Source organism: Rhodococcus mengyinensis (genome assembly GCF_048381435.1).
Lineage (GTDB): Bacteria > Actinomycetota > Actinomycetes > Mycobacteriales > Mycobacteriaceae > Rhodococcus_F > Rhodococcus_F opacus_D.
On record NZ_JBLWIT010000055.1, the window covers coordinates 1 to 115,078 of the forward strand.

The 115,078-nt window shown below is 66.5% G+C and carries 97 protein-coding genes; 62 read left to right on the top strand and 35 right to left on the bottom strand.

The genetic code is table 11. From position 1 onward, the window contains the following. The 5 genes from ACNJ7E_RS10835 to ACNJ7E_RS10855 all read right to left on the bottom strand — a co-directional run. A partial coding sequence (locus tag ACNJ7E_RS10835; protein WP_418339820.1) for a cupin domain-containing protein occupies positions 1-1,040 on the bottom strand: 1,040 nt, incomplete at its 3' end. A 71-nt stretch (positions 1,041-1,111) separates the two neighbouring features. Beyond that, positions 1,112-2,794: a (2,3-dihydroxybenzoyl)adenylate synthase gene (locus tag ACNJ7E_RS10840; RefSeq protein ID WP_418339821.1), complete on the bottom strand. Its 1,683-nt coding sequence runs from the start codon at positions 2,792-2,794 to the stop codon at positions 1,112-1,114. Then, positions 2,791-4,896, bottom strand: a complete 2,106-nt coding sequence (locus ACNJ7E_RS10845) for an acetate--CoA ligase family protein (protein ID WP_418339822.1) — start codon at positions 4,894-4,896, stop codon at positions 2,791-2,793. Before ACNJ7E_RS10845 ends, ACNJ7E_RS10840 begins: the two co-directional genes overlap by 4 nt. Further along, positions 4,893-6,599, bottom strand: a complete 1,707-nt coding sequence (locus tag ACNJ7E_RS10850; protein ID WP_418339823.1) for an FAD-dependent monooxygenase — start codon at positions 6,597-6,599, stop codon at positions 4,893-4,895. Before ACNJ7E_RS10850 ends, ACNJ7E_RS10845 begins: the two co-directional genes overlap by 4 nt. A 92-nt stretch (positions 6,600-6,691) precedes the next feature. Next, positions 6,692-7,489, bottom strand: coding sequence for a PaaX family transcriptional regulator (locus ACNJ7E_RS10855; RefSeq protein WP_418339825.1), 798 nt, complete (start codon positions 7,487-7,489; stop codon positions 6,692-6,694). A gap of 206 nt (positions 7,490-7,695) precedes the next feature. On the opposite strand from ACNJ7E_RS10855, the gene ACNJ7E_RS10860 reads away from it, so the two are divergent. From ACNJ7E_RS10860 to ACNJ7E_RS10885, 6 genes are all read left to right on the top strand, one after another. Further along, positions 7,696-9,045: an MFS transporter gene (locus ACNJ7E_RS10860; protein WP_418339826.1), complete on the top strand. Its 1,350-nt coding sequence runs from the start codon at positions 7,696-7,698 to the stop codon at positions 9,043-9,045. Between the two features lie 21 nt (positions 9,046-9,066). Continuing rightward, complete coding sequence (locus tag ACNJ7E_RS10865) at positions 9,067-9,798, top strand: alpha/beta fold hydrolase (RefSeq protein WP_317570334.1); 732 nt, start codon at positions 9,067-9,069, stop codon at positions 9,796-9,798. Between the two features lie 34 nt (positions 9,799-9,832). Then, the gene (locus ACNJ7E_RS10870; protein ID WP_418339827.1) at positions 9,833-10,939 is read left to right on the top strand and encodes an NAD(P)-dependent alcohol dehydrogenase; all 1,107 of its coding nucleotides are present in this window, start codon (positions 9,833-9,835) and stop codon (positions 10,937-10,939) included. Between the two features lie 56 nt (positions 10,940-10,995). Next, on the top strand, positions 10,996-12,441 hold the full coding sequence (locus tag ACNJ7E_RS10875; protein ID WP_418339828.1) for an aldehyde dehydrogenase family protein: 1,446 nt from the start codon (positions 10,996-10,998) through the stop codon (positions 12,439-12,441). 106 nt (positions 12,442-12,547) lie between these two features. Further along, the gene (locus tag ACNJ7E_RS10880; protein ID WP_418339829.1) at positions 12,548-13,861 is read left to right on the top strand and encodes an MBL fold metallo-hydrolase; all 1,314 of its coding nucleotides are present in this window, start codon (positions 12,548-12,550) and stop codon (positions 13,859-13,861) included. A 274-nt stretch (positions 13,862-14,135) separates the two neighbouring features. Further along, a complete protein-coding gene (locus ACNJ7E_RS10885; protein ID WP_418339830.1) occupies positions 14,136-15,149 on the top strand; it encodes an MBL fold metallo-hydrolase in 1,014 nt (337 codons plus the stop codon). 91 nt (positions 15,150-15,240) lie between these two features. Here the strand turns inward: ACNJ7E_RS10885 and ACNJ7E_RS10890 are convergent, their stop codons facing one another. Beyond that, positions 15,241-15,738 carry a MarR family winged helix-turn-helix transcriptional regulator gene (locus ACNJ7E_RS10890; RefSeq protein ID WP_418339831.1) on the bottom strand — a complete coding sequence of 166 codons (498 nt, stop codon included), beginning with the start codon at positions 15,736-15,738 and terminating at the stop codon, positions 15,241-15,243. 249 nt (positions 15,739-15,987) lie between these two features. Between ACNJ7E_RS10890 and ACNJ7E_RS10895 the strand changes: the two genes are divergently transcribed. The 3 genes from ACNJ7E_RS10895 to ACNJ7E_RS10905 are packed head-to-tail and all read left to right on the top strand — an operon-like array spanning position 15,988 to position 18,613. Then, positions 15,988-17,193, top strand: a complete 1,206-nt coding sequence (locus ACNJ7E_RS10895; protein WP_418339832.1) for a luciferase domain-containing protein — start codon at positions 15,988-15,990, stop codon at positions 17,191-17,193. An 11-nt stretch (positions 17,194-17,204) separates the two neighbouring features. Further along, complete coding sequence (locus tag ACNJ7E_RS10900; protein WP_009476393.1) at positions 17,205-17,825, top strand: cysteine hydrolase family protein; 621 nt, start codon at positions 17,205-17,207, stop codon at positions 17,823-17,825. Continuing rightward, complete coding sequence (locus tag ACNJ7E_RS10905) at positions 17,822-18,613, top strand: 2-keto-4-pentenoate hydratase (RefSeq protein WP_418339833.1); 792 nt, start codon at positions 17,822-17,824, stop codon at positions 18,611-18,613. Before ACNJ7E_RS10900 ends, ACNJ7E_RS10905 begins: the two co-directional genes overlap by 4 nt. A gap of 288 nt (positions 18,614-18,901) precedes the next feature. Here the strand turns inward: ACNJ7E_RS10905 and ACNJ7E_RS10910 are convergent, their stop codons facing one another. From ACNJ7E_RS10910 to ACNJ7E_RS10930, 5 genes are all read right to left on the bottom strand, one after another. Beyond that, positions 18,902-20,269 carry an MFS transporter gene (locus ACNJ7E_RS10910; protein WP_418339834.1) on the bottom strand — a complete coding sequence of 456 codons (1,368 nt, stop codon included), beginning with the start codon at positions 20,267-20,269 and terminating at the stop codon, positions 18,902-18,904. A gap of 169 nt (positions 20,270-20,438) precedes the next feature. Beyond that, positions 20,439-21,542: a mandelate racemase/muconate lactonizing enzyme family protein gene (locus ACNJ7E_RS10915; RefSeq protein ID WP_265146718.1), complete on the bottom strand. Its 1,104-nt coding sequence runs from the start codon at positions 21,540-21,542 to the stop codon at positions 20,439-20,441. A 115-nt stretch (positions 21,543-21,657) separates the two neighbouring features. Further along, positions 21,658-22,560 (bottom strand): NAD(P)-dependent oxidoreductase, encoded by a 903-nt coding sequence (locus ACNJ7E_RS10920; RefSeq protein ID WP_418339835.1) that lies wholly within the window; start codon positions 22,558-22,560, stop codon positions 21,658-21,660. Further along, positions 22,557-23,990 (bottom strand): Nramp family divalent metal transporter, encoded by a 1,434-nt coding sequence (locus ACNJ7E_RS10925; protein WP_265146716.1) that lies wholly within the window; start codon positions 23,988-23,990, stop codon positions 22,557-22,559. The genes ACNJ7E_RS10920 and ACNJ7E_RS10925 overlap by 4 nt, the downstream gene beginning before the upstream one ends. A 101-nt stretch (positions 23,991-24,091) precedes the next feature. Next, positions 24,092-25,018, bottom strand: a complete 927-nt coding sequence (locus ACNJ7E_RS10930; protein ID WP_317570345.1) for a LysR substrate-binding domain-containing protein — start codon at positions 25,016-25,018, stop codon at positions 24,092-24,094. Positions 25,019-25,237: 219 nt separating this feature from the next. Between ACNJ7E_RS10930 and ACNJ7E_RS10935 the strand changes: the two genes are divergently transcribed. From ACNJ7E_RS10935 to ACNJ7E_RS10975, 9 genes are all read left to right on the top strand, one after another. Beyond that, on the top strand, positions 25,238-25,696 hold the full coding sequence (locus ACNJ7E_RS10935; protein WP_009476387.1) for a VOC family protein: 459 nt from the start codon (positions 25,238-25,240) through the stop codon (positions 25,694-25,696). Between the two features lie 77 nt (positions 25,697-25,773). Next, the gene (locus ACNJ7E_RS10940; RefSeq protein ID WP_418339837.1) at positions 25,774-26,838 is read left to right on the top strand and encodes a cyclase family protein; all 1,065 of its coding nucleotides are present in this window, start codon (positions 25,774-25,776) and stop codon (positions 26,836-26,838) included. Next, on the top strand, positions 26,835-27,554 hold the full coding sequence (locus ACNJ7E_RS10945) for an SDR family oxidoreductase (RefSeq protein WP_317570348.1): 720 nt from the start codon (positions 26,835-26,837) through the stop codon (positions 27,552-27,554). Before ACNJ7E_RS10940 ends, ACNJ7E_RS10945 begins: the two co-directional genes overlap by 4 nt. A 40-nt stretch (positions 27,555-27,594) precedes the next feature. Continuing rightward, the gene (locus ACNJ7E_RS10950; RefSeq protein WP_418339838.1) at positions 27,595-28,638 is read left to right on the top strand and encodes a zinc-dependent alcohol dehydrogenase; all 1,044 of its coding nucleotides are present in this window, start codon (positions 27,595-27,597) and stop codon (positions 28,636-28,638) included. A 255-nt stretch (positions 28,639-28,893) separates the two neighbouring features. Then, positions 28,894-30,528: a flavin-containing monooxygenase gene (locus ACNJ7E_RS10955; RefSeq protein WP_418339840.1), complete on the top strand. Its 1,635-nt coding sequence runs from the start codon at positions 28,894-28,896 to the stop codon at positions 30,526-30,528. A gap of 44 nt (positions 30,529-30,572) precedes the next feature. Then, the gene (locus ACNJ7E_RS10960) at positions 30,573-31,943 is read left to right on the top strand and encodes an NAD-dependent succinate-semialdehyde dehydrogenase (RefSeq protein ID WP_418339841.1); all 1,371 of its coding nucleotides are present in this window, start codon (positions 30,573-30,575) and stop codon (positions 31,941-31,943) included. 36 nt (positions 31,944-31,979) lie between these two features. Continuing rightward, the gene (locus ACNJ7E_RS10965; protein WP_418339842.1) at positions 31,980-33,029 is read left to right on the top strand and encodes a 2,3-butanediol dehydrogenase; all 1,050 of its coding nucleotides are present in this window, start codon (positions 31,980-31,982) and stop codon (positions 33,027-33,029) included. A 31-nt stretch (positions 33,030-33,060) separates the two neighbouring features. Next, the gene (locus ACNJ7E_RS10970) at positions 33,061-33,834 is read left to right on the top strand and encodes an SDR family oxidoreductase (RefSeq protein ID WP_317762953.1); all 774 of its coding nucleotides are present in this window, start codon (positions 33,061-33,063) and stop codon (positions 33,832-33,834) included. Between the two features lie 54 nt (positions 33,835-33,888). Next, on the top strand, positions 33,889-34,917 hold the full coding sequence (locus ACNJ7E_RS10975) for an LLM class flavin-dependent oxidoreductase (protein ID WP_009476379.1): 1,029 nt from the start codon (positions 33,889-33,891) through the stop codon (positions 34,915-34,917). A gap of 20 nt (positions 34,918-34,937) precedes the next feature. On the opposite strand, the gene ACNJ7E_RS10980 is transcribed toward ACNJ7E_RS10975, so the two are convergent. From ACNJ7E_RS10980 to ACNJ7E_RS10990, 3 genes are all read right to left on the bottom strand, one after another. Further along, positions 34,938-36,767 carry a sigma-54-dependent Fis family transcriptional regulator gene (locus ACNJ7E_RS10980; protein ID WP_009476378.1) on the bottom strand — a complete coding sequence of 610 codons (1,830 nt, stop codon included), beginning with the start codon at positions 36,765-36,767 and terminating at the stop codon, positions 34,938-34,940. Between the two features lie 112 nt (positions 36,768-36,879). Next, entirely contained in the window at positions 36,880-38,079 is a 1,200-nt protein-coding gene (locus ACNJ7E_RS10985; protein WP_418339843.1) for a CaiB/BaiF CoA transferase family protein, read from the bottom strand. Further along, a complete protein-coding gene (locus ACNJ7E_RS10990; protein ID WP_418339844.1) occupies positions 38,076-39,278 on the bottom strand; it encodes an acyl-CoA dehydrogenase family protein in 1,203 nt (400 codons plus the stop codon). Before ACNJ7E_RS10990 ends, ACNJ7E_RS10985 begins: the two co-directional genes overlap by 4 nt. A 226-nt stretch (positions 39,279-39,504) precedes the next feature. Here ACNJ7E_RS10990 and ACNJ7E_RS10995 point away from each other — a divergent pair, with 226 nt between their 5' ends. The 5 genes from ACNJ7E_RS10995 to ACNJ7E_RS11015 all read left to right on the top strand — a co-directional run bounded on the left by ACNJ7E_RS10995 (position 39,505) and on the right by ACNJ7E_RS11015 (position 45,752). Then, positions 39,505-41,610, top strand: coding sequence for a 3-hydroxyacyl-CoA dehydrogenase NAD-binding domain-containing protein (locus tag ACNJ7E_RS10995; RefSeq protein WP_418339845.1), 2,106 nt, complete (start codon positions 39,505-39,507; stop codon positions 41,608-41,610). Positions 41,611-41,763: 153 nt separating this feature from the next. Further along, positions 41,764-42,699 (top strand): helix-turn-helix domain-containing protein, encoded by a 936-nt coding sequence (locus tag ACNJ7E_RS11000; protein WP_418339846.1) that lies wholly within the window; start codon positions 41,764-41,766, stop codon positions 42,697-42,699. Between the two features lie 112 nt (positions 42,700-42,811). Next, positions 42,812-44,695, top strand: a complete 1,884-nt coding sequence (locus tag ACNJ7E_RS11005) for an oxidoreductase (protein WP_418339847.1) — start codon at positions 42,812-42,814, stop codon at positions 44,693-44,695. Between the two features lie 11 nt (positions 44,696-44,706). Beyond that, positions 44,707-45,249: a VOC family protein gene (locus ACNJ7E_RS11010; protein ID WP_418339848.1), complete on the top strand. Its 543-nt coding sequence runs from the start codon at positions 44,707-44,709 to the stop codon at positions 45,247-45,249. A 71-nt stretch (positions 45,250-45,320) separates the two neighbouring features. Then, positions 45,321-45,752, top strand: a complete 432-nt coding sequence (locus ACNJ7E_RS11015) for a VOC family protein (protein WP_043780075.1) — start codon at positions 45,321-45,323, stop codon at positions 45,750-45,752. Here ACNJ7E_RS11015 and ACNJ7E_RS11020 read toward each other — a convergent pair. Continuing rightward, entirely contained in the window at positions 45,740-47,086 is a 1,347-nt protein-coding gene (locus tag ACNJ7E_RS11020) for an MFS transporter (protein WP_418339849.1), read from the bottom strand. The genes ACNJ7E_RS11015 and ACNJ7E_RS11020 overlap by 13 nt on opposite strands. Positions 47,087-47,188: 102 nt before the next feature. Between ACNJ7E_RS11020 and ACNJ7E_RS11025 the strand changes: the two genes are divergently transcribed. From ACNJ7E_RS11025 to ACNJ7E_RS11040, 4 genes are all read left to right on the top strand, one after another. Continuing rightward, positions 47,189-47,722, top strand: coding sequence for a PadR family transcriptional regulator (locus ACNJ7E_RS11025; RefSeq protein ID WP_418339850.1), 534 nt, complete (start codon positions 47,189-47,191; stop codon positions 47,720-47,722). 63 nt (positions 47,723-47,785) lie between these two features. Then, entirely contained in the window at positions 47,786-48,766 is a 981-nt protein-coding gene (locus ACNJ7E_RS11030) for an NADPH:quinone reductase (protein WP_418339851.1), read from the top strand. Between the two features lie 68 nt (positions 48,767-48,834). After that, positions 48,835-49,737, top strand: a complete 903-nt coding sequence (locus tag ACNJ7E_RS11035; RefSeq protein WP_418339852.1) for an esterase/lipase family protein — start codon at positions 48,835-48,837, stop codon at positions 49,735-49,737. Between the two features lie 418 nt (positions 49,738-50,155). Beyond that, positions 50,156-51,157: a DUF4238 domain-containing protein gene (locus tag ACNJ7E_RS11040; protein WP_418339853.1), complete on the top strand. Its 1,002-nt coding sequence runs from the start codon at positions 50,156-50,158 to the stop codon at positions 51,155-51,157. 174 nt (positions 51,158-51,331) lie between these two features. Here ACNJ7E_RS11040 and ACNJ7E_RS11045 read toward each other — a convergent pair whose 3' ends face one another. The 3 genes from ACNJ7E_RS11045 to ACNJ7E_RS11055 are packed head-to-tail and all read right to left on the bottom strand — an operon-like array spanning position 51,332 to position 54,498. Then, positions 51,332-52,093, bottom strand: coding sequence for an SDR family NAD(P)-dependent oxidoreductase (locus ACNJ7E_RS11045; protein WP_418339854.1), 762 nt, complete (start codon positions 52,091-52,093; stop codon positions 51,332-51,334). A 48-nt stretch (positions 52,094-52,141) separates the two neighbouring features. After that, positions 52,142-53,323 (bottom strand): acetyl-CoA C-acetyltransferase, encoded by a 1,182-nt coding sequence (locus ACNJ7E_RS11050; RefSeq protein ID WP_280779395.1) that lies wholly within the window; start codon positions 53,321-53,323, stop codon positions 52,142-52,144. Between the two features lie 32 nt (positions 53,324-53,355). Further along, positions 53,356-54,498: an acyl-CoA dehydrogenase family protein gene (locus ACNJ7E_RS11055; RefSeq protein WP_009476363.1), complete on the bottom strand. Its 1,143-nt coding sequence runs from the start codon at positions 54,496-54,498 to the stop codon at positions 53,356-53,358. Between the two features lie 101 nt (positions 54,499-54,599). Between ACNJ7E_RS11055 and ACNJ7E_RS11060 the strand changes: the two genes are divergently transcribed. Then, entirely contained in the window at positions 54,600-55,184 is a 585-nt protein-coding gene (locus tag ACNJ7E_RS11060) for a TetR/AcrR family transcriptional regulator (protein WP_009476362.1), read from the top strand. 6 nt (positions 55,185-55,190) lie between these two features. On the opposite strand, the gene ACNJ7E_RS11065 is transcribed toward ACNJ7E_RS11060, so the two are convergent. After that, positions 55,191-57,059, bottom strand: a complete 1,869-nt coding sequence (locus tag ACNJ7E_RS11065) for a helix-turn-helix domain-containing protein (RefSeq protein ID WP_418339855.1) — start codon at positions 57,057-57,059, stop codon at positions 55,191-55,193. Between the two features lie 105 nt (positions 57,060-57,164). Here ACNJ7E_RS11065 and ACNJ7E_RS11070 point away from each other — a divergent pair, with 105 nt between their 5' ends. Continuing rightward, complete coding sequence (locus tag ACNJ7E_RS11070) at positions 57,165-58,532, top strand: FAD-binding oxidoreductase (protein ID WP_280779397.1); 1,368 nt, start codon at positions 57,165-57,167, stop codon at positions 58,530-58,532. Between the two features lie 5 nt (positions 58,533-58,537). On the opposite strand, the gene ACNJ7E_RS11075 is transcribed toward ACNJ7E_RS11070, so the two are convergent. From ACNJ7E_RS11075 to ACNJ7E_RS11085, 3 genes are read right to left on the bottom strand one after another with little or no spacing between them, the layout of a single operon-like run. Then, a complete protein-coding gene (locus ACNJ7E_RS11075; RefSeq protein ID WP_418339857.1) occupies positions 58,538-59,458 on the bottom strand; it encodes a fumarylacetoacetate hydrolase family protein in 921 nt (306 codons plus the stop codon). Next, positions 59,455-60,237, bottom strand: a complete 783-nt coding sequence (locus tag ACNJ7E_RS11080) for a cyclase family protein (protein ID WP_280779399.1) — start codon at positions 60,235-60,237, stop codon at positions 59,455-59,457. Before ACNJ7E_RS11080 ends, ACNJ7E_RS11075 begins: the two co-directional genes overlap by 4 nt. Before the next feature lie 12 nt (positions 60,238-60,249). Then, positions 60,250-62,007 (bottom strand): CocE/NonD family hydrolase, encoded by a 1,758-nt coding sequence (locus ACNJ7E_RS11085; protein WP_418339859.1) that lies wholly within the window; start codon positions 62,005-62,007, stop codon positions 60,250-60,252. A 91-nt stretch (positions 62,008-62,098) separates the two neighbouring features. On the opposite strand from ACNJ7E_RS11085, the gene ACNJ7E_RS11090 reads away from it, so the two are divergent. After that, positions 62,099-62,716 carry a TetR/AcrR family transcriptional regulator gene (locus tag ACNJ7E_RS11090; protein ID WP_418339860.1) on the top strand — a complete coding sequence of 206 codons (618 nt, stop codon included), beginning with the start codon at positions 62,099-62,101 and terminating at the stop codon, positions 62,714-62,716. A gap of 153 nt (positions 62,717-62,869) precedes the next feature. After that, entirely contained in the window at positions 62,870-64,219 is a 1,350-nt protein-coding gene (locus ACNJ7E_RS11095; RefSeq protein WP_418339862.1) for an MFS transporter, read from the top strand. 43 nt (positions 64,220-64,262) lie between these two features. Here the strand turns inward: ACNJ7E_RS11095 and ACNJ7E_RS11100 are convergent, their stop codons facing one another. Continuing rightward, complete coding sequence (locus ACNJ7E_RS11100) at positions 64,263-64,736, bottom strand: Lrp/AsnC family transcriptional regulator (protein ID WP_016881876.1); 474 nt, start codon at positions 64,734-64,736, stop codon at positions 64,263-64,265. A gap of 169 nt (positions 64,737-64,905) precedes the next feature. Here ACNJ7E_RS11100 and pdhA point away from each other — a divergent pair, with 169 nt between their 5' ends. From pdhA to ACNJ7E_RS11125, 5 genes are all read left to right on the top strand, one after another. After that, positions 64,906-65,991, top strand: coding sequence for a pyruvate dehydrogenase (acetyl-transferring) E1 component subunit alpha (gene pdhA, locus ACNJ7E_RS11105; protein WP_280779403.1), 1,086 nt, complete (start codon positions 64,906-64,908; stop codon positions 65,989-65,991). Then, complete coding sequence (locus ACNJ7E_RS11110) at positions 65,988-66,989, top strand: alpha-ketoacid dehydrogenase subunit beta (RefSeq protein WP_280779404.1); 1,002 nt, start codon at positions 65,988-65,990, stop codon at positions 66,987-66,989. Before pdhA ends, ACNJ7E_RS11110 begins: the two co-directional genes overlap by 4 nt. Before the next feature lie 16 nt (positions 66,990-67,005). After that, positions 67,006-68,280 (top strand): dihydrolipoamide acetyltransferase family protein, encoded by a 1,275-nt coding sequence (locus ACNJ7E_RS11115; RefSeq protein ID WP_418339864.1) that lies wholly within the window; start codon positions 67,006-67,008, stop codon positions 68,278-68,280. 63 nt (positions 68,281-68,343) lie between these two features. After that, the gene (lpdA, locus tag ACNJ7E_RS11120) at positions 68,344-69,720 is read left to right on the top strand and encodes a dihydrolipoyl dehydrogenase (protein WP_418339865.1); all 1,377 of its coding nucleotides are present in this window, start codon (positions 68,344-68,346) and stop codon (positions 69,718-69,720) included. Between the two features lie 69 nt (positions 69,721-69,789). Further along, a complete protein-coding gene (locus tag ACNJ7E_RS11125; protein WP_280779407.1) occupies positions 69,790-70,755 on the top strand; it encodes a sugar phosphate isomerase/epimerase family protein in 966 nt (321 codons plus the stop codon). 36 nt (positions 70,756-70,791) lie between these two features. On the opposite strand, the gene ACNJ7E_RS11130 is transcribed toward ACNJ7E_RS11125, so the two are convergent. Both ACNJ7E_RS11130 and ACNJ7E_RS11135 read right to left on the bottom strand, forming a co-directional pair. After that, on the bottom strand, positions 70,792-71,421 hold the full coding sequence (locus tag ACNJ7E_RS11130) for a cysteine hydrolase family protein (protein ID WP_418339866.1): 630 nt from the start codon (positions 71,419-71,421) through the stop codon (positions 70,792-70,794). Between the two features lie 56 nt (positions 71,422-71,477). After that, complete coding sequence (locus ACNJ7E_RS11135; protein ID WP_418339867.1) at positions 71,478-72,203, bottom strand: hypothetical protein; 726 nt, start codon at positions 72,201-72,203, stop codon at positions 71,478-71,480. 560 nt (positions 72,204-72,763) lie between these two features. Between ACNJ7E_RS11135 and ACNJ7E_RS11140 the strand changes: the two genes are divergently transcribed. From ACNJ7E_RS11140 to ACNJ7E_RS11165, 6 genes are all read left to right on the top strand, one after another. Continuing rightward, positions 72,764-73,108 carry a hypothetical protein gene (locus ACNJ7E_RS11140; RefSeq protein WP_418339868.1) on the top strand — a complete coding sequence of 115 codons (345 nt, stop codon included), beginning with the start codon at positions 72,764-72,766 and terminating at the stop codon, positions 73,106-73,108. Between the two features lie 566 nt (positions 73,109-73,674). Beyond that, a complete protein-coding gene (locus ACNJ7E_RS11145) occupies positions 73,675-74,019 on the top strand; it encodes a hypothetical protein (RefSeq protein WP_418339869.1) in 345 nt (114 codons plus the stop codon). A gap of 149 nt (positions 74,020-74,168) precedes the next feature. Then, positions 74,169-77,456 (top strand): protein kinase domain-containing protein, encoded by a 3,288-nt coding sequence (locus ACNJ7E_RS11150; RefSeq protein ID WP_418339871.1) that lies wholly within the window; start codon positions 74,169-74,171, stop codon positions 77,454-77,456. A gap of 154 nt (positions 77,457-77,610) precedes the next feature. Further along, a complete protein-coding gene (locus ACNJ7E_RS11155; protein ID WP_418339872.1) occupies positions 77,611-77,922 on the top strand; it encodes a hypothetical protein in 312 nt (103 codons plus the stop codon). Between the two features lie 79 nt (positions 77,923-78,001). Continuing rightward, positions 78,002-79,189, top strand: coding sequence for an epoxide hydrolase family protein (locus tag ACNJ7E_RS11160; RefSeq protein ID WP_280779413.1), 1,188 nt, complete (start codon positions 78,002-78,004; stop codon positions 79,187-79,189). 217 nt (positions 79,190-79,406) lie between these two features. Continuing rightward, positions 79,407-82,646 (top strand): protein kinase domain-containing protein, encoded by a 3,240-nt coding sequence (locus ACNJ7E_RS11165; RefSeq protein ID WP_418339873.1) that lies wholly within the window; start codon positions 79,407-79,409, stop codon positions 82,644-82,646. Positions 82,647-82,695: 49 nt separating this feature from the next. On the opposite strand, the gene ACNJ7E_RS11170 is transcribed toward ACNJ7E_RS11165, so the two are convergent. Next, positions 82,696-83,610 carry a LysR family transcriptional regulator gene (locus tag ACNJ7E_RS11170; protein ID WP_280779415.1) on the bottom strand — a complete coding sequence of 305 codons (915 nt, stop codon included), beginning with the start codon at positions 83,608-83,610 and terminating at the stop codon, positions 82,696-82,698. Positions 83,611-83,747: 137 nt separating this feature from the next. Here ACNJ7E_RS11170 and ACNJ7E_RS11175 point away from each other — a divergent pair, with 137 nt between their 5' ends. The 13 genes from ACNJ7E_RS11175 to ACNJ7E_RS11235 all read left to right on the top strand — a co-directional run bounded on the left by ACNJ7E_RS11175 (position 83,748) and on the right by ACNJ7E_RS11235 (position 98,749). Then, positions 83,748-84,947 carry an ATP-grasp domain-containing protein gene (locus ACNJ7E_RS11175; protein ID WP_418339874.1) on the top strand — a complete coding sequence of 400 codons (1,200 nt, stop codon included), beginning with the start codon at positions 83,748-83,750 and terminating at the stop codon, positions 84,945-84,947. After that, positions 84,944-85,849, top strand: coding sequence for a succinate--CoA ligase subunit alpha (locus ACNJ7E_RS11180; RefSeq protein ID WP_283333230.1), 906 nt, complete (start codon positions 84,944-84,946; stop codon positions 85,847-85,849). Before ACNJ7E_RS11175 ends, ACNJ7E_RS11180 begins: the two co-directional genes overlap by 4 nt. A gap of 30 nt (positions 85,850-85,879) precedes the next feature. Next, a complete protein-coding gene (locus ACNJ7E_RS11185; protein ID WP_280779418.1) occupies positions 85,880-87,502 on the top strand; it encodes an acyl-CoA carboxylase subunit beta in 1,623 nt (540 codons plus the stop codon). Between the two features lie 40 nt (positions 87,503-87,542). Continuing rightward, positions 87,543-88,067: an acetyl-CoA carboxylase biotin carboxyl carrier protein gene (locus tag ACNJ7E_RS11190; RefSeq protein WP_280779419.1), complete on the top strand. Its 525-nt coding sequence runs from the start codon at positions 87,543-87,545 to the stop codon at positions 88,065-88,067. Then, positions 88,064-89,467, top strand: a complete 1,404-nt coding sequence (accC, locus tag ACNJ7E_RS11195; RefSeq protein WP_418339875.1) for an acetyl-CoA carboxylase biotin carboxylase subunit — start codon at positions 88,064-88,066, stop codon at positions 89,465-89,467. The genes ACNJ7E_RS11190 and accC overlap by 4 nt, the downstream gene beginning before the upstream one ends. Then, positions 89,464-90,894: a beta/alpha barrel domain-containing protein gene (locus tag ACNJ7E_RS11200; protein WP_418339876.1), complete on the top strand. Its 1,431-nt coding sequence runs from the start codon at positions 89,464-89,466 to the stop codon at positions 90,892-90,894. Before accC ends, ACNJ7E_RS11200 begins: the two co-directional genes overlap by 4 nt. 6 nt (positions 90,895-90,900) lie before the next feature. Beyond that, positions 90,901-92,397, top strand: a complete 1,497-nt coding sequence (locus ACNJ7E_RS11205; RefSeq protein WP_418339877.1) for a pyruvate carboxylase — start codon at positions 90,901-90,903, stop codon at positions 92,395-92,397. Continuing rightward, positions 92,390-92,815, top strand: coding sequence for a Zn-ribbon domain-containing OB-fold protein (locus ACNJ7E_RS11210; protein WP_283333226.1), 426 nt, complete (start codon positions 92,390-92,392; stop codon positions 92,813-92,815). The genes ACNJ7E_RS11205 and ACNJ7E_RS11210 overlap by 8 nt, the downstream gene beginning before the upstream one ends. Then, positions 92,812-94,356, top strand: coding sequence for a class I adenylate-forming enzyme family protein (locus ACNJ7E_RS11215; RefSeq protein ID WP_418339878.1), 1,545 nt, complete (start codon positions 92,812-92,814; stop codon positions 94,354-94,356). The genes ACNJ7E_RS11210 and ACNJ7E_RS11215 overlap by 4 nt, the downstream gene beginning before the upstream one ends. A gap of 3 nt (positions 94,357-94,359) precedes the next feature. Continuing rightward, a complete protein-coding gene (locus tag ACNJ7E_RS11220; protein WP_418339879.1) occupies positions 94,360-95,532 on the top strand; it encodes a thiolase C-terminal domain-containing protein in 1,173 nt (390 codons plus the stop codon). A 74-nt stretch (positions 95,533-95,606) separates the two neighbouring features. Beyond that, positions 95,607-97,010 (top strand): MFS transporter, encoded by a 1,404-nt coding sequence (locus ACNJ7E_RS11225; RefSeq protein ID WP_418339880.1) that lies wholly within the window; start codon positions 95,607-95,609, stop codon positions 97,008-97,010. A gap of 157 nt (positions 97,011-97,167) precedes the next feature. Next, a complete protein-coding gene (locus ACNJ7E_RS11230; RefSeq protein WP_418339881.1) occupies positions 97,168-98,127 on the top strand; it encodes a beta-propeller fold lactonase family protein in 960 nt (319 codons plus the stop codon). A gap of 145 nt (positions 98,128-98,272) precedes the next feature. After that, positions 98,273-98,749, top strand: coding sequence for a nuclear transport factor 2 family protein (locus ACNJ7E_RS11235; RefSeq protein ID WP_280779428.1), 477 nt, complete (start codon positions 98,273-98,275; stop codon positions 98,747-98,749). Positions 98,750-98,763: 14 nt separating this feature from the next. Here ACNJ7E_RS11235 and ACNJ7E_RS11240 read toward each other — a convergent pair whose 3' ends face one another. From ACNJ7E_RS11240 to ACNJ7E_RS11260, 5 genes are all read right to left on the bottom strand, one after another. Then, the gene (locus ACNJ7E_RS11240; protein ID WP_418339882.1) at positions 98,764-99,171 is read right to left on the bottom strand and encodes a hypothetical protein; all 408 of its coding nucleotides are present in this window, start codon (positions 99,169-99,171) and stop codon (positions 98,764-98,766) included. 48 nt (positions 99,172-99,219) lie between these two features. Next, positions 99,220-99,627, bottom strand: coding sequence for an arsenate reductase ArsC (locus ACNJ7E_RS11245; RefSeq protein ID WP_418339884.1), 408 nt, complete (start codon positions 99,625-99,627; stop codon positions 99,220-99,222). Next, positions 99,624-100,712, bottom strand: a complete 1,089-nt coding sequence (gene arsB / locus ACNJ7E_RS11250) for an ACR3 family arsenite efflux transporter (RefSeq protein WP_418339885.1) — start codon at positions 100,710-100,712, stop codon at positions 99,624-99,626. Before arsB ends, ACNJ7E_RS11245 begins: the two co-directional genes overlap by 4 nt. Continuing rightward, positions 100,709-101,101, bottom strand: coding sequence for an ArsR/SmtB family transcription factor (locus ACNJ7E_RS11255; protein ID WP_280779432.1), 393 nt, complete (start codon positions 101,099-101,101; stop codon positions 100,709-100,711). Before ACNJ7E_RS11255 ends, arsB begins: the two co-directional genes overlap by 4 nt. A gap of 69 nt (positions 101,102-101,170) precedes the next feature. After that, positions 101,171-101,503 (bottom strand): hypothetical protein, encoded by a 333-nt coding sequence (locus ACNJ7E_RS11260; RefSeq protein ID WP_280779433.1) that lies wholly within the window; start codon positions 101,501-101,503, stop codon positions 101,171-101,173. A 323-nt stretch (positions 101,504-101,826) separates the two neighbouring features. Between ACNJ7E_RS11260 and ACNJ7E_RS11265 the strand changes: the two genes are divergently transcribed. Both ACNJ7E_RS11265 and ACNJ7E_RS11270 read left to right on the top strand, forming a co-directional pair. After that, positions 101,827-103,104 (top strand): APC family permease, encoded by a 1,278-nt coding sequence (locus ACNJ7E_RS11265; RefSeq protein ID WP_418339886.1) that lies wholly within the window; start codon positions 101,827-101,829, stop codon positions 103,102-103,104. Positions 103,105-103,221: 117 nt separating this feature from the next. Further along, positions 103,222-103,689 carry a SixA phosphatase family protein gene (locus tag ACNJ7E_RS11270; RefSeq protein WP_317569295.1) on the top strand — a complete coding sequence of 156 codons (468 nt, stop codon included), beginning with the start codon at positions 103,222-103,224 and terminating at the stop codon, positions 103,687-103,689. A 9-nt stretch (positions 103,690-103,698) separates the two neighbouring features. On the opposite strand, the gene ACNJ7E_RS11275 is transcribed toward ACNJ7E_RS11270, so the two are convergent. Next, entirely contained in the window at positions 103,699-105,165 is a 1,467-nt protein-coding gene (locus ACNJ7E_RS11275; protein ID WP_418339893.1) for a CYTH and CHAD domain-containing protein, read from the bottom strand. Positions 105,166-105,371: 206 nt separating this feature from the next. Here ACNJ7E_RS11275 and ACNJ7E_RS11280 point away from each other — a divergent pair, with 206 nt between their 5' ends. Both ACNJ7E_RS11280 and ACNJ7E_RS11285 read left to right on the top strand, forming a co-directional pair. After that, positions 105,372-105,800 (top strand): RidA family protein, encoded by a 429-nt coding sequence (locus ACNJ7E_RS11280; RefSeq protein ID WP_418339888.1) that lies wholly within the window; start codon positions 105,372-105,374, stop codon positions 105,798-105,800. Between the two features lie 51 nt (positions 105,801-105,851). After that, positions 105,852-107,846, top strand: coding sequence for an oxidoreductase (locus tag ACNJ7E_RS11285; protein ID WP_418339889.1), 1,995 nt, complete (start codon positions 105,852-105,854; stop codon positions 107,844-107,846). Here ACNJ7E_RS11285 and ACNJ7E_RS11290 read toward each other — a convergent pair. The 3 genes from ACNJ7E_RS11290 to ACNJ7E_RS11300 all read right to left on the bottom strand — a co-directional run bounded on the left by ACNJ7E_RS11290 (position 107,832) and on the right by ACNJ7E_RS11300 (position 111,901). Further along, positions 107,832-109,322 carry a PucR family transcriptional regulator gene (locus tag ACNJ7E_RS11290; RefSeq protein ID WP_280779439.1) on the bottom strand — a complete coding sequence of 497 codons (1,491 nt, stop codon included), beginning with the start codon at positions 109,320-109,322 and terminating at the stop codon, positions 107,832-107,834. The two genes, ACNJ7E_RS11285 and ACNJ7E_RS11290, sit on opposite strands and share 15 nt — an antisense overlap. A 17-nt stretch (positions 109,323-109,339) precedes the next feature. Beyond that, positions 109,340-110,830 (bottom strand): PucR family transcriptional regulator, encoded by a 1,491-nt coding sequence (locus ACNJ7E_RS11295; RefSeq protein WP_280779440.1) that lies wholly within the window; start codon positions 110,828-110,830, stop codon positions 109,340-109,342. Positions 110,831-110,935: 105 nt separating this feature from the next. Then, a complete protein-coding gene (locus ACNJ7E_RS11300; protein ID WP_418339890.1) occupies positions 110,936-111,901 on the bottom strand; it encodes a quinone oxidoreductase family protein in 966 nt (321 codons plus the stop codon). Positions 111,902-112,179: 278 nt separating this feature from the next. On the opposite strand from ACNJ7E_RS11300, the gene ACNJ7E_RS11305 reads away from it, so the two are divergent. From ACNJ7E_RS11305 to ACNJ7E_RS11315, 3 genes are all read left to right on the top strand, one after another. Further along, a complete protein-coding gene (locus tag ACNJ7E_RS11305; RefSeq protein ID WP_418339892.1) occupies positions 112,180-113,550 on the top strand; it encodes an LLM class flavin-dependent oxidoreductase in 1,371 nt (456 codons plus the stop codon). Between the two features lie 25 nt (positions 113,551-113,575). Further along, positions 113,576-114,370, top strand: coding sequence for a 2-keto-4-pentenoate hydratase (locus ACNJ7E_RS11310; protein ID WP_280779443.1), 795 nt, complete (start codon positions 113,576-113,578; stop codon positions 114,368-114,370). Positions 114,371-114,692: 322 nt separating this feature from the next. After that, complete coding sequence (locus tag ACNJ7E_RS11315) at positions 114,693-114,986, top strand: WhiB family transcriptional regulator (RefSeq protein WP_280779444.1); 294 nt, start codon at positions 114,693-114,695, stop codon at positions 114,984-114,986. The last annotated feature ends 92 nt before the right edge of the window (positions 114,987-115,078 follow it).

Consider the following 115,078-nt stretch of genomic DNA (forward strand, 5'->3'; position numbering starts at 1 on the left):
CGCTCGACGATGGGGGCGTCGGAGAACGCGAACAGGTCGAACTCGGTGTCGGCCTCGATCGACCACTCCGTCCAGGACGGGACGACGATCATGTCGCCCGTGCCGACCTCACGGCTCTGGCCGTCGAGGACGAACCGGCCGGAACCGTCGAACACCTGGTAGACGGTGGACCCGACGTCGCGGCGGGGCCGGGTGCGGGCGCCGGCGCGCAGGCGGTGGAACTCGGCGCGGATGGTGGGCATCACGTCGCCGCCGGTGGTCGGGTTGGTGTAGCGGACCGCGGCGTGACCGGGTTCGGTGGTCGCCGCGTACCCCTCGTCCTCCAATGCCAGTTGCTCGCGCAGCGCGGCGTCGGTGTGCTCCCACCGGTACGCCGCGATCGGCGAGGACGTCTTCGCGTCCAACCCGACCAGCGGTCGCAGCCCCGGATGCGCCCACAACCGCTCCGACCGCGACACGTCCGGGGTGGAGTCGTCGGTGACGTTCTCGGACCCGAATTCGAAGAACCCGGTGTCGGTGTAATGCACGAACGGGATGTCGAGGCCGTCGATCCAGGCCATCGGCTGATCGGTCTCGTTGTGGTGACCGTGGAAATGCCAACCCGGGGTCAACAAAAAGTCGCCGCGCCGCATCGCCACCGGATCCCCGTTGACGACCGTCCACACCCCCTGACCCTCGACGACGAACCGGAACGCGTTCTGCGCGTGCCGGTGCTCGGGGGCCACCTCCTTCGGGCCGAGGTACTGGATGGCCGCCCACAACGTCGGCGTCACATACGGCACCCCACCCAACCCCGGGTTCGCCAGGGCGATCGCCCGCCGCTCCCCACCGCGGCCGACCGGCACCAGATCCCCGGCCCGCCGCGCCAACGGGTACAGCGTCGACCACTTCCACACGAACGGCACCGCCCGCGACGTCGGCGTCATCGGCATCAGATCACCGAGCTGCGTCCACAACGGATTCAGGTGCTCGGCCTCGAAATCGTGGTAGAGCTGCTTCAGCTCCGGAGCGTCGTCGAGCGAGGGGTCGGGGGTATGCATGAAGGGCTCCTTCGAATGTGGAGACCGAGGATCGGCGACGGCGCCATACACGTCGCCGATCCTCGGAAGTCTTACGACGCGGCGTGTTCCTTCGCGAGGCGTTCGCGAATGTCTTCGCGCATGGCCTTCTTGTCGATCTTTCCGACCTTGGTGGTGGGCATCTGATCGACGATGACGAGCCGCTCGGGGAGTTTGAATCGGGCGACGCCGGCCTCGTTCATGAGGGTGACGACGTCGTCGAGGGTGACGTCGTGGCCGTCGGTCAGCGACAGGTACAGGCACAGCTTTTCACCGAGTTTGGGGTCGGGCATGGCGACGGCGGCGGCCATCTCGACGCCGTCGATCTGATACGCGAAGTTCTCGACTTCCTCGGCGGAAATCTTCTCCCCGCCGCGGTTGATCATGTCCTTGTCGCGGCCGGCGACCACCAGGTTTCCGTCGGGGCGGCGGACGACGATGTCGCCGCTGGCGTACCACCCGTCGGGAGTGAACGCTTTCGCGTTGTGTTCGGGTGCCCGGAAGTAGCCGCGCGGCGTGTAGGGGCCGCGGGTGAGCAGGGCGCCGGGGGTGCCGTCGGGTACCGGTTCGCCGATCTCGTCGACGACGGCGATCTCGTCGGCCTCGCTGACCGGTCGGCCCTGGGTATTGGTGATGACTTCCGGGTCGTCGTCGAGACGGGTCATGTTGATCAGACCCTCGGCCATCCCGAAGACCTGCTGCAGGCGGGCGCCGAGGACGGGTTCGACGCGGGCGGCGAGTTCGTCGGGCATGCGGGATCCGCCCACCTGGAGCACCCGCAGCGTGGTGCCGGTCATGGTGTGATGCTCGCGTTGGTGCTCGATCCAGGTCTGGGCGACGGCGGGAACGACGGTGGCGACGGTGACGCCTTCGGCGTCGATGGTGCGCAGGGCCCGCTCGGGGGCCGGCGACGGCAGCATCACGGTGCGGCCGCCGGCGAACAGCGCACCGAGAATGCCCGGACACGCCAGTGGGAAGTTGTGACTGCTCGGCAGGGTCCCGAGATAAACGGTGTCGGAGTCGAATTCGGTGACATCGTTGCAGCGGAGGACGTTGTAGACGTAGTCGTCGTGGGTGCGGACGATCAGTTTGGGCAGTCCGGTGGTGCCGCCGGAGAGCAGCAGGCAGGCCACGTCGGCGCCGGTCGGTTCGTAGTCGGCGTCGGTGAACCGACCTGGGGTGTCCATGCCGGCGGCGAGCGCGCGCTCGGGTGCGTGCGGCGTCGCGTCGTTCGAGAGTTCTCCGTGGACGAGCACCGTCCGGATGCTGGGTACGTCGGCGGCGACCTGCTGGGCGATCTGGCGCAGGTCGGTATCCCGGTCGGTGTCGGCGACGACGATCGCGGTGGCCTCGGACAGCGACGCCAGGTGAGTGAGTTCGTGCCGGCGGTGCGCGGGCAGCGCCATCACGGGGACGATCCCGGTCCGGAAGCACGCGAGGGTGAGTGCGACGAACTCCCAGCTGTTGGGCAGTTGCAGCACGATCCGGTCACCGGGGGCGATCGACAGGTCGAGCAGGTACTGGGCGCAGGAGGCGGACTTGTCCCACAGTTGCTGGTAGGTCAGGCGGGTGGAGCCGTCGACGAGGGCTTCGTCGTCGGGTCGGCGCTCGACCTGTCCGGCGATGTGGGAGCCGATCGACGTTCCCTGCCAGTACCCGGCCTTGCGGTATTGCTCGGCGACCTCGTCGGGCCAGGGCACGACACCCTCGATGGACAGCGGGGTGCGGGTGCTCATTGCAGCTCTCCTTCGAGTGCGGTGGGCCGGTTCGGCGCCGGGAGGATGACCGCGTCGAGGGCCGTCAGTCCGGTCGGGGTCAGCCGCAGTGGATTGATCTCGATATCGCTGATCTCGGGATGGGCGGCCAGGTAGCCGGCGACGGTGACGGCGAGGTGGGCGAACTCGTCGCGGTTCAGGACGGGGCCGCCGCGCCAGCCGTCGAGCAACGGCGCGCACTGGAGGTCGTCGAGCATGGCGGCGGCCGCGGCGTGGGTGAGGTGGTGGCTGCGGATGGCGACATCGCCGATGGCTTCTGCCGCCGTGCCGCCGAGACCGGCGACGACGATGGGCCCGAACACCGGATCGCGGCGGGCGCCGAGGAACAGGTCCACCCCGGAGGCGGCCATGCTCTCGACCAGATACGCGGGGGCGTTGATGGCGTCGAGTGCGTCGAGCGCGGCGTCGAGGTCCTCCGCGGTGCGGATCCCCAGGTGAACGCCGCCGATCTCCGTCTTGTGCACGACCGTGGCGTCGAGGATCTTCACCGCGACCGGGAGCGTGAGTTCGGTGAGGGCCTGGTGCGCGGCGGCGCGGTCGGTGCAGACGCGCCTCTGGGGTGTGGCGATTCCGAGGGCGTCGAGGAGGTCCTTGGCGGTGGCCTCGTCTGCGGGCAGCGAAAGTGCCGGGGCCGTGGCGGTGGCGGTCGGCCGGGGGTCGGCGGCGCGCAGGTAGCGACTTCGTGCGTCGTGTACCAGCGCACTGATGCCGGTGGCGAGGGCGGTCGGGCTGGGCAGTACCGGGACACCGATCTCTGCGGCCGACGCGGAGGTCTTGCCGACGGCCTCTGCGGGGCCGCCGATGCCGAGGACGACGGGCACGTCGGTGTGTACTCCGGATTCGCGGACGGCGGCGGCGAGATCGATGGCGTCGGGTTCGGCGAGGGCGTAGACCGCGAGGGCGTCGATCCGCGGGTCGGCCGCTGTGGTCGCCAATACGTTGCCGAAGGTGGTGCCGGGCCGACCGGTGTCGACGGGATTGGCCTGGAACGTCAACGGCGGCAGCAGTTCCGACAACCCCGCTTGGGTCGATTCGGTGAGGGTGGGCACCTGCACGTCCTGGGCGAGCAATTCGTCGAGGATCATCAGACCGGGGCCGGCCTGGGCGGTGACGAGGCCGATGCCGGGGGTCGGGGCGGCGGTCAGTCGGGTGTGGCTGAGCACGGCGAGCGCATCGACGAGTTGCCGCTCGGAGTCGACGACCACGGCGCCGGCCTCGGCCAGCAGCGCCCGGGTGGTCTTCCAGGACGTCGCGAGGGCGCCGGTGTGCGATTCGGAGAAGGCGGAGACGTCGCTGCGCCCGACGACGATCGCCACGATCGGCTTCTCGGCAGTGACCTTGCGCACCGCGGCGAGGAGGGCCTGGCCGTCGTCGACGGATTCGACGTGGAGCGCGATGGCGGTGACGGTCGGATCCTCGCTCAGGTATTCGAGTACGTCGACGCTGGTCACGTCGACACTGTTGCCCAGCCCGACCCCGAGTCCGACGCCGACTCCCTGCTCGGAAAGCAGGAACGACAGGGCGTGGTTCATGCCGCCGCTGGCCGCGACGACCGCGACGGTGCCGCGGTTAATGTGTTCGACCGTCGGCACGAAGCTCACGGTGGTGTTTCCCGGGCGGAAGAAGCCGGAGGTGTTGGGACCGAGCAACCGGATCCCGGTCTCGGCAGTGATGTCGGCGAGCTGATTCTGCAGCGCGATACCGTCGGGGCCGGCCTCGGCGAATCCACCGGAGCAGATCAGCGCGGCGCCGACGCCGCAGTCCGCGGCCTCACGCAACGCGGCTGGGGTGGCCGCGGCCGGAATGCAGAGCACGGCGAGGTCGATTGGCGCGCCGTGGGCTTCGGTGGCGGCGGCCAGCGACACGTGGAATCCGTCGCCTGCGCCCTTGGGGTTGATCCCGTACGCGGTCACGGTGCCGTCGCTGCCACGATTGATCGCGTCGAGCATCACCGACCCCAGTTTCCCGGGCGAGGCGGATGCTCCGACGACGGCGATCGAGGTTGGGGCGAACAGTCGGTTCAGTCGTGTGTTCGTCGGCGCGGGAGTGTGTGTCAGTGTCATTTCGCGACCTCGGCGGAGGTGAGGACACGCGGATGCGCGTCGGCGGTGGGTTCGAAGGCGACGGCGTCGGCGCGACCGGACAGGATCAATGTTGCGGCGCAGTCCTGTTCGTCGACAGCGCGCCTGGCGCGCAGAGACGTGGGCTGGTCGACGACGATCACCGGGATGCGATGGGTGAAGCGGATGTGTTCGGCGCACAACACCCGGGAGAGGGCAGTACCTCCGCGGACCGCGACAGCAACCGGTTTCCGCGCACACAGCTCATCGAGTTCGGTGCGGGTGACGACGTCGAGCGAGGTCCGGTCTGCGTCCGGTGCGGTGAAGATCGCCGCCACGTCCGGTTCGCCGGTGGATGTTCCGGCGACCACCGAAGTCGTGCCGTCGCTGAAATGCAGGGAATCGTTGGAGAATTCGGTGATCTGCAGCAGCCGGGACCCGAGCGTGACGGCTCCGATGGTCAGCGTGGTATCCAGGGGCGTGGCACCGTGCTGGGTGTTCCAGGCGCGCTCGGCGTCGGAGACGAACCGGGGGTCGCGCACGCGCATCTTCTCGGCCGAGATGGCGCGGCTGAAGAAGTGGAATCCGAACTGCCACGGTTCGAGTGCGCGGTAGTACTCCCCGAAGTGGTCCCACCAGGACAGGCTCGGCATCGCCGAGTCCTGGATCTTCGCGACCTGCGGGCGACGGATGTCCTCGAACGCGGCCAGGGCGGCATCGAGGTCGCCGCGATGATCGGCGACGGTCTGGGCGAGGACGGCGGCATCTTCCATGGCCATCTTGGTGCCGGAGCCGACCGAGAAGTGGGCGGTGTGCACGGCGTCGCCGAGGACGACCACGGGGGTGCCCTGCGCGGCGCGGGTGTGCCAGCGGCGGGTGCGGCGGGTACGGAAGTTCGCCCACCGAGAGTTGTTCGCCACCAACGAGTGGCCGTCGATCTGATCGGCGAACAGTTCCTCGAGGTAACGCTGGGACACCAGGTCCGACTGCCCGGGCGGGGTGGACATGTCGAAGCCGTCCAGGCCCGCACGGCGCCAGGTGGCCTCGTCGGTTTCGACGATGAACGTGCTCAGGTCGGAGCCGATCGGGTAGGCGTGCACGGCGAAATTGCCGTGCTCGGACTGCTTGTGCAGGAAGGTCAGTCCGTCGAACTGGAACGTGGTGCCGAACCAGATGAACTTGACCGCGGCCTCGTCTACCGAATGCCCGAGCTCGTCGACGAAACGTTCCCGCGACGCAGAGTTCGCGCCGTCGGCGGCGATGATCAGGTCGTACTCACCGCCGGCGTCGAGCGCGTCGACATCCACGGTGGTCGAAAAATGAAGGCGCGCGCCCAGTTCGGTCGCGCGGTCCTGCAGTGCTCCGAGCAGGACCCGTCGGTGCACGGCGGACATTCCGTTGCCGCCGGCGGATGTGGTCACACCCTTGCCGCGCACCTCGATGGTGTCCCAGTGCCGGCCGTGCTCGGCCAGAGCGTCCCGCAGTACGGGATCGATCCGGTCGACGTTGTCGAGCGTCGCGTCGGAGAACACGACCCCGAACCCGAAGACGTCGGATTCGTTGTTGCGTTCGAAGACGTCGATCGTCGAGCCCGGCACGGTCTGCGCCAACGCGATGGCGGAGAACAATCCGCCCGGTCCACCGCCGATGCAGGCGACGCGCAGCGGTGCTGCGCCAGGCGACGAATTCTGATCTGGGATGGACATCAATGTCGGCCCCTCATGTGACTGTGGCCCGGATCTCGGGCGAACTCTCACTCGATTATGTGACACATTACGCCGGATAGTCAATGGGACTGTTACATGTTTTCGGAAATCTGGGCGACGAAACCCTCCGCACCTGCACGAAGGGTGTCGTGGCACTCGGTGAACACCTCGTGGGCGACTCGGCCGCGCCAGCCCGGCGGCAGCAGCGATTCGGGCAGGTCGGGGTCGCGGAACGGGTACTTCCGGTACTCCTGAATCAGGTGCATCCGCTCGACAAGGGCCTCGCGTCCGCCCAGGCCCCGGCGGTAGCGCGCGAGCCTGGGCTGGAACTCCTCGATGAACCCCTGGTAGTCGGCGCCGAGCTCACGCAAGTCCCAGCACCGTTCCGCGATGAGTCGGTCGCTCGGAAGCCCCGCCGTCTGACTGCGCAGGAACTGGATGTGCAGTTCGTCGTCACCGGAAAGCATTTCGCGCAGCTGCTTCTCTCGGTCGTGCGGCGAGAACCATGCGGTGCCGCCGTGATGCCCGAACCCCCACCACGTCAGTGCCGTTTCGATGCGTTTGCGCCGCTCGCGGCTCAGGTCGGACTCGTCGACGAGCGCCTGCGTCCAGGTGCGGTCCCAGTCGTCGAAGTGCCGCTCGAATATGCGGGCACGGCCGTCGTCGAGCAGGTGCCAGCTCTTGTCGTTGAGCAGGTACGACACCTCGCGCCCGTTCTTCGCCGAGTCGAACCACCCGTCCTTGCGCAGCCGCGTCATCACCATCCGCACGGTGGCCGGCTCGACGTCGAACACGCCCATCAGCTCGGTCAGGGCGCCGAGCTTGGCGGCCCCGCCGGTGTAGCGGAAGTACTCGCCGTACAGATCGAACACGAGTGCCCGTGGTCGCATGTCTGCCATCCCTTCGCCCGCGATCGATCCGTTCGACCAGCAATATGTGTCATTGGTATTGACTTCAGGGGCAATTATGTCACATAGTGACTGTGCTCACATAGTCTTCTCGCGGTCGTCCCACCGACCACGAACCGCCCGACGTCACGCAAGTGTGTCGGACTCCCCCATCACCTCCAGACACCCACCCGCAACGGAGGAAACAGGTGACCCCCCTGACCTCGGCCACGAACGCCGGTTCCACCCGGCGTTCGAGCGCCTCGATCGTCGCCCTCTGCTTCGTCATCATCGTCTACGACGGCTACGACCTGGTTGTCTACGGCGCCACCGTTCCGTCACTCCTCGCCTACGAACCCTGGCACCTCAACGCCAGCCAGATCGGTGCGATCGGGAGCTACGCGCTCGTCGGCATGCTGCTCGGCGCCCTGTTGTCGGGGTGGCTGGCCTCGCGGGTCGGCGCCCGCGCCATCGTGCTCGGCTCGCTGATCTCCTTCTCGGTGATCATGGGCCTCACCGCGCTCGCGCCCAACCCCGAGGTGTTCGGCCTGCTGCGATTCCTCGGAGGTCTCGGCCTCGGTGGTGTCGTCCCCACCGTCATCGCACTGACCGTCGAGTACTCCCCACCGTCGCGCCGGCAGTTCAACAACGCACTGATGTACAGCGGCTACTCCGTCGGGGGGATGCTCTCCGCCCTCGCAGCGCTGGCCTTGCTTCCGGAGAACAGTTTCCGAATCATGTACGCCCTCGGCCTGTTGCCGTTGGTCACCATCGTGCCCCTGGCATGGCGGTACCTTCCCGAATCCGCGGCGTTCCTGGCCGGCAAGGGCCGAATCATCGAAGCGCGGGCGCTCGCCGACAAGTTCGGGATCGACCTCCCCGCGCCGTCGGCCACCACGTCGAACGGCAGTATGTCGGCGCTGATGACCGGGCCTCGCCGGATCCCCCTGCTCCTTCTCGTCGTCGCCTCGTTCTGCGGCCTGCTTCTGGTCTACGGGGTCAACACCTGGTTGCCGAACATCATGCGCCAGTCGGGCTACTCGCTGGGTAGCTCGCTGAGTTTCCTGCTGGTGCTCAACCTCGGAGCCATCGTCGGCGCACTCGCTGCCTCGAGAGCCGCTGACCGATTCGGCAGCAAACCGGTGACCGTCACGTCATTCCTGCTCGCCGTGGTAGCCATCCTCGCCCTGGGAACAGGACTGCCGGTGTCTGCAGCCATGGCCGTGGTCGCCGTCGCCGGGCTCGGCACCGTCGGTACACAGATCCTCGTCAACGGCTACGTCGCGACATATTTCGGTGAGAACGAGCGCACCGCGGCTCTGGGCCTCTCACTCGGACTCGGCCGGGTCGGCGCCATCGTCGGGCCGATCCTCGGCGGTTGGATCGCCTCCTCCGCGCTCGGCGTCGAGTGGAACTTCTACGCATTCGCAGCCTTCGCCGCGCTCGGCTGCCTCGCGGTCGCGCTGGTCAGCCGATCGGCTGCAAGCACACCGCACCCGTCGAGCGCCGTTCCCGCCACCTCGCAGCTCACGGCCTCGGCATCGTCGGAACGACTCTGACACCCCTCGATTGGAGACACCATGTCCACAACCTTCGTCCTCGTCCACGGCGCTTGTCACGCCGGCTGGTCCTGGCGTCCCGTGGCCGGCTATCTGCGCGCTCAGGGACATCGCGTGTACACGCCGACCCTGCCCGGACTCGGCACCGAAGACACGAAAGCCGACATCCACCTCGCCGACTCGGTCGATTACCTGGTCGACTACGTCGAGAAGCGGGACCTCACCGACATCGTCCTCGTCGGCCACAGCTGGGGCGGCTTCCCCGTCTCCGGCGCCTCCATCCGACTCGCGACACGCATCTCCCGGTTGGTCTACTGGAGCGCGTTCGTTCCCCAGACCGGAGAGTCGCTGATCGATCTGTGCCCGCCCGCCTACGGCGACATGTTCCGCGCCTCGGCGGCAGCCTCCACCGACAACTCGGTGACGTTCCCGTTCGAAGTGTTCTGCGCCGCCTTCATGCAGGACGCATCCCCCGAGACCCAACGCATCGTCTACCCACTGCTCGAAAGCCAACCGTTCCACACCATGAACGAGTCCCTCGACCTCGACGAGTGGGAACGGCTCCAACTGCCCTCTAGCTACGTGCTGTCCAAGGATGACCTCGCCCTGCCGCCCGGGGAATTCGGTTGGGCCCCTCGCTTCACCGAACGGCTTCCAGGCGCACCCGTGATCTACACCCCTGGCAGCCACGAATCCCAGCTCACCCAGCCGGAGCCACTCGCCGCCGCCCTCGTCGAGGCCGCAGCGAGCTGACCGGATAGCCGTTCATTCCGAGAGAAGAGAGTTCATGACCACGACCGTCACCGCCGCCGTCGCCCGCACCACCGGCGAACCACTCACCATCGAGCAACTGCAGCTCGACGGGCTGCGTTCGAACGAGGTGCGGGTGCGGATGGTCGCCACCGGCATCTGTCACACCGACGCCATCGTGCGCGACGGGATCTACCCCACCCCTCTCCCCGCCGTCCTCGGCCACGAGGGCGCCGGCGTCGTCGAGGCGATCGGCGACGAGATCACCACCGTGGATGTGGGCGATCACGTCGTCCTGTCCGCCGCCTACTGCGGGCACTGCAGGCAGTGCCGATCCGGACGAATGGCATACTGCGAGAACCTCTTCGAAGAAGACTTCGGCGGACACCGACACGACGGCACGACCGCACTATCGGTGGACGGCGCACCGATCTCCTCCCACTTCTTCGGCCAATCCTCGTTCGCCACGTACGCCAACGTCGTCGAGACCAGCGTCGTCAAGGTCGACCGCGACGCACCCCTGGCCACCCTCGCCCCGCTCGGCTGCGGCCTGCAGACCGGCGCCGGCGCCGTCCTCAACGACCTGCGCCCCGAACCCGGAACGTCACTGGTGGTGTTCGGGACCGGCGCGGTGGGTTCGGCCGCGATCATGGCAGCCCGCGTCGCCGGATGCACCACCGTGATCGCCGTCGACCTCCACGATTCCCGGCTCGAGCTCGCCCAGCAGATCGGCGCCACGCACACCGTCAACGCCGGCACCGTCGATGTCGTCGACGAACTGAAGAAGATCACCAACGGGGACGGCGTCGACTACGCCATCGACACCACCGCGGTACCGGCGGTGCTGCGCCAAGCCGCCGACTCCCTCGGAATTCGAGGAACACTGGCCCTCGTCGGGGCGGCCGCCCCCGGCACCGAGGTGAACTTCGAGATCGGCGCGTCGCTGGTCAAGGGGTGGACGTTCAAGACGATCATCCAGGGCAGTTCGGTGCCCCAGGTGTTCATCCCCCGATTGGTCGAACTGTGGAAACAGGGCAGATTCCCGTTCGACAAGCTGATCCGCACCTACTCCCTCGCCGACATCAACACCGCGTTCGCCGACTCCGCGGACGGGTCGACGATCAAGCCAGTTGTCGTGTTCTGAGCACACCTCCGCACCGGCAAACCACAATCCCCGCAACCAGCCAAGGAGCAAATCTCATGACCACCACCCACGATGTCCTCTCGATCGGCCACCTCATCGGCCACACCCTGACCGACGTCGACAACTACGACGAGGTCCGTGACCCGGGCTGCCTCGACGACATCGTCGCCCGCGTCGCAGTCGGCACCCCCGCCGATGTGAACCAGGCGGTGGAACTGGCGCACCGCGCGTTCACGTCGTGGAGGAACGTCCCACCCGCCGAGCGGGCTCAGCTGTTGCTCCGCGCCGCAGACGTGCTCGCCGGCTGCGCGGAGGATCTCGCGCCGCTGCTCGTCCGCGAGCACGGCGGTGTGCTGTGGGAAGCTCAGACCGACTTCGCCCTCGGCACCGGTGTTCTCCAGCACACCGCGAGTCTCGTCGACGGGTTCTTCACACCCGTCCAGTACGACGACGAGCAGAGCTTCATCAGCATCGAACGGGTTCCCCGCGGCGTCGTCGCGGCAGTGGTTCCATGGAACATGCCCGTGGTGCTGACCATGATGAAGCTCGCGCCCGCGCTCGCCACAGGCAACACCATCGTGCTCAAGCCGTCCCCGTTCGCACCCGCCGCGCTGACCCTCGCCCTGCAGCGCATCGCGCAACAACTTCCCGAGGGTGTGGTCAACGTCGTCCACGGAAACGCGGACGTCGGACAGGCACTCACTTCCCATCCGCTGGTGCGCAAGGTCGGCTTCACCGGCGGCACCGCCACCGCCCGGCACGTCATGGCCTCGGCCGCAGGCACGATCAAGAACCTGACCCTCGAACTCGGAGGCAACGACCCGGCGGTCGTCCTCGACGATGTCGACATCGATGCCGCGCTGGACCGGATGCTCAAGGGTGTGTTCACCCGATCCGGGCAGATCTGCTTCGCGGTCAAGCGCATCTACGTACCCCGCTCGCTGTACGGCACCTTCGCCGACGCCTTCTGCGAACGAGTCGACCAGTACGCCGTCGGACACGGCTTGGACGAGAACGCAAGCTTCGGCCCCCTCAACAACAAGGCACAATTCGACAGTGTCACGAACTTGATCGAGGGCACAAAAAACTCCTCCGCGAAGATCGTGCAGCTCGGAAAGAAACTCGACTCCGCGGGCGACGGGTACTACGTACTCCCCCACGTCGTACGGGACGTCGAACACTCGGCGCCGATCAGCAGCTGCGAGCAGTTCGGCCCCGTGATCCCCCTCATCGCCTACGACGACGAGGCCCAGGTAATCGAGTGGGCGAACGACTCCGAATACGGACTCGGCTCCTCGGTATGGACGACCGATATCGATCGGGGACTTGCCATCGCGCGTCAGATCGAGGCCGGCAGTACGTTCATCAACTCGCACGCATTCGAATCCCTCGACCTGCGCATGCCTTTCGGCGGCGTCAAGCAGAGCGGTATCGGACGGGAGTTCGGCGAAGCGGGCATGAGCGAGTACGTCGAGGACCACGCGATCCGCGTCGTGAAGTAACCGGCCCAAGGTGTGGCGGTGCGTTCGTCATCACGCGCACCGCCACACTCGGCACTCTTGCATCCGCCGGTTCCGTGGTCGCTCCACTGCTGCACACGGGCGGCAAATGGACCGGGCCGAGCCCGGCACCCGCATGACAACTCCGGACCATGAGGCACTCACCGCGCACCAACGTCCACGTGGGCAACAGGAAAGGCTGATTTCGTTGTGTGACATAGTTGCAGGACTCGAATCCAGGGGAATCTCGCGCAGGAGGATTCTTGCCAGCCTGGCGATCGGCGCTGCGGCGACCGCCACTGCGGCAGCATGCTCGTCCGATCCCGACACCGGTGGTGGCGACGTCGCGCTCGACGCACGCCCCTACGGTCCCGAGCCCTATGCCAATCAGCGCACGCGCCTCATTCTCCTCGGCACATCGGGCGGGCCACCGTACTGGCCTGGCGGAACTCGTGAAGGTATTGCATCCGCAGTTGTGGTCGACGATCGGTTCTATCTCATCGACGCCGGCCACGGGGTGATGCGTCAGCTCCGAAACGCCAAGCTGGGTAGGAACTACGACACGGATTTCGATGGTCCCCTCGATGTACTGGCCGGAGTGTTCCTTACTCACCTCCATTCCGACCACATCGTCGACCTCAATAACATTCTCAGTGAGGGAATGTACAACGGTCTCCAGTTCGTGAACCGAATCCCTATCTGGGGGCCAGGAAACCGCGGACAGGTTCCACCGTTCTTCGGCGGTGGTACGCCCCCGACTCCGGTCAACCCGGAAAATCCCACGCCCGGTACTCGCGAGATGACCGACTTGCTGGTGCAAGCCTTCGCCGCCGATTTCAACGACAGGCTGTTCGACAACGCCAAGCCGCGGCCGGAACAGATGTGGGAGGCGAAAGACGTCCCCGTCCCCGCGCAGTATCTGTCCGATCCGAATGGGCAACCTTGCCCGGAGATGGATCCCTTCGTCTTCTTCGAAGATGATCACGTCAAGGTGTCCGCAACACTCGTCAACCATGCGCCGGTCTTCCCAGCCCTGGCGTACCGCTTCGACACCCCCGACGGCTCGATCGTCTTCTCGGGTGACACCGGAAAGAATCCCAACCTGGTGCCGTTGGCCAAGAACGCCGACGTCCTCGTCCATGAGGTGATCGATAAGTCCTGGCCGGAATCGCTCTTCCCTGAGCCCCGGGACGCGAAGCAGGAATCGATATTCCAACACCTGATCAACGCTCATACCCTCGTCGAGGACGTCGGACGGGTCGCGCAGGAGGCGAACGTGAAGACGTTGGCACTCTCCCACATCGTCCCGGGAAACGGGGCGGACGAGCGATTCGAAGCGGCCAAGGACGGTTTCGACGGCAAGCTGATCATCGGCCGGGACCTGGATGTGATCGGCGTGGGCGCGCCCCGAAGCGGGGGCTGACGACCAGCGCCGGAAACCAATCCCTCCCTGATCCCTGTCCGAGACAGTGTAATCGCCCGGCCCCACGCGCCCATCGATTGGAACAAACTCAATGTGCAATACCGCCGGTCCACTCGCCGGAATCTCCCGGCGCTCCTTCGTCCAGGCAGCACTTGCCATGTCCGGTGCCGCCGTAGCATCCACCACTCTCAGTGGATGCACGGAGAATGGTGACGTAGCCGCAGCGGGACCGGCCGGTTCCTCGAGCAGTGCAGCGGACTTTCGGACACGACTCGTGTTGCTGGGGACCGCCGCCGGCCGGACCTGGTGGGGCGGCTCGGAGCGGAAGGGGATATCTACCGCTGTCGTGGTCGAAAACTCGGTGTACCTGGTCGATTTCGGGGAAGGATGGGCGAGGCGGTATCTCCAGGCCGGGCTAGGGAGACAGGAGGAGTTCCACGGCCTCGAGCGGCTCGAGGCAGCCTTCGTTACCCATCTTCATTCCGACCACATCGTCGACTACCCGAATATCCTTACCTTCGGGTCATCCGACGGCCTGGCGAACCGGCCAAAGCCACTTCAGGTCTTCGGCCCGGGACCCCGCCCCTCACTCGTACCGCTCGGCAACTCCGACGCTCCGGAGCCTCCTGTTCTGAATGCGTCGAACCCGACGCCAGGTCTGCGCGATACCACCGAATACCTCTACCAGGCGTTCGCGAACGATCTGAACGACAATATGCGGGACAGCCTCAAGCCGGACCCTTACTCGCTGATCACCGTTCACGATATCGAACTTCCGGTTGGTGTCGCCGTCGATCCGAACATCGATGTGGCACCGCGCATGTCACCGTTCCCTGTGTTCGAGGACGAACGGGTGCGAGTCAGTGCCACGCTGGTCGATCACGCACCGGTGTTTCCTGCCTTTGCCTTCCGCTTCGATACCGCCGACGGATCGGTTGTAGTGTCCGGAGATACGAACGCATGTGACAATCTTGTCGAGCTTGCGAGGGGCGCGGACATGCTCGTCCATGAGGTGATCGACATTGCGTGGGTGAAAGGACTCTTTCCCGATCCGCCCAGCCCAGCGCAGCAAGCGAAGATCGAGCACCTCGTCAACTCGCACACACCGATCGAGGACGTCGGGAAAGTGGCTGAGCGAGCGGGCGTGCGGACGCTCGTGCTCACCCACCTGGCACCTGCGGACAATCCGCCTGAACGGTGGCTCGAAGCGAAGAACGACTTCTCAGGCGAGATACTCGTCGGAGAAGACTTGATGGAACTCGGCGTCGGCGTCGCACGGAGGAATTGATTCCGGCGTCGCCGCTTCTGTATCGAACTCTGGTTGATGCCACTTCCGAGTGCTCCGGTCGAATCGCATCGCACTTCACCGCGCCGGCGCATCACCGGCGGTATCCGCCGGGGTTGTAAAGCCCGGTCATCCGTCCCTCTGGATCGAGTTGCGTCAACAAAGCTTCACCGATCCGGCGGAGTTGGGTCAGCTGTGCTGGCGTCAACGGGTCGAGGACGTTGCGGCGCACGGTACGGACGTGTCCGGGCGCGGCGGCGACGACCTCATCCCATCCTGCCGTCGTAAGTCGCGCATTGCTCGCCCGGCCGTCCTCGGGGCACGGGATTCGCTCCACTAATCCTCTCTCCTCCAATCGTCGGACGACGTGGGACAGTCGGGGCAAAGTTGCGCTGGTGCGTTGGGCCAGCGAGGTCATCCGCAGGGTGTGGTCGGTTGCCTCGGACAGCATGGCGAGTACGAAGTACTCGAAGTGGGTGATGCCTGCGTCTCGTCGCAATTGCGAGTCCAGGACGCCGGGTAGCAGTTCGACGACGGCGACCAATCGGAGCCACGTTGCCCGTTCATCCGCGTTCAACCATCTCGTTTCCACTCCCGGAGCCTACCTCTATTACTTGACACGACAACTAAATCAACTAGGCTTTACTTGAAGCATCAACCATGCTTGTGTGCGGCAAGATTTTCTCGTCGTCGGCATCTCCGCCGTCGGTTGCAGCGCCGTCACCAGGCAACAGCTGTTCCGTGTGCGAAAGAAAGCCCTGTAACGACAGTTCGCCAGTATCGCCCGGAACGACCAACTAGAAGGTGGACACCCAGTGACCGTCGACGACATAGGGCAATCATGAGCGCAGTGGCCTTCGGCCAACCCGTCACCGCCACGTACGGCTCCGCCGACCCGGCCGCGCCGTTGGTCGTGCTCCTCCACGGCCGTGGGTCGAACGAGCGCGAAATCCTCTTGCTGGCACCCCACTTGCCGGAAGGCGTCGCCTACGCCGCGGTGCGCGCCCCACTTGCCGAGGGATCTGGGTTCGCCTGGTTTGCCAATCGTGGGATCGGCCGGCCTGTTGCGGCCTCTCTCGCAGTGTCCATGAAGTGGTTCCGGAGCTGGCTCGACTCCGTCGCGCCGATCGGGCGTCCGGTGATTCTCGTCGGTTTCAGCGGCGGAGCGGCCTTCGCCGGCGGCCTGATCCTCGACCACCCTGCCCGCTTCACCGGCGCGGCTGTCCTGTACGGGACACTGCCCTTCGACGCGGGCCTTTCGGTGGAGCCGGCCCGTCTCGCTCACCTTCCGGTCTTCGTCGCCCAAGGGGATCAGGACCATGTCATCCCGGCCGAGCTGCTCGAGCGCACCTGGAATTACCTACTCAGCGAGTCCGGTGCACCCACAGAAGCGCACCGCGACCCCGGCGGACATGGGCTGTCCGAGACCGTGGTGTCGGCTCTGGGCGAATGGATTGCGCATCGACTGCGCTTCGTGAAGCACCAACACGTGCCTTCCGGCGGCCCGCGAGCCGGTGTCCACTGGCCGACCGTCCCGGGCGGTCGGCTACCGGAACGTCGTGGCCCCCACCCGCGTGTTTCGTGGTCGATCCCGCAGCAGCAGAGCACTGACATTGCCCCCGTCGATCTGCAGGAACGTTTGCTGGCGCACGTCCGCGAGATGGCCGGCGTCACCGTCGGTGCCTCACACATCTCGGTCCCCGGAGCAGTCGGATTCAGTCTCGAAGACCGAGGGCCCGACGAGCAGGCGTATCTCGTTCCGTCGGCAGGTGAGTTCGCGCATCTGCACCCGCAGTACGACGGCTCGTTGCACCTGACGCTGCCGGCCGCCCTCGCGGCCGACCTCGTGGCCCATGGGTGGGGGCGGATGCACCCGTGGGCGGGAACCCGGCTGTCGCCCGGCTTCGTGATGGTCTACGGACCCCGCGACGACGACGAGCTCGCAACAATCGAGGGCGTCGTCGCGGCAAGCCATGCCTACGCCACCGGTCGGCTCATCGACTCGCCTTCCTCGGAGAGCCTCCCCTTGCCGAGCCGCATCCAATAGAGAGACGCCTCATGACCAACCTCACGCTCGACCTGGACCGCACCGCACTCGTCCTGATCGACCTTCAAAACGACAACGTTCACCGGGACGGCGCGTACGCGTCCTTCGGCGCCGCCGCACACGCGGAGGAACAACAACTCCTCACCCACGTCGGCGAGTTGCTGGACTGGGCTCGAACGAAATCCGTACCCGTAGTCCACAACCACATCGTGTCGTTTCCGGGTCGCCCCTTCGGCGGCCGCAACGCCCCGATCTTCCGGATGATCGGTCCGGACTCACTCCGCCTCGGCTCGTGGGGCGCCCAGGCGCTGGACGGACTCGAGGCTCGGGACGACGAGCCCGTACTGTTGCGTAACCGGATGAGCTGCTTCAACGGGACACCGCTCGACAGTCTGCTGCGAAACCTCGGCGTCACCGACGTCGTCGTCTCGGGCGTGTGGACGAACATGGCCGTAGAGCACACCATCCGCGACGCAGCCGACCACGGTTACCGCGCAATCCTCCCTGCCGACGCCACGTCGAGCCTGAGCGCAGACTGGCAAGCTGCGGCGGTCGGCTACGCCCTGACGAACATCGCGGAGATCGTCACCACAGCCGATGTCATTGCGGAACAACGCGACGAGACTGCATGAGCCGCGACTCCATCTGGACTGTCGAGACGGCAGCCGACGTTCTCCTCGAGGCCGAGGCAACTCGCACCGATCGACACCCCATCACCGACGACTGGGCTGCGCTCGACCTCGAGACCGCCTACCAAGTGCAGGACCGACTGATCGCCCGCAAGCTGGCACTGGGTGAGAAACTTGTCGGCGTCAAACTCGGCCTCACGTCCCGCGCGAAGCAGCAGCGGATGGGCATCAGCTCGCCACTCACCGCATGGCTCACCGATGGCATGGTTCTCGCAGCAGGGGCACCGGTTCCGACCCACGAACTCATCCACCCCCGCGTCGAGCCCGAGATCGTCTTCGTCCTCGGCGAGAAGCTGGAAGGCCCAGGTGTGACTGCGGCGTCCGCGATGGCCGCTGTGCGGTCCGTGTATGCCGGTGTCGAGGTGATCGACAGTCGCTACACCGACTTCCGTTTCACCCTGCCGGACGTCGTTGCCGACAACGCCTCATCAGCGAGATTCGTACGTGGCGAGATTGAACGCCACCCCGCCGACCTAGACCTCGCCCTCGAAACATGCGTGCTGTCAGTGAATGGTGTCGTCGTCGACACCGCTACCGGCGCCGCCGTCCAAGGTCACCCCGCCGAGGCGCTTGCCCTCGCAGCAAACGCTCTCGCCGCACGCGGTCTCGCACTCGAAGCGGGCTGGATTGTCCTCACCGGTGGAATGACCGACGCCGTCTGCGTCGAACCCGGGCAACAGATCCTCGCCGAGTTCACCAACCTCGGTGCGATCACCATCGCCGGCGCCTGACACAAGGGACATGCGGAGCCCCGCTGTGAGGACGCCCCGTCGTCGATCAGGCCCACCGCGTCCTTCGGATTACCGGCGGTCGTGGCGCGGCGGCGCTGTACCGCCTCCTGATGCCCTGAACCAGCGCCAGCGGCGACCAGTATCTCGCCGAAAGATGAGGCTCCGTGCGATTTCGGTGGCTTAGTGCGTAGTTCATTGTTCATCGTTGCGGACAGGGTTCGCGCCGTGGCTTTCACCCCCGGAGCGGAACTCGGTGGTCGAGGGTATGCCACGGCCACCGAGTGCGTTTCAACTCTTCGTGGGCACGGCTACCGGTTCCGCGTCTTCGATGATGTGCACGTGCAGCAGGCCTCCGGTGATCTTGTCGGTCCAGCGGCTCATGGTGAAGGCGAGGATCGCTGCGGCGACGAAGAAGCCCGCCATGATGAGGAGTCCGGTTGACGTGGAGCCGGTGGTGTCCTTCAGTAAACCGAAGAAATAGGGGCCGACCAGGCCGCTGAGGCTGGCGAGGCCGTTGATCATTGCGAGCGCGACGGCGGCGAGTCCACCGGTGAACAGCTGGGCGGGCATCGAATTGAATGTCGGGAGTGAGCCGAAGAAGCCGGCCGCCGCCAGGCTGATGCCGACCAGCGCGAGGTAGGGATTGCCGCTCAGCGCGGCAACGGCCAATCCCAGGGCACCTGCGAGTTGCAGGATGGTCATGTGCCAGGTTCGTTCACCGGTTCGCGACACGTTCTTCGAGACGAAGATCATGACGACCGCAGCGAACAGCCACGGAATTGCCGAGACGAATCCGGCACCGGCAGCGCCTAGGTCGAACTGGTCTCGGACGATGGTGGGAAGGAAGTACGCGATCGTCCAGTACCCGATCGTCATACAGAAGTACAGCACAGTGAACACCCACGCTGCGGGCCGCCGCAGTACTGCCCACAGCTGCGAGATCTCGTGACCGGCGCTGTCAGGACTCTGAGCGGCTGCTTTCGCGAGGTATTCCTTTTCCGACGCGTCGAGCCACTTGGCATTCGAGGGGCCGTCGGGAAGGCGGAAGAAGATGTAGATTCCGAGCACGATCGCCGGTATGCCTTCGAGCAGGAAAGCCCAGCGCCACCCCGCCACGCCGAACAATCCGTCCAGTGACAGCAGTGCCGAGGTCAGCACCGACCCGACGGCAAGTGCGATGGGAACGGCCAGATTCAGCATGGAGTACGTCCGCGGAAGCATGCGCGGTGTGCACCAGAAGGCGAGGAACAGCAGTGCGCCCGGCGAGAATCCGGCTTCCGCGATGCCGAGCATGATGCGCACGATGTAGAGCGTCGTCTCGTTCTGGACGAGGCCCATGAACATCGTGGCGATGCCCCAGGTGACCATGATGCGGGCGAGCCACACACGCGCACCGAACTTGGACAGGGCCATGTTCGAGGGAATCTCGAAGAAGCAGTAGCCGATGTAGAACAGCCCGGCGGCGAGACCGAAGGTTGCCGCGGTGAGGCCGAGGTCTTTGGACATCGGTCCGGCCAGGACACCGATGTTCGCTCGATCGATGTACGAGATGAACATGCCGAGCATGATGATCGGGATGACTCGCAGGAGCATCTTCTTGTAGATGCGTGCTTCCATATCGATGTCCGGGTCGGCGGTGATGAGGGGATTGGTCATGGGATCGGCTTCCTCGAGGTCGCGGCGGCGCGGCGAAGGTGCCGGAACGGGTCGTCGCGAGGACTGCATGGCGTAAGGGGTATGCGGGCGGCAGGCACCGATGAGCAATTGCTGAAATCGCGGAAGGGTTTCCGGCCGCGTTCACCGCCTGTAGCGGGAACGGTTCGTTTCAGTTGTCGGTGCGGTAGTGCTCGAGCTTGGCCGGGTCGATCGCGATGCCCAGCCCCGGACCGGGCCGCACGCTCATCTTTCCGTCGGTGATGCGCAGGCGTTCGGTGAGCAGGTCGTCGCTCATGTCGAGGTAGTTCGACAGCTCGGCGGCGTGGTGTGCGGTCGTGCGTTGGGAGGCACCGAAGGCGAGCGAGCAGGCGGTTCCGATCTGGCCGTCGATCTGGTTGCCGATGACGACCTCCACCCCGAGGCCTTCGGCGAGGTGTGCGACGCGCAGCGAGTCCGAGAAGCCGGTGCGGGCGGTCTTGATGCTCACAGCCGTTGCCGCGCCGGCGAGGATCTCGCGGGTGACATCCGCTGGGGTGGGGACGCTTTCGTCCGCCACGAAGGGAATCGGGGACTGGCGCACCAGCCATCGGCGGCCGAGGACGTCGTCGGCGGGGCACAGTTCCTCGACCCGGGACAGACCGAGATCCTCCATCCGTCGCAGCGCGGTCGCGGCCTCGGACGCGGTCCAGCCGCGGTTGCCGTCGAGATAGAGTTCGGCTCCGTCGCCGACGGCCTCGCGGATCGCCCGGCACACGGCGATGTCGAGGTCGATCGGGCGCCGTCCGACCTTGATCTTGAACGAGGTGATTCCGTATTCGCCGGTGATGCGGAGGGCCTCGTCAGCCATGACTGCGGGGTCGGCGAATCCGAGCATGTGACTCACGTTCAGGTGATCGGTGTAGCCGCCGAGCAGCTCGTGCAGCGGCCGGTCCACGGTCTTGCCCCAGGCGTCCCACATGGCCATGTCGATGGCGGCCTTGGCGGTGGGATTGCCGACCGTGCGGTTCAGTTTCTCCCGCACCTGTTCACGTCCGAGCAGTGACATCCCCACGATGGCGGGGGCGAAGACGGTCTCGATCACCGCGACGATGGATGCCTGGGTTTCGCCGTAGGTGTAGGGCCGCGGGGGTGCCTCGGCGATACCGATGATGCCGTCTTCGGTGACGACCTCGACCAGGACGTGGTCCGCGACGTCGATGTGGCCACTGGCGAAGTGCAGCGGTTTGCGGTAGGGAATGGCGAACGGAATCGCCCGCACTCGAGTGATTTTCATGATTTTTGTCCTGTTTCGGGCATCGGGAGGCGGGCCCCGTCGTCGGGACGGGACCGGCAATCGTTTGGGAGCTGCTGTTCGGGCCTCGTCGCCCGGCTGGTCTTCGGTGCTGTCGTCAGGTGAGGTAAGTCCGGATGATCTGGCTGTCGTCGGCTTCGAGCAGGCCTAGCTCGGCCGCACGCTGATACTGCTGCCTGGCGGCTTCGAGCAGCGGGACATGGGCACCGTGCTCGGCGGCTTCCTCGTGGACGAGTCCGTTGTCCTTCGCGAGGATCGCCAGCCGGGTGAGTACGTCGGGGACGATGCCGAGTTCGGCCATGCGGGGTCCGCGCTCGTCGAAGAACCACGAGGCACCGGAGCCGCCGCTGATGATGCCGACGGTCTTGACCGGATCGAGGCCGAGGTGGGTGGCAAGGGCGATGGCTTCGGCGGCCGCGGCCAGATGGACCGAGCTGCAGAGCTGGTTGACGATCTTGGTCGCCTGACCGTCGCCGGGACGGTCGCTGACCAGCGCGACCTCGCCGAGCACGGCGAACAGGTCTCGCAGTGCCTCGACCGGCGCGGCTTCGCCGGCGGTCAGGAAGCGCAGCTTTCCCTTCTCGGCGCCCGGGACACCGCCCGTGACAGGCGCGTCGATGACCGCGGCGCCGGATTCGGTCAGCATCTGCGCTGCCTCCTTCGCGGCGCGCGGTCCGACGGTCGAGCAGATCACCCAGGTCTGGTGATCGACCTGCCGGTTCGCGGTTCCGGCCTTGACCGTGTCGAGGAGTTGCTGACCGGTGGCGACCAGCACCAGAACGATGTCGCTGACCGGGGTCGCGGCGATGTCGTCGAAGGACTGCATGCCGTCGGCTTCGGCTCGTGTGCGGGCTGCCGGATTCGGGTCGACCGCGGCGACGTCGTAGCCGCGGGAGACCAGGCGGTGGGCCATCGGTAGGCCGATGGCGCCTATTCCGACGAACGTGACTGTGGGGAGGTTGTTTTCGGTTGCATTCATGCTGTTGTCCGTTGCTCTCATGATTGGATCCAGGTGACGATGGTGTAGACGGTGAAGGCGGCGTAGGCGACGGAGGCGACGCCGAGCACGATTCGCCGGGGACGTGAGATGCCGATCCGGTGGTCGAGCGCTCCGTTGACTCGGATGATGAGCACGCAGTACACGACCATTACGAGCCCGTTGAGCAGGGCCGCGATCGCGATCAGCACCAGGGGTTGATCGAGGCCGAGTGCGAGGATTCCTGCGCCGAGCCCGACCATCACCCAGACGGCGGCCATGTAAGTCTTGGCCTCGGTCCAGGTGGTGTGGTCGCGCAGATAGGTGGTGGCGAGGATGTTCGAGGTGATGCGGGCGACGAGGTCGACTACCACCAGGTTGGCGAACACGAGCGAGACGGCGCCGATGGTCCAGAAGACGATCTTCAGCCATTCGCCGTATTGCTCGCCGAGTACGGTGCCCTCGAACTTGATGAATCCGAGGTCGGCGGGACCGGTGTAGCCGCCCACGCCGATGATCTTGTATGCCAACAGCGCGAACACGACGATGGAAACCAGTGTGACGAGGTAGAACGTCACGAACTGCTCGATGCGGACGGACTTCCACCACTGCTGCCACCGGGACATGCTGGTGTCGGTGATCTCGAACTGGTAGCCGGTCGCGGTGCCGGCCTCTTCCTCGCCGGTCACCGGGGAGACGACGCGCGGGGCGTGTATTCCCATGCCCCAGCCCTTGTCCCGTGCCCAATTGCTGACCGCGAGGTTCACGGCGCCGCCGCCGCCGGCGAAAACCAGTGCCGACATGAGCACCCCGACGGGTACCTCTTGGGGCAGTCGGCCGATGCCCTGGACGGTGGCGTGGGGGAGATCGGTCCACGGCTGCCACCCGATCAGGACGACGGCGAACGCGACGAACAGCAGCACCATGATGATCTTGAACATCTCGAGCTTCTCGACCGTTTTGTACACCACCGGCGAGAAGGTCAGGACAGCGCCGATCAGGACGAGACCGCCGATCGCGATCCATTGAACGTTGCCGCCACCCAAGGGAAAGGTGAGCATTTGCGCGGAACTGGTCATCCACGCCGGCCAGGCGAACGGGATGACCGTCATCGCGATGAACAGCGGGGCCCAACCCCGCCACAGCCGCAGGAATCCGGTCAGGATCGTTTCACCGGTCGCGAGGGTGTAGCGCGCGACCTCGGTGTTGATGAAGTACTGCAGGCCCAAGCCGATCGCGGCAGCCCACAAGAAGGTCAGACCGACCCGGCTCGTGATGAAGGGATGCAGCAGGTACTCGCCGGTGCCGATCCCGACCGCCGCGATGACGACACCCGGGCCGATGATCTTCCGCAATCGCGGCGCCTCGGGTAACTCCCGCGTCGGCATGACCGGCAAGGTGCCGCCGTCCATCGCGCCTGCCGACCCCGGGTACCTCGTTGCCCTGTCCGTCATTGGTTTCACCATGATCCAACTCCCTCGAACGGCGAAGCGTGACGCCCGCCACACGCAAGAAAGTTATCGGCTCATGATCTATCTTGTCCAAGACTCATTTCTCAATTGTTCATATCCGAACCGTATGAATCGAGGTCGGGTGTCGGCAGGGCGGCTTCACCGACCGCGAGCACGCGCTGCAAGGCGGGCGAGGTGTTGTCGGTTCGCCAGGCAAGAGCCGGGAAGAGGTGGGACGGCTCGGCGCCCTCGACCGGCTTGTACACAATCCCGACGCTCTGCGCCTGACAGACCGAGCTCAGCGTGATGGTCACGCCGGCGCCCGCCGCAACCAGGGCGAGCACCGTGCTCGAATCCGGCGCCACCTGGGTGATCTTCGGCCGGAACCCCGCCGACATGCACATCGAGTACATCGTCAACCGGAGCATCGATCCGCTGTCCTCGGGGAGGCTGACGAAGTCCTCGTCGATCAGGTCCTCGAGGCGCACGCTGTCGCGATCGGCGAGCCGGTGCCCTGTCGGCAACGCGCAGAGCACCTGCTCCACCTCGACGACCCGGTAGCTGAGTTCGGGACGCGCGACCGGTATCCGGACGAACGCGAGATCCAGATCGCCCGCGACGAGCAGGTCGAACGCCCGGTACACGTATGTCTGGGACTGCAGGACCAGGTCGATTCCGGGATGCGCTGCGCGGACTGCCCGGGTGAGCAGGGGCAGTACTCGCTGACTCGACGCACCGGCGAAGCCGATCCGGACCCGGCCTTCCTCGCCCGAGGCGATCGCGGTCGCCAACTCCCGCACCGACGCCGCCTGGTTCACCGCCCTCCGTGCGGGTCCGAGCAGCCGCTCCCCCGCGTCGGTCAACCGCACGTTGCGCGTCGTCCGCTGGAACAACTTGAGCCGGAACTCGTTTTCGAGCTGGGTGATGCGATTGCTCAGCGGCGGCTGCGCCATGTGCAAACGGGCCGCGGCCCGACCGAAATGCAGCTCTTCGGCCACCGCGATGAATGCTTCGAGGTCACGCAGGTCCATGAAATGCCACACTAATACTCTGACGATATTAGTTGCCACCGGATTCGTATTGGATTTGTTGGTTCCGGCGGGTAATCATGTGAAGAGCGCCACCTGGCGCGGCACCCGCCATGAGGGTCACATCCCCAGCGCGCTTCGAGCGCCGCGGCGAGACCGCCCAGGCCAGGGGACCAAGACCGCACGGGCCGTCGCGCACCGTGCACGAAGGAAGGAAACACGATGTATCTGCGCCTGCACCACGTGAACGTGACCTCGGACGATATGGGGGAGTTGGGCAAGTTCTACTCCGACGCCCTCGGACTCGGCGAGATCGCCAGCCCCCCGATGATTGCGACGTCTCGGTCGGCGGACAGCGGCGATTCGGGTGACGAGGAGTGGGCGACTCGCGCACGCTTCTACGATGCCGGCGACAAGGACGAACTTCAGCTGCATGCCACACGCCGCCAGCCGTATCTCGCTCTGACAGAGGGTCATACGGTGAATCCCCTCATCGGCGGACATGTCGCCTTCCGCACCGACGATATCCAAGCCGTGATGGAGCGCCTGCGCAACAACAACATTCCGTTCGACGACTGGGGCATCTGGTCAGTCGAGGGCTGGTACCAGATCTTCCTGACCGACCCGGCAGGAAACATGATCGAGATCCATCAGGTCATGGAGCCCGACGACGAGTCATGAGTCACCGTCCGACCGGCACGTGCTCGCTTCCGGACTAGGACACCGCAGGATCTGGACTGCAGCAGGAGAGGTAGAGGATGACACGCTGGCGGAACCGACCCGAAGGTTCGACCTGGGGGGACTTCGGCCCGGAGGATGTGCTCGGACGGCTGAACTTGCTCGGCCCCTCCCAGGTCCGCAAGGGTGTCGCCGAGGTCCGTGACGGCCTCGTGTTCAGCCTGTCCTTGCCACTCGACCTACCCGGCGGCACCGCACTCAACGCCAACCGGTTCCCGCCCGTCGTGCGACCCACACTGCGGGCGGGGGCGGTCAATTTCAACTGCGACATGGCGGTCGCCCATTCCGGGGCGACCGACGTGATGAGTGACGATCTCGTTGTCCTGCACACCCAGTACTCGACCCAATGGGATGCCTTCGGTCACGTCGGTGCACTGTTCGACGCGAACGGAGACGGTGCACCCGAGCGGGTCTATTACAACGGCTGGCGTGCCGGTGCCGACGTCGTGGGACCGGACGGAGCCCACGGGGCGGGGATCGGCAGCCTCGGTTGCCTCGACGGCGCCGAGGACGGCCGTGCGTCGACTTCGCACGCGGGCCCGGTCGACATCAGTCACATGGCGCGGCACGGCGTGCAGGGCCGCGCCGTCCTCGTCGACCTCGAGGCCCACTTCGGCGCGGACCGGATCGCCGTCGGGTACGAGGATCTCGCGCGAGTGCTCGCTGCCGACGACGTCGTCGTCGAACCCGGTGACCTGCTGGTGCTGCACACCGGCTTCGCTCGGCACGTGCTCGCGCAGCAGGGGACCCCCACTCCGGAGGCGCTCCGAGTGTGCGCGGTCCTCGACGGCTCCGACCCTGCTTTACACGACTGGATCCGCGACAGCGGAGTCGCCGCGATCGCCGCCGACAACTACGCGGTCGAGGCATTTCCCCCGACCACCGAACTCCGCGACGCCCCCGCTCTCCCACTGCACGAGCTATGCCTGTTCCGGCTCGGCGTGCACCTCGGTGAACTCTGGTGGCTCTCCGACCTCGCGAACCATCTCCGGGCGCAACACCGCTCCCGATTCTTGCTCACCGCTCCCCCACTTCGGCTACCCGGCGCAACCGGGTCGCCTCTGACCCCGATTGCGACGGTATGAACGTGTCTTCCTCTCCCGAACGTCTACTCGTGACCGGCGGTGCCTCCGGCATCGGCCGCGCCATCGCCGAGGAAGGCATGGCCCGAGGCTGGGACGTCGTCGTCATCGATCGCGACCCGTCCCCGATCGGCAAGAGTGTGCTCGCCGACCTCGCCGACACCGCGTCCACCGCTACGGCGCTCGAGGAGGTACTGGCCAACGGTCCCGTCACACGGCTGGTCAACAACGTCGGCGCCGTCTTCCCCGGACCGCTGCGCGAGCAGACCCTCGCGGAAATGGACGCGGCCTTCGCTCTCAATCTGCGCTGCGCCGTCCAGTGCACCCAGGCCCTGCTACCCGGTATGACCGACGCCGGCTTCGGGCGAATCGTGAACATGACGTCCCGGGCGGCACTGGGCAAGGAACTGCGCACCGCCTACGCCGCGTCGAAGGCCGGACTCATTGGCCTGACCCGGGTGTGGGCGCTCGAACTCGGGCCGCTCGGTATCACCGCGAACGCCATCGGCCCCGGGCCGATCGCGACGGAGTTGTTTACGAAGGCGAACGATCCCGAGCGCACCAAGCAAATCGTCGATTCCGTTCCCGTTCGGCGCATCGGACAACCGGACGATATCGCTCACACAGCAGGCTTCTTCCTCGACGACCGGGCCGGATTCGTCAACGGACAGATCCTCTACGTGTGCGGTGGTCTGACCGCAGGTATCGCCGCCGCCTGAACGAGCTCCTCGTTGATCGCCTCTTCCCTGGGAGATCGCCATGAAAGCCATCGTCAAAACCACCCCCACCGACGGTTTCGAGTACATCACCGACTACTCCGAGCGCCCCGTCGTAGACGGTGAGGTCCGCATTGCCGTCGCCGCCGCGTCACCGTGCGGCACCGACCGCGAACTCGTCCGCTACAGCGCCACCGCGAAAGCATTCGGTCTCGAGCTGCCGGTGGTCCTCGGCCACGAAGTCGCCGGAACCGTCATTGAGGTCGGACCGGGCGTCGAGACCCTCCGACTCGGCGACCGCGTCGCCCTCGAATCGCATATCGCGTGCCGGAACTGCTACCACTGCCGCATCGGTCAAGGACACAATTGCCTGAACATGGCGCTGCTCGGCCTGCACGTCGACGGTGGGTTCGCCGAGCGGCTGGTCGTCACCGAACACGCCTGCTATGCACTGCCCGACAACGTGCCCACTGAAACCGGTGCCCTGTTCGAGTCAGCCGGTGTTGCGGTGCATGCGATGCTGCGCAGCCAGGTCACCCTCGCCGGGCGCTCGGTGATCATCGCCGGCGCCGGACCGATCGGCTTGGCACTTGTTCAGCTCGCCCACCTGTCGGGGGCCAGGCGGATAGTCGCGATCGAGCCGAACGACTTTCGTCGCGGCATCGCCGAATCCTTCGGCGCTGTCGCCCTCGAGTCCGATCAAGCGGCCGTCGAATGGTGCCTGAACGACGCCGCCGACCGGCACGGGTTCGATGTGGGTTTCGATTGCACCGGCGCCCCCGGCGCACTCGACATCATTTTGCAGTCGTTGCGCCGCGAGGCCACCGCCGTGTGTATCGGAGTGCCCAGACAACCTTTCGCCCTCGACATCACCCGATATGTCATCAAACACGGCATCACCCTGAAAGGCAGCTTCGGCCGATCCCTCTGGGAGACCTGGGATGTCCTCGGCTCCCTGGTGTCACAGGGACGCCTCGATCTGAACTCGCTTGTCACTCACCGGATGGGGCTGTCCAAATTCCAGGAAGCCCTGGACCTACAAGGGAGCGACGCCGGCAAGGTCCTGCTCATACCGGGAATCGACTAGCCACGCACCGGAGACCACCCCCACTCACTCCTGCTCAACACCATCACCCACTTCGCTGGCCCGGGACGTCACCACGTCCCGGGCCAGCGGCGTTTTCGGGGAATTCGAGCGCACAGATCGAGTATCGGAGCAGGTCACAGCCCATGTTCGGCCGTTGTTTCAAATTGGAACAACTACGGCACCTGTGTCCCCTTCCATGATGGTCCCAAGCAAGTGGCGCACGCCACACCACGCGAGACCGAAGGAACATGTGCCATGGATGCAGCCGCTCACGATCAGATCCACGAGCTCGACGCCCTCGTCGTCGGAGCCGGATTCGGCGGGATCTACATGCTGTACAAGCTGCGCAACGAGTTGGGCCTCGACGCCGTCGCCATCGACAAGGCCGGCGGAGTCGGTGGAACCTGGTACTGGAACAAGTATCCCGGAGCGCTCTCGGACTCCGAGGGCTTCGTCTACCAGTACTCGTTCGACCGCGACCTCTACGAGCAGACCCCGTGGAAGACCAAGTTCGTGACCCAGCCCGAAATCCTCGAGTACCTCAACGGCGTCGTCGATCGCTACAGCCTGCGTGAGCATATCCAGCTCGAAACCGGCATGACCGACGCCGAATTCGACGAGCCCTCGGGCACCTGGACCGTGCGGACCGACCGCGGCGTCACGTACCGGTGCCGTTTCCTGGTCACCGGCCTCGGCCTGCTGTCCGCGACGAACATGCCCAGCTTCCCGGGCATCGAGACATTCGAGGGCCGCCTGGTGCACACCGGCGCGTGGCCCGAGGACCTGGACCTGACCGGCAAGCGGGTCGGTGTCATCGGCAACGGATCGACCGGCAACCAGGTGATCACCGCCAGCGCCCCCATCGCCGCGCATCTGACGTCGTTCCAGCGCACCCCGCAGTACAGCGTGCCCGCCGGAAACCGCGAGCTCACCCCGGAACAGATTCAGCATCACCGCGACAACTTCGACGCCATCTGGGAACAGGTCCACAACTCGAGCACCGCCATGGGTTTCGTGGAGAGCACCGTCGAGACCTTCAGCCTCGATGAAGCAGAGCGCGAAGCCGTCTACGAGAAGGCGTGGAACGAGGGCGGCGGGTTCCGGTTCATGTTCGAGACGTTCGGTGACATCGCCACCGACGAGGACGCGAACGAAGAGGCGGCAAAGTTCATCCGCCGCAAGATCGCCGAGGTCGTCAAGGACCCGGAGACCGCCCGCAAGCTCACGCCCACCGACCTGTACGCGCGGCGCCCGCTGTGCGACTCGGGATACTACGAAACCTTCAACCGCCCCAACGTCACACTGGTGAACGTCAAGGAGAACCCGATCGCGAAGGTCACCGAGAAGGGAATCGTCACTGAGGACGGCACCCTCCACGAACTCGATGTCCTCGTGTGCGCCACGGGGTTCGACGCCGTCGACGGAAACTACGTGCGCGTCGACATCCGCGGCCGCGGGGGTGAAACCCTGAAGGAACACTGGAGCGAGGGGCCGACGAGCTACCTCGGCATGACCACCGCAGGGTTCCCCAACATGTTCATGATCCTCGGCCCCAACGGTCCGTTCACGAACCTCCCCCCGTCGATCGAGACTCAGGTCGAATGGATCGGCGACGCCGTCCGCCACGTCTCGGCGACCGACGCGGGCTGGATCGACGTCAAGCCCGACACGGAAGCCGAATGGACGCAGACCTGCACGGACATCGCCAATCAGACCCTGTTCTCGAAGGCTGCCGGTTGGATCTTCGGCGCCAACATCCCGGGCAAGAAGCGCACGGTCCTGTTCTACCTGGGCGGACTCAAGGAATACCGCTCGACCCTCGCCGCCGAATCGTCGACCGGATACCCGAGTTACACCACCAATGACGACGTCCTCGAGCCGGCGATCTGACACACCCTGCGAAGCCGGATTCGATCTGCAACGAAGGACGAGGAATGACGAAGTACGCAACAGTCGACCCCACCACCGGCACCGTGGTGCGTGAGTTCGCCACGATGTCGGACGCCGACGCCGATCAGGCGCTCGTACGAGCCGCCGACGCCTACCGGCTGTGGCGCGAGGTCGATCTGGCCGACCGGGCGGCGGTGCTCGCGAAGGTCGCCGAGCTACACCGCCAGCACGCCACCGAGCTGGCCAAGCTGATGACTCTCGAAATGGGCAAGCCGATCGCACAGGCGGAGGCGGAAGTAGAACTGTCGGCCTCGATCTACGACTACTACGCCACCGCCGGGCCGGCCCTGCTCGCCGACGAAGAACTCGACATCGCCGGCACCGGGCGGGCACTGGTGCGTACCGCGCCGATCGGGCCACTACTGGGCGTCATGCCGTGGAACTTCCCCTACTACCAGGTCGCCCGATTCGTCGCTCCGAACCTGCTGCTGGGCAACACGATTCTGATCAAGCACGCCGGATCCTGCCCGCAGCAGGCCCTGCGAATCGCCGAAATCATCGACGCGGCCGGAGCACCTGCCGCGATCTACCAGAACGTATTCGCCACCACCGATCAGGTCGCGACGATGATCGCCGACCCTCACCTGCAGGGTGTGTCGCTGACCGGATCCGAACGCGCCGGCAGCGCAGTAGGCGCGCATGCCGGACGCCACCTCAAGAAGTGCGTGCTCGAGCTGGGCGGCTCCGACCCGTTGATCGTCCTGCCCGGCGCAGACGTGGACACGGCCGTCACCGCCGCGGTCGCCGGCCGGTTCTGGAACGCGGGCCAGGCATGCACGTCGTCGAAGCGGATGATCATCGAGGCCTCGGTCTGGGACCAGTTCGTCCCGGCGTTCGTCGAACAGGCGGCGCAATGGCGGGCCGGAGACCCGATGAGCGAGGACACCCGTCTCGGCCCGATGGCATCCGTCGCCGCCCGTGCCGATCTGGCCGCCCTGGTCGACGACGCGATCGCCAAGGGCGCCGCCGTCCACCTCGGCGGTGAGGTCCCGGACGGCCCCGGCGCCTACTACCCGGCCACGGTGCTCTCCGGTGTCACCCCGGCGATGCACGCGTTCCACGAAGAGTTGTTCGGCCCGGTCGCCGTGCTGCACAAAGTCGAGTCGGTGGACGCGGCCATCGAGTTGGCCAACGACTCACCGTACGGTCTCGGCAGCGCGGTGTTCACCCGCGACGAGAACGAAGCCGACTACGTCGCCAACCGGCTCGACGTCGGCATGGTCGGTGTCAACACCACCATCCGAAGCGCCCCGGACCTGCCGTTCGGTGGCGTGAAGAACTCCGGAATCGGACGGGAACTCGGCCGCTTCGGCCTCGACGAGTTCGCGAACAAGAAACTCGTCCGCATCGTCTGAGCGGCCGACCCCACCACTGCGACACCAGGAGTAGCCATGCGCGCTGCCGTCTACTACGGCAACAAGAAGCTCGAGATCGAAGACGTTCCCGAGCCGACACCCGGAGACGGGCAGGTCAAGGTGCGGGTCAGCCGCAACGGAATCTGCGGAACCGACCTCCACGAGTACTACGACGGGCCGATTTTCATCCCGCCATCCGACCCGCACCCGCTCACCGGCAAGGCCATGCCCCTCGTCATCGGGCACGAGTTCTCCGGTGTCGTCACCGACGTCGGCGGAGGTGTGACGGATGTGCACGAGGGCGACCACGTCGCCATCGAGCCGGTCTATCGCTGCGGTGAGTGCCGCCCCTGCAAGTCCGGTCGCTACAACCTGTGCACTTCGGTGGGTTTCCACGGCCTCATGGCGGACGGCGGCATGGCCGAGTACACCGTCGTCCCCCGCAACCAGGTGCACGCCCTTCCCGAAAGCATCCCGTTGGAGATGGGCGCCCTCGTCGAACCCATGGCCGTCGCGTACCACGCCGCCGTTCTCGGTGAGGTGGGCGACCAGAGTAGTGCGCTGATCTACGGCGCCGGCCCCATCGGCATCGGTCTCTGGTTCGCGCTGCGGGGGATGGGTTTGACCGAGATCGACGTGGTCGAGCCCTCACCGACCCGTCGCGCCTCGATCGAGGCGCTCGGCGCGCGGACACTCGACCCGACGAGCCAGGACGTGTCCGCACTCATCGCCGACCGCACCAACGGTGACGGTGTCGACGCCGCATTCGACGCCGCAGGGGTCGCCCCGGCGGTCACCTCGGCGCTCGAGTGCGTCGGCGAACGCCGACCCCTGATCAGCGTGGCGATCTACGACAAGCCACTGCCCACTCCGCTGATCAACCTCGTTCTGCGCGAGCGTCGCATCCAGGGAACGATCTGCTACACCGGCGACGACTACCGGGCCGTCATCGACCTCATGGCCCGGGGCCACTACGACACCACCGGATGGGTCGACACCGTGCCCCTCAGCGGTGTCATCGAGCAGGGGTTCGAGGCGCTCCGCGCCGGCCAGAAGATGAAGCTGCTCGTCGATCCCACACTCTGATCCCACCCACTTTCACTACAGGAGAATGACAATGACAGTTGCACATGTAACCGGTGCCGCACGCGGCATCGGGAAGGCCATCGCCCTGCGCCTCGCCCAGGACGGCCACGACGTCGCCGTTTCGGACCTGCCGTCGATGAAAGACGAGCTCGACGTCACCCGCAAGGGCATCGAAGCGCTCGGCAGACGATCGGTTGCCCTGACCGGCGATGTGTCGGATCATGATTCGGTCCGGCAGTTGGTCGTGGACACCGCCGAACAGCTCGGTTCCCTCGACGTCTTCGTCGCCAACGCGGGCATCGCGCAGACCAAAGCGCTCCTCGACGTCACCCCGGAGGAGTACGACCGGGTTCACGCCGTCAACGGCCGCGGCGTCTTCCTCTGCTACACCGAGGCGGCACGGCAGATGATCAAGCAGGGCACCGGCGGCAAGATCATCGGCGCGTCCTCGATCGCCGGCCACAAGGGCTTCCCCCTGCTGGGCGTCTACAGCTCGTCCAAGTTCGGTGTACGCGCCCTCACCCAGGCGGCCGCGCAGGAATGGGCCGAGCACGGCATCACCGTGAACGCCTACTGCCCCGGCATCGTCGACACCAACATGTGGGTGGAGGTCGACCGCGACCTCGGCGCCATCAACAATGTCGGCGAGGGTGAGTCCATGAAGGCCATGGCCGCTGGCATCACGCTCGGACGAGTGTCCCGGGGCGAGGACGTCGCAGGGTTCGTTTCCTACCTTGCCGGACCGGACTCGAACTACATGACCGGCCAGTCCGCCCTCATCGACGGCGGCATGCTCTTCGTCTGATTCGCTCGCCCACCCCTCACTTCGTCATCCCTCCCCACAGTTGTGGAGCCCCTCATGACCTCATCTCACGTCCCGACGTTCGGCCTCTGGTACGACTTCCGAAACCCGGCCCAGTGGCGGCAGCCACTCGGCAGTCTCTACCGCGAATCCATCGACCAGGTGGTCTGGGCGGAGCAACTCGGATTCACCTCCGCGTGGCTGAGCGAACATCACTTCGCCGACGACGACTACGCATCCTCCCCGCTGACGGTCGCCGCGACGATCGGCGCACGGACGTCGACGATGCGGATCGGCACCAACATCATCGTCGCGGGTCTGCACGAGCCGGTGCGCCTCGCCGAGGACGCCGCGGCGTTGTCGCTGCTGACCGGCAATCGGTTCGAGCTCGGCGTCGGACTGGGCTACCGCGCAATGGAATTCGCCGCCTTCGGGCGCACGGTCAAGCAACGCCCGAGCCTACTCGAAGATGCCATCGCCGTGATCCGACGCGCCTGGAGCGGCAGCGGAGAACCCTTCGACGGCAAGCGCTTCTCGCTGCCCGGAGTTCCGGTGACACCCCTGCCGGAAGTGTCGCCGCGACTGCTGATCGGAGGCCAGTCCGAGCCGGGTATCGATCGGGCCGCCCGACTCGGCGACGGCCTGATCACCCTGTCGAACGACCACTGCCAGGTCTACCTGGACGCCGTCGAACGCCATGGCGGAAGCACTGCCGATGCGCGGATCTACGCGAGCCAGTGGGCGATCGTCGCCGACGATCCTGAGCGAGTCTGGTCGCAGGTGGGCGAGCACGCCCGGTACCAGCTCAACAAATACATCGAGTGGGGATCGTTCGAGGGCCCGAATCAGCCGTCACAGTTCCCCGACACCCAGTCCATCCTCGACGCCGGCGCCTACCGGTTGATGGACGCCTCGATGGCGGTCGACGAACTGGTGTCGCTGGCCACCACCTATCCCCAGATCCGCGACTTCCACTACTGGGCGCAACTGCCCGGCGAGTCCATCGAATCCGGATCGGCGCGCATCCAGTACCTGGCCGACAAGGTCATCCCCGTGGTGACCGAGAAACTCAGCGCCCGAGCCTGACGTGACGAGAGGATGCAGGCTCACACTTCGATGTTGTGAGCCTGCATCTTTCGATACAGCGTGGTTCGGCCGATTCCCAATGCCTCCGCGGCCTTGCTGCGATTGCCCGAGAACTGTTGGAGAGCCCGCAGAATCGTCTCGCGCTCGGACGTCTCGATCATGGACAGCCGACGCCCGGACCCAGCCCCCTGAATCTGAGCCGGCAGGTCGGCAATCTGGATCACCCGGCCGGGCATACGGCGGACGAGTTGCTCTACGGTCCGGCGCAGTTCGGCGAGGTTACCGGGCCAGCTCCAGCGAATCAGCAATTGCTGCGCTTCGGAGGAGAATTTCGTCGACTGCTCAGGACCTTCCAGTTCCGACAGGACCGCATCGATCAGGCCGGGAATGTGTTCGCCCATGTCTCGGAGTTCGGGCAACGCCACGGTGGTGGCCATCTGACTGATCAGGGAACTGACGTGCGCGGGGGCGCTGTCCCCATCGACGGTGACGACAACCGGAACGTGCGATTCCGCGGGACGCATGAGCGCCTTGACCCGATTCACCTGCAGCGGGGTGAGGTCTTGCAGGTGCTGCACGATCACCGGACGTCCCGATTCGAGGGCTGCTGAAGCTGCGACGAACCACTGCGGCCCCTCGTCCGGCAAGAGTGTCGCGACATCGACCACGTGGGGATTCTGCGCCGCGAAGTGCGTGCGCAGGAACGCAGTGGCCGTGTGAAGCTTCCCGGTACCCGGGCCTCCGTCGAGTGCAAGGCATTCACGGTGCCGAGCCACCAGGGACAGCTGCTCGTCGACCGCGGGCACCGGATGCACCGGCGGTCGGGGTGATCGCTTCGCCTTGGGCGATCGGCGACGCGCAGTGACGGACTCACCCCGGTCCAGTCGCAGGCCATTGTCCTGTTCGGGCAGCACTCGAATCATGTAGGTGGGGCTCGATCCGGACCCACGGTCGATCATTTCCACCTCGGCCTCGTGCCACTCGGACTGCAGTGGTATCGGCATCCGGCACTTGTCCCGGGTGGGTGCGTTGTCGTTCAGGTAGTGCCACAGCATGGCGTGCGTGCCAGGACCCAGATGGGACAGGCCGGCGGTGTTGGCGAACATGGTCTGCTCGTTGATCACGATGACCTGATCGCGCTTGTTCCGATTCGCGTAGAGGTAGGACCGGACCAGGGCATGATCGTGCATTTCGAGTGTCGCGGCGAGGTTGCTCTCGATCTGCCGCCCGACGTCGACGGTGATCGCTCCCATCAGAGGGGACGCGTCCTCGGTGTTGGCGGCGAGTGAGAACGTTCCCAGCAGACGACCGGTGAAGGGCTCGAAGACCGGGGCCCCGGCGCAGGAGAACGCGGCCAATCGCTCGCTGAAGTGCTCGTTGCCCTGGATCACCAGCGGACGTCTCTCAGCGAGGGAGGTTCCCATCCCGTTGGTGCCGATAGTGCGCTCCGAGAAGTCGAACCCCTCTGCAGCGTACGCACTGTCGAGGCGAGAGCGCTGGCGCGGTTCGCTGGCCTTGCGGCTGAGGATGTTGCCGCTGCTGTCACTGAGGAACATCGCGACACGCACGTCGGCCAGGTGATCCGCCAAGCGCGCCAGCACCGGCTCCGCAGCCTCCTCGAGAGCGGAATTGGTGACCAGACTCCCCCGGTACGGCGGCTGGACGGACTGCACTTCCTCACCGATACAACGCCGCCAGCTACGATCGATGACCTCTCGGACCCCAGTGTTCAGCGTGCCCGAGTCCAGCAACCCTTTGGCGAGCAACTCCTCTTTCGCTCGTCGGATCCGCTCCTGATCGAGTGGACCGGCTACACGACCGGATTTGCCTCCACCGGTGCGCTGAGCCATGTGCTCCCCTTATCCGATGCAACAGTGTTCCACGTCACATTGTTGGTCAGTACAAGTATGCGCGGTTGTTCCGAAATGAAACACCGACGGTTTATCGGGAGAAGTGAGGCATCTACCCGACAACCCCCCCGGTACGCAATGCGGCGATCGTGGCGTCGGTGAGGCCGAGTTCGGTGAGCACGGTGTCGGTGTGCTGTCCCAGGGCGGGGACCGGTCCCATGGGCAGTTCGACGTCGGTGAAGGTCATCGGTGGCAACACGGCCCGGACCTGGCCTGCTTCGGTGTCGATCTGGCGCCACCGGTCGCGCTCGGACAGCTGCGGGTGGTCGATGAGATCGCGCATGTCGTTCAACCGTGCGGCGGGCACCCCCGCTGCGGCGAGCCGTTTGTCGAGTTCGTCGGTGTCGAACCGGCGGGTGTGTTCGGCGACGACCGCGTCGGTCTCGGCTCGGTGCCGGACCCGGAGGATGTTGGTCGCGAACTTCGGGTGCTCGACGAGGTCGGGGCGGTCGAACACCTCGGTGACCAGGGCCCGCCAGCCGCGGTCGTTCTGCACGCCGATGAGGATCCGGCCGTCGATGGTCGGGTAGGCGTCGTAAGGTGAGATCGAGGCGTGACTCAGTCCCATCCGTTGCACCTGCGTGTCCTGGTACATCTGCAAGTACATCGGGTGGCCGAGCCACTCGACGGTGGCATCGAACATCGACACATCCACAACGGCGCCGACGCCGGTCCGCTCGCGGCGGAACAGCGCCGCCTGCACTGCGGTGAGGGCATACATACCGGTGGCGATATCCGAGGCCGGAATACCGGTCTTCGTGGCGGACTCGGGGGTGCCGGTGATCGAGCACAGCCCGGTCTCGGCTTGGACGAGCATGTCGTAGGCCTTGCGGTCCTTCAGCGGCCCATCGGTGCCGTATCCGGACATGTTGACCACGATCAGCTCGGGCCGATCCCGGCGCAGTTCCTCCGCGCCCAGACCGAGCCGGTCCATGGCGCCGGGCGCGAGGTTCTGGACCACGACATCGGCCCGGTCGACGAGTTTGCGGATCACCGAGACACCCTCGGCCGCTTTCAGGTCGACGGTCACCGATTCCTTGCCGCGGTTGAGCCAGACGAAATGCGAGGCAATTCCGTGCACGGCGCTGTCGTAGTTGCGGGCGAAATCGCCCTCACCGATGCGTTCGACCTTGATCACGCGGGCACCCAGATCGGCCAGGTGCCTGGTGGCGATCGGAGCAGCGACGGCCTGCTCGAAGCTGACGACGGTGATTCCGTCGAGGGGCAGTAGACCGGGTAGCTGGTTGCTCATCGTTGCCCGCCTGCGGTGTTGCGGGACTGCTTGACCAGGCCGCCGCCGATGATCAGGCGCTGGATCTCGCTGGTGCCCTCGTAGAGGCGCAACAGCCGGACGTCGCGGTAGATCCGCTCCACGGCGACCTCGCGCATGTACCCGCTGCCGCCGTGGATCTGCACCGCCAGGTCGGCGACCTTGCCGACCATTTCCGTGCAATACAGCTTCGCGATGGACGGGGCGATCCGCCGGTCGGTGCCCTCGACCCAGGCGCGGGCGGCGTCACGCACCAGGGCCCGCCCGGCCATGACCCCGGTCTGCTGGTCGGCGAGCATCGCCTGCACAAGCTGGAAGTCCCCGATCGCGGTGCCGCCCTGGGTTGCGGTCGCCGCGTAGGCCACCGACTCGTCGAGCGCACGCTGCGCCTGCCCGACCGCCAGCGCCGCGACGTGCACCCGGCCGCGGGCCAGCGACGTCATCGCGGCACGGTAGCCGACATCCTCACTGCCACCGACCAGCGCCGACGACGGCACCCGCACGCCGTCGAAGTGCACGGTCGCCGTGGTCGATCCGGCGTGCCCCATCTTGCGGTCCTTGCTCCCCACCTGGACGCCGGGGGCGTCGGCCGGCACGAGGAAGACGGCAATACCGGGGCCCTCACCGTCGGCGGGCCGGGTACGGGCGAACACGGCGAACAGGTTCGCGATCAGGGCGTTGGTGATGAAGCGTTTCTCCCCGGTGATCAGCCAGTCGTCGCCGTCGCGTACCGCCTTCGTGCGCAGCCCGGCCGGGTTGGAGCCGGCGCCGGCCTCGGTCAGAGCAAACGAGGCAACGACCTCACCCGACGCAATACCCTCGAGCCAGGTCGTCTTCTGCTCCTCGGTGCCGTAGCTGACCAGTACCTGACCGGCGATGCCGTTGTTGGTCCCGAACATCGACCGCAGCGCGAGGGTGGTGTAGCCCAACTCCATCGCGAGTTCGACGTCCTGCACGAGGTTCATGCCGAGGCCGCCCCACTGCTGGGGGATGGCGAACCCGAACAGGCCCATGTCCTTGGCCGCGGTCCGGATCTCGGCGGGGATCGCGTCCGTCTCGTCGATCTCCTGCTCACGCGGGACAACGACGTTGCGCACGAAAGTCCGGGTGTGGGCCAGGATGTCGCGGAAGTCGTCGTCGTCCAACTCGGTGTTCGGATCACGGGTCGCGGTGGCGGTCACGGTTGTCTCCTGAAAATCGAAATGCGAATTGATCGTCAGTTCGCGCGGCAGGCGAACTTCGGGACGCCGGATGCGGCGTGTGGTGTGTACTTCCAGGATCGGTCAACCAGGGGGCGTCCGGTTGTTCCAAATCGGAACACCACGGCGCCGCAGAATCGGACACGATTGAGAGGCGACAACGGAGAAGACCGCGACACCCGCAATCAGCATCCGAGGAAAAGGGTCCATGAGCACGTCCCAGCAACACCAGCCATCACCGACAGTGCGGTACGAGGTCCGCGACGGCGTCGCCGTCATCCGCCTCGCCAACCCACCCGTCAACGGCCTCGGGGACACCGTCCGCGCCGGACTCGCCTCCGCTGTCGCCCGTGCCGCCGCCGACGACTACGTTGGTGCTGTCATCGTCGTCGGTGAGGGCAAGGGGTTCTGCGGTGGCGCCGACCTGCGCCAATTCGGCACCCCCGCAGCGACCGCCGACCCCACCCTGCCGGGCGTCCTCACCACCATTACTCACTCACCGAAACCGGTGATCGCCGCCATCCACGGTTTCGCCCTCGGTGGTGGACTCGAGCTCGCTCTCGCCTGCCACTACCGCATCACACACCGGGACGCGAAACTCGGCCTGCCCGAGGTGAACGTGGGACTGATCCCCGGGTCCGGCGGGACTCAGCGCCTGCCCCGGCTGATCGGTGCCGCGGCCGCGCTGCGGCTGATCCAGCAGGGCACGCCGGTGTCCGGCGCCCGGGCGGCCGAACTCGGTATTGCCGACGACTGCTTCGACGACGATCCGCTCGGCGCCGCCCTCGATTTCCTCCGCACCCAGGTCGACACCAGCGTCTCGGGACCGGTGGTCGACAGCCTGCCGCCGGCCGCCGCGGCAGGTGTCGACTTCGACGCCGCCCGCCGGACGGTGCGGCCCGGCACCCGCAACGGTCTGGCCCAGCTCACCGCGATCGACGCCGTCGAGACCGCCACCCGGCTTCCTGCCGCCGCCGGGCTCGCCTTCGAGCGGGCCGCCTTCCTCGGCCTGCTGCGGGGTCCGGAATCCGCGGCCCTGCGGCACGTGTTCTTCGCGGAGAAGACCGCCCCCAGACTCTCCGGCGTTCCCCCCGTGTCCGCGCGGCCGATCTCCCGGGTGGCGGTCGTCGGCGCCGGCACCATGGGCAGCGGGATCGCCATGGCGTTCGCGAACGGCGGACTCCCGGTCACGTTGATCGAGCAGAATCAGGACGCCCTGACCCGGGGAACGGCCCTGGTGCGCAAGACCTACGAATCATCGACCGCCAAGGGCAGACTCACCGAGACGCAGGCACGCGACCGCATCGCGTTGATCGAACCGAACCTCGATCTCGACGCCGCCGCCGAGGCCGACCTCGTCGTCGAAGCCGTCGTCGAGGACATGGGCGTGAAGAAGGAGGTGTTCAGCAAACTCGACGCCCTCTGCAAGCCGGGGGCGATCCTCGCGTCGAACACGTCCCGACTGGACCTCGACGAGATCGCCCGTGCCACCAGCCGTCCGTCCGATGTGATCGGTCTGCACTTCTTCAGCCCCGCCAACATCATGAAACTCGTCGAGGTTGTCCGCGGGGAAGCCACCGCCGACGACGTCGTCGCCACCGGCCTGACGCTCGCGCAGCAGATCGGGAAGATCCCGGTGCTGTCGCAGGTGTGCGAGGGCTTCATCGGCAACCGCATGCTCACCCCCTACCGGCGCGAAGCCGAGTTCCTCCTGGAAGAGGGTGCGACTCCGCAGCAGATCGACGCCGCGCTGCAAGCCTTCGGTATGGCGATGGGTCCGTGCGCGATGTCGGACCTGGCCGGCCTCGACATCGCCTGGGCTGCGCGAAAGCGACTGGCCCCGACCAGGCCGAAAGACGTCCGGTATTCGCGGGTCGCCGACACCCTCTGCGAGAACGGACGGTTCGGGCAGAAGAGCGGAGCAGGCTACTACCGGTATGAGAAGGGCAGCCGCACACCGGTTCCGGACCCCGCCGTCGACGAGATCATCCGCACCTGCGCCGCCGAGGACGGCATCGAACGCCGCACGATCACCGACGAGGAAATCATCGACCGCTGCGTCCTGGCCCTCGTCAACGAAGGCGCCACACTGCTCGGTGAAGGAATCGCCCAACGCGCCTCCGACATCGACGTCGTCTACGTCGACGGATACGGATTCCCAGCCTTCCGCGGCGGGCCGATGTACTACGCCGAAGCCCTCGGCCTGGACGTCACCCTGCAGAAGATCCGCGACTTCGAGAACCTACACGGTCGAACGTGGACGCCGGCACCACTACTCGCACAACTCGTCGATGCCGGTCGCACCAGCTTCTAGTCTTCGGCTGCAACGGGTTCCGTCCTTCGATGGAAGGGCGGAACCCGTTCCGTTGGGTCGCCCACGGACCAGTCACCGTGGTGGGAGCCATAGTTGACCTACGATATGATGTGGTTCACACCAACAGGCTCTCCGGCGAACGGTGATGAACACATGCGCGACACATCAGCACACGACAACCCCTCGGCCACTCGCACCTTCGTCGATGACGCACCGGGTAACCCGTTCAGGACGAGCCATCTGCCGTGGAACCTGGAGTTCGATCCCGCAGTGGCGCCCACCACTACCCGTGTCGATCTCGGTGAACCGTGGGTGGTCGGCTGCCGCGTCGGGCGCATGAGTGGACGTCGCAGTGCTCCCGAGATACGAAACACACAGGGTGAGTATGCCGCGGTCCTGATGGTGCACAGCGGGACCGAAATCCTGACCCAGCAAGGCAGGACAACCGAGGTGCGGGCAGGCACTGCCGCGCTGTGGGACGGCGTGCGTCCCGTCGAGTGCTTCAGTGCCGCAACGCTCGTCAAGAGCACGATGTTCATCCCACGCGCGTTGCTGGCCGGCGCCGTCCCCGACCTCGATTCCGTGTTCGTGCGCACGATCGAGAATTCGGCGACCCTGCGACTGCTGACCGGGTGGCTCGACGTGTCGATGCGGCAGACCTCGCTCGACCGCGACGCGGCGCACACCGCGGGCCGGATGGCGGTCGATCTGCTGCATTCCGCCCTCGCGCGTACTCGCGGCGATGTGAGTGACTCCAGGGAAGTCCTTTTGTTGCAGATCAAGGACTTCCTCGACCGCAACCTCGGAGACCCGGATCTGACGCTGGACATGGTCGCGCGGGCGAATGCGGTATCGGTGCGCTATCTGCACATGCTCTTTCAGGGCACCGGCGAGACCGCCCGGGAATTCCTGCGACGCCGCCGCCTCGAGCGCGCCCAGCGCCTGCTGCTCGGTTCCGGACCGGAGCTACCGGTCGCCGAGGTCGCCATCCGTAGCGGCTTCGACAGCCCGTCGTCCTTCAGCCGCGCGTACCGCACCCGATTCGGTGTGGCACCGCGCGAGGCGCGGCGGCAGTCCACTGCCGCGTAAGGGTGTGCGCTTCCGGTGAAGTTTCGTGCTCACCACGCCAAGACCGGCCCCCTGGATCCGTGCCAGCCTGTGATCAGCGCCTCATTTCAACGACGCAAAGGCAGGCACCACCATGACGATCACGACACCCGATCCCGCCGGCGTGCGCGCGCCGCAGGACGGCCCACTCTTCCAGCCCGGCCAAATCGGAAAGATGACCCTGCGCAACCGGTTCGTGCAGGCCCCGATCTTCACCCAGTTCGCGAGCACCTTCGGCGAGGTCGACGAACGACTGATCGAATATCACCGCGCACGTGCACGCGGCGGGGTCGGACTGATCATCATCGAGAACACGTCCATCGACTGGGAAGTCGGCCGCACCGTCGGCCACCCGATCCGCATCGACCACGACCGGTTCCGCGCCGGCCTGTCGGACCTGGTCGAAGCCGTCCACAACGAGGGCGCCAAGATCGCCGTCCAACTCCATCACACCGGCCGCCAGAACTCGCAGGGCAACACCGAGCTCAACGAACCACCCATCGCTCCGACCGCAGGAATCACCAGTGCGTTCGGCACGCCGCCGCGGGCCATCGAGGAACACGAGATACCCGGCCTCATCGACCGCTATGTGCAGGGTGCCCGCCGCGCCGTCGCCGCGGGTTTCGATGCCGTCGAATTGCACGGTGCCCACGGTTACCTGCTGGGACAGTTCTTGTCCCCGTTCACCAACCACCGCACCGACGACTGGGGCGGCCCACTCGAGAACCGCGCCCGGTTCGCGCTCGAGGTCGTCAAGGCTGTCCGCGCGGAGATCGGACCGGACGTCCCGTTGCTGTACCGCCTCAGCGCCGAGGAGCCCTACGAAGGTGGCCTCAGCCTCGACGACGGGCTCGCGTTCTGCGAGATGCTCGACCCGCTCGTCGACGCACTCGACGTCAGCGCGGGCAACTACGACACCGCCGCGACCCTGCTGCCGATGATCGCCCCGGGATCCCTCGTCGGGTACGCGAAGGCGGTCAAGAGGCGGGTGTCCGTGCCGGTGATCGGCGTCGGTCGCCTGACCTGGCTGCTCGACGACATGCACAAGGCCGTCGGCGACGGGGAACTCGATTTCGTGGCACTGGGCCGCGCACAGCTCGCCGACCCCGAGACGGTGGCGAAAACCCGCCGGGGCGAACCTGATCGGGTGCGACGCTGCCTGGCGGTCAACGAATGCATCTCACGGTGGATGTTCAACGGCAAACGTACTCAATGCGTGATCAACCCCGCCCTCGGCCAGGAACGCCGCGCAGCCGAGGCCCGACGGCCCGTGGCGGTGCGACGACGGGTGCTCATCGTCGGCGCCGGCCCATCAGGCTGCGAAGCCGCCCTGCTCGCCGCCGCCCGGGGCCACGACGTCGAATTGGTCGACCGCGCCGACCGCATCGGTGGGCAGCTTCACGCCTGGGCCGCGCCAGGTGCGTTCCGCGCCGAGATCGAGAACCTTATGGCCTTCTACGAGACCGAGCTCGACCGATCGGACGTGACCCTCCGTCTCGGTACCGCGGGCGATTCGCTCGACCTCGACGCGTGGGACTCGGTGCTGCTGGCAACCGGGACGATCCCCACCCACGACTGCCTCGACGCCGTCACCATGCTCACCGAGCGGCGCGCACCCGCGGCCGACGACGTCACCGTCTTCGGCGAGACCGAAACCGCCATGTTCGCGGCCCTGTGGCTCGCCGAGCAGGGCAAACACACGACCCTGCTCTCCCCGAAAGACGCCGTCGGCGTCGACACCAACGACATGGAGCGAGAACACCTCACCGGCCTGCTCACCGAACACGGTGTCACCATCGGACTCGGCGCGACGGCCCCGGAGACCGGCACCGTCGTCTGGGCCACCCCACGGGTCCCGTCCACAGTGTTGTCCGCTGCCGTCGACGACGACCGTGTGCAGACGATCGGCACCCGCTTCCGCGGCGGCCGCCTGTACGAGGCCACCCAGTCCGGTTTCTGGACAGCCGCACGAATCTGAGGAGAACAACCATGACCGCCCGAGCTATCGAGCACATCGGCATCACCGTGCCGGACCTCGAACAAGCCACCACCTTCTTCGCCGACGCGTTCGGCGCCGAGAAGATCTACGACATGATCGATGCCCCGCTGGCCGGTCCCGGCATCGAATCCGGCCTCGGTGTTCCACCGGGAACCGCGATCGAGTCGATCCGCATGCTGCGGTTGGGCAACGGCCCGAACCTCGAATTGTTCGTCTACTCCGGGACGAAACAGCGAGAGCCCGTGCTGCCGAGCGATTTCGGCATCCAGCACTTCTGCGTCTACGTCGACGACATCGACGCCGCCGCTACAAGACTGGAGAAGGCGGGCGGAACTCTGCTCAGCGCGCCGGGCGACCTGCCCGGCGGCGACGCCGGACCCGGAAACCGATACCTGTACGCCAGAACCCCCTGGGGAAGCACGGTCGAGCTGGTGACCTACCCCTCCCCGCAGGCCTACGAAGCCGGCACCGACCGACGACGCTGGCGGCCGCCGGTCACCGAGTCCACGGACAGTCGGCGGCAGGAGTCGTGACCCTCCGGCACGCAGTCCGCATGAACGCCCCGCCGTCGTCGTTGCTCCACAAAGAAATCGGGTGATCGCGTATGTCGCACTCTGACGCACCGCCCACGACCGGAATTCATCATTTCTCCCCGACGGTCTCCGACGTGGAGGCGTCGGCTGACTGGTACAGCCGAGTCTTCGGACTCGAGCGACTACCGACCGTCGCTCCTCACCATGGCGACGAGGAGGGCGGATATGCGGTGTTGTTGATCGATCCGCGCACTGGTTTCCTCATCGGGTTGCACCACCACACGGCTGTCGTCACAGGCTCATTCGACGAGCGTCGTGTCGGCCTCGATCACATCGCGTGGGGTGTGCCCCAGCGGAGCGACCTCGACGCCTGGGCAGCATGGCTGAGTGAGCTGGGTGTTCCGCACTCGGGTGTCATCGACAAGGACAGCGCACGCCCCTACTCTGTGGTCGTCTTCCGCGATCCGGACAACATCCAGTTGGAGTTGTTTCACAGATCGTGACAACCGAGCGCTGGCCGGGTGCGAGAAATCCGGGCGGTCTCGGGCATGCGCCACAGGACGGGGAGGGCCAGCAGGGCGACAGCGGTGACCATGGCTCCGGGGACGATCACCGAACCGCTGGCCTGGACCAGGGTTTGGGCGCCGTACGGGGTGAGGCCACCGAAGATGGTGGTTGCGACGGTGCCGACGGCCAGACCGGACAACCGGCCGGCGACGGGTAGTTGTTCGGGAGTCGCGGCGGCCCCGACAGCGCTCAGGCCGCCGGCGATGCAGGCCAGGATCACCGCGCCGGTCAGCGCGCGGGCGAACGGGCCGTGTGCCATGAAACCGAACATGGTCACGGGCAACGCAACCGCAAGGATGCCGAGGACGATCAGGGTCGGTCGCCGCCCGAAGCGGTCGGACAGCGCTCCGGCGATCGGGGTGACCACGACGACGGCCACCGACGCGATCGTCGTCAACCCGAGTGACCACCGTTCGTCATAGCCGCTCACGGTGGTCAGATAGACGGGCACGTAGGTGATGCCGACGTAGTAGGTCACCGAGGCCAACGCGGAGATCGCGAACGTTCGATACAGCGCGGGCCGGTGAGATCGCAGAATGGAGCCGAGCGGGCGCGAAGGTACCGACCCGGATTGCCGCAACCGCTCGAAAGCCGGCGACTCCTGCATGATCGACCGAGCGGCCACGGTGCCGGCCGCAAGGACGGCTCCGACCAGGAACGGGATGCGCCAGCCCCACTCCTCCAGCGCGTCACCACTGACGAAGAACACGGTCAGTGCCGAAATCCCGGCGGCGAGCAGACCACCGACTTCACTCGCCGCGGCCGCAAGTGACGCCACCAACCCGCGGCGGCCCGGAGGCGCACCCTCGACGAGGTAGGTCATCACGCCGGTGTACTCCCCGCCCACGGAGAACCCCATCACGCACCGCAACAACAGCAGCAGGACGCCGGCGGTGGACCCGACTTGCGTCTGGGTGGGTAGCAGCGCGGTCGCGAGCATCGCGGCGGTCATCACGGTCATCGACCCGAGAAGGACGGGGCGCCGGCCGAACCGGTCACCGAAGTAGCCGAACACGAGCGCTCCGATCGGGCGCGTTACGTAGGCGATCGCGAAGACTGCGAGCGTGGTGAGGATCGATTGCGGTCCGTCGCCGAAGAATACGCGGGATAGCACAGTGGCCATGAACAGGTACAGCGTGAAGTCGTACCACTCGACGACGGTCGAGAGGGCCGCGACCACGATCGAGGCCCGCGGGAGCGGGTGGTCGGTCGCCGCGTCGCCTGCGGCGGGCGGCCCCTGAGGGTCGGGGGCAGCGGGATTGATCGTCATGAGGAAGTGCACTCCGGGGTATCGAAGAGTCAGGCGCCGAGTTTGCGCAGGCAAACAATACCTCGTATCGAGGTATCTCGTTTCGAGGTGTACTCTGGCAGCATGCTGGAGTTGGCCATCCTGGGTTTCCTCGCCGACGGTCCGTTGCACGGTTACGAGCTGCGCCGCCGCGTCACCCAGTTGTCCGGTTACACCCGCCCGGTCAGTGACGGCAGCCTGTACCCGGCGATCAAACGCCTGGTGCGGCAAGGGCTTCTCGAACAGCGGGCCGAACCGGGCTCCGCGGCGGCCCCACGGCAGGTACTACACCTGACCGCCGACGGCCGTAGCGAACTGCTGCGACGCTTGCGGGAACCGGACGAGCACGAAATCACCGACAACACGAAGTTCATGACCATCCTGGCTTTCCTGTCCCGGTTGCCCGACCCCGCCGCTCGGGCGGCGGTGCTGCGGCGGCGCCTGGCGTTCCTCGAGGAACCGGCCAGCTTCTTCTACGAGGGCGACCGGCCGCTGCGCGCCGAGGAGGTCGGTGACCCCTACCGCCGCGGGATGCTCCGCGTCGCCCGGGCGACCAGTACCGCCGAGCGAGCCTGGCTGCACGAAATCCTTGCCGAACCGGAAGTCGATCCCGAGTAGAACGTCGCCCCAACATGATCGCGTGCGCGTCACTCCTGTGGCGGGCGAGAGAAAGGACCCCCTGTGCTGGCAGTCTGGTACGACATGCAAGGCCCGGCCGAGCAGGTGCTGCGATTCGGGGACCTGCCCACGCCCGAACCCGGCGCCGGTGAGGTCCGAGTGCGGGTGACTCGTTCCGGGATCAATCCCGGTGACACCAAAAAGCGTCGGGGCTGGTTGGGGTCGTCGATGCCCTTTCCTCGGGTCATCCCACACAGTGACGGCGCCGGCGTGGTCGACAAGGTCGGTGCGGGTGTCGATTCTGCCCGCATCGGCGAACTGGTCTGGGTGTTCGGTGCGCAGTCCTACCGCGCGTTCGGCACCGCGGCCCAGTTCACGGTTGTCCCTGCCGGTCAGGCCGTGGCTCTTCCCGAGACCGTCAGTGACGATATCGGCTCCTGCCTGGGTATCCCCGGCATCACTGCTCACCGCGCGGTCTTCGGTGACGGCCCCGTCCGGGGCGGCACCGTCCTGGTGCACGGTGTGCTCGGCGGCGTCGGAACCCTTGCGGCGCAACTCGCTACATGGGGCGGAGCGACCGTCATCGGGACCGTGCGCAAGAGTACCGATGCAGAGTCCGCCCACCACCGCGGCATCGCACAGGTCATCGCACTGGATGGTCCCGATCCTGCCGGTGCGATCCGAGATCGTGCGCCGGGCGGAGTCGATCGCATCGTCGAGGTCGCCTTCTCCGACAACGTCGACCTCGACGCCGCGGTCGCGAAGAACAACACCGTGATCGCCGCCTACGGCACCGGCGAGAGCAGGCCCAGCTTGCCGTTCTGGCCGATGTTGTTCGACAACATCACGATTCGTTTGCTGGGCAGTGACGATTTTCCGGCCGAGGCCAAACAGCAGGCCGCCAACGACCTCACCACCGCAGCGGCAGGCGGTGCCCTGTCGATCGCCATCGACGAACCCGTGCCTCTCGATCAGGCCGCGCGCGCTCACGACCTCGTCGACCGCGGCACCCGCACCCGTATCCTGCTGGCTGTGCCGGACTGAACGCCCGGGATGTCCGTGGATTCGGGCTACCATCTGGGCGTCGAATACGGGGTGGGGAGGCTTCGAGCATGGGTGGACGACGCGCGAGCGTTCTCGTGGCACTGACGGTCGGATTCGTTGTGACTGCGGGGGCCGCGCAGGCGGCGCCATCCACGGGATCCGTGGATCCTGTCGTGCTGCCTGCGGGCGAGGTGGTGGCTCCGCCGATCGACTGCAGTACTACTGTCGCGCATCCACGCCCGGCGATCGTGCTGCCGGGCGCAGACGGCACCACGTCCGACACCGCGGACCAGTGGTCGACGGTCACGTCAGCGGTGCGCGAATCGGGTACCTGCACCCTGGTGTTCCAGGGTGGTGTCGTCGACGGAAGACGCTGGGCTGGAAACATTCCCGACGAGGCGGCCCAGCTCGCGGAGTTCGTCACGTCGGTGAAGGACGCGACGGGTGCGGATACCGTCGACCTCGTCGCGCATTCGGCCGGCACGGTCGTCTCGAACTATTACCTGAAGGTGCTCGGCGGTGCCCAAAACGTGACGAATGCCGTCTTCCTGGCGCCGGAGGGACGGGACTGCGACGGCGCCGGCTTTCTCGCCACGTACGGCATCCACAATCCGCCCGTCACCCCGGTACAGGCGCTGCAGGCGCTGCCGTTCTTGTCGCCACTACTTGGGCACGCGTCGCCGGAGCTGGCGGTCGCCTTGCAACTGGCGCCCGGCTCGGAAGTGCACACGACGGTGTTCGGCGATGGGTCGATCACGCAACCCGGCGTCAGCTATTCCGTGCTGGCCACTGCGAACGACGCGATCGCGACACCCGCCGGGACGTGCTCGTTCATCACCGAACCGGGTGTGACGAACACACTGTTCGAAGAGGATTACCCGGACGTACCCGCGGTCGACCACTCCAGCCTGCGCTCCAGTCCGTACACCGCCGCCTGGATTGTCGAGCAGCTCGCAGCCGAAGGTCGCTGACCGATCCCGGCCGACGTCGGATCGTCCGTGTTGACACCGCCGACGAGCTTGAACGGTAGCCGGGTGTCGAACCCGCGGCACGAGGAGATACCGACCACCTCGAAGTCCTTCTGCTCGAGGTTGCGGGTGTAGGGCAGGAACCGCGATTCGGGCAAGCCGCTGGTGACGAACACGAACGACTTGCGTCGTTTTACCCCCGGAGCGGGATGTTTGAGTGGCTGGGCGTTGCACCATTGGAAGACGACACGGATACGGCCGAACTGGTTGGCCTGAATGTCGTAGCCTCTGGACTGTGCAGATCAACTCAGGCGCCGTCGAAGGCGGGAGGTGGCAGATAATCCAATCGACTCCCAACCCTTGGGGCCAGATTCCTCTGACCGCTGGCGGTCGATCATTGCCTGGGCGAGCGCGGGAGTACATGGATCGCCTGCTCATGCAGCAGCGCGCCGACGACCCGCCGAGCCGGCGACATCACTACGTACCGCAGTCGTACCTTCGGCAGTGGTCGTTCGACGGAAAGCGAGTCTGGACCCTCGACACAGTCACCGGCATATCGAAGCCCCTCGGAACCTCGAATGTCTGCGTGAAGGAAAACTTCTACAGAGTTGTTGGACCTGACGGATCGCCGCACAACCGCGTCGAGTTGTTGTTCGGCGTCGTCGATACCGAACTGCGGCGAGTCCAGCGTCTCTTTAACGAGCTGGAGGACCCCCACATTCTCGACTTCGATGACTTAGTAGGATTGTGCGTCTCAATCGCAGTTCAAAGAATGCGAACGCTGCAGCAGCGGCGCCTTCACCTTCAGTACGACGAGTGGCTACTCGCCCAGAATCCTGAGCAGCACCAGTCGATCGATAACGACGCAGCAAACCCGAATCGACTGGCAGGCATCCACACCGAACTGTTGTTCAAGGCTATGTGGGAAGCCGCCGACGTCCTCACGACTCGACAGATTGAGATCTGGCACGATCCGCAAGGGCGATTCATGACGTGCGACGCTCCGGTCCTTGTTCCGTTCAGGCACAACGTGCGGCCAAGCCTGATCTCGTCACCGTATATCGTCTGGCCAGTCAGCCCATACCGCGTGGTGGCCCTCGCGAACGACCTCAGTGGTCAGAAAGCTTTGCTGCGTAAAGCGACTGGCAGCCTCGTAGGCACAGTGCGAAAGGGAGTGGAGCAAGGACGGGAGCGGATGATCTTCGCGACCGAGGAACAATGCAATCGGCTGCCGAAAGACAAACCGTTCCGACGTAGGGCTCAGACAAGGCTCCGCTGCTCGCAACGCACTCCAAGTGGAGAAATCATTCCATCTCCAGGCTGTTGCGTGGAATGGAGCCAAGTCTTCGCCTCCGCACCGGATGTCTCACTTTGCAACCGCGGCCTGCATGCCCCCGCACCGAAGATGTGGTCGCATGTGTGACGGAAATTTCGACCCCCTCCGGAAAGCGTGAGTGTGTCGATCAGCAGTCAAATTCGCGAACTACGTAGGAATGTAGGCCGAGCGATCCGGCCCCAGTCGGATCGAGGAATCCGTCCAGTCGGTGCCGCCGGCGGCACGGGCTGACTCGGTGCCGCCGGCAGTGTTCGTCGACTTCTACCTCGGACCCATCCGGATGGCTCCGTCGAGGCGGATGGTTTCGCCGTTGAGCATGGCGTTGTCGATGATGTGCGCGGCGAGGGCGGCGTATTCGGTGGCCTTGCCGAGCCGGGAGGGGTGCGGCACCTGCTGTCCGAGGGACTTCTGGGCCTCCTCGGGAAGCCCGGCCATCATGGGCGTTTCGAAGATTCCGGGCGCGATGGTGACGACGCGGATGAGGTGGCGGGCCAGTTCGCGGGCGATCGGCAGTGTCATCGCGGCGACGCCGCCCTTCGACGCCGCGTAGGCGGGCTGACCGATCTGGCCGTCGAATGCGGCGACGGAGGCGGTGTCGATGATGACGCCGCGTTCCCCGTCGACGGGGTCGGTCTGGGCGATCTTCTCGGCGGCGAGGCGCAGGACGTTGAACGTGCCGACGAGGTTGATGCGGACGACGCGTTCGAAGTCCGCGAGGGGAAGGGCGCCGGCCTTGCCGAGAACCTTGCCGGGCGTGGCAATTCCGGCGCAGTTGACCACCACGCGAAGTTCGCCGAGCGATGCGGCGAAGTCGATCGCGGAGGTGACGTCACCGGCGGAGGTGACGTCGGCGGCCGTGAAGTAGGCGCCCTTCCCGATTTCCTTGGCGGCCACTTCCCCGTCGGACGACGGAAGGTCGAGCAGCACGACCTGGGCGCCGCGCTCGTGCAGGGCCCGGGCGGTGGCGTTGCCGAGTCCGGATGCTCCGCCGGTGACGACAGCGACGGCTCCATCGATCTTCACAAAGTTCTCCTCGAATAGGGTTGCGGCAGTGTTGGGTAAGCGGGGTTGTCAGGGGACGCGCAGGATCAGGGCGTCGCCCTGTCCGCCGCCGCCGCAGAGAGCGACGGCGCCGGTGCCGCCGCCGCGGCGCTGCAACTCGAGCGCGAGGTGCAGCGTGATCCGGGCGCCGGACATGCCGATCGGATGACCGAGGGCGATCGCACCGCCGTTGACGTTGACCCGGTCGGGGTCGACGCCGAGTTCCCGGGTCGAGGCGATCCCGACCGCCGCGAACGCCTCGTTGATCTCGATCAGATCCAGCTCGGCCGGCGCGATACCTGCCGCATCACAGGCTTTCGCGATGGCACCCGACGGCTGGAACTGCAGACCCGAATCCGGTCCGGCGACCATGCCGTGCTCGCCGATCTCGGCCAGCCAGGTCAGCCCCTCCGCTTCGGCGCGTTCCTTGCTCATCACCACCACCGCGGCGGCACCGTCGTTGATCGTCGACGCGTTCCCCGCGGTGACGGTGCCACCGTCCCGGAACGCGCCACGCAACCGCGCCAGGGTTTCGGGCGTGGTGTCGGGGCGGATGCCCTCGTCGCGGCGCAGCCAGGTGCTCTCACCGCGGCGGGCGGGGATCTCGACCGGGACGACCTCGTCGTCGAAGATCCCGTTGTCCCATGCCTTGGCGGCCAGCTGGTGGGAGCGGGCCGCGAACGCGTCCTGGTCCTCGCGGGCGATGACGTCCCTGTCGTTGCCGGCCTCGGTGAGCAGGCCCATCGGCTGATCGGTGAACGCGTCGTGCAACCCGTCGAGGGCCATGTGGTCGACGAGGGTGACGTCGCCGTACTTGAAACCGCCGCGTGAACCGGGCAGCAGGTGCGGTGCCTGGCTCATCGACTCCATGCCGCCGGCGACGATCACGTCGAATGCGCCGGACCGGATGAACTGGTCGGCGAGGATGATCGACTCGACCCCCGACAAACAGACCTTGTTGATGTTCAGCGACGGGGTGCTCATCGGGATGCCGGCCTTCGCGGCGGCCTGACGGGCGGGCATCTGCCCGGCGCCGGCGGTGAGGACCTGACCCATGATGACGTACTGCACCTGGTCCGGGGCCACACCGGCCTTGCCGAGCGCCGCGTCGATGGCGATTCCGCCGAGGTCGGCGCCGGAGAACCCGGCGAGCGAACCCTGCAGCCGGCCGATCGGGGTGCGGGCGCCTGCGACGATCACAGAGGTGGGCATGAGTGGAGGAGCCTTTCTCGAAGGTGGATGCGTCAGTTCGCGGCGAGGGTGCGGCTGATGACCAGGCGCTGAATCTGGTTGGTGCCCTCGAAGATCTGCGTGATCTTCGCTTCCCGCATGTACCGCTCGACGCGGAAGTCGCGGGTGTAGCCGTAGCCGCCGAGCACCTGGACGGCGTCGGTGGTGACCTTCATGGCGGCATCGGTGGCGACGAGCTTGGCGACAGACGCGTTGCGGGAGTACGGCAGGCCGGCGTCGCGGCGGCGGGCCGCGTCGATGTAGGTGGCGCGCGCGGAGTCGACGGCCGCCGCCATGTCGGCGAGCAGGAAGCCGAGCCCCTGGTGGTCGATGATCTTCTTGCCGAACGCAGTCCGTTCCTGGGCGTAGGCGACTGCCTCGTCGAGGGCGGCCTGCGCGAGACCGACGGCGACGGCGGCGATGCCGAGCCGGCCGGAATCGAGTGCGCTGAACGCGATCTGCAGACCCTGGCCTTCCGTGCCGATACGTCGTTCCGCGGGCACGAAGGCGTCGTCGTAGTGCGCGGACGTCGTGGGCACGGCGTGCAGGCCCATCTTCTCCTCGGGCTTGCCGAACGTCAGGCCCTCGGTGTCCTTGGGGACCAGGAAGCAGGAGATTCCCTTCGATCCCTCACCGGTGCGGGCGAAGAGGTTGTAGAAATCGGCGATGCCGCCGTGGGTGATCCACGCCTTCGCGCCGTTGACGACGTACCCGCCGTCGGTTGCGGAGGCCTTGCAGGTCAGTGCGGCGGCGTCGGATCCGGCCTGCGGCTCGGACAGGCTGTAGGCGCCGATGGTGTTGCCGCCGAGCATCTCCGGGAGCCACTGCTGCTTCTGCTCGTCCGTGCCGAACGCCATCAGCGGGTGGCAGGCGAGGCTGTGGACGCTGACCGCGACCGCGACCGATGCCCAGCGGGCGGCGATCTCCTCGAGCACCTGCAGGTACACCTCGTACGGCTGCGCGCCGCCGCCCCACTCCTCCGGGTACGGCAGGCTCAGCAGTCCGGCCTCGCCGAGGGTGGCGAACACGCCTTCGGGGTAGGTCTCCGCCTTCTCGTGCTCGTCGACGATCGGCGTCAGGACCTTGTCGGCGACGTCACGCGTGAGCTGGATCAGGTCACGGGCTTCGTCAGTAGGCAGCAAGCGATCGACGGCCACGGTTTCTCCTCGAGAAGGCTACGGAAAACAGTACTGGATTACGCCCCAGGGTACTGATTGCGAAATAGTACTGCAAGGCATCGCCCAGTACTATTTCTGTCATGGAGCAGCCCACCCGAACCGGTTTCGCCACCCGACGGCGCACCCAGCTCTTCGACGCCCTCGTCGACCTGATCCTGGTCGAGGGGTTCGCCCACTTGACGCTCGACGAGATCGCGAACCGGCTGCGCTGTTCGAAGTCGACGCTGTACACCCTCGCCGGCAGCAAGGAACAGCTGGTCCGGGCCGCCACCGTGCACTTCTTCCGCCGCGCGACCGACGACGTCGAGTCGCACATCGAGCCGATCACCGGGGCCCGCGAGAGGATCACCGCCTATCTGTCGGCCGTGGGCACCGCACTGTCGGCCGCGTCCGACCAGTTCATGACCGACCTCGACGCCTTCCCGCCGGCACGGGAGGTATACGAACGGAACACGCAGTTCGCGGCCGGCCGGGTCCAGGAGTTGATCACCGAAGGCGTCGCCGGCGGGGACTTCCGCGACGTGCACGCCGCCTTCGCCGCCGACCTCGCCGCCACCATGATGGTCCGCATCCAGCAGCGCGGGGTCCGCGACAGCACCGGACTCGACGACGCGCACGCCTACGCCGAACTCGCCGCCATCCTCACGGGCGGCATCAGCGCCTGAACCGTGTCACCGAGTTCGGGGGCCGAGTAGTTCCGCGGTTCTCCGCAACCGCATCAGCACCTGCAGATCGAGAGCCTTGTCGGGGTCGCGCCAGTCCGGGCCGAGGAGGCGGTCGATCGCGTCGAGACGCTGGTAGAGGGTGTTGACGTGCACGCCGAGACTCGACGCGGTCGCCGAATGGTGACGGCCGTGAGCCAGATACTCGGACAGTGTTTCCAGCAGTGGCACTCCGCGTTTGGCCTGCTCCGCCATCAGCGGGCCCAGTTGTGCCTCGGTGAGTTCGTCGAGGTGCTCGCGCGCCATGTGGCTCAGCAGGATCCGGTAGATGCCCAGACCGCGCGCGGACGAGACCTCATCTGCGCGTCCCAATGTGTCGAGCACATCGACGGTCTGCTGGGCTTCGACGTAGGCGCGCGCGAGCGCCTTCGCGCCACGCGCGGGCTCCGCGATACCGATCGTCGCGCCGAGCCGTCCGGCGGTGAACACCGCCTGGACGGAGGCGGAATCTTTGGCGGGCACGACCGCCAGCGCGCGGGAGCCATGTTCCGCTGCAACGGTTCCCGAGGGGAAGGGCAATGTCCCGAGAGCGGTACGGACCGTGTCCTGGCCCGCGGCGATCGCCACGGCGACGCAGTACGTCGTGTCGGGGTTGAGTCCGGCCAACCGCAGTTGGCGGCGCTCGTCCTGTGCGGTGGCGGCGGGATGGGTCAGGAGGTCGACGAGAAAAGCATCCCGTGCGCGACGCGTCGCCTCCCCCGCCGCACGTTCCTCGGCGAGCGACAGTGCGATCGCGGGTGCCGCGCGTTCGAGCAGGAGGCGAGTGGTCGGCTGCCCGGCTCCCACGGACAGGAGCGCGCCGAGCATCTCGCCGGCAGCCGCGACACGCTGCGCGATCACCTCGCCGCGTTCGGCGTGGTCGTTGCCGCCCGCGCGCAGCTCACGGACCGCCGCCGACACCTCGTCGGCGTGCGGCATCAGGTCCACGGGCAACTCGGATTCGTCCTGCACGAAATAGGCCGGTTGCCGGGAGAGTTGGGCGACCTCCTGCACCAGACGCTGCACCCCGGCGCCGAGCAGCACCACCTGAGTCAGCGTCCGATCCCATTGCAGTATCTGTTCGAGCTCGGTTGTGCGCTGCGATAATTCGGCGTTCACCGATTCGAGCCGTGCGATGGTGTCTCGCTCACGTTCCAACGAGCGAACGTTCTCGATCGCGATCGCCGCATGGGCTGCCAGCGCCGACAACAGCGCGATCTCGGATTCGGTGAACGCCCGCTCCTGACGCTTGCACGCGAACAGGGCACCGATGACGCGATCGGCGACGCGCAGGGGCACCCCGAGCAGGCCGCGCATGTTCTCCGACCGCGCTGCGCTGTCGGCTCCGGTGATGTGCCGGAACGCCGGTTCGCTCTGGTAGTCGGGCGTCCACTCCGGCGCGGACCTGCGGACGATCAGGCCCACGAGTCCTTCGTCCAGGGACAACCGGATTCCGACGAGGTTCGGGGTCAGGGCCCCGCTGGTGACCTCGATGACGAATTCCTCGTCGTAGACCGACCCCATGTAGGCGAGATCCACACCGAGCAGTTGCCGCGCCTGATCGACCACTTCCTGCAGCAACACCCGGTCGTAGCGGACGGTCGTCAATCGGGCGGCGATGTCGTTGAGCGCCGCCAACTCCCTACTGCGCTGTTGGCGCTGGTCGAGCTGCGCCCGGAGCCGAAGTGCGGCGTTGGCTTCGCGTTCGACCGCGGCCCTGTCGGACGCGTCGGATTCCTCGATCAACGTGCGCCGGAGGGCATCGAGTTCGTCGATGGGTGCGTCGTCGAGCAGCAGTTCCATCCAGCCGCGATCGACAGTACTCACTGGTGCCTCCATCCATGGATTCCTGGATTTGATAGATGAAATCTACATTGGCCGAGATGCAGATCACAGCTAGATTCGAGACATCACCTTCTCGCCCGCAAAGGACCGGTTTTCGCCATGTTGATCGATGCAGTGTTGGCATCCCTCCCCGCGGATCGCGTCGTGCGCGACCCCGACGTCGTCGCGAAGTACCAGCACGACGAAGCCGAGTGGGCGCCGTACGCCGCTCCACTCGCGGTCGTCAGGCCCCGAACGGCCCTCGAAGTCCAGGCTGTCGTGCGCGCCTGCCTCGACCACGACACCGCCGTCGTCACCCGGGGCGCCGGGACCGGTCTGTCCGGCGGAGCGAACGCCACCGACGGCTGCGTCGTCCTCGCCCTCGAGGGCATGAACGCGATCAAGGAAATCGATCCGCTCGAGCGGTATGCCGTCGTCGAGCCCGGCGTGGTGAACGACCATCTCCGCGCCGCGTGCGCCGAACACGGACTCTGGTATCCGCCGGATCCGGCCAGTTCGCCGTGGTCGACGATCGGAGGGAACGTCGCCACCAACGCGGGCGGACTGTGCTGCGTCAAGTACGGCGTCACCCGTGACTACGTGCTCGGCATGCAGATCGTGACCGGCACCGGTGACCTCGTGCGCCTCGGACGCAAGACCGCCAAGGGTGTGGCCGGTTACGATCTGGCGGGTCTCATGGTCGGGTCCGAGGGAACGCTCGGCGTCATCACCGAAATCACCGTCAAGCTGCGTCCACTCCAGGACCCGCAGCGCACGGTGGCCGGCTACTTCGACTCCATAGTCGACGCGGGCCGGGCCGTCAGCGCGGTGGCCGCGGCGGGACTCACCCCGTCGGCGCTCGAACTGGTGGACAAGCAGTGCCTCATCGCCGTCGACGCGTGGAAGAAAATGGGACTGTCGGTGGAGGCGAACGTCGTTCTGCTCGGCCGCATCGACACCGCGGGAGTCGTCGGCGACCAGGAAGCGGAGAAGATGCTGTCGTGCTTCGAGGAAGCCGGAGCCACCTGGTCTGTCGTCTCCACCGACCAGGAGGAAGCCGACGCGTTGTTCGCTGCGCGTCGTCTGGCCTACCCCGCGATGGAGCGGCTCGGACCGGTCCTCACCGAAGACGTGTGCGTGCCGAAACGGGCTGTCCCCGAGATGCTTGCGCGCATCGAACAGATCGGTATCGACCACGGGACCACCATCGCCAACATCGCACACGCCGGCGACGGAAACCTGCACCCACTCCTCATCACGCCGCGCGACGACGAGGCCGCCCGCGCCCGCGCGCAGGCCGCGTTCGCGGACATCATCGACGCGGCACTGGAACTCGGCGGCACGGTCACCGGCGAGCACGGTGTCGGTCTACTGAAGATGGACGGCCTCGCCCAGGAACTCGATCCGGTCGTCCTGGGCATGCATCGAGCGGTGAAGAACGCCCTCGACCCACGCGGAATCATGAACCCGGGCAAAATCTTCGAGTAATGCGGCTATCGGCGCGCTGGCGGGACCTCGTGGAGTGGTGGTCCGGCGACCACGGTGTTGTGGATGCTGCCGATGCCTTCCACGGTCATGCTGACGGTGTCACCGATGCGCAGCGGTGGTGGTTGTCGATCTCCGCGCCATCCCCACAGTTCGGCGAGGCAGCCGCCCCCGCAGGTTCCGGATCCGAGTACGTCACCGGGCCGCACCCAGGTGCCGCGGCTGGCGTAGGCGATCAACTCGGCGAAGGTCCACGCCATGTTCGCCAGGGTGTCGCCGCCGATGCGGGTGCCGTTGACGAAGACCTCCATGTCCAGGTCGAAGCGACCATCGACCTCGTAGTCGACGAACTCGTCGACGGTGACGAGTACCGGCCCGAGGGTGGTGGCGGTGTCCTTGCCTTTCACAGTTCCCAGGCCCACCCGCATTTCACGTCCCTGCAGGTCGCGGGCGGACCAGTCGTTGAGGATGGTGAACCCGGCAACATGGTCGAATGCCTCGTCCACGGACAGGTTGTAGCCGGCTGTGCCGATCACGACGGCGACTTCCAATTCGAAGTCGAGTACCTCGCAGCCCGGCGGCATCGGAACCGTTGCGCCCGAGCCGATGGCCGCGTGGGGGTTGGTGAAGTAGAAGGCGGGCGCTTCGTACCAGGCGTCCGGGATCGCGGCCGCCCCGGTGACCGCGCGCAGCGATCCTGCCGTGTGTTGCTCGAAGGTGATGAAGTCACGGATGCTCGCGACGGGAACCGGTACTGCCAGTTCGGTGGTCGACTCCCACGCTAGCCGGTGCCCGGTCAAGGCCACGCTCGGGTCGTCGGACTCGAGCACGTCGAAGACGTCGGCGGACTCCGCCAACAGGGTGATGTGGTGGTCGTCGACGACGCCGTAGCGCTGGACACCGTCGATGATCAGGGAACCGATTCTCATGCCTGCTCCTCGTCGAAGATGGCCACGGCACGGGTCCATCCGGCCGAGGCCTTGTGGATCTTCACGGGGAAGCACGCCACCTGGAAACCCGCGGACGGGATCGATTCGAGATTGCCGAGTTTTTCGATGTGGCAGTAGCCGATGTCGCGGCCGGCACGGTGGCCCTCCCAGATGATGCCGGCGTCGCCGGTTTCGGCGTAGCGCTGAGCTGTGTAGACGAACGGCGCATCCCAGCTCCAGGCGTCGGTGCCGGTCACCCGCACGCCCTGGCGCAGCAGGTGCAGCGTGGCATCACGGCCCATGCCGCAGCCGGTGTTCACATAGTCGTCGTGGCCGTAGCGGGCACCCGCGCTCGTGTTGACCAGGACGATGTCGAACGGGGCCAGGGTGTGCCCGATCCGGTCCAGTTCGGTGTCGATGTCGTCGGCGGTGACGACGTAGCCGTCGTCGAAGTGCCGGAAGTCGAGTTTGACGCCGCGCCCGAAGCACCAGTCGAGGGGCACTTCGTCGATGGTGATGGCCCGTTGGCCGCCGTCCATGGTGGACGCGTAGTGGTAGGGGGCGTCGAGATGGGTGCCGTTGTGGGTGGACAGCTGGATGCGCTCGATGGCCCAGCCTTCCCCGTCGGGCAGGTCGTCGACCCGCGTGCCGGGGAAGAACTGCAGCAGGTCGTCGCGGGTATGTGCGTGGTCCAGGTAGTCGATCTCGGGCAGATGGCCGGGTGGGTCGGAGGGAATGCCCGCCTGCAATGAGACGGACAGGTCGATGATGCGTCGCATGGTTTCGAGCCTTTACTTCGGGATCACGGGAAGGAGCAGGGAGGTTCCGGCGTCCGGGCCGGTGTGCACTGTTGTCGTGCCGTCGAAGATGCCGGCAGGCCGGTCGTCCGGATCGTCGTGCGGGGTCAATCCGTTGCCGCGCATCTCGATGCCGTAGATCACCGGCCAAGGTCCGTCGCCGGGCATGTCGAAGTCGCGGCCGGCCAGGGTGACGCCGAGCCGGTAGCCGGTGGGGACGACGATGGAGGTAGGCCAGATCTCGACGTCCAGATCGACGGCCTCGCCGGGCGTCAGCGGCTGTTTGCTCGAATGCCGGTGCCACGGGCGGTGCGGCAGACTGGCCTGCTCGTCCAGCTCGCGGTGGGACGCGCGCAGCCAGCCCACGCCGAGCACACCGTGGGGATCGATCGCGTCCACCAGTGAGATCTCGTTCCCGTCCGGGTCCTGAACGCGCAGGGTGACGATCAGGTCGGCGTCGGTGGTGGAGGAGGACAGACGTACCCGCGCCGAGGCCGGTCCGGTGATCTCCAACGGCTCGGTCAGCGGCGCGGTCCAGAAGTCGACACCGGGCCCCAGCGCCGCAAACTCGGCCGTGCCCTCGGCCGTTGGTTCGGCCGGGCTCATCGCTCCGGACGTGGCGTCGAGGTAAAACCGCGTCCACTGCGTGCGGGCCAGCGGCCATTCCTGTTCGTCGCGGCCCTCGAACGAGCCGTCGAGGTGGCGCACGTTCAGTCGCACCGGTGGCTGGTCTTCCCAGCCGGTCGCCTCGCCTCTGAGGAAGTGGCCGAAGAATCGCTTCTGCAGGTCGACGCCGTAGTCGGTGTAGAACTCCGCGTAGTGCTCGTGACCGTGCACCTCCAGCCACTTCTGGGAGGAGGACACCTGGGCGTAGGCGTCGAAATTGCCGCGGGTGTGCAGCCGGTGCGCCCAATTCGCCGCCGACAGCACCGGGACCTCGATCCGCGTCAGGTCCGGCGTGCGGGCCTGCGCGAATTCGTCGAGCAGCTCCCGACATTTGCCTTCCCCGATCGTGTCGACTCTGTTCGCGACGAGTTCGTCGTCGGTCAGCGTCGGCGGTCCGGCGACCAACTCACCGGTGTTGGGATTGCGTCGGCCCCGCTCCCCGGCCCCGTGCTGGACGGTGAAGATCTGGTACTCCTGCCACGCTTGGCCGAACCGGGTCACGATGCCGCCGTGCCGGTTGAGGTCTCGGTAGATGTCGGTGAAGCCCTCCCACGGGCAGATCGCCGTCAGATGTGGTGGCTGCAGTGCCGCCACGAGCCACTGGTTGGCCGCGTAATAGGAGATCCCGAGCAGTCCCACCCGGCCGTTCGACCAGTCTCGGGTGCCGGCCCATTCGATGGCCTCGTAGTAGTCGCGGGCCTCCTGCTCGCTGAGCATGTCCAACAGTCCGGCCGAGCGGCCGGCGCCGCGGGAATCGACCCGAATGCAGATGTATCCGTCCGGAACCCACTTCTCCGGATCGACGGTCTCCCACACCTGGTAGCGGTTGCTCGACCCGGCCGCCGCGTCCGGATGCGCGCTGATCAGCTGCTGCCACATCGGCCCGAAACCCTCTTGGAATGCGAGGCCCTTGCCGTACGGCCCGAGCGTCATCAGCACCGGATATACGCCCTCGTCGTCGGGCCGGAAGACGTCGGCCCGCAGGATCGTGCCGTCCGCCATCGGCACGGGTACGTCCCAGTCGATGCGCATCCCGTCCGCCGTCTCGCTGCGTTCGCTGATCTCCGCACTGGTTTGCGTTGTCATGACTACCCACCTTCTAAAGTCCAGAAACTTGCATTAACAGTATGAGCTGAGTCACGTCATTAACGCAAGGGTCTTGCGTTAAGGTGGAGTCATGATTGATCAAGGAGCCCAGCGTCGCCCCGGTGGCCGTTCCGCTCGAGTCCGCCGCGCAGTCCTCGACGCCGCTCTCGACGCGCTGCACGAGCACGGCATGGAGGGGTTGGCGGTCGCGGACGTCGCGTCGCGGGCGGGCGTGCACGAGACGTCGATCTACCGTCGGTGGGGTACGCGGGAGAACCTGATGATCGAGGCGCTGCTCGAGGAAGCGGAAGAATGGGGTCAGGTGCCCGACACCGGATCACTTCGCGACGATCTGATCGCCTACGCCGGTCGACTCGTGACGTACCTGACCAGCCCGGTCGGCTCGGCCTTCGACAGGGCATTGGCTGCCTCCGGCGACGACCCCGCCGCCACCGAGGCGCGCAACCGGTACTGGGAGGCGCGCTTCGCGCGGTCGAGTGAGATCGTGAAGCGCGCGATCGGACGGGGTGAGCTGCCCGAGACCACCGATGTCCGACTCGCCATCGAAATGCTGGTCGCCCCAATACACTTCAAGGTCCTGCTCACCCGCGAAGCTCCGGGACCGGAGCTACCCGAGCGCATCGTCGACTCACTCCTGCACGGTCTCGTCGGACGCGGCAACTCCGGCGAGGGCGCCTCGACGGTGTGAGGCACACTCTGGTTACCGAAGGCGGTGATTGTCTCCACTGATCTCATCGCGGTATGGGTGATTTCTCCATGGTTTCCACGCGACCCGGCTCATACAGTGGTCTACATCACGTTGCCCGGTCGGGCGCCCACTCTTCAGGAAGCCGAGTCATTCATGTCGTCTGTACTGCAGAAACCCGAGATCGAGGCGAGGGTGGTCCGGAAGGTCGCCCGGCGGCTCATTCCGTTCCTCGGCCTGGCCTACTTCGTCAACTATCTCGACCGGACCAACATCGGGCTGGCGAAGCTGACGATGAGCGAGGAACTCGGACTCACCGAGACCATGTTCGGTCTGGCCTCCGGGCTCTTCTTCATCGGATATCTCCTGTTCGAGGTGCCGAGCAATCTCGCGTTGCACAGGTTCGGGGCACGCCGGTGGATCGCCCGGATCATGCTCACGTGGGGAATCATCGCGGCGGCCATGGCCTTCGTGCCCAATGCCGGCTCGCTGTACGCGCTGCGCATGCTGTTGGGTATCGCCGAGGCGGGGTTCTTCCCGGGTGTGCTGCTCTACCTGACGCTGTGGTTTCCCCGCGCCTATCGGGTCCGGCTGATGGGCCTGTTCCTTCTCGCGCTCCCGGTGTCGTCGGCGCTCGGCGCCCCGCTGTCGAGCGCCATCATTCAATACTGGGACGGGTTGTTCGGACTGTCCGGGTGGCGGGTCATGTTCCTGCTCGAGGGGATCCCCGCCGTCGTGCTCGCGGTGGTCACCTGGTTCTACCTGACGGACCGGCCCTCGCAGGCCAAGTGGCTGGACGAGGACGAAAAGGTCTGGCTCACTCGTGAACTCGAATCCGAGGCGGCCGAATCCGGTTCCCACATGTCGGTGGGCCGGGCGCTGACCGACTCCCGCGTGTGGATGCTGGGTCTTGTCTACTTCGGAATCACCTACGGCCTGTACTCGCTCAGCTTCTTCCTGCCCAGCATCGTCACCGGTTTCAAGAAGACGTTCGACACCGACTTCTCACTGGTCACCACCGGGTTGATCGTCGCGGTCCCGTTCGCGGTCGGTGCTGTCGCAATGGTGTTGTGGAGCAGGCACTCCGACCGGACCGGGGAGCGGATCTGGCACGTCGCCATCCCCACCCTGATCGGAGCCGTCTCCATCCCGATCGCCCTGTACATGCAGTCTCCGCTCACGACGATGATCGCGGTGACCGTCAACGCGGTCGGTGTGTTCTGTGCCCTGCCGGTGTTCTGGTACCTGCCCAGCACGTTCCTCACCGGCGCGGGCGCCGCGGCAGGCATCGCCGTCGTCAACTCGGTGGGCAACACGAGCGGTTTCGGGGCCCCGTACGTCACGGGATGGCTGTTCGACGCCACCGGGAACTCACGCGCAGGCCTGTGGGTCGTCGGGGCGGTCATGCTCGTCGCCGTGGTGCTGGTTCTCGTACTCAGATCGCGGGTAACTCCCACTCGCAGCGTCGAAGACGTCGGCGGGGAGGTCGTCGCCGCACATCGCTGATCGGAGAACAGGCGCTGCCGGGCGGTCGACGGCAGCGCCTTCGTCATTGCTCCTCGGCGATCCGCTCGAGCAGCGGCCGGGTTCGGTAAGGGATGGCGTCGCGCATCGCGACGGACACGGTGGTGCGCTCGATCCCGGGCACGGCGAGGATGAGGCCGGCGACCCGATACAGATCGTCGGCATCGACGGCGACCACGCCGATGTGCAGGTCCGCCGCCCCGGAGATGCCGACGACCTCCACGACCTCGGCGATGTCCCGCAGGTGTTCGATGACGTCCTCGAGGCGATGCTGATCGACCACCGCGGTGACGAACGCCTGCAGGGGGTATCCCAGATCGCGGGGTGACACGCAGCGGTCGACCGGTGCGAGCACTCGTTGCTCCTCCCAGCGAGACATCCGTGCTTGCACGGTATTCCGTGCCATCCCCAGCAGCGAGGCCAGCTGCACCCCGGTGGCGCGAGGGGCGTCGCACAGGGCGAGTAGCAGCCGGGCGTCGGTCCGATCGAGTTTCGTCATGTAGCGCAGTATGTCAGAGTTTGCCGCTTGCTATTTGAGCATTCTGCTTATTTTGAATGACAGCACTTGCGCATGATGAATCCTGATGATTGTGTGAATGCAACATTCTGACCGACACGGTCACTCGCGGGTGGCGAGCTCTCCCGGTACATCACTTTCGGAGGTTTTCGTGTTCGACAATGACGATGTGGTGCAGCTGGTCACCGAAATCGGTGCGCGAGTGGAGCATCCGGACTACTCCCGGTACGTCGACGATGTCGACATCACCGCTGTGCGTGCGCTGTACGAAGACCTGGTCGTGGTGCGACGCATCGACGCGGAGGCGACCGCGCTGCAGCGTCAGGGCGAACTGGGGCTGTGGGCTCCGCTGCTGGGGCAGGAAGCCGCGCAGGTCGGGTCGGCGCGCGCCCTCCGCCCGGACGACTTTGTCTTCGCCAGCTACCGCGAACACGGTGTCGCGTACTGCCGCGACGTCGACCCCACCCACATGCTCAGGTTCTGGCGGGGGTCGACGCACTCGGGCTGGAACCCGTTCGAATACAACATGACGACCCCCGCGATCATCGTCGGCGCGCAGGCGTTGCACGCCACCGGGTATGCGATGGGCATGCAGTTCGACGGCTCCGACGGCGCCGCGATCACCTACTTCGGCGACGGCGCCACCAGTCAGGGCGATATCTCCGAGGCCTTCGGGTTCGCCGCGAGCTTCAACGCGCCCGTGGTGTTCTTCTGCCAGAACAATCAGTGGGCGATCTCCGAACCGGTCAGCCTGCAATCGCGGGTGAGTATCGCCGCGCGGGGCCGGGGCTTCGGGGTTCCCAGCGTGCGCGTCGACGGCAACGATGTCCTCGCCGTGATCGCCGTGACCCGGGCCGCGCTCGAACGGGCACGGGAAGGCAGCGGACCCACCCTGATCGAGGCGGTCACCTACCGGATGGGTCCGCACACCACGTCCGACGACCCGTCCCGGTACCGGCCGGCCGCGCTCGACGAGGAATGGAAACGCAAGGATCCCCTCGACCGCATCCGCGCCCTCCTCGAGTCGGCGGGCGCGATCGACGACGACTACCTCGCCACCGTGCAGCAGCGCGCCGATGACACCGCAGCGGCGTTGCGCCGTGGATGCCTCGAGACCGTCGAACCCGAGCCGATGTCCCTGTTCGACAACGTGTACGCCGAACCTCATCCCCTCGTCGACGAAGAGCGGCGCCAGTTCGCCGCCTACCTCGACAGTTTCGAAGGAACCGACGCATGAGCACAGCCATCTCCGCGGCCGCCCCGACCACGCTTCCGCTCGGCAAGGCCCTCAACGCCGGCCTGCGCCGCGCCCTCGAGAACGACCCGAAGGTCGTGCTCATGGGAGAGGATATCGGCAAACTCGGCGGTGTCTTCCGCATCACGGACGGACTGCAGAAGGACTTCGGTCCCAACCGTGTCATCGACACCCCGCTCGCCGAATCCGGGATCATCGGCACCGCAGTCGGTCTCGCGATGCGCGGATACCGCCCGGTGTGCGAGATCCAGTTCGACGGGTTCATCTACCCCGGCTTCGACCAGATCGTCTCGCAGGTCGCTAAACTGCACTACCGCACGAGCGGAAACGTGAAGATGCCGATCACCATCCGCGTCCCGTACGGCGGCGGCATCGGTGCGATCGAGCATCACTCCGAGTCGCCGGAGGGGTATTTCGCCGCGACCGCGGGTCTTCGCGTCGTCACCTGCAGCACCGCCGCCGATGCGCACACGATGATTCAGCAGGCCATCGCGTCGGACGATCCGGTGCTGTTCTTCGAACCCAAGCGCCGGTACTGGGAGAAGGGGCAGATAGACCCGGCGGCCGAGACGAGTCCCCTGCACAAGGCCCGGGTGGTCGCACCGGGCACCGACGCCACCGTCGTCGCCTACGGGCCGCTCGTGACAACTGCACTGCAGGCCGCGAAAGTCGCTGCGGGCGAGGGTAGGTCGATCGAGGTGATCGATCTGCGGTCCATCTCCCCGCTCGACGTCGACACCGTCGCCGCGTCCGTGCAGCGCACCGGACGCCTGGTGATCACCCACGAGGCGCCCGTGTTCCTCGGGATCGGTGCCGAAATCGCTGCCCGCATCAGCGAGCGCTGCTTCTATCACCTCGAAGCGCCGGTGGCCCGCGTCGGCGGCTTCACCGTCCCGTATCCGCCGGCGAAACTCGAGGAGCACTTCCTGCCGGACGTCGACCGCATCCTCGACGCCGTCGACCGCACCTTCACCGCGTAGGAACCAGGAGTTCGCCATGCCCACTGTCCAGACATTCCTGCTGCCCGACCTCGGCGAGGGCCTCACCGACGCCGAACTGCTGACCTGGCTGGTGAAGGTCGGCGACACCGTGACGCTCAACCAGATCATCGCCGAGGTCGAGACGGCGAAGGCGTCGGTGGAGTTGCCCTCGCCCTACGCCGGAACGGTGGTCGCGTTGCACGCCGAGGAGGGGACAACTATCGACGTCGGCAGCCCGTTCATCGACGTCGCGGTCGCCGGCGAGGGCCAGGCGGACGCGCCCGAGCCGACCGCTCCCGCGGGCCCGGCCGAGCGGACCCCGGTCCTGGTCGGCTACGGCGTGGCCGAGGACTCGTCCAGCCGGCGCCGGCAGCGGCGTCCGGCGGGAACCCGGGTCGACGTGACCCCGGCGCCGCGCACGTCGCGTCCGCTGGCCTCTCCCCCGGTGCGGTTCGCCGCGAAGCAACACGGCGTCGACCTCACCGAAGTGAACGCAACCGGGGTGCACGGTCAAGTCACCAGGGACGACCTCGAGCGCCACCGTACCGCCACCCCGGTCACGGGGTCGGCGGCGACGGTCCCGGCGGACGCCGACGAGGAACGCATCCCGATCAAGGGTGTCCGCAAGCACACCGCCGCAGCGATGGTCCGCAGCGCATTCACCGCCCCGCACGTCACCGAGTTCGTCACGGTGGACGTCACCCCGACGATCGACCTCCTGGCTGAGCTGCGCGACACGAAGCACTTCACCGACGTGCGCCTGACACCACTGACGTTGGTGGCCAAGGCATTGCTCGTGGCGCTGCGCACCAACCCGACCCTGAATTCGTCCTGGGACGAGGACGCCCAGGAGATCGTCGTCAAACGCTGCGTGAATCTCGGCATCGCGGCCGCCACCCCGCGCGGGCTGATGGTGCCGAACATCAAGAACGCCCACACCCTCGGTCTGCGAGACCTCGCGATCGCCCTGTCGGATCTGACGACCACGGCGAAGGAGGGCAAGACCGGGCCCGCCGATCTGGCCGACGGCACGATCACGATCACCAATGTCGGCGTCTTCGGAATCGACGCGGGCACGCCCATCCTCAACCCCGGCGAGGCGGCGATCCTGTGCTTCGGGGCGATCCGCAGGCAGCCGTGGGAACACCAGGGAGAGATCGCGTTGCGGTCGGTCACCACACTGAGCCTGTCGTTCGACCATCGACTGGTCGACGGCGAGCAGGGATCGAGATTCCTCGCGGCCATCGGTCAGATCCTGTCGGATCCGTTGACGTTGATCGCACTGAGCTGAAACCCAGTCCACTTCGACCTTTGCTGCACGTCCCATGGCGTGCCCGACCGAGGGAGTTTTCCCATGTCCGACCAACCGGACGTCTTGATTCTCGGCGGTGGATCCGGCGGGTACGCCTGCGCCTTCCGCGCCGCGCAACTGGGTAAGACCGTCACCCTGATCGAAGAGGACAAGGTCGGCGGAACCTGCCTGCACCGAGGGTGCATCCCCACCAAGGCGCTCGTGCACGCCGCCGAGGTCGCCGACACCGTCACGCACGCGTCGGCCCTCGGTATCGGTGCGACGCTCGACGGGATCGACCTCGGCGGTGTCCACGCCTACAAGAACGCGACGGTCGAACGCCTGTACAAGGGCCTGCAGGGGCTGGTTCGCGGCCACAAGATCGAGGTGGTGCACAGAACCGGCCGCTACGGCGGAGGGCGCACCGTCCACGTCGGCGATCGCACGATCACCGGCACGTCGCTGGTGCTCGCGACCGGCTCCCAGGTCCGGAGCCTGCCCGGACTCGAGATCGGTGGCCGCATCCTCACGAGCGACGAGGCACTGACGTTTCCCGAACTTCCGAAGCGCGTCGTCGTACTCGGCGGCGGTGTCATCGGGGTCGAATTCGCCAGCATCTGGGCTTCGTTGCGCGCGGACGTCACCATCGTCGAAGCGCTGCCCCGGCTCGTCGCCGCCGAAGACGAGTGGTCCTCGAAGCAACTCACCCGGGCCCTCCGCAAACGCGGCATCACCATCATGACCGGCACCCGATTCGCGAAGGCGGTCCAGGACGAGAGCACGGTCAGCGTCACCGTGGAGTCGGGCGACACGATCGAGGCGGACCTGCTGCTCGTCGCGGTCGGCCGCGGACCCCGGACCGCCGACATCGGACTCACAGAGAACGGCGTCGTACTCGACCCCCGCGGTTTCGTCACGGTCGACGACTCCCTGCGGACCTCGCAGCCGGACGTGTACGCGGTCGGTGACATCGTCGCCGGTCCGCAACTGGCGCATCGCGGATTCCAGCAGGGAATCTTCGTCGCGGAAACGATCGCAGGCCTGAGCCCGGCACCGATCGAGGAAAGCGGCATCCCCCGGGTGACGTACTCCAACCCCGAGGTCGCGTCGGTCGGGCTCACCGAAGACCAGGCCCGCGAGCGGCACGGAGACGTCGCCACCGTCGTCTACGACCTCGCCGGCAACGGCAAGAGCCAGATCCTCGGAACCAGCGGCGGCGTCAAACTGGTGCGAGCCGGAGCCACCGAGGGACCGGTCGTCGGGATCCACATGGTCGGCGAACGCGTGGGCGAACTGATCGGGGAGGCCCAACTGATCGTCAACTGGGGCGCCTACCCCGACGAAGTCGCCACCCTGGTTCACGCGCACCCCACTCAGGCCGAAGCGCTCGGCGAGGCACACCTCGCTCTCGCGGGAACACCACTGCACAGTCACAGCTGAGAATGTCTTGACAAAAAGGACGACTAGAACGTACTAGTTGTAGGACGCCGAGTGTGAGGGAGAGCAGGCATGGAAATAGGATTGATCACCGACTCGGTCAGCCACCTGCCCTTCGAGACAGCTCTCGACCTCGCGCAGGGACACGGCTTGAACTCGGTCGAGGTCGCAACGGGAAACTGGTCGGAAGCGCCGCACGCCGACCTCGACGCACTGGTCTCGTCCGCGGACGCCCGCGCCGAGTTCGCCGAGAAGATCTCCAACCGGGGCCTGACGCTGAGCGCCCTCAACGCCAACGGCAACCAACTGCATCCGGTCTCGGGAAAGGCGCATGACGCCGTCATCCGCAAAACCGTCGAACTCGCGAGCGCTCTCGACGTCGCGACCGTCGTCCTCATGTCCGGACTGCCGGGAGCGAAAGGTGACACCAACCCGAACTGGATCACCACGGCGTGGCCGCCGGAGAACCTCGATGTCCTCGCTTACCAGTGGAACGAGGTCGCGATTCCTTACTGGAAGGAACTTGCGGCCTTCGCCCGTGATCACAACGTCAAGCTCGCCGTCGAAGCGTGCGGAGGTCAACTCGTGCACAACGCTTCGGCGATGCTCCGGCTGATCGACTGCGCGGGCGCCGACGTGGTGGGCGCGAACCTGGACCCGTCCCACCTGATGTGGATGGGTGCCGACATCCCCACCGTCATTCGCGCTCTCGGCACGTCGATCTTCCACGTGCACGCGAAGGACATCCGCATCAACTCCTGGACCGCGCAGCGCGACGGTCTCCTCGACACCGGGGCCCTCACCGATCCGCTGGGACGCGCCTGGAACTACGTCACCCTCGGTCTCGGCCACCCGGACGGTGCCACGTTCTGGGCGGATTTCGTCTACAACCTCCGCGCGGTCGGATACGACGGCACCCTCAACATCGAGCACGAGGACGCGCTCGTCAATTCCCTCGAAGGCGTCGGCCGGGCGGCGAACCTCCTGAAGCAGGTCGCCCTCGTCGAGGCACCCGACTGGACTCCGGCGAAAATCTGACGGTCGCTCAAAGCGCCCGTCGCCGACTGAAGCCTTTCACGATCCTGCAGTCCAGAACGTCTCGAGCTTCTCGGCCGTGATCACGGTGCCGAAGTTCTGTGCGACGACGGACACCGAAGCGTCGTGGGCTGTTCGGCTGTAGGTGGCAGCGCAGTCTTCGACGAGCGAAACCCAGTATTCGTGAAACAGCGCGCTACGCAGACTCGACTCGACACACACCTCGGTGGCGACGCCGGTGAAGAGCAGGGAATCGATGCCGAGGGAACGCAGGGTGAGGTCGAGGTTGGTGCCGACGAATGCGCTGAACCGGTTCTTCGTGATCACCACGTCGCCGTCCTGCGGAGCGACGGCGTAGTAGTCTGCTCCGGGTGTTCCTGTGCGGCAGGTAATTCCGGTGCGTGCCGCGTCCGGCCCCTCGCCGATGCGGCCGAGCCACTGAGGTGTATCAGTGATTTCGTCGTGCAGGGTGCGTACGAAGATCACCCGGACCCCGGCCGTGCGCGCGGACGAGACGAGGTGGTCCAGTCGCGGAGCCATCGCCACCGGGGCGGTCACGTCGAAGCCCTTCTGTGCCAGCGACCCGGCGGGTGAGCAGAAATCGTTCTGCATGTCGATGACGATCAGTGCGCACCGGGCGGGGTCGTAGCGGAACGGGACCGAGCTCATTTCGTGGTGTCCTTCCAGTCAGGGGTTGTGCGGAAACCTTGTTCGGCGATGAGCCGCTACCAGATGACGACGGCGGCTCCGGTGGCCAGCAGCAGTCCGGCCATCACCGGGACGACGAGGTGGCGGACCAGTTCGGCAACCGGTATCCGGCAGAATCCGGCGACCACCACCAGCGACGACCAGATCACGAGAGTTCCCCCGCCCGTCCACGTGGCACCGTTCTGGGCGATGGCCGCCAAGGTCGCGGTGTCCATCCCGGACTGCGGCGCCAGCGCGGCAGCCAGTCCACCGGTGAGGGGTAGGCCAGCCCACCCCGAACCGTCGAGACCGACCGCCATGCCGATGAAGAGCATGCTGAGCGCAACGAATACGCCGTTGTCGGGGATGTACGGCTGCACGCGTTCCACGGTGTCGAAGAGGAAGGCCGGACCGGTGGTGTCGTCGTCGAGTCCGAGAATGGCGCCCGAATAATCGGGAATGCCGATGTACACGAAACCTGCGACGGGAAGGATGATGCCCATCGCCTTGAAGGCGTACGACAGACCGTCGATGAAGTGGGTGGCGCAGAATTCGAGAGCCTCGGATCGTCGTGACGTGATGGTCACGAGTGCCATCAGGATGATTGCCGTGCCTCCCACCAGGGACGCGCCGCCGCCGTCCTCCCAGGGGACGATGTCGGTGAAACGACCGATCAACATGTAGGCCAGGACGGCGACGAACGCGGCGGGCACGCCGATCGCCCACGCACGGGTCAGTGTCGGGCACGCCGATCGCCCACGCACGGGTCAGTGTCGGGCGATCCGTGATTCTCGTTCCGTCGTCCTCGAAGCCGGGCAGTTCCTCGTCGAGCACGTCCGTGGCGGTGGGTGAGACCGCGACGTCCTGACCCGGCGGGAAACCAGCGGACGTGCCGGCGGGCGTGCCACCGACACCGCCGGTGGGATGCACGGTTCCACCCATCGGTTCGGTGCCCGGAACTGCATCCGTACGCATCCTGCGGCGGACGGTCAGGAAGTAGGCGAGCACCGCCGCGGTGACACCGACGATCAGTGAGATCACCAGGGCACGGTCGGCGATGTCGTCGGCGGGAACGCCTGCGCCGCTCGCGGAAATCGACGGCGCAAGACCGATCACGTAGTCGGAGGCGATCGACATTCCCTGGCCGGAGATCGCGAGAACCACCGCGGCTCCGAGCGGCGGCAGACCCACCTTGATCGCGGCAGGAAGTAGGACGGCACCGATCAGGGCCAGTGCCGGGGTCGGCCAGAAGAACAACGAGAGAAGATAGGTGAAGACGAACAACACGATGTAAGCGACGCGGCCATTGACCATCCACCGACTGATGGGGCGCACCATCACCTCATCGGAACCGATCGCCCGCATCGCCGCGAGCATCGAGGTCACCGCGGCGATGACGATGAAGATCTCGAACAGCGCGGTGCCGGAAGTGATGGTGGCCCGGAATACCGACATGATGGAATTCGGGACGCTGCCGCTGTACGCAAGTGCTGTGGCAAATGTCGCGAGTACCGCGGGGATCATGACGTTCTTGCGTAGCGCCATGGCCACGATCAGAGAAGCGAGGCCGACTAAGAACACGATCTGCGCAGCGCCCACGTGCGACTCCTTGTATCGAACTACTTGCGGCGAGTACCTCGGAAGTGTGCGGGCGAGGACGGCTGAGTAGCGACCTTTGTCGGGTCACGACGCGGGGCGCCGCAGCCCGGTTGTCGCATGATCGTGGCCTACCTTTGATGTGTCGTCAACGTCAAAGTGACTATGCGAGAGCCCATTCGATGTGCAAGGTGCGCAGAAAATGACAACCGCGTTTCGGCTTCGGCGGGTCGTGTGAACGATTACAGTATTCTGCGGCTTCCGTTGGCCACGTATAGGATGTCGCCGGTCGCCGGCACATCGTCGCCCGTCTTGACCGCACCACGTGCAGGCGCACGAGGAGCCGCCCGCGGCAGAGGAAGAGGGGGGCGTCCCCGGCCACGAGCGGCGGACGGCCTCCCAGCCGAGGGGGACCGGTCAGGGGGCCTGGCTGCCACTCGGGGCCGTCGAGCCCGGGGCAGCGTGGATGCCGGGTACCCGCCGACGTGCGGGGCTACTCGCTTCGGGCAGGAAAAGTTTCGCCCGAGTGACGATGCTGTCCGCGACAGTCTGACCTGCGAAGATCATCCTTCTCGCGGGCGACCCCGCCGGCCGCGCGCGAGAGCGCGCGTTTAGTTGTGCGTAACACGATCTTTGCGGGTGGCGATGCTGGTCGTTCCCGGTCCCTACTTCGGGTCGGTGCTCGCCGAGACCGCGAACGTTCCCGGCGAGACGACGTTCTCGGCGCCGTTTCGGCCGGAGCTCTGTTCGTCCAGCGCCGGCGGCGCCCTCGTCAGGGTCAGCTATCTCAACGTCTCCAGCGGTGACCGCGGGTCGGTGGTCGTGAAGCCGTGCGTGAATTTCCTGGAGCCCGCACCGGAACGCGCCACCGTGCGCACGGGTTCCGGTCCGGTTGCGTTCACAGTGTCCGTCATCGGTTCGGGGTTCTACCCGCGGGCCGGCCAGCCCTCGCTCCCCGGAGTCGGAGGCTTCGTCGCCCCCTGACCGGGAATCCTCGAGTACTCCGCCCAGGGTAGGTCGTAAGTCGGCCATCGGATGGGGGGCGTCGGCGATATCCTTGGGTATCTCCTCGAGAGGCCAGCGGTGGTGCACTTCTTCGACAGTGGCTCGGACCGGAAGAATCGGTCCGGTCGATGACCGACGACGATCCCTTCGCGACGCAACGCGACGCGTCGGGTTCGGTCACGGCCGATCTGGCGGCTGCCGGATTCGAGGACGCACAAGAGATCGGCCGCGGCGGTTTCGGCGTCGTCTACCGCTGCACCCAGGCGGCCCTCGACCGCACTGTGGCGGTCAAGGTCCTTACCGCCGACCTCGACGAGCAGAATCGGGAACGTTTCGTCCGCGAGCAACGCGCGGCGGGCCGGCTGACCGGGCACCCCAATGTCGTCAATGTCCTCCATGTGGGCGTCACCGACAACGGTCGGCCGTACATCGTCATGCCGTACCACGCCCAGGACTCACTCGACACGCGGATCCGCCGCCACGGACCGCTCCCGCTCGACGAAGCGCTGCGACTCGGGGTGAAAATGGCCGGTGCCCTCGAGACTGCCCATCGCCTCGGGATCCTGCACCGTGACGTCAAGCCCGGGAACATCCTGCTCACCGACTACGGTGAGCCGGCACTGTCGGATTTCGGCATAGCCCGTATCGCCGGCGGGTTCGAAACCACCGCCGGCGTCGTGACGGGTTCGCCGGCGTTCACTGCCCCCGAGGTGGTGACCGGCGAATCCCCGAGTGCTGCTGCCGACGTGTACGGCCTCGGTGCCACGTTGTTCGCTGCGATGACCGGTCACGCTGCCTTCGAACGCCGTAGCGGGGAGCAGGTGGTGGCCCAGTTCCTGAGGATTGCCGCCGAGCCTGGTCCGGACCCGCGGAAGCACGGCATTCCCGAGGACGTCAGCACGATCATCGAACGTGCCATGTCCGGCACCTCGGAGGGCCGTCCCTCCGCCACGGAACTCGGTCAGCAACTCCGAGCATCTCAACGCCTCCACGGTTTTCCCGTCGACGAGATGGCACTGCACGCCGAAGCGGGAGCCGTGCAGCCGAAGGAGGACGTGATGGTGCCGCCGCCTCACCAACTCGTCTCCCATGCACACGAATTCTTCCGCGAAGTGACAAGTTTCGTCGGACGCCGCAATGAAGTAGCTGCAGTCAAGGCGCGTCTGTCGGATTCCCGGATAGTGACCCTCACCGGATTTGGTGGGGTAGGGAAAACCCGGCTGGCGTGCCGCGTCGCCTCGGAAGTGCGCAGAACCTACACCGGCGGCGTCTGGTTTGTGGATCTCGCCGCGATCTCCACTCCAGACCTTGTCGTCAGTGCGATTACCGAGGCGCTCGACATTCGAGACGGAATGAATGCGGACGGTAGTCACTACCTGTTCGAATTCCTCGATGGAAGACATGCACTCATCGTCCTGGACAACTGCGAGCACTTGATCGACGCGAGCGGAAGCGTCGCCGCCGAGATTGTTCGGCGGTCGGACCGTGTGGAGATCCTGGCAACCAGTCGGGAACCTCTCGGTGTGCTGGGTGAGACCGTGTTCGAGGTACCCCCCATGCCGGTCCCCGACGAAGCTCAGCTCGCCGACGGGCAGAACGCCAAGAGCTTTCATTCCGAGGCGGTCGATCTTTTCGAGCAACGCGCTGCGTCCGTCGTCCCCGGATACACCCTCGACGACGAGAGCCGCCTGGAGGTTGCCCGCCTGTGCCAGCGGCTGGACGGCATCCCTCTGGCGATCGAACTCGCAGCGGTCCGGATCAGGTCCCTACCCCTCGACCGCGTCCTGTCGCGCGAGGGCGCACTCTTCGAAATTCTGACGCGGGGAAACCGTGGCGGACCGGTACGGCATCAAACGCTGCGTGGCGCCATCGATTGGAGCTTCAATCTGTGCTCGCCGGAGGAACAAGTCCTGTGGGCACGGCTGTCCGTCTTCGCGGGCGGATTCGATTTCGACGCGGTCGAGAGCGTGTGCACCGATCCGGACATCGTTCCGGACGCGTTTGACCTGATCTCCAGTCTTGTCGAAAAGTCGGTCATTTCCACCGTTCAATCCGGATCCACAGTTCGATACAAACTATTGGAAAGTATCAAGGACTACGCGGCCGAGAAACTTGCCGAGCACGGCGACGAGAATGCGTGGCGCAGAAGACATCGAGACTACTTCCTGCGTTTGGCCGAACACAGCGAGAGCCAGTCACTGGGGTCAGGGCAGCTGGTATGGAACCGTCGTTTGCGGCACGAGCGGGCGAATCTGCGGGCGGCGCTGGAGTACTGCCTGTCTACCCCCGGGGAGGCCCGAACCGGTCTTCGGATGGCGGGTGCGTTGTGGTTCTTCTGGAACGCGAGTGGCCTGCTGCGCGACGGGCGGTACTGGCTGACCCGAGCCTTGGAGGCAGACCGGGAGCCGAGCAGCGAGAGGGCGAAAGCGCTCTGGGTGATCGCGTGGAACGCCATGGTTCAGGGCGACAACCCGACCTCCAAACAGTATTTGCTGGAATGCAGCGCCGTCGCGGAAGCGATCGGTGATCGAACCGCCCAGGCGTTTGCAGTTCAGTTCCGGGGTGCGGCGGAGATGCTCGGAAACGGAAATCTCGACGTCGCACTGGAGTACCTCACTGCCGGCATGGCACTTCATGCCGAGTCTGGGGAGGTCAATTCCCTGACACTGCTGGGCGGCGCTCAGCTCGCTTTAGTGCATTGCCTGTCCGGAAACCTGGAACAATCCCTTGCCTGGGCGGACGACACCATCGCCTCAGGTAGGTCGCTGAAGGAGCACTTCTCGACGTCATGGGCGCTGTGGGCCCGCGGACTTGCCCTGTGGACCCAGCGCAAGTACCCGCAAGCCTCGGACTCGTTGAAAGAAGCGCTCGAGCTGAAGCAGTCATTGAGTGACTGGTTGGGCGTGAGCACATGCACCGAGATTCTGGCGTGGATCGCGATCGAGGAAGCAAACCCTGTCCGTTCCGCCCGCCTGCTCGGTATCGGGCGCACACTGTGCGGCGAGATGGGGAGCGCTCCACTCTTCGGAAACGACACGTTGATCCGCACGCGGACTCGTTACGAACAACGCACCCGTCAGCTGCTGGGTGACTCTGCGTTCGACAAAGAATCCCGGGCCGGTGAGCGTCTCGAACACCTCGCGTCGATCGAATTCGCGTTGCAAAAGCGCACGTCCCAGCCCGCAGCGGCGGCCACTCCTGCAGCGAAGGTGAAACTCACACCTCGTGAGAAAGAAGTGGGAAAGCTGGTGGCCGAGGGACTGACGAACAAGGAGATCGCGGAAAGGTTGGTTATCTCGCCCCGTACCGCAGAAGGACATGTAGATCGCATCCTCACGAAGACCGGACATCGATCCCGCGCGCAGCTTGCCGCCTGGATCGCCCGCGAGGAGAGCATCGAGTCCCGAAATCCGTAGTTCGGGCAGTGCCGCCGCTGCGTTGGGTGCGGACCCGGGCTGAACTCATCGAGGGCCTCGCTGGTCCCCACGGATACCTGCGTAGGAAATGCGGGTAGTGAAGCACGTAGATCTTCGCCGTCCCACTCGCCGCGCAATTGCGAGTCTTATCGGCATGAACAGCACACACCAACACCACACCAGGACACACACCACCAGCACCTCCTGGAAGCGGTTCGCCACCGTCGGAGTCGCCGCCGCCGCACTCGCCGTCATCCCCGCCGGCGTCGCGGCCGCATCCACCAGCACACCGGCGCCCAGCCCCCTCGCCGCCGTCGCCAGCCACGACATCCCCCGCGATCACGACAACACCATGCCGCAGCAGCGCCGGCACGACCGTCAACGCGACCAGAGGCGGGACCGCCGCGCCGAAATCACCATCGGCAACGAGATCCTCGACGGCTGGGAAAGCAGCACCCCGAGGTAGACGGTCGCACCGTCGAATGCAGGCGCCAATCCAACGAAAACCCTTCTCGACCAACAACCGACACAGCAAGGAAACCTACATGTCTTTCACAACCGACGTCACCATCCGGCCGTTCACAGTCCAGTTCCCCGACTCCGAACTCGAGGCACTGCGTGAGCGCATCGAGACCACCCGGTGGCCCGAAACGGAAACCGTCGCAGATCAGTCGCAGGGCACACCGCTCGCGACGAGCAAGGCACTGGCGCAGTACTGGGCCTCGGAATACGACTGGCGCAAGGTCGAGGCGAAGCTGAATGCTCTGCCGCAGTACATCACTGAGATCGACGGATTGGACATCCACTTCATTCACGTCCGCTCGAAGCACGAGGATGCGTTGCCGCTCATCGTCACACATGGGTGGCCCGGTTCGATCGTCGAGCAGCTGAAGATCATCGACCCCCTGACCAATCCCACCGCCCATGGTGGTGACGCGTCGGATGCTTTCCATCTGGTGATTCCGTCGATGCCCGGCTACGGCTTCTCGGGCAAGCCCACGACGACCGGCTGGGGCCCCGACCGCATCGCACGTGCCTGGGTGGAGCTGATGAAGCGCCTCGGGTACAACCGGTACGTGGCACAGGGCGGGGACTGGGGTGCGATCGTGACTGAGGCGATGGCGGTGCAGGCGCCGCCGGAGCTGCTCGGCATTCACACCAACATGGCCAAGGTGGTTCCACCCGAGATCGACCAGGCGCTCCTCACCGGGCATCCCGTGCCCGCCGATCTGTCCGACGACGAACAGGCTGCGTGCGACCAGCTGGCATTCTTCTATCAGCACATCGGCTACGCCGTGGAGATGGGATCGCGGCCGGAGACACTGATCGGATTGGCGGATTCGCCCGTCGGTCTGGCCGCCTTCATGATCGACCACGACCCGGCGAGTTTGGCGCTGATCTCGCGGGTCTTCGCGGGACAGCCCGAAGGCCTGACGCGAGACGATGTACTCGACAACATCACCCTGTTCTGGCTGACGAACACGGCGTTGTCAGCGGCTCGTCTCTACTGGGAGAACAAGGCCCCGTTCTTCGCCGCCGGTAGCGTCTCCATCCCGGTTGCCGTGAGCGTCTTTCCCGACGAGCTCTATCAGGCACCGCGCAGTTGGGCAGAGAAGGCCTACCCCAACCTCATCCACTTCAACAAGCTCGACAAGGGCGGGCACTTCGCCGCCTGGGAGCAGCCCCAGCATTTGGTAAACGAGCTCCGCGTGGGCTTGCGGTCGCTTCGATAACGACCATGACGTGCGCGCCAGCGCACGAGCTGAGAGCGACCGGGTGGCTCATTCCGAGCCACCCGGTTCGCCTTCGGCCGTCCAGCCAACCCCGTGTTCACCATTCTCATCGACTTCGCAGCGGTGCGGCGCGGCGATATCCTGGGGTACATCGTCGAGAGGTGAGCAGTGTGGCATTCGTCGGCAGTGCCTCGAGCGGGATGAATCGATGTAGTCGATGACGGACGTCGATCCGTTCGCGACGCAACGCGACGTGTCCGGTTCGGTCACGGCGGAGTTGGCGGCGGCCGGATTCGAGGATGCCCAGGAGATCGGCCGCGGCGGTTTCGGCGTCGTGTACCGATGCACGCAGGCTGCGCTCGACCGCACCGTGGCGGTCAAGGTCCTCACCGCAGACCTCGACGACGAGAACCGGGCACGGTTCCTGCGTGAGCAGCGTGCGGCCGGCCGGCTGACCGGTCACCCCAATATCGTCACTGTTCTCCACGCCGATGTCACCGGCAACGGCCGGCCCTTCATCGTGATGCCGTACCACGCTGAGGGGTCGCTCGACGAGCGGATCCGGCGTCACGGAGCGCTCCCGCTGAACGAAGCGTTGCGACTCGGGGTGAAGATGGCCGGCGCGCTGGCGGCCGCGCACCGCCTCGGGATCCTGCACCGCGACGTCAAGCCCGGGAACATCCTGATCACCGACTACGGCGAGCCTGCGCTGACGGATTTCGGCATCGCTCACATCGCCGGTGGGTTCGAAACCACGGCCGGCGTCGTCACGGGTTCGCCGGCGTTCACCGCCCCCGAGGTGGTCGCCGGTGAGTCCCCGAGTCCGGCCGCCGATGTGTACGGCCTCGGCGCCACCCTGTTCGCTGCTTTCACCGGTCATGCGGCGTTCGAACGGCGAAGCGGTGAGCAATTGGTGGCACAGTTCCTGAGGATCACGTCCGAGCCGGTTCCCAACCCGCGCGAACACGGCATTTCCGAGGGGGTCAGCGCTGTCATCGAACGTGCCATGTCCTCCGAGGCCGGCGCTCGCCCCTCCGCTGTGGAACTGGGTCGGCAACTGCGCGAATCCCAACTGCATCACGGCTTCCCGGTCGACGAGATGGCAATGCACACCGAACCGGCCGCGGTGCAGGGCGGAGCGTCAGTCCGGCCGTCGTGGTCACCGGCGGATTCGGGCCGAACGGGTGGACTTCCGCTGGAGCTGACCAGTTTCGTCGACCGCCGCACGGAACTGGCCGAGGCGACGAACTTGTTGTCGACGTCGCGGCTGGTGACGTTGACCGGAATCGGCGGGGTGGGAAAGACCCGGCTTGCTCTACGCGCAGCCGCCAAGGCGCAACGAAACTTCTCCGACGGTGTGACGCTGGTGGAACTGGCTGATTTGCTCGATGATTCGCTGTTGGCCGGGGTCGTGGCGGCCGCACTGGGGTTGCGCGACCAGTCTGCCCGACCCTCACACGAGGTGCTCGTCGAGTTCCTTGCCCCGCGTGAAGTGTTGCTCGTGCTGGACAACTGCGAGCAGGTGGTGGCCGCGGCCGCGAAACTTGCCGAGATCCTGCTCCGCGTGTGCCCTCGGCTGCGTATTCTCGCGACGAGTCGCGAACCGCTCGGAATCGGCGGGGAAACAGCGCTTCTGATTCCCCCGCTGCCCGTCCCTGATCCCGACCACCTGCCGAAAGGACTGCCCCGCAACGATTCGGTCACTCTCTTCGCGGAACGCGGCGCCGCCGTAGTCCCGGGATTCGAGCTGACCGAGGAGAACAAGGTCACCATCGCCCGAATCTGTCAGCGGCTGGACGGGCTGCCGCTACCGATCGAACTGGCGGCGGCCCGGCTTCGCGCGATGACGCCCGACCAGATCCTGCAGCGCCTCACCGACCGCTACCTGCTGCTCACTCGCGGCAGCAGGGACGCGCCCTCGCGGCAGCAGACGTTGCGGATGTGCATCGACTGGAGCTATGACCTGTGCACCCCTGCGGAACAACGGATGTGGGCGCAGCTCTCGGTGTTCGCGGGCAGTTTCGAACTCGAGGCCGCGGAACAGGTCTGCGATGGTGACGACGTAGACGACCTCCTCGACACCGTGACGTTCCTCGTCGACAAGTCGATCCTGACGAGAGAAGAGTCGGGTTCCGCGGTGCGGTTCCGAATGCTCGAGACCGTCCGCGCCTACGGACGGGAAAAGGCGCAGGAGAACGGCGACTACATCGCGCTTCGCCGTCGGCACCGCGACTGGTGTGAGCGGCTGGCGGTCGAGGCGGAAACCGAATGGATCAGCTCCCGGCAGCTCGCGTTGATCTCCAGACTGGGTCGGGAACAACCGAATATCCGCGAGGCGCTGGATTTCTGCGTGTCCGACAGTCCCGCAACGGGACTGCGGATCGCTGCCGCACTGTACCCCTTCTGGCTGTCCCGGGGATTGCTCAGCGAGGGTCGGCGATGGCTCGGTCGCCTCCTGGCTCGACAACCGGCCGAGCCTACCGGCGATCGGGTCAAGGCGCTCTACGCCGCCAGTGTGCTGGCCGGAGTGCAGGGCGACATTCCCGTGTCGGACACGCTGGCGGAGGAAGCGCAGGCGGTCGCCGCTCAGGCAACCGACCCGCTGGTGCGTGCGCACGCCGACCACGCGTTCGGATACGCGGCACTGTTCGCGGGGCGCCTCCCCGACGCCCGCGCACACCTCGAGAAGGCCGTCCGAGGGTTCACGGCACGCAACGACCTTTACGAGGTGGCTGCAGTCGTCGGCCTCGGCATGACGCACGACCTCGTGAACGACACGGAACGAGCCATCGAATGCCATGAGCGCGTCCTCGCGATCACCGAGGCGCAGGGCGAATCGGTGTATCGGTCGTATTCGCTGTGGGCGCTGGCCGTCGCGGTGTGGCGGCTCGGGGAGAGAGCACGAGCGGTCCAGCTCCTCGGGCAGGCGCTCCGAGTCGAGCGTCGGGTGAACGATCGACTCAATGCCAGTGTGTGTCTGCAGGCACTCGCATGGATAGCCGCCGAGGAACAGGACATGGAACGCGCGGTCGTATTGCTGGGCGCCGCAGACGAGTTCACCCGGTCGGTGGGCAGTTCGACGGTGTTGGTGCCCGGCCTGAGCGTGTACCAGGACGAGTGCGAACGCCGGACCCGAGAGGCGATGAGTGAGCAGGCCTTCACCGCGGCCCGCAGAAGGGGCACGGCACTCGGTTTCGACGCAGCCGTCGCCTACGCGCTGGGCGAGCAGATTTCGCCCTCTCCGACGTCCGCCGGTCCGTCGCCTGCACCGACGAAGCGGGAGCGTGAGGTTGCCACCCTCATCGCCGAGGGGCTGACCAACAAGGAGATCGCCGCTCGGCTGGTGATCTCGCCCCGCACCGCACAGGGGCATGTGGAACATCTCCTGACGAAGCTGGGATTCAATTCACGTGCGCAGATCGCGGCGTGGGTCGTGGAATCGCAGGGCGAAGGGTGAGATCAGGGCGAGAAGCGACTGCATGATCCCCTGGCGATGGCGCGATCAGTTACCTGGTGATCGGATGGTCGCGTGACCAGTCCGCGCTGACCTCGCGTAAAGCCTGGATGAGTTTGCGCACGGCCGGTGCCGGCTGAGTGTCCGCCCGCCTGATCATGCAGACGGTCAACTGAGGCGGATTCCATTCCGTTGCCGGAGTGACAACTTCGTCGGCGCAGTGGTCGCGGAGCGTGTGCCGGGGCAGCATTGCGATGCCCACCCGGGCCGCGACCATGAGCAGGCTCGTGTGCGGGTTCGTCGTCTCGTAGACGATGTCCTGTGCCGGCGGTGCGAACGCGGTGTCCACCAACTCCCGCAGGGCGAAACCGTGCGCGGACACCACCCAGGACTGGCCGGCGAGGTCCTGAATTCCCACTGTCGACTTGCCGGCCAGAGGATGTCGCCGGGACACGCACAGCACGACCTCGTCGGAGATCAGATCGGTTGCGGTGAGGCTGGCGTCGGAGGCCGGGTCGTTGGCCCTCACGACGAGTCCGAGGTCGAGTTCGCCGTTCGTCACGCTGTCGCGCACACCCTGGGACCCCGATTCCCACACCGAGAAGCGCACGTTGGGGAACGAGTTCCGGTAGAGCGGAACCACTCTCGGTAGCAGTATCTGGCTGGCCGTGGTGACGGCACCCAGGCGCACGCTGCCGCTGCGCAGTCCGTTGATCAGCCCCGCCTCCTCGCGGAGCGCGCGATCGGCCTGCAACACCTGCCGAATGTGCGGTAGCAGAATCCGGGCCTCCGCGCTGGGGAGAACCCCGTTGGCGCGGCGGATCAAGAGGACGACATTGAGGTCCTCCTCGAGGCGCCGGATCTGCTGGCTGAGGGTCGGCTGCCCGATGCCCACCTCCTGAGCGGCCTTGCGCAGCGAACCGAGGCGGATCGCGGCCTCCAGATAGCGCATCTGCTCCGACCTCATGCCGCGACCCTAGACCCGAGTGATCGATGATGGCAATCACCCTGGTCGCCTGCGCTCACTTCCGTGAATCAGTTACCCGGATCACACTGGGAAACGAATCGAGAGGCCCGGGGAGGGCCCCAAACGAAGGAGACGCGATGCCCCGCGCCACTGAGAGCGCCGCAATGCCATGGCTGCGCAGGGTCGGCCTTGCGACGCCCGAGTTGGTCGTCGTGACGCATGAGCACGAACTTCTGCCGGGCGGGCCGGCGTTCGGCCCGCCGTGGGTCGTGAAGCCGGACATCGCCGGCAGCGGCAAGGGCCTCGCCGGCCTCGTGCACATCTGCAGGTCCCGGGACGAGCTGTCCTCCGCCGTCACCGCAACTCTTCGGAGCGGTGCGCCCGCGGTGGTGGAGGAATTCGTCGAGGGCGAGGAGTGCTACCTCTCCATCGCCCTGGACGAGACGACTCGTGGTGCTGTCGTGCGCGCCGCCGCCACCGGTGGAGTCGGATTCGATGCGCACCAGGCGGCTGCCGTGACGGTCGGCCTGGCGGAAGGCCCCGACGACCACGCGGTCGCCGACCTGCTCGACCGGGCCGCCGTGTCGGACCCTCGGTTGCGCAGTGCGATCGGTGATGCGCTGCAGGTTCTCTGGACCGCCTTCTGCAGTGCGGAGGCCGTCCTCGTCGAGGTCAACCCGTTCCGCTGGGACGGTCAGCGACTGGTCGCCGTCGGTGTGGCGGTCGAATTCGACCCCCACGGTCATCCCGACGCACAGGCACTCCGTCCGTCGGCACTGGTGGATGCCGACCCCGTCGTGGACCGCGCACCCACCCCACGCGAACTGGCAGTCCGCGAGGCCGACGCCGCCGAACCGAATAGGGCGGGCATCAAGTTCTTCGAGTTGGACGGCGACGTCGCCTGCATGATCACCGGCGGCGGTGCGGGGCTTCTCGCCCTGGACTACCTGACCGACCTCGGTATCCGTCCCGCCTGCTACCTCGACGCGTCGCCGGGTGCCGGTAGCGCGAAGCTGCAGACGCTGTTCAGTTCGGCGCTCTCCGTCCCCGGGCTTCGCGGGGTGCTGTTCGGCGGCGCCGTGCTGAGTCTCGCCGATGCCCGCGACGTGGCGGTCGAGTTCGCTGCTGCCGCGGATCGGGCCGGATTCGACTCCACACGGGTGCCGACCGTCGTCCGGCTGGCCGGCCCACACGAAGCGGAGGCGCACGCCGTCCTCCGTCGGCGTCTGCCCGGGGCTCTCGTCCTGGATCGCGCGGCCTCAGTCGAAGACGCATGCGACCTACTGCTGACCGCGATGGAGCAGTCGCCGCAGGAACTGGAAGGACTCGTCCGATGATTCGTGAGCTTCTCGAAGCCCGTTCAGGTCTTCTCGTGCAGGGCATCACGGGCAGGCAGGGGCAGCTGGAAACGCGGTGGATGCTCGATTCCGGTGTCGACGTGGCCGCCGGTGTCACCCCCGGCAAGGGGGGTTCCGCGGTGCTCGGCGTGCCGGTCTTCGACACCGTCGCCGAGGCCGTGGCGGCGACAGACTCCCGGGTCGCGATGAGCTACGCGCCGCCGCACGCCGCCGCGGATGCGGTCGTCGAAGCCGCACAGGCGGGCGTCGAACTGATCGTGGTCAGCTCGGAGAACATCCCGCAGCATCGCTGGCTCCGGGCACTCGCGGTCGCGCGAGAGCACCACTGCCACGTCATCGGCCCGAACTCCCAAGGTGTCGTCGTCCCCGGCGTGGGCCGAATCGGCTGCCCCGGCGGTAACGAACCGTGGCAGCGATTCGCGCCCGGCTCGGTGGGCATCGTCTCCCGCAGCGGCGGCATGGCCTCCGAACTGGCGATGCTGATGCGCAACTGGGGATGGGGAACCAGCGTGCAGATGTCCATCGGCGGCACGCCCGCGGTCGGGACGACCCTCACCGAAGGAGTCGAACTCGCCGCGAGTGACCCGAACACCCGTGCTGTGGTGGTGTTCGGCGAACCGTCCGGCGGCCAGGAAATCGACCTGGCAGTCGCGGTGGCAGACGGACGAATCGACGTGCCGGTCATCGCGATGGTGGCCGGGCGTGCCGCAGATTCCCTCCCGACGACGCTGCCGTTCGGGCACGCGCCGCGCAGCGCCGACGGAGCCACCGTGCAGGAAAAGTGTGCAGCGCTCGCCGATGCGGGCGTCCTCGTGGCCCGCTCCACCCACCACGTGCGCGCCCACCTCGCGGACGTACTGCCGGCCGCTGCGCTTCGCTGACCGTCATCCCAGACAGAAGGAAATCTCGTCATGACCCAGATCGAATCCGGAGCGGCGGCCCCGGTCCTGACCGTCGGCACCAGCGCAGCGGACAGCACTGGCCGGCCGTGGTTCGAAGCGGAGATCGCCAAGCGCCGTGAGTTCGCTCTGGCGATGGGCGGCCCGGACAAGATCGAGCGCCAACACGCGCGCGGCCGACTGACGGCGCGCGAACGCATCGAACGGCTCGTCGACGACGGATCGTGGCGCGAGATCGGCATGATGACCGGATCGGCCCGCTACGACGAACGCGGGCAACTGATCTCGGTCGAACCGTCGAATGTCGTGTGCGGGCAGGCGAAGATCGACGGTCGGGACGTCATCGTCGTCGCCGAGGACTTCACAGTCCGAGGGGGATCGTCGGAGGCGACCAACCCCGAAAAATGGCAGTACGTAGAGCGTTTGGCATTGACGTACCGGTGGCCGGTGATCCGGCTGGTCGAGACCGCCGGCGGGAGCGTCAACCTCCTCGAGCAGATGTCCGCCACCAAGATTCCGGGATACCCGCACTGGCCGATGGTGGAGTTGCTGGCCACAGTTCCCGTCGTCGGCGTCGCGCTCGGCGCGGCCGCAGGCCTCGGCGCGGTCCGGGTGTGCGCGAGTCACCTATCGATCATGACCGCCGAGGGTTCCTACCTGTTCGCGGGTGGACCGGCAGTCGTGAAGAAGGCGGTGGGCGAAGACGTCACCAACGCCGAGCTCGGCGGCGCGGGTGTGCATGCGCGTGCATCGGGCGTCGTCGACAACGAGGCGGCCGACGAGTTCGAGGCACTCGACGACGTCGTCCGATTCCTGTCGTACCTTCCGTCGAGCGTTCACGAGCTCCCTCCGGTGAGGGCCTGCGCCGATCCGGTGGATCGTCGTGACGAGGCCCTGTCCACGACGATCCCGGAAATCAAGCAGTATTCGTACGACATGCGCACGCTGCTGGCCTCGGTCTTCGACGACGGCAGCCTGTTCGAGATCGGACGGTATTTCGGACAGTCTCAGATCACGATGCTCGCCCGTCTCGACGGTCACACCGTGGCGGTCCTCGCGAACGATCCCAGGTGGCTCGGCGGATCGTTGACCGTCGATTCCGCGGAGAAGATCACCAGGTTCGTCGACATGGCCGACACGTTCCACCTGCCGGTGGTGAACCTGATCGACCAGCCCGGGACGTTTGTCGGCCGCGACGCCGAGCAGAAGGGCACCCTCCGCAAGGGCATCAGGACGGCCATGGCCCTCGAGCAGGCTCGCGTCCCCTGGCTCTCGCTGTTCGTGCGTCGGGCCTACGGGCTGGCAGGCGCCGCCTACGGGCCGATAGGTGGTGGCAGCATCAACCGGCGCCTCGCCTGGCCGACGGCGCACTGGGGATCGATCCCCATCGAGGGCGGCGTCGAGGCCGCCTACCGGCGCACCCTGGCCGAAAGTGATGACCCGGACGCGCTCCGTGCCGAACTCTACGCGCGGTTCCAACCCGTGGAGAACCCGTTCCGAACTGCGGAAAGGTTCGGAATCCAGGACGTCATCGACCCCCGCGACACCCGTCCGATGCTGTGCGAATGGGTACGTCAGGCCTACCGAATCCTGCCCGCACAGCTCGGCACGACCGCACGCACCATGCGGGCCTGACCGACACCTCATCGCGAACGCCACTTACGAGGAGCAGACCATGAATCTCCAACACGCAGACGTCCGACGCATCCTGGAACTACTCGACACCGCAGAGCATCTCGATTCGCTGGACCTTCGGATCGGCGACGTCGTCCTGCAGGCGCGCAAACCGGGCGCCGCGCCGACGAGTGCGCTGCCGGTCGAAGCCCTGGCGCCGACGACCGCCCCCGCCACCCCGGCCCCCGCCCCGGCCGTGACGCCGCCGCCCGCGCCGGCCGCCTCGGTCACCGTGAGCAGCCCGGCACTCGCCGAAGTCCCGGATCGGATGATCGCCATCCGGGCACCCATGCCGGGCACGTTCTACCGCACGCCGGCACCGACTCAGCCGCCGTTCGTGGAAGAGGGTCAGCAGATCGAGGCATCCGCGACACTCTGCCTGATCGAGGTGATGAAAATGTTCAACTCGGTCCCGACGCCGACAGCGGGCCGGGTTCACTCGATCCTCGTCGAGCACGGTCAGGCCGTCGAGCACGAGCAGATCCTGATGATCGTCGATCCCACCGACGCGGAGGCCGCAGCATGACCGACGACATCCCAGTCGTTCGGCACGACATCCGGAGAGTGTTCGTCGCCAATCGCGGCGAGATCGCGGTCCGCATCATCCGGGCGTGCCGTCACCTCGGCGTCGAGACCGCGGTCGGGGTTTCCGACGCGGACGTCGACAGCCTGGCCGCGCGGATGGCCGACGAGGTCGTCGTCCTCGGTCCGCCGCAGCCGACCCACAGCTACCTCCGCGCGGACCTGCTGATCCGGGCGGCGAAGCGGACCCGTTGCGACGCGGTCCATCCCGGCTACGGATTCCTGTCCGAACGAGCGTCGTTCGCCCGTGCCTGCCGCGACGCCGGCCTGATCTTCATCGGCCCGACACCCGAGTCGATCGACAGCATGGGCGACAAGATCACGGCGGTGGGCCTGGCATCGGAGGCCGGGGTTCCCTGTGTGCCCGGCTCGGGGGCAGTGTCCGATCCGAACGAGGCTCTGGCGATTGCCACGGAGATCGGGTTTCCGGTGCTGATCAAGGCGACCGCGGGCGGCGGGGGCCGCGGCATGCGGGTCGTGGGGTCGGCGGCGGAACTCCCGGAACTGTTCAGGTCCGCGTCGTCGGAAGCCCAATCGGCCTTCGGCGATCCCACCCTGTACGTCGAGAAGTTCATCGAACGCGCACGGCACATCGAGATCCAGGTCATCGGTGATCAGTTCGGCAACGTCGTCCACCTCGGTGAGCGAGAGTGTTCGACGCAGCGGCGGCATCAGAAGCTGATCGAGGAGGCGCCCTCGCCTGTACTCGGGGAGAGCGAACGGGAAGCGATGGGCGAGAGCGCGGTCCGCCTCGCCCGGAACGTGGACTACGTCGGTGCGGGCACCGTCGAGTTCGTGGTCGACGACCGCGACAACAGCTACTACTTCCTGGAAATGAACACCCGCATCCAGGTCGAGCATCCCGTCACCGAAATGATCAGCGGGCGCGATCTGGTGGCCGAACAGATTCGTATCGCGTCCGGGCTACCGTTGTCCTTCACACAGGACGAGGTGATCCTGGACGGTCATGCGATCGAGTGCCGCATCAACGCCGAAGACCCCGATCGCGGCTTCTTCCCCAGTCCGGGGTTGGTCGAGGAGTGGGGACCACCGAGCGGGCCGGGCGTTCGGGTCGACACCCACTGCTACTCGGGATACACGGTCTCGCCGTACTACGACTCACTTCTCGCGAAGATCATCGTGCACGCCCCCACCCGAGCCGAGGCGATTCAGAAGATGAGCACCGCCCTGTCCGAGTTGACGGTCACCGGTCCGACGACCACCGCCCCGTTCCACCACTCGGTGCTCGCTCACCCCGACTTCGCCGCGGGAGCGGTCACCACCAGATGGGTCGAGGACACCTTCCTTCGCCAGTCCCTCACCGAGGCGGGAGCATCGGCATGAGCAACCATCAGATCACCTTCACCGACACCAGCCTGACCGACGGCCAGGCCGCGGTATGGGCGGGTGCATTGGACAATCGGATGGTCCTCGCACCCGCCGCCGCGCTGTCGTCCAGCGGCCTCGCTGCGGTCGAGGTGCTGAGCCCGGCGGTGCTGGACGAATGCCTGGCCCGCGACGAACACCCGCTGCAGCGGGTGGAACTCGCCCATCGGCACTACGGCCCCGTTCCGTTGCGGGCCACCGTCAACCTGCTGACCGGGCATGGGCGGCCGGGTGCCGACGTCCTCGGACCCACGGCGATCGACGGCTGGCTGACGGCACTGGCAGCTGCGGGCCTGCGGCAGGTGGTCCTGCTGGATCCGTTGCTGGACCTGGTCCGCCTCAAGGCCGCTCTGGAATCTGCCACCACGGCGGGGCTGACCGCCATTGCCGCGCTTCCTTATACAGCCGACGACGGAGTGTCCGACGAAACCTATGCGGAGCGCGCCGCATCGCTCATCGCTGCCGGCGCCCACCGGGTGATGCTGCGAGACGAGAGCGGAGTCCTGACACCGGACCGGGCGCGCACCCTCGTCCCGGCACTGGTGTCGGCGCTCGGTGACACTCCCCTCGACCTGCACACCCGGTGCCACACCGCACTCGGAACCGTCGTCGCCCTCGAGGCCGGCCGGCTCGGCGTCCGCGGCATCGACACCGCACTGCCGTCGGTCGCCAACGGCGCCTCCCTTCCGTCGCTGCCGTCGTTGATCCGCGTCCTGCGACGCGACGACGTTCAGGGTCTGCCCGACCTCGACGCTCTGCTGTCCGCCGATGCGATCCTCGCCGGGATCGCCGACCAGGAAGGCTTGCCCGCGGCAACCCCGTGGCCATTCGATCTGGCGACGTACATCCATCAGCTGCCGGGTGAGGTGGCGGCCGACGTGCGAAGCGTTCTGCGTGAGCGTGGACGGTGGGCCGACCTGCACGAGTTCGCCGCCGAATGCGCGGCCGTGCGCCGTGAGATGGGCTCGCCGCCGATGGTGCCCCCCTTCGCCCGGGCGATCGCCGAGCAGGCGATGTGCCACTTCGGTGGGGAGCAGAGGTACGAGACCCTCCGGCCGGTTCTGCGCAGGTTGCTGCAGGGCGTGTACGGCACGGTGAACGGTGACCAACGCGTCGACCTCCAGGCGCGGGTCGGCTCGGTACTGACGTCCGAATGTGACTCCCCGACAATCGAAGCAGATCTCGCTGCCGATGAGGACGTTCTGCTCGCGTGGATAGCGGGAGTCACGGTCGCGACCGTCCCGCGGAGAGTGGACGTGCAGCCCTACGAAGCATTGACACCCTACGAAAGCCTCACCCGTGGATTGCTCGAGCGGGCCGGTCGCTACGCCACGCTGACCGTGTCTGCGCCCGGTCTCCGCATCCATCTGCAACAGGAAGGGTGAATCACCGTGCTCACCAACCTTCGTCACCTCGTCGAGGCCGAATTCGCCCGGACGGGTCGGCGCCGGACGATCGCCCTCACCGACGGCACGCTCCGGGACGCGCACCAGTGCTTGTGGGCGACCCGGATGCGCACCGAACACATGCTGCCCATCTCGAGCAGGATCGCCGACGCGGGATTCGGTGCCGTCGAGGCCATCGCCATGGTCGGCTTCGACGCGGGAGTTCTGTTCCTGAATCAGGACCCGTTCGAACGGGTGCGGCTGCTCGCTGACCGGATCTCGACGGCTCCGCTACGTGCGGCGGTCCGCAGCAACCTGCTCCACGGCTTCTACCCGCAGCCGGACGACATCAACGAGCTGTTCGTCGAGCGGATGTTCGTCAACGGGATCCGTGACTTCGCGGTCCTCGACTCCCTGCATTCGTGGGACAACGTGGCACCCGGTATCCGCATCGCGAAGCGGCTCGGCGCGAAGGTCACGATTGCTCTCGTGTTCAACCTCGCACCGGGTTATGACGACGAATTCTACGTGCGGCAGGCACGGGAGGTCATCGACCGGTTCGGCGTGGACACGATTTCTCTTGCCGACGCGGGTGGCAGCCTGACCGTCGAACGCACCCGGACGCTGGTACCGGCGCTGCGAGCGGCGATCGGCGAGACCCGGTTGGAGCTGAACACGCACTGTTTGACCGGGATGGGTCCGCAGGTCGCGCTCGAAGCGGCCGTGTACGGAGCGGATCAAATCCTGACCGCCGTCGATCCCTTGGCCAACGGCAACTCGTTGCCGTCGGCTCAGATGATGGCCCGGGATCTGCGTGCACTGGGGTTCGATGTCGACGTCGACGACCGATCACTCGACGAGGTCGGCGACTACCTGGGCAAGCTCGCCGCGCAACTGGACTACCCCGTCGGAGTCCCCGCGGAGTACGACCCCGCCAATTACCAGACGCAGTACGCCGGTGGCGCCATGACGAACCTCGAGGCTCAGCTGAAGGCCGCAGGAATTTCCGACAGACTGCCGGCGGTGATCGAGGAGATCGGCCGGGTCCGTGAGGAATTGGGTTCCCCGGTCATGGCTACGCCGTTCCCCGCCATCGTCGCCGCCCAGGCCGTCATGAATGTCCTGAACCCCGAGCGCTACGCCGTGGTTCCGGACGAGGTGAAGAAGTACGTGTGCGGATACTTCGGTGCGTTGCCGCTGCCCGTCGACGACAACGTCAAGGATCTCGTGATGAACAACGGGTCGTGCGACATCTCCGAGACACCGCCACAACTCGACCCGATCCTGCCGGAACTGCGCAGACGGTACGGCCACCTGTCGCCGGACGAGATGATCCTGCGGTACATGTACGGCGACCAGAAGATCGACGCACTCGTCCCGGTCGAGGACACCTTCTCCGTCCAGCAGTCGATCGTGGAGCTGGTGGCCGGACTCGGTCGGATGCGGAGCAAGCACACCGTGCGCCTGGTGGCTCCCGGCCTCGAACTGCGGGCCAATGGCTGACACCCCGGTACGGCCGGAACCCCGGCCCACCGCCGAGACCGAGGCGTACTGGGATGCGGCCCGGGAGGAACGCCTGGTGGTCCAACGGTGCGAGCAGTGCGGGCGTCATCAGTTCTACCCCCGCGCCTTCTGCACGGTCTGCCTCTCCGAGAACCTCGAATGGGTGGACTCGGCGGGAGCGGGAACCATCTACACCTTCACGATCTGCCGGGTTCCCGCCAATCCGTCGATGGCCGACAAGGTTCCCTATGCCGTGGCCGTCATCGAACTCGACGAGGGTGTGCGCTTGCTGACCAACATCGTGGACTGCCCGATCGATCGCATCCGCGTCGGTGCCCGCGTCGAAGTGCGCTTCGAACGGATCAGCGCCGAGACGATCCTTCCCCAATTCACTCTGACAGAGGTGGACGACCGATGATCACCGACTACTTCGACACGGGTGCTGCCCGGTACCCGGACCGAACGTTTCTGCAGTCCGACACACTGCGGCTCAGCTACCGGGACGTCGTCGTCGCGTCGCACGCGATCGCGCACGGACTGACCCGGGAAGGGCTGGCGAGCAGCAGGATCGGAATTCTGTCCCCCAACCATCCCGACGGCTTCGTCGCGATGCTCGGGATCCTGCGCGCGGGCGCCACCTATGTGCCACTCAACGCCCGCGACCAGATCGAGGACCTGATCTGGTTCATGCGATTCACGGAGATGTCGGCGCTGGTGTACCACGAGCAGTACCTCCCCCACATCGACCGGATCCGGTCCGAAGTACCCACGCTCACCTCCTGCATCGCGTTCGGCGAGCACTCTGCGGCAGGGCTCAGCACCGAGGCCTGGGAGCGGGAGCACAGCGGACAGACCTGCAACACTCGACGAGGCCTCGACGACATTGCGCTGATCAAGTCGTCCGGCGGCACCACCGGCCGCCCGAAGGCCATCATGCAGAGCCACCGCTGTCTGCTCGCCGCCTACCGGATCGCCAACCAGTTCACCGCACCCGCGAAGGATCCGGTGCATCTGGTGGTTGCGCCGCTGACCCACGCTGCGGGAGCAACGGCAATGGGGCTCTCGGCCTTCGGCACCCGCAATGTGATCGCGCCGTCGACCGATCCCGCCACCGTGCTCGAACTGATCGAACGCGAGCACGTCACGCACCTGTTCCTACCGCCGACGATGATCTACCGGATCCTGGCGCATCCCGACGCCCACACACGTGACTGTTCCTCCCTCGAGTACGTCATCTACGGCGCCGCACCCATGTCCGTCGACAAACTCGAAGAAGGACTGAGGCTGTGGGGTCAGGTCTTCGTCCAGTTCTACGGTCAGTCCGAGGCACCGGGCGTGATCACGTGCCTGTCTCGGCAGGATCACTACCTCCGCGACGACCCCGCGGGTGTGAAGCACCTCGCGTCGGCAGGCCGGCCGACCGGGGCCTGTGAGGTGGCGCTGATGGATGAGGGCGGCAACGTCGTCCCGGCCGGTGAGCGCGGGGAGATCGTCGTCCGAGGTGAGCTGGTCTGTCCCGGGTACCTCGACAATCCCGAGGCCAACGCCGAAGCCCACCGCTTCGGCTGGCACCACACCGGAGACATCGGGGTCTTCGACGAGAGCGGATACCTCTATGTCGTCGACCGGACGAATGACGTGGTGATCTCGGGTGGTTTCAACATCTACCCCAGCGAGATCGAACAGCTGATCTGGTCGCATCCCGCCGTTCAGGATTGTGCGGTGGTCGGCGTGCCCGACGAGGACTGGGGTGAGCGGCTCACCGCGGTGATCGAACTGAAGTCGGAGTCCGAGGCGACCGCCGAGAACATCATCGAGATGTGCCGCAACCGGTTCGGCAGCATGAAGACCCCCAAGCAGGTCGAGTTCTGGGAGTCGCTGCCGCGCAGCGCGGTCGGCAAGGTCCTCAAGAAGGACGTCCGCGCCAAGATCATCGCCGCACACCTGCGGGCGGACTGAGAGATGGCGGACAACAGAGCACTGGCGGGGCGGTACGCCATCGTCGGGGTCGGTGAGGCCGGTCTGGGCAAGGCGCCGGCCGGTGCCACGGCGCTGTCGCTGCAATGCCGGGCCGCCCGCTCGGCGATGCTCGAGACCGGACTCGGCCCGGCCGACATCGACGGGGTCTTCGCGCACTGGGACGACCGCGCGAACGCACTGCTCGTGGCGGAGTACCTGGACATTCACCCCCGGTACGTCGACAACACGGTGGTCGGCGGCCAGTCCAACATCACCCACCTGGTCCACGCGATGGCGGCGATCGACGCAGGATTGTGCGAGGTCGCCCTCGTCACCTACGGCAGCACACAGCATCTGGACAAGAGTCGCGCGCGGGGCGGCGTCGCCCAGGACCCGCGCTCACCGACGGGCCAGTTCGCGACGCCGTACGGCATGCTCAACCCCGTCGGGTACTACGCGATGCTTGCCCAGCTGTACGCGAGCCGGTTCGGCTGCGTTCCAGAGCATCTCGGGGAGGTGGCCCTCGCCGCTCGCCGGTGGGCGCAGCTCAATCCGAACGCGGCGCGGCGGGAACCCCTGACCATGGAGGACTATCTCGCGTCACCGGTCATCGCCGACCCACTCCGCAAGCTCGACATCTGTCAGATCAACGACGGCGCCGGTGCCATGATTCTGACGAGCGCGGGACGTGCCGCCGATCTGGCGCAGAAACCGGTGTCGATTCGGGGTTTCGGTGATACCTACCGACATCACATGACCCCGCTCGGTACGGAGGACTGGCTCGACAACGGAGCGCTACGCGGGATCGCCGACGACGCACTGGCGATGGCGCGGCTCGACCGGCAGGACATCGACGTCGTCCAGATCTACGACGCCTTCACCATCAACGTGCTCGTCGCGCTCGAAGGGCTCGGGTTCTGTGAACCAGGCGGTGCCGGCGCATTCGTCGGAGGCGGGCGAATAGCTCCCGGCGGGACATTTCCGCTGAACACCTCCGGTGGAGGGCTCTCATTCAATCATTCCGGTCAGTTCGGAATGCAGTTGATGATCGAGGCCGTCCGTCAGCTACGCGGCGAATGCGCCGCACGCCAGGTTCCGGATGCGCGTACCTGTCTGGTCCAGGCCGGAGGGATGGTCATGTCCGCGTACATGGTGATGATCCTCGGCACCGACTGACCCATCATTGAATCTGCGCCCGGTTCCGCATCTTTCGACTTCGTCGACCCCGAATACACCCAAGGAGGTTCGTCATGGACAAAACCACTGCGGTACCAGATGTCATGGTGACTGCCAACCTGCTGTCGCGTCTCGACCGTCTGCCGATGACCAGGACAGCTCTGCTGACAACCATCCTCGTGACGGTCATCTGGGTCGCCGAAGGATTCGAAACGGGGGTCATCGGCCCGATCTTGCTGCTCGTGAAGGAGCCCTGGGGTCTGACGGCTCAGGGAACCGCTCAGCTCGGGATCGCGTCCACCGGCGGCATCATCGTGGGGGCAGCCCTCGCCGGACGCATCATCGACCGGTACGGCCGTAAAAGTGTCCTGCTCTGCGGTGTTTCGCTGTTCTCGCTCTTCTCGGCGCTGTGTGCAGTGTCGGCGGACGTGGGGTGGATCATGGCGATGCGGGTTCTCGGTGGACTCGCACTGGGTGCGGTCTTTCCCATTCCGTACCTCATGCTCTCCGAACTACTCGGTACCCGGTCCCGCGCCCGAATGATCGCGGCGGCGTCCGCGGTGCTCGCGCTGAGCTATCTGGTCCCGCAGGCGGCGGCCCTCGTCATGGTCGGTCATCTGCCGGTCGATCTGGCCTGGCGCATCCTGTTCCTCCTCGGTGGCCTCCCGATCCTCGCGGTGCCGCTGATCTACCGGAATCTGCCCGAAAGCCCTCGGTGGCTGCTGCTGAAGGGCCGCACAGACGAAGCGCGCGCACTGGTCGAGCAGTTGGAACGCGAGGCCGGGTACCACCACGAGAATGACCTCGTACACCCCGAGATCGCCACCGTCGTGCGCGCCGAGTACGAGTCCGGCGCCGAACGGGGAAGCGGGACAGCCGATCTGTTTCGCAGGCCGTTGCTCGGCAGATTCATGCTGTGCCTGCTGATCTGCGCCGGTGCAAGCGCGGGCGCCTATGTGCTCTTGGTCTACGCCTCGGTCATGTATGCGGATATGGGGATGACAGCCCAGGGAGCGTTGGTCACCACCATCGGAATCATCATTGCCGGCGCGGTGGGGGCGATCGCGGTGGGACAGTTCGCCGACAGGCTCGGCCGCAAGAAGACCTTTCTCCTCTACAGCGTCGGCGCCATCTTCGGATTCAGTGCGCTCGCACTGTCTCAGAACGTTGCACTCGCTGTCACGTGCGGGTTTGTCAGCGCGTTCTTCTGCACGGGTCTGGTTCCTTTCACCAAGCTGTTCACGTCCGAACAATTCCCCACCCATGCGAGGGGTACCGCCGCCGGATTCGTGGAATCCGCGAGCAGGTGCTTCGGTGGAGTCCTCGTCGTCGCATCGATCCCCTTCATCCAGAACAAGCTGGGAACGAGTGCACCGTTCTGGCTCATCTGCGCGATCTTCCTCGTGTGCCTCGGGCCCGTCATGCTCGGTGCTCGTGAAACCCGGGGCATGAGCATCGACCGAGCAGGAGCGGTCTGAAGTGTCATCCTTGCAGGAGTTCCGGTCGGCCGACTCGGACATTCCGCACCGTTGACGGTGACAGAATGGCGACTACGGGTGATCCGAGTCGACGGGAGACATCGTGGACGGAATGTTCGGAGCTCATCGGCCAAGTAGGCGAGCGGACTGGATTGCGATGGCCGCGATGCTCCTGACCGTGGCGGCGTGCGGGCAATCGAGTAGCGACTCCGCCGTCGACGATGCCCCGCTGGGAAAACCCACGGTCACGGCCACAGCAAGTGTCGGAAAGGGGCCACTCCTCGATGTGACGGTGGACCCGTCCACCGGTACCGCCTATGTCACCAGCAGCGGTGACGACTTGTTGTCGCTGATCGACGCCGACGGCGGCATCAGTGCCATCGAGGCGGGCCGGGCACCGAGCGGGGTGGCGGTGGATCCGTCCACCCACACCGCGTACGTGACGAGCCTGGCCGAGGGAGCGGTGTCGGTGGTCGACATCGCATCCCAGGCCGTCACGGCCACCATCCCCGTCGGTGCCCTACCCCAGGGCATCGAGGTGGATCCGTTGACCCACACCCTCTACGTCGCCAACGTCGAAGACGGTTCGGTGTCCGTAATCGACCTCGAAACCCGCACCGTCTCCGCCACCGTCGAGGTCGGGGACCGACCCGGGGGAATGGGCGTCGATCCGTCCACCCACGCGCTGTACGTCGCGACGACGGGGCCGGGCGGGGTCGTGTCGGTGATCGATGCCGAAACCCTCACCGTCACAGACACGATCGCCGCCGGCCGCAGTCCTCACGACGTCGCAGTCGATCCCTCGACCCGGACGGCGTTCGTGCCGAATGCAGACGACGGTACGGTGTCGGTGCTCGACCTCGAAACCCTCACCGTCACAGACACACTGCGAGTCGGGCAGCAACCCTACGGGGCGACCGTCGACCCGTCGGTACATACCGCCTACGTCACCAACATGGATGACGGGTCGGTGTCCGTGATCGACACCGAGACCCGCACCGTCACCGACACCGTCCCGGTCGGGAGCGGTCCGCAGGGTGTGGCCGTCGACCCGACCAGCCACACCGCCTACGTCGTCAACGTCGCCGACGATACGGTGTCGGTGATCGAGCGGTAGAAGTGTCAGCTCCCCTACGCGGTCAGGTTCGGTCATCCCGAGCGAGCTGGAGCCACGACTGCGACGCTACCGAATCGTCGGCGCGCGCGGGGCGGGGTGTGCCACTGTTGGGAGAGACCGAAAGCCGCGGCCACCTGGAGACGGTATGACACGAAAAGCGATCGGCGTCGTCGTCGCGATAGTGGTGTTCGGTGGATTGGCCGGATGCGGCGGCGACACGACCGAGACGGCATCGGTGTCGGCGACGGCATCGGCATCGGCATCGGTCAGCGCCACCGAGGAGCAGGACGCGGTTCTCGCTCAGGAAGCGAGGTGGCTGACGGCCATCACTGCCGGCGACCGCGACACGATCGAATCGATCCTGAGTCCCGATTTCAAGCACATCACCAGCGAGGGCACACTGCTCGGTCGTGACGAGGAGATCGCGAGCATCGTTCCAGTGACGTTCACGATGAATGCCACCGAGCAGACCGTCGACATCGTCGGCGACACCGCCGTGATCCACGGCGTCAACACCCTCACCGAGTCGGGCAATGTGCTGGCCCGGGAACGCTTCACCGACGTGTTCGTCAAGCAGAACGGCACGTGGATGGCCCTGTCGGCGCAGGAGACCGCGATCTGACCGTTACCAAGGTGTCAGGGAACGAAAAAGGTCCCGAAGCCCGGTGTTCCGATCGCCTGCGGGTCGACGAATGCGAGGACCTGACCCGAGCCCGGACGAATGGTGACGGGTTGCGCATCCAGCGTCGGGAACGCTGCGGATCCGGACGCACCCGTGCCGAGACTCACCCAGTGGACGACCGCGGAATGCGGGTTTCCGTCCCCCGGAGTGCGGCGCACGTGCAACACTGCGGCGCCCGGTTGTACGCCGACGGTCGCGGCGAGTCGGGGCGTGGGCAAGTCGACGAGCGGGATGACGGGGTCGACCTGGAACGGAACCGTGCTCGGTGCGGCTGTCGCGGTCCCCGACGCCAGGAAGCCGGAGATCGCGAGGGTCGCAAGGACGGTGGCGCCGACACGTCCGACAGCGTTGAGTGCGGTCATACGGATCGACCCTAGCCACTCGACCGCGACTCGGTGCCGGTTCGCGTCTCAGGCGGTGGCGGGGACGAGTTCGGCGATCAGCGCTTCGACTCGCGCCTTGATCTCGTCGCGGATCGGACGAACCGCGTCGACGCCCTTGCCCGCCGGATCGTCGAGCGCCCAGTCCCGGTAGCTGACCCCGGGGAAGACGGGGCAGGCGTCGCCGCAGCCCATCGTGATCACCACGTCGGAGGTTTCGACCGTGTCGGGGGTGAGGATCTTCGGGGATTGGTCGGAGATGTCGATCCCGATCTCGGCCATGGCCTCGACCGCTGCCGGGTTGACGGTCTCGGCCGGCGCGGACCCGGCTGAGCGAGCCTCGATCCGATCACCGGCGAGGTGGGCCAGGAATCCGGCGGCCATCTGGGAGCGGCCGGCGTTGTGGACGCAGACGAACAGCACACTGGGCCTGGTCATGACGGCGAACCTTCCGTAGCGGACGCGCGAAACCGGGAACGGAGTGCGAGCGACACATAAACCAGCCCGACGAGGACAGGGACCTCGATCAGCGGTCCGACGACACCGGCCAGGGCCTGCCCCGACGCCGCGCCGTAGGTGGCGATGGCGACGGCGATGGCGAGTTCGAAGTTGTTGCCCGCGGCGGTGAACGCGAGAGTGGTGGTGCGCTCGTAGCCCAAGCCCATGACGGCGCCGAGCGCGTAGCCGCCGCCCCACATGATCGCGAAGTACGCCAGCAGCGGGACCGCGATCCGGACGACGTCCCACGGCTGGGACGTGATCCGGTCGCCCTGCAGGGCGAAGAGGATCACGATCGTGAACAGCAGGCCGTACAGCGCCCAGGGCCCGATCTTCGGGATGAACTTGGTTTCGTACCAGGTGCGGCCCTTGGCTTTTTCGCCGAAGCGGCGGGTGAGGTAGCCGGCGAGCAGGGGGATGCCCAGGAAGATGAGCACCGACTTCGCGATCTGCCACGGCGAGGTGTCGATGGTGGTCTGCTCGAGGCCGAGCCAGCCGGGCAGCACGGACAGGTAGAACCAGCCGAGGACGGCGAACATGATCACCTGGAACACCGAGTTGATCGCGACCAACACGGCGGCGGCCTCGCGGTCACCGCAGGCGAGGTCGTTCCAGATGATGACCATGGCGATGCAGCGGGCCAGGCCGACGATGATCAGCCCGGTGCGGTACTCGGGCAGATCCGGCAGCAGCAGCCAGGCCAGGGCGAACATCAGGGCGGGTCCGAGCACCCAGTTCAGCACCAATGATCCGATGAGCAGTTTGCGGTCGCCGGTGACGGTGTCGAGTCGGTCGTAGCGGACCTTGGCGAGCACCGGGTACATCATGATCAGCAGGCCGAGGGCGATCGGCAACGAGATGCCGTCGGTCTCGACGGCGCTCAGGGCGTCCCCGAGCCCGGGGATCATCCGGCCGAGGAGCAGTCCGGCGACCATGGCGACGCCGATCCACACCGGCAGGAACCGGTCCAGGGTGGAAAGCTTCCCGACGACGGCCGGGTGTTCGGTGGTCGAGACCTCGCTCATGCCGGAACCTCCGTGGAGGTGCAGGTCTCGGACGGGACGACCGGTCCGCTCTCGGTCAGCAGCACAGCGGACAGCTGCTGCAGCGCCGACGGGATCACCCAGTAGTACACCCAGGTGCCGCGACGCTCGCAGTCCAGCAGGCCGGCGGCGCGCAGCACCTTCAGGTGATGCGAGATCGTCGGCTGCGACAGATCGAACGACTCGGAGATGTCGCACACGCAGGCTTCACCGCCGGCGTGGCTGGCGATCAGGCTCAGCAGGCGCAGGCGCACCGGATCGCCGAGGGCCTTGAACATCCGGGCCAGATCCCCGGCCCAGTCCTCGGTCAATGGTTCACGCGCGAGCGGCGAGCAACACGCGCCACCGTCCGACAACTCCTGATTCGACATTCGTCGATATTGACAGATGTCGAATCAGGGCGCAACGTAGCGGACGGCCCAGGTGCGGATCAGGCCGTACTACTCGGCACGTCCGGACGGGAAGTGCACCGACCCGTCATTCCCGATGCAACCACCCTGGACGGGGCCGCTGCCGAAGAAGACGCCGTTGAGTTGCCCACTTTGTCCGGGAGCGTTCGATCCGACCCCGGCACCGCCGACGCCGATCGCCCCGCACTGGTAACTGTTGTTGTCGGCGGGGGTGTTGGGGTCGGCGTGGACGTGGAGCTGCGAGCCGGGTGTGCTCGGGTCCCCATGAAATGCCGGTGCCGCCGCCGCGACGCCCGAACCGAGCGCAAAACAGGCGGCGATCGCGGCCGAGGTAATCGCCGTGCGCAACGCGAACGTGTTCATCTGATGTCACCTTTGATTCGATTGTCGCCCGGCGCCTCACCGGCCGATGATTCTCGGGTTACACATGATTTCGGTGTAGCCATTTTCCCGATGAAACAATTATGGTCCGAGCGGTTGGCGGAAATCACCCCTTCCAGCGCTTATCGGTGTTTTACACGCGATGCCCGCACCCACTCGCCACGGTCGACGCAGCCCTGGCGTGACCGCGAGCGGCGTCGTCGCACCGAAACTGCTTGACCCCGAGGGGTTCACGTGCGAGTTCCGGACAACCGCTAGCGTTGGAGTGCCCGACACTCGCACGTCCGAAGGGGAGACTGCCACGCATGGCCGCTGACGAGATTTCGGAAGGCAACGACGCGCACCCCACCGCGACGCCACAGTTGCGCCGGCGGCTGGGAGTATTCGACTCGGTGATCATCGGCCTCGGGTCGATGATCGGGGCGGGGATCTTCGCCGCGCTGGGGCCTGCCGCAGCCGCCGCCGGAGGCGCCCTGCTCGTCGGGTTGGCGGTGGCCGCGGTGATCGCGTACTGCAATGCCCACTCCTCGGCCCGGCTCGCCGCGCTGTACCCGCAATCCGGTGGCACTTATGTCTACGGCCGTGAACGCCTGGGACCGTTCTTCGGGTATCTCGCGGGCTGGGGATTCGTGGTCGGCAAGACAGCCTCGTGTGCCGCGATGGCCCTGACCGTCGGCGCCTACGCCTGGCCCGGCCGCGAGCACCTCGTCGCGGTGATCGCCGTCGTCGCCATCACGGCGGTGAACTACCTGGGTGTGCAGAAGTCCGCGCTGGTCACCCGGGTCATCGTGTTCGTGGTGCTCGCCGTCCTCGCCGTGGTCGTCGTCGTGTGCCTGACCGGTTCCGACACCGGCTTCGACGGCCTCGCGATCACCTCGGGTCACGGCGTGGCCGGAGTCCTGCAGGCCGCCGGCCTGCTGTTCTTCGCGTTCGCCGGGTACGCCCGGATCGCCACGCTCGGCGAGGAGGTGAAGGACCCGGCCCGGACCATCTCCCGGGCGATCCCCATCGCTCTGGCGATCACACTCGTCGTGTACCTGTGCGTCGCGGTCGCCGTCCTGCAGGCTCTCGGCGCCGACGCACTCGCTGCCGCGACGGATCCACTCGCGCAGGCCGTTGCCGCTGCGGGGTTCGGGGGCCTCGAGCTGGTGGTCCGGGTGGCTGCGGTGATCGCCGCGCTCGGCTCGCTGCTCGCCCTGATCCTCGGGGTGTCACGGACCACGTTCGCGATGGCACGGGACGGCCACCTGCCACGTCTACTCGACGCCGTCCACCCCCGGTTCGCGGTGCCCTACCGAGCCGAGCTGGCGGTCGGTGTGGTGGTGGCGCTCCTCGCCGTGACAGCGGATCTGCGCGGCGTCATCGGGTTCTCCTCGTTCGCGGTGCTGGTCTACTACCTGATCGCCAACGCATCGGCCTGGACCCTGTCCGCGAAACCGTGGTCGCGGCTGGTTGCCGGCCTCGGCGCGGTCGGGTGCCTCGTTCTCGCCGCATTCCTCCCCCTGGCCTCGGTGATCTCGGGTGTGATCGTCGTCGGGCTCGGGGCTGTGATCTACGGGATCCGCACTTCCCTCCGTACCTGACGGTCGGGGGTGTGTGCCGCTACCCCGCAGAGCATTTCGATTCTCTGGTCGCGGTGGCCAATTGTCGTCTCGCGTGGGAGTCTTCAACGACCATCCCTGCGCCGGGAGAAGGTGAGAATGTTAGTCCTGGTTCGGCACTCCCATGCGGGCGAGAAGAAGCTGTGGCACGGCCCCGACGCCGAGCGGCCGCTGAGCCCACTCGGGCACGAGCAGGCCCACGGTTTCGTCGCGGCGCTGGGCGGCATCGAGATCGCGAGTCTGTTCTCGAGTCCCACCACCCGCTGTCGCCAGACCCTGTTCCCACTCGCCGAGGCGCGCGGTCTGCCTGTCCACGATCACCCGCTGCTGGCACCGGACGCGTCCCCCGACGAACTGTTCGCCGTACTCCACGGGCCCGACGCCGACCGGGCAATCTTCTGCACGCACGGGGAGATCCTCAACGCGCTGGCGGAGTTCGCGCGGTCGCGAGGGGTACCGGACGTCCCGCCCTCGGGCGCGACCGCGAAAGGCGGCGCGTGGTTCGTCGACTGCGGTGCAGGTCCGTCCCCGACGCTGCGGTACCTCGCTCCGATTCCGGCGCGCTGACCTCGACTTCTAGGTCGACGCCAGCCGGGCAGCGTCCTCCCGGGCCTGCCGCGCCTGCTGCAGTTCCAGGCCGTACAACAGGCCGAACGTGAAACCGTTCTCGCCCGGTGTCGTGCCGGCGCGGGCGCCGAGCGTCCGGAGAGTCTCCGCGGCGACGACGCTGTCCTGGTGCTCGCCGAGAACTTTCTGCATCTTCTTGAACCGTGCCGCTTTCTTCTTCGCCGTCTTCTTTCCCAGAATCGGTGCGGCGAGTTCGGCGGCGTATCGGGCTCGTTTGGCGGCCTTCCGCGCGCGGTGCAGCGCGGCATCGTCGTCGTCGGCAGTCGCGGTGGCGACGCGCGTGAGCGCCTTGCGTTCGGCTTTCCGCACGCACTTGTCGATCACGCGTGGATCGTCGCCGGCCTCGGCGGTCAGCGGTGGAGTGGTGCGCCACCGCGCCAGCGTGGCCAGCAGCGCACGGTAGCGGTCACCGTCGAGGGCTTCCATTACTTCCTTCGTACGACGGAGTTGCTCGGCGAGCAGATCGTTCTCGATGCGCGCGGCAACCGGCCCCATCACGAGTTCCGGAGGCAGGGCGGCGAGCGCATCCGCAAATCGTGCGCGTTGCACCTGCCGATCCCGCACCTCCCCCAGCAGTCCGGCGTACCAGGACAGTTCCGCGTCGAGTTCTGCCCGCGCGATCGGTTCGAACAGGCGCTTGAATACCCGTAGCGTGCTGCGGAAACGTCGGATTCCCACGCGGGTGGGGTGGACCGGGTCCAGCCCTCGACGCAACCACACGTCGCCGGCGACGATCGCCTGAACCTGAGCGTCCAGGTAGTCGACGAGCACCGCTTCCACGGTCGTTCGGGTCGTGTCCCTGCCGTCGACCGCGAGGTGCGCGGCGGTGAGCACACGGCTGAGCTTCGACGGATACGGGGACGGCTGCGCACCGCGGCGGGTGAGGCGCTTACCGATCTTCCTGAGCAGTTTCTCGTTCCCGGCGTCGCCGAGTTCGACCTCCACCTCGCGCCACTCACTCAGGACAGCGCGTTCACCGGCGACGGCACCGCGCACCCGGTCGTCGGCCACTTCCGCCAGCAGGCGGTCGTCGCGGTCGAGGAGTCGCTGTGTGCGTCTCACGGTTTTCAGCGTCGCCACCGGATGCACAGGTTTACCCAGCGCGACACCCTCAATCATGGTCGCCAAATCGTCGGGAAGCGCGTCACTCTCACCCGAAGGCATCCGAATCTCGGTGCGGGCCTTGTCTGCGGGGACCTTCAACTGCCACCCCACATCGGCGTCCCCGGTCCGGCGGCGGAACGTGATCTTCTGACGGAGCAGATCGCGGTCATCCGTGTCGTAGTAGACGCTGTTCAGATTTACCGTGCCCTGCTCGATCCGTCCACCGGCAGGCAACACGTCCTCGAGATCCGGAAGGACGAACTCGAGCCCCACCTCGTACTTGTCTTCCCGCTCGCGCTGCATCGACACCATGGATCCAGTCTGCACCCCGAATATGTCCGGAGCACCCGCAACGGCGGAGAAGTGGAGACGTACGGGTGGATAGTGCAGCAGTTCGGATTTAGTCAACAGTACGGTTCCGACCTGGTGAGCCATGCCATAGCGTTGCACCTCGTCAGCCGGCGAGTGCGATGCCACCGCGGTCTCGTACTCCCGGGACGCCCACCGAAAGGATCATCATGACGACCACCGAGAACATTGTCGAAACCCGCCCCGCCCCCTTCACCTGGGCACAGTCCGCCCAGTACAGCCAGGGCGCCAAGGCAGGCGACCTGGTGTTCACGTCCGGTCAGGCCGGTTACGACGACGCCGGCAACCTCGTCGACGGTGGCTTCGAGGCCCAGGCACGCCAGGTGTTCCGCAACATCGAGAAGATCCTGCATCAGCACGGCGCCTCGATGTCGTCGGTGGTCAAGCTGACCGCCTACCTGGGCAACCGCGACGACTTCGACGCATTCAAGAAGGTCCGCGCCGAATTCTTCACCAGCCCCTGGCCCGCGGTGACTGCGGTGCAGAACTCGTTCCTCGTCGAGGGCATGCTGTTCGAGGCGGACGCCGTCGCCGTGGCCGGTGCCCAGCGAGTCCTCGCCGACACCGACGCCAGCTAGCTCCCGGCAGAACTCCGACCCTTTCCATCACCAGTACAGAACTGGGATTCCATGTCTGACACACTCTTTCCGACCCTGTTGTCCCCGCTGCAGGTCGGTGACGTCACCCTGAAGAACCGGATCTTCTCCTCCGGGCACGACACTGTGATGGTCCACGACGGCGCGGTCACCGACCAACTCGTCGAATACCACCGCGCCCGGGCAGCCGGCGGTGCCGGGCTGATCATCATGCAGGTCGCCGGTATCCACGAAACCGCGCGGTACACCTACCACGTGCTCATGGCCACCGACGACAGCTGCATCGAGGGATACCGGCGCGTCGCCGAGGCCGCCCACGAGCACGGGTGCGCCTTGTTCGGCCAGGTGTTCCATCCGGGCCGGGAGATCATGGAATCCCAGGACGGTGCGCTTCCGGTCGCGTACGCCCCGTCGGCCGTCCCGAACGAACGATTCCGGGTCATGCCCCGGCCGATGTCCCAGGCGATGATCGCCGAGGTCGTGGCTGGATATGCGGCCGGGGCGCGCCGCCTCCAGCGGGCCGGCCTCGACGGTGTCGAGATCGTCGCCAGCCACGGCTACCTGCCCGCCCAGTTCCTCAACCCCGAACTGAACCTGCGCACCGACCAATACGGTGGCGACCTCGACAATCGGATGCGGTTCCTGCGCGAGATCATCTCGGCCGTCCGAGAGGCGGTCGGACCGGGGTTCGCGGTCGGCGTCCGCGTATCCGGCATCGAACACTCCTCCGTGGAGGACGAGCCCACCGACATCGTGGAGGTGTGCCGCAGGCTCGACGCGGACGGGTCGCTGGACTACCTGAACATCACCGAGGGCACATCCGCCAGCCGGTCCGGATCGTTGCATATCGTTCCGCCGATGAGCGAGGAAGCCGCCTACACTGCACCCGCCGCAGCGAAGATCAAGGCGGCTGTGTCGATTCCGGTGCTCGTCGCCGGGCGGATCAACCAACCGCAGGAAGCCGAGATCGTCATCGCCAAGGGACAGGCGGACGCCTGCGCGATGACCCGCGCCCTGATCTGCGACCCGGACATGCCTGCCAAAGCGCAGGCCCAGCGTCCGGACGATATCCGGGCCTGCATCGGCTGCAACCAGGCGTGCATCGGCCACTTCCAGGCCGGCTACCCGATCTCGTGCATCCAGCGCCCCGAGACCGGACGCGAACGTGAGTTCGGCACCCTGGTGATCACCCCGAAGCCGAAGGACGTCATGGTCGTCGGCGGCGGGCCCGCCGGGATGAAGGCGGCCGCGGTCGCCGCCCAGCGCGGTCACCGGGTCACCCTGTACGAGGCAAGCGGGCGAGTCGGTGGGCAGGTGTTGCTGGCCGAGCGGCTTCCCGGCCGGTCCGAGTTCGGTGGCGCCGCAACCAATCTGCAGTCCGAACTCGACCGCTACGGGGTCATCGTGAAAACCCGCGTCGAGGTGGATGCGGCGATGATCACCGCGGAACGTCCCGACCACGTCATCATCGCGACCGGCGCCACCCCCTATCGGCCGCCGCTCGAGCTGGACGGGGACATGCCGGTGCTCGAGGCGTGGGATGTGATCGGCACGGGCGGCGGCAACACCCCCAAGGGTGAGATCGTCGTGGCGGACTGGCGAGGGGACTGGACCGGCCTCGGAGTCGCGGAAATGCTGGCCCGGGAAGGGCGCAGGGTGACCCTGTGCGTCAACGGCTACGCGGCCGGTGAACAGCTGCAGCAGTACACCCGTATCGCGATGCTGCGGGCGGCTACCGAGGCGAAGGTTCGGGTGATCCCGCATGCCCGCCTGTTCGGAGCCGACGACGACACCGTCTACCTGGTCAACACGCTGACCGGCGAACCGATCATCCTCGACGGCGTCGACGGACTCGTCCTCGCCCTCGGCCACCAGCAGAACGACGCCCTGCTCGCCGAGGTCGAATCCACCGGCATCCCGTTCACCGGAGTCGGTGACTGCCTCGCCCCGCGCACCGTCGAAGAGGCGGTCCTCGACGGCTTGCGGGCTGCCGCTGCCCTCTACGAGCCCTGTTCAGTCGGTGAGTGAAAACGCTTGGGCGCGTGCACGAAGCGCCAGCCACAGCATCGCGATGTCCGACGAAGCCTTCAGGTTTCGTCCTGTCACCGACTCGATCTTCCGGAGCCGGAAAGCAAGGGATTGCCGGTGGATTCCGAGCTGGTCCGCTGTCGCGGTCCAGCTTCGGTCGTGAGTGAGGAAGGTTTCGAGAGTCTCGACGAGGTTCGACTCGTGTCCCCGGTCATACAGCAGGAGATCTCCGAGGATTGCGTCGGTAGCTTGCCGGGCGTCGGTCAGGGTGCGCGGCACGAACAGTGGCGCATCGGTGGAGTATCGAGCGGCGGGTACGCCGGTCGATCGGGCGGTGTCCAAGGCCCAGCTCGCCTGGCGGGCGCTGTCCGAGATCTGTCCGATCGCGGTAGCCGACGGCGACGCTCCCATCGCCCGGGTTTTGCCGCTGAGCAGGTCGATGGTCTCGGAGCACCTTACGGTGGGGAGCAGCATGTAGGCGTGCTCGTCGAGTATGGCGGTCACGTTCGGAACGCCTCGGTCTCCCGCTATCGTCCTGGCAGCGGGAAGGAAGTCGGTATCGAAGCTCAACACCGTCCACTCGGGCGCGGACAGGTCGAATTCTTCGAGGAGTGGTGTGACAGCTTCGGGTGCGTCGGAGCCGGCGAGGATTCGCTGCAGCAGGGCTTCACCGACTTCGTCGGCGTACTCCCGCTCCCTGGTGACCTTTTCGACTTCGACGCCGATCAGGGTCCGCACGTGCAGCAATGCAAAGGCATCGACATCCGTCGCCGGGCTTCCCTCCATGACCAGCATGCATTTGCGGTGAGTGGGGAGTGCATGGGCGGTCATCACGTAATCCGCGCCTTCTACGAGCGTGAGGTGGGCAGGGAGTCGATCGAGTGTGCCCGCGACACTCGACGTCAGTGACCGGATGGCGTTCTCGGACAATGCATTGTCCGTGGCGAGAACCTCGGTGCCATGCTCTACGTCGACGACGTGCAGGGTGAATCGCAGTTCTCGCGAGAGTCTGACCAGAAGACTCGTGTCCGCCAGCACAGTCGAGCGTGCGTGCTCGTAGAGTCGGCTCAGTCGTGCGACCGTGCTGACTTGAACACTCTGACTCGCAACCGCCACGGTCCGTCCTATTGCCGCGAACGGGGTCGTGTGGCTGCACCGAAGGATGGGGAAGTTCAGTCTGTCGGCCCTATCCAGCATCGCGGCCGTCAGCGGTGGTGCGGTCTCATCGTCTCCGATGATGACGCCTGCCAGTCCCTTTTCGTGAAGGCGTTCGATGAACGTGCACTGTTCTCGTTCGTCCGACGGCACACACAAACCGGCGGTCATCAGCAGCTCGTCCGCCCCCAGCCAGTCCCAGGGGTCGAGTTCCGAGGTGTGCGCCCACGCGATCCGACGGTCGAGCCCCCCGACACCGGCGACGGCCGCGCACCCGAGCTGGTCCATCGCGATGAGGTCACCGACAGTCAATCTCGACATCGTCTTATCCTCGTCTCTCAGTCCTGGCCGCTGCTGATCCGGCGGGTGATCAGTGCCATCCAGAAATCGGCGATGTCGGCGGAACTCTTCATGCTGCGGCCCGTCAGACTCTCGATCTTGCGTAGTCGGTATCCGAGCGTCTGACGGTGGATGACAAGCCGTTTCGCTGTGGCCGACCAGTTCCGGTCCATGGACAGGAATGCATCCAAAGTCTCGACGAGATCACTGTGATGAGCCGCGTCGTAGTCGATAATCTTCCCCAGTACGGCCCGCGTCGCGAAATGCGCCTCGGTCAGTGTGCGGGGAAGGAACAGGGGTGCCGCGGTCGAATACTCGGCAAGGCCGCCACCGGCTGCCCGCGCGGCCTGGAGAGCCCACCGCGCCTGACGAACGCTGTCCGGAACTCGCCCAGTCGTCGCGTTCCGTGCCGACATGCCCATCGCATCGATGTGGCGGTCGAGTAGATCCGCCGCCGCGTCGGCGTCGGCGCTCGAGACCATCAGATAGCCCTCTCCCCCCGCGGAGCACGACAGATACGGAAATCCGCGGTCTCCGATGAGAGTGCGAACGACGTGGAGGTGAGTAGTGTCGAATCCGATTACGCACCAGTTGGTTTCGGTCAAATGCAGTTGGCCGAGCCGAGGAGCAGCCGCCTCCGCGCTGATCGATCCGGCGATCATCTGCTCGAGCAGCTGCGCCCGCGCGACGTCGGAGCGTTCGCGTTCTCGGGTCACCCGCTCTACTTCCACGCCGACCAGGCTCTGCGCATGTAGCAACACGAAGGCATCGACTTCGATGTCGGTGTGCCCCGCGGCGACGAGCATGCACTTGCGGTGGGTCGCGAGGGCGAATGCCGTCGCCGTGGTTTCGGCACCGGCTTCGATCGCCACTCTCGGCGGAAGACGGTCGAGCCGTCCGTCGACGCGGGTGCGCAGTTGATCGACGAGTTCGTCTTCCAAGGGATGGGCATCGCGAAGCACTTCGCTGCCGAGCTCGACATCGACGACATGGAGCCGGTGTCCGAGCTCCACCGACAGTCGATCGAGTAGCGAGGTCTCGTCCTCCGGCGACGCGTGCGTGGCGTCGTAGAGCCGACTCAAGCGCGCAATTCGACTGACCTGGACGCTCTGGGCTGCGACGGCGACGGTGCGGCCGATCGCTGCAAACGGTGTTGCATGACCGACCGCGACGACGGGGAAGTGAAGCTCGTCGGCTTCGGACAGCATGCCCTGGGTGAGCGGGGGCGCCAGCAGGTCGTCGCCGATCGCGATGCCGGCCAAGCCTGCCTCGCTGAGACGTCGAATGAACCGCATCTGTTCGTCCGCCGCTGCCGGCAGGCTCATTCCGGTGGTCATCAACAAGTCGTCGGCACTGAGCCAGTTCCATGGATCGGGCAACTCGCACACATGCGCCCACACCACGGGCCGGTCTACACCGGCCTCACCGGCGACCACGCTGCACGCAAGTTGCCTCATGGCTACCAAGTCGCCGACTGTCAGATTTGACACGTATCACTCCCGGTATTTCACGCCGGTACAAACATCGCCGGCAGAATTATACGTCCGTATGACTCCTCGGCCGCGTGTCTCGGGGTGACGGTCGCTGCCCATTCGTCAGGGGATGAGCACGACGGAACCGGTCGTCTTCCGGTCCTCCAGGTCCCGGTGCGCGTCGGCGGCGCGTTCGAGCGGGTACCGCGCGCCGACACGGACGTTCAGCGAACCGTCCGCGATGGCCCCGAACACTTCTCCTGCCCGCCACGTCAGTTCCTGCCGGGTGCGGACGTAGTGTGCGAGGGTCGGACGAGTGAGGAACAGCGAACCCGCGGGATTGAGCCGCTGCGGGTCGAACGGCGGCACCAGGCCGCTCGCCGCGCCGAAGAGTGCGAGGGTGCCACGGATCCGAACGGAGGCGAGGCTCGCGTCGAAGGTGGCTGCGCCCACACCGTCGTAGGCGGCGGCGACTCCTTCGCCGTCGGTGAGTTCGCGTACCCGAGCGGCGATGTCGTCGTCGTAGCGGAGTACCTCGGCCGCGCCGGCCTCCCGCGACAACTTCTCCTTCGCGTCCGACGAGACGGTGGTGAACACTCGCGCACCGAGTTTCGTTGCGAGTTGGGTCAGCAGCAGTCCCACTCCACCGGCACCGGCGTGGACCAGCACGGTGTCGCCGGACTGCACCGGGTACGTCGAGTACGTCAGGTAGTGGGCGGTGAGGCCCTGCGCCAGTGCGGACGCCGCCTGCGGCGCGGGAACGCCCTCCGGCACCGCGATCGCGATTTCGTTGGGCACCAACACCTTCTCGGCGTAGTTGTCCGTCGCGCCGCACCAGGCGACGCGGTCGCCGGGGACGAAGTCGCGGACGTCGGCGCCGACGGCCTCGACGACGCCGGACCCCTCGTCGCCGGGAACGTACGGCAGCGGGTGCGGGTACACGCCGGTCCGGAAGTAGGTGTCGATGAAGTTGACGCCGATCGCGTCGGTTCGGACGAGAAGATCGGTTGGCCCGGGCTCGGGATCGGGAATCTCGGTGAGTTCGAGGACTTCGGGGTGGCCGAGGCGGGCGACCTGAATTGCGCGCATGGGCAATGTCTACATGCTGAACCGAAATTTGAACACACCGACCATGGGGTGATTTTCTCGGTAGCTTCCTCGCCGCGCTGCAGAGACCGCTTCGGCCTGCGCCGCGAACAGCGCACGCCTCCGCCGCACTTGACGGGCGGTGTAATGCCGTGGCACCGATCCCGGCGGTGCACGAAATGAGGTATTGACGCCCGCACATTTCACCTCTTACAGTGGTGTTCAACACATGAACTACGTGTTCAAAAAGTGAACGGAGATAGATAATGGCGTCTCAGCGCATGCGACTTTTCGCTTTCGACTACCAGGGCCCGGCGCACCTGTCGGCCGGCCTCTGGCGGCATCCGAAGGATCAGGGCGCGAACTACAAGAACCTCGCCTACTGGACCGAGTACGCCAAGCTGCTCGAAGAGGCGCGATTCGACGGCATCTTCTTCGCCGACAACGTCGGCTACCACGACATCTACGAGGGCAACGCCGACGCGGCCCTCGCCGACGCCGCACAGATCCCCGCGCAGGATCCGTTCATGGCCGTCTCCGCGATGGCCGCGGTGACGAAGAACCTCGGATTCGGGTTGACCGGGTCCACCTCGTACGAGCACCCGTACGCGCTGGCCCGCAAGTTCAGCACCCTCGACCACCTCACCGACGGCCGCGTCGGCTGGAACCTGGTGACCTCTTACTCCGACAGCGCCGCCCGCAATCTCGGTACCGGACAGCAGGTTCCGCACGACGAGCGGTACGACATGGCCGCCGAGTACCTCGAGGTCTGCTACAAGCTGTGGGAGGGGTCCTGGCAGGACGACGCGGTCGTCCGGGACGCCGAGCGCGGCATGTACATCGATCCGAGCCGGGTGCACAACATCGAGCACACGGGCAAGTACTTCTCCGTTCCCGGCTTCGCGCTGTGCGAGCCGTCCCCGCAGCGCACCCCGGTGATCTTCCAGGCCGGCGGCTCCTCCAAGGGCCGCGCCCTCGCCGCAGCCAGCGCCGAGGCGGTGTTCGTCAACGCCGTGTCCATCCCGGCGCTGAAGAAGCAGGTCGACAGCCTGCGTAGCCTCGCAGCCGAGGCCGGCCGTGACCCGCAGAACGTCAAGGTTCTGCAGATGCTCAACGTCGTCTGCGCACCGACCGACGAACAGGCCCACGCCAAGTACGAGAGCTACCGCAAGCTGGTCAGCTATGCCGGGGCGATGGCCCGCTACAGCGGCTGGACGGGATTGGACATGTCCCAGTTCGACCCCGACGTGCCGCTCAAGCACGTCAAGACCAACGCCGGCCAGACCATGGTCGACCTGTTCTCGAAGATGGACCCCGACAAGGAGTGGACCCCGCGCGACATCGCCGAATTCATCGGCATCGGCGGCACCGGTCCCACCATCGTCGGCTCACCGACCACCGTCGCCGACGAGCTGACCCGGTGGATGGACGAAACCGGTATCGCCGGCTACAACTTCGGGCACGCGGTCAAGTACCAGGACATGGCGGACTTCATCGAACTCGTCGTCCCCGAACTGCAGCGCCGCGGCACCGTGTGGAGCGAGTACGAAGGCTCGACCCTGCGCGAGAAGCTGTACGGCAAGGGCGCCGTCCGGCTTCGCGACGACCACCCCGGTCTCCGCCTCGGCAACCGCACCGTCGCAGCCGTCTGACCCCACCGACCGAAAGAGGACACCCATGCAGACCGCCGAACTCCACGACGTCGCGACCACCCTGCGTACCGCACGTGTGAACGGTGCACCGATCACCGCACCGACCAAGACCTGGCCCGCCCTCGACGCGGATTCCGCCTTCGCCGTCCAGCGCATCAACGTCGAGCACGCGATCGCAGGCGGTGACCGCCTGGTCGGGTACAAGCTCGGCAACATCGCGAAGGTCATGCAGGAAGCCTTCGGCCTCGGCCAACCCGATTACGGCTTTCTGCTCGCCAGCATCTTCGCCTACGAAGGCACCACCCTTGAACGGGAAAACTACATCGAGCCGTTCGTCGAACTCGAACCCGCATTCGTGCTGAAGCGCAGCCTGCGCGGACCCAATGTCACGGTCGCCGACGTCATCAACGCCATCGACTACGCGGTGCCCGCCATCGAGATCATCGACTCCCGTGTCCAGAACTGGGCCATCGACCTTCCGGACACGCTGGCCGACAACGGATCCACCGGCGCGGTCCTCCTCGGCGGCACTCCCCGCCGCCTCACCGACCTGACCCTGCGCGACATGCGCGGCTCCCTGCATTTCAACGGCCGCGAGGTCATCACCGGCAACACCCGCAACATCCTCGGCAATCCCCTCGCCGCGGTTGCCTGGCTGGTCAACCGCCTCGCCGCCTACGACGTCGAGTTCCAGGCCGGCCAGGTCATCCTCCCCGGCAGTTGCCTGCAGGCAGTTCCCATGAACCGGCCCGGCCGCTGGGTAGGCGAGTTCGAAGGCTTCGGCACCATCGAATTCGACGTTTCCACCGCGACCAACTGACGCGCCCTCTCGACGGGGCTCTGCGCTCTGCCCCGTCGAGTCGGTCCACGAGAAATCCTCGCGGGGAGAGCATTCCCCGCGGCAACACGTTCGTTCAGGAATCAGGAGCGCCTTCTTGACTGAACGAACTGCGCGGGTGCCTGACCTGATGTGTCGGCGTCAGGCACCCGCTCTCCACGTGCGACGCACCGCCGTACCGGCCACGCCTGACTGCCGGTTACGGCGGTGCGTTTGTCGTAGGACTACCGATGCCGTCCGCCCGTGCACTCCGCCGCCTCTCGGCGCGGCTTCGGACCCCGCACCGTCGACCCCGGGAATCCGAATGACCATCACCGAGCATCAATCCGACCGCTCCTCCAGCTGGGACTGGCGACACGAGGGATCGTGCCGCGGTACCGACACCGAGATGTTCTTCTCGCCCGACGATCGCGAACAGCGAACCGTCCGCGCACGGCGCGAACGCCGTGCCAAACAGATCTGTCAGGACTGCCCCGTGCTTCCGGAATGCCGAACCCACGCCCTCACCGCCGCGGAACACTACGGCATCTGGGGTGGCATGTCCGAGACCGAACGCGCCCGCCTCGGCCGGCGGCACACCCAGCGGCTTGCCCGCTGACATCCGCCACCGCGCCGGTGAACCATCCGTATCAATCAGTGATGAGCACGAGTACCGGTAGAATATCCGTAACGGCGGGCAGGATCGGCCCC

Bases quoted from the DNA above. Each gene is read 5' to 3' on its own strand.
- ACNJ7E_RS10940 (WP_418339837.1), top strand. From the start codon at position 25,774: ATGACACGCTGGCGGAACCGACCCGAAGGTTCGACCTGGGGGGACTTC.
- ACNJ7E_RS10935 (WP_009476387.1), top strand. From the start codon at position 25,238: ATGTATCTGCGCCTGCACCACGTGAACGTGACCTCGGACGATATGGGG.
- ACNJ7E_RS10975 (WP_009476379.1), top strand. From the start codon at position 33,889: ATGACCTCATCTCACGTCCCGACGTTCGGCCTCTGGTACGACTTCCGA.
- ACNJ7E_RS11155 (WP_418339872.1), top strand. From the start codon at position 77,611: ATGAACAGCACACACCAACACCACACCAGGACACACACCACCAGCACC.
- ACNJ7E_RS10985 (WP_418339843.1), bottom strand. From the start codon at position 38,079: ATGAGCAACCAGCTACCCGGTCTACTGCCCCTCGACGGAATCACCGTC.
- ACNJ7E_RS11070 (WP_280779397.1), top strand. From the start codon at position 57,165: ATGTTGATCGATGCAGTGTTGGCATCCCTCCCCGCGGATCGCGTCGTG.
- ACNJ7E_RS11015 (WP_043780075.1), top strand. From the start codon at position 45,321: ATGTCGCACTCTGACGCACCGCCCACGACCGGAATTCATCATTTCTCC.
- ACNJ7E_RS11230 (WP_418339881.1), top strand. From the start codon at position 97,168: ATGGCCGCGATGCTCCTGACCGTGGCGGCGTGCGGGCAATCGAGTAGC.
- ACNJ7E_RS10955 (WP_418339840.1), top strand. From the start codon at position 28,894: ATGGATGCAGCCGCTCACGATCAGATCCACGAGCTCGACGCCCTCGTC.
- ACNJ7E_RS11040 (WP_418339853.1), top strand. From the start codon at position 50,156: ATGGATCGCCTGCTCATGCAGCAGCGCGCCGACGACCCGCCGAGCCGG.
- ACNJ7E_RS11025 (WP_418339850.1), top strand. From the start codon at position 47,189: ATGCTGGAGTTGGCCATCCTGGGTTTCCTCGCCGACGGTCCGTTGCAC.
- ACNJ7E_RS11215 (WP_418339878.1), top strand. From the start codon at position 92,812: ATGATCACCGACTACTTCGACACGGGTGCTGCCCGGTACCCGGACCGA.
- ACNJ7E_RS11305 (WP_418339892.1), top strand. From the start codon at position 112,180: ATGCGACTTTTCGCTTTCGACTACCAGGGCCCGGCGCACCTGTCGGCC.
- ACNJ7E_RS11200 (WP_418339876.1), top strand. From the start codon at position 89,464: ATGAGCAACCATCAGATCACCTTCACCGACACCAGCCTGACCGACGGC.
- ACNJ7E_RS11265 (WP_418339886.1), top strand. From the start codon at position 101,827: ATGGCCGCTGACGAGATTTCGGAAGGCAACGACGCGCACCCCACCGCG.
- ACNJ7E_RS10850 (WP_418339823.1), bottom strand. From the start codon at position 6,599: ATGTCCATCCCAGATCAGAATTCGTCGCCTGGCGCAGCACCGCTGCGC.
- ACNJ7E_RS11180 (WP_283333230.1), top strand. From the start codon at position 84,944: ATGATTCGTGAGCTTCTCGAAGCCCGTTCAGGTCTTCTCGTGCAGGGC.
- ACNJ7E_RS10880 (WP_418339829.1), top strand. From the start codon at position 12,548: ATGGACCGGGCCGAGCCCGGCACCCGCATGACAACTCCGGACCATGAG.
- ACNJ7E_RS11280 (WP_418339888.1), top strand. From the start codon at position 105,372: ATGACGACCACCGAGAACATTGTCGAAACCCGCCCCGCCCCCTTCACC.
- ACNJ7E_RS11110 (WP_280779404.1), top strand. From the start codon at position 65,988: ATGAGCACAGCCATCTCCGCGGCCGCCCCGACCACGCTTCCGCTCGGC.
- accC (WP_418339875.1), top strand. From the start codon at position 88,064: ATGACCGACGACATCCCAGTCGTTCGGCACGACATCCGGAGAGTGTTC.
- ACNJ7E_RS11255 (WP_280779432.1), bottom strand. From the start codon at position 101,101: ATGTCGAATCAGGAGTTGTCGGACGGTGGCGCGTGTTGCTCGCCGCTC.
- ACNJ7E_RS11185 (WP_280779418.1), top strand. From the start codon at position 85,880: ATGACCCAGATCGAATCCGGAGCGGCGGCCCCGGTCCTGACCGTCGGC.
- ACNJ7E_RS11285 (WP_418339889.1), top strand. From the start codon at position 105,852: ATGTCTGACACACTCTTTCCGACCCTGTTGTCCCCGCTGCAGGTCGGT.
- ACNJ7E_RS11140 (WP_418339868.1), top strand. From the start codon at position 72,764: ATGGGGCGCACCATCACCTCATCGGAACCGATCGCCCGCATCGCCGCG.
- ACNJ7E_RS11220 (WP_418339879.1), top strand. From the start codon at position 94,360: ATGGCGGACAACAGAGCACTGGCGGGGCGGTACGCCATCGTCGGGGTC.
- ACNJ7E_RS11020 (WP_418339849.1), bottom strand. From the start codon at position 47,086: ATGACGATCAATCCCGCTGCCCCCGACCCTCAGGGGCCGCCCGCCGCA.
- ACNJ7E_RS11060 (WP_009476362.1), top strand. From the start codon at position 54,600: ATGGAGCAGCCCACCCGAACCGGTTTCGCCACCCGACGGCGCACCCAG.
- ACNJ7E_RS10995 (WP_418339845.1), top strand. From the start codon at position 39,505: ATGAGCACGTCCCAGCAACACCAGCCATCACCGACAGTGCGGTACGAG.
- ACNJ7E_RS11165 (WP_418339873.1), top strand. From the start codon at position 79,407: ATGACGGACGTCGATCCGTTCGCGACGCAACGCGACGTGTCCGGTTCG.
- ACNJ7E_RS11235 (WP_280779428.1), top strand. From the start codon at position 98,273: ATGACACGAAAAGCGATCGGCGTCGTCGTCGCGATAGTGGTGTTCGGT.
- ACNJ7E_RS10980 (WP_009476378.1), bottom strand. From the start codon at position 36,767: ATGGCTCAGCGCACCGGTGGAGGCAAATCCGGTCGTGTAGCCGGTCCA.
- ACNJ7E_RS11115 (WP_418339864.1), top strand. From the start codon at position 67,006: ATGCCCACTGTCCAGACATTCCTGCTGCCCGACCTCGGCGAGGGCCTC.
- ACNJ7E_RS10900 (WP_009476393.1), top strand. From the start codon at position 17,205: ATGACCAACCTCACGCTCGACCTGGACCGCACCGCACTCGTCCTGATC.
- ACNJ7E_RS11130 (WP_418339866.1), bottom strand. From the start codon at position 71,421: ATGAGCTCGGTCCCGTTCCGCTACGACCCCGCCCGGTGCGCACTGATC.
- ACNJ7E_RS11150 (WP_418339871.1), top strand. From the start codon at position 74,169: ATGACCGACGACGATCCCTTCGCGACGCAACGCGACGCGTCGGGTTCG.
- ACNJ7E_RS10970 (WP_317762953.1), top strand. From the start codon at position 33,061: ATGACAGTTGCACATGTAACCGGTGCCGCACGCGGCATCGGGAAGGCC.
- ACNJ7E_RS11010 (WP_418339848.1), top strand. From the start codon at position 44,707: ATGACCGCCCGAGCTATCGAGCACATCGGCATCACCGTGCCGGACCTC.
- ACNJ7E_RS11100 (WP_016881876.1), bottom strand. From the start codon at position 64,736: ATGACGAAACTCGATCGGACCGACGCCCGGCTGCTACTCGCCCTGTGC.
- ACNJ7E_RS11315 (WP_280779444.1), top strand. From the start codon at position 114,693: ATGACCATCACCGAGCATCAATCCGACCGCTCCTCCAGCTGGGACTGG.
- lpdA (WP_418339865.1), top strand. From the start codon at position 68,344: ATGTCCGACCAACCGGACGTCTTGATTCTCGGCGGTGGATCCGGCGGG.
- ACNJ7E_RS10925 (WP_265146716.1), bottom strand. From the start codon at position 23,990: ATGACGGACAGGGCAACGAGGTACCCGGGGTCGGCAGGCGCGATGGAC.
- ACNJ7E_RS11035 (WP_418339852.1), top strand. From the start codon at position 48,835: ATGGGTGGACGACGCGCGAGCGTTCTCGTGGCACTGACGGTCGGATTC.
- ACNJ7E_RS11275 (WP_418339893.1), bottom strand. From the start codon at position 105,165: ATGGTGTCGATGCAGCGCGAGCGGGAAGACAAGTACGAGGTGGGGCTC.
- ACNJ7E_RS10875 (WP_418339828.1), top strand. From the start codon at position 10,996: ATGACCACCACCCACGATGTCCTCTCGATCGGCCACCTCATCGGCCAC.
- ACNJ7E_RS10870 (WP_418339827.1), top strand. From the start codon at position 9,833: ATGACCACGACCGTCACCGCCGCCGTCGCCCGCACCACCGGCGAACCA.
- ACNJ7E_RS11175 (WP_418339874.1), top strand. From the start codon at position 83,748: ATGCCCCGCGCCACTGAGAGCGCCGCAATGCCATGGCTGCGCAGGGTC.
- ACNJ7E_RS11080 (WP_280779399.1), bottom strand. From the start codon at position 60,237: ATGCGACGCATCATCGACCTGTCCGTCTCATTGCAGGCGGGCATTCCC.
- ACNJ7E_RS11075 (WP_418339857.1), bottom strand. From the start codon at position 59,458: ATGAGAATCGGTTCCCTGATCATCGACGGTGTCCAGCGCTACGGCGTC.
- ACNJ7E_RS10865 (WP_317570334.1), top strand. From the start codon at position 9,067: ATGTCCACAACCTTCGTCCTCGTCCACGGCGCTTGTCACGCCGGCTGG.
- ACNJ7E_RS10845 (WP_418339822.1), bottom strand. From the start codon at position 4,896: ATGACACTGACACACACTCCCGCGCCGACGAACACACGACTGAACCGA.
- ACNJ7E_RS11290 (WP_280779439.1), bottom strand. From the start codon at position 109,322: ATGTCGAGATTGACTGTCGGTGACCTCATCGCGATGGACCAGCTCGGG.
- ACNJ7E_RS11210 (WP_283333226.1), top strand. From the start codon at position 92,390: ATGGCTGACACCCCGGTACGGCCGGAACCCCGGCCCACCGCCGAGACC.
- arsB (WP_418339885.1), bottom strand. From the start codon at position 100,712: ATGAGCGAGGTCTCGACCACCGAACACCCGGCCGTCGTCGGGAAGCTT.
- ACNJ7E_RS11065 (WP_418339855.1), bottom strand. From the start codon at position 57,059: ATGGAGGCACCAGTGAGTACTGTCGATCGCGGCTGGATGGAACTGCTG.
- ACNJ7E_RS11005 (WP_418339847.1), top strand. From the start codon at position 42,812: ATGACGATCACGACACCCGATCCCGCCGGCGTGCGCGCGCCGCAGGAC.
- ACNJ7E_RS10965 (WP_418339842.1), top strand. From the start codon at position 31,980: ATGCGCGCTGCCGTCTACTACGGCAACAAGAAGCTCGAGATCGAAGAC.
- ACNJ7E_RS10930 (WP_317570345.1), bottom strand. From the start codon at position 25,018: ATGGACCTGCGTGACCTCGAAGCATTCATCGCGGTGGCCGAAGAGCTG.
- ACNJ7E_RS10945 (WP_317570348.1), top strand. From the start codon at position 26,835: ATGAACGTGTCTTCCTCTCCCGAACGTCTACTCGTGACCGGCGGTGCC.
- ACNJ7E_RS10905 (WP_418339833.1), top strand. From the start codon at position 17,822: ATGAGCCGCGACTCCATCTGGACTGTCGAGACGGCAGCCGACGTTCTC.
- ACNJ7E_RS11270 (WP_317569295.1), top strand. From the start codon at position 103,222: ATGTTAGTCCTGGTTCGGCACTCCCATGCGGGCGAGAAGAAGCTGTGG.
- ACNJ7E_RS11125 (WP_280779407.1), top strand. From the start codon at position 69,790: ATGGAAATAGGATTGATCACCGACTCGGTCAGCCACCTGCCCTTCGAG.
- ACNJ7E_RS11090 (WP_418339860.1), top strand. From the start codon at position 62,099: ATGATTGATCAAGGAGCCCAGCGTCGCCCCGGTGGCCGTTCCGCTCGA.
- ACNJ7E_RS10960 (WP_418339841.1), top strand. From the start codon at position 30,573: ATGACGAAGTACGCAACAGTCGACCCCACCACCGGCACCGTGGTGCGT.
- ACNJ7E_RS10840 (WP_418339821.1), bottom strand. From the start codon at position 2,794: ATGAGCACCCGCACCCCGCTGTCCATCGAGGGTGTCGTGCCCTGGCCC.
- ACNJ7E_RS11260 (WP_280779433.1), bottom strand. From the start codon at position 101,503: ATGAACACGTTCGCGTTGCGCACGGCGATTACCTCGGCCGCGATCGCC.
- ACNJ7E_RS11160 (WP_280779413.1), top strand. From the start codon at position 78,002: ATGTCTTTCACAACCGACGTCACCATCCGGCCGTTCACAGTCCAGTTC.
- ACNJ7E_RS10895 (WP_418339832.1), top strand. From the start codon at position 15,988: ATGAGCGCAGTGGCCTTCGGCCAACCCGTCACCGCCACGTACGGCTCC.
- ACNJ7E_RS11000 (WP_418339846.1), top strand. From the start codon at position 41,764: ATGCGCGACACATCAGCACACGACAACCCCTCGGCCACTCGCACCTTC.
- ACNJ7E_RS11245 (WP_418339884.1), bottom strand. From the start codon at position 99,627: ATGACCAGGCCCAGTGTGCTGTTCGTCTGCGTCCACAACGCCGGCCGC.
- ACNJ7E_RS11310 (WP_280779443.1), top strand. From the start codon at position 113,576: ATGCAGACCGCCGAACTCCACGACGTCGCGACCACCCTGCGTACCGCA.
- ACNJ7E_RS11240 (WP_418339882.1), bottom strand. From the start codon at position 99,171: ATGACCGCACTCAACGCTGTCGGACGTGTCGGCGCCACCGTCCTTGCG.
- ACNJ7E_RS11085 (WP_418339859.1), bottom strand. From the start codon at position 62,007: ATGACAACGCAAACCAGTGCGGAGATCAGCGAACGCAGCGAGACGGCG.
- ACNJ7E_RS11095 (WP_418339862.1), top strand. From the start codon at position 62,870: ATGTCGTCTGTACTGCAGAAACCCGAGATCGAGGCGAGGGTGGTCCGG.
- ACNJ7E_RS10920 (WP_418339835.1), bottom strand. From the start codon at position 22,560: ATGAGAGCAACGGACAACAGCATGAATGCAACCGAAAACAACCTCCCC.
- ACNJ7E_RS10915 (WP_265146718.1), bottom strand. From the start codon at position 21,542: ATGAAAATCACTCGAGTGCGGGCGATTCCGTTCGCCATTCCCTACCGC.
- ACNJ7E_RS10950 (WP_418339838.1), top strand. From the start codon at position 27,595: ATGAAAGCCATCGTCAAAACCACCCCCACCGACGGTTTCGAGTACATC.
- ACNJ7E_RS10910 (WP_418339834.1), bottom strand. From the start codon at position 20,269: ATGACCAATCCCCTCATCACCGCCGACCCGGACATCGATATGGAAGCA.
- ACNJ7E_RS11190 (WP_280779419.1), top strand. From the start codon at position 87,543: ATGAATCTCCAACACGCAGACGTCCGACGCATCCTGGAACTACTCGAC.
- ACNJ7E_RS11300 (WP_418339890.1), bottom strand. From the start codon at position 111,901: ATGCGCGCAATTCAGGTCGCCCGCCTCGGCCACCCCGAAGTCCTCGAA.
- ACNJ7E_RS11225 (WP_418339880.1), top strand. From the start codon at position 95,607: ATGGACAAAACCACTGCGGTACCAGATGTCATGGTGACTGCCAACCTG.
- ACNJ7E_RS11170 (WP_280779415.1), bottom strand. From the start codon at position 83,610: ATGAGGTCGGAGCAGATGCGCTATCTGGAGGCCGCGATCCGCCTCGGT.
- ACNJ7E_RS11050 (WP_280779395.1), bottom strand. From the start codon at position 53,323: ATGCCCACCTCTGTGATCGTCGCAGGCGCCCGCACCCCGATCGGCCGG.
- ACNJ7E_RS10855 (WP_418339825.1), bottom strand. From the start codon at position 7,489: ATGCGACCACGGGCACTCGTGTTCGATCTGTACGGCGAGTACTTCCGC.